Below are 115343 nucleotides of genomic sequence, written 5' to 3' on the forward strand. Positions count from 1 at the left end.
ATCAGAAACAGCCAGATCGTCAGTAAGATTACAGCATTAAAATTTGAATCTTTTTGAAGCGAAGCCATAAAAAAGCAAATGGCAAACCAAAAGAGAATGTACAAAATACTGATGATGTAAAAAGTGAGAAGTGAATTGTCAAATGGAATATTCAATAATAAAACTGCAATAAAAAGCATAATCGTCAGCAATGTAGCAAAACTTAAAATTCGGATATAGAATAATTTAAGAATATATAAAAAAGTATTGTTGCTTTGCGTGGCAACAATTTTCCAGGTTCCGGATTCTTTTTCTTCCGAAACAATATTATAGGTAAAAGCAATAATCAGAAGCGGAAAAAGATAAACAAGTACAAAACTAAAATCAAGGTTTCCCAACAAAAGATTACCCGGATTATTGAGTTCCGAATCATATTTCTGACCTTCCAGACCTCTGATTGTAACGCTCTGAATCGACGGATTGACGTCACGCTGACCAATTGCCAGACTGTTGAGAGGGAATGTTTTGTTGACCAGTGAAAATTTTACATAATAAAGCAAAAGACCCATTTCGTCTTTGTGAAAAGAAGTGTTACGGGCAATGTGTTCTTTTTGATAAACCGCTGCTTCCGTGATATTTTTATGTTGCTTTTGCTGGAATTGCTGTCCAATTAAAAGGCTTATAAATCCGATCGTCAAAAGAAACAATAATCCAACTTTTGTTCCCTTAGAGCGAATGAAATTTTTAAATACTAATGCTAACATATTAAATGGCTTTTAAGTTTTTTGAAGCTAACAGGATCAAAATAAACAACAGACTAATCCATAGAAAAAGTGAAATAACTGAGACAATTTCGTTTTTTAAAACGCTCAAAACCCCTTTTGGTTCATAATGAAATTCCTGAACTTCTGCCCAATGATCTTTGTCGATTACAGCCGGCTTATCTTTTTTATTGCTGATGTATTTAATTTGTAAAGCATTCATTTTTTGCGCCATATCATAACGATACGTTTCGGCTTGTTTCTGGAAATCGATGTACGAATCATAATTGGTATTGGACAATGCCATCGACAGATTTTTCATCGCGATATAGGGATTCAAAAACGATACTGCTTTTGAAAAACTGTTTTGCTTTTCGTACACATGAAGCAGATTTTCCAAATGTTTGTTGTAGATATTCGAACTGATTTTCTCGCCTTCGGTCATGATAAAACCGGAATAATTGAAAGGCAGTTTCTGAACCGAATCGACTTTGTGTACCGCCAATAAAGAATCTTTTATTGCTTTGTAATGCGGATCATTCGGGTTGTGACTGTCTCCTTGTTTCAAAATATCTTTTTCGATATCGCTGTTGAACTGAATTTTTGAAGGCGCTTCGTAAATATAAGCGCCAATTGCCTGCGTTGTTCTCGGTAAAATAATTGTGAAAACCAACCAAATCCCAATTAACGAAACCAACGCTTTTTTTGAAGTTTTGCATGAAGCAGAAATCAAAACGGCAATGGCGCAAAAAAACATTAGGTATAGAAAATGAAACCCAATAAACAAGATCATTTTAAGGGTTTCATCAAATGAAATGCTAAAGTTCTGAAGCAATAACCAGATGAAAACCAAAGCAAGAATTGCCGGGATAAAAAGCATCATAACGACAGATGCAATTCCAAGTATTTTGCCTAATAAAAGTTGTTTCCAGTTGATTCCCTGACTTAAAAGCAGTTTTAGTGTTCCGTTTTCCCTTTCGGCTGCGACCGAATTAAATCCGAGGAAAAAAATCAGTAAAGGCAATAGAATTTGTAAAACCATAGCGGTACTTATCTCCCCAAAACGAAGCATACTGTTAGAGGATCCGGCTTCAGAAAAATTGGCTGTATTTTGCTTGTGGGCTTCGAGAAATATAGCATTCCCAAAAAACGGTTCCATTCCAAATTCAAAAACACTCAGCGAAGTACTTTTTCGGAAAGCAAAATTTCCATAATGTGCCATTCTATGCGGATTCTTATCCGGATTTTTCAGCCAGTCTTCGCGGGATTCATGCTGGTATTTTTCACTGGTTTCATTTTGATTTGTATAGTTTTTCCATCCTGATAAAACGGCGTAAACTAATAAAAAACCAATAAAAATTGTGATGATGTAAACAGCCCCGTTTTTAAAAGCTGAATTTTTTAAATGTTTTGCAATTAAAATTTCTACTTGTAAAGACATGCTTTGTTAAAATTTATAAGTTACGGTAAGCGTCGCATTTCGTGGTGCACCGGGAAATAATCGAAGGTAGTTTTGCGCGCCAAGCCAATAGGTTCTATTAAAAACATTGCCGACATTCATAGCAATCTGCATGTTACTTTTAGTGGGTTTGTAATAAATCGCAGCATCAAAAATGGTAAAATCCGGAATTGTAAAATCTCTGGTAAACCATGGAATTTTGCTGCTTTGGTATTGCATTCCCGCTCCAATTCCGAAATTGTCCAGAGCAGAATCAGATCTGAAATTGTATCGTGTCCATAAGTTGGCACTGTTTTTCGGTGTATTTTGTTTTCTGGCGCCAATTAATGAAACATTGCGATCATTGGTAATTTGAGCATCAATATAACTGTAAGAAGCATTAATTTGCCAATCAGGAATAATGTAACCGGCCAAATCGAACTCAAAACCACGACTTCTTTCGGCTCCTCTTGTTACCAATAAATCAGGGTTTAAGGGATCATTAGCATTCATCAAAATATTCCGCTGGTTGATTTCGTAAACAGCCGCGTTAAAACTCATTGAATTATTGAAGAAAGTAGCTTTAAATCCGACTTCCTTCAAATTACTTTCTAAAGGATCAAACTGGCTTCCGGCAGGTAAACTTCCGGTCTGAGGCATCAAAGTCACTGTGTTCGATTGTGGCTGATAGCCTTCCAGGTAAGTCGTATAAACATTTATTGAATTGTTTACGGCATACGTTACCCCAACTCTTGGCAGCAAATCCGATTTTTTTACAGTCAGTTCATTGTTTGCTTTGTAATTCGTAATATCCTCGAACCATTCTTTTCTTAAGCCTAATAAAAAAGTAAATTTTGCCAACTGAATCTGATCCTGAATATAAATCGCATTTGTAGTGGTCAATGCTGATGGCAGAGCAGTTCTAACATTTAAAGTATAGTCTTCGGGGCTTGTAACGGTATATTTCGGATTGTTCAAATTGAAATAAGTCACATTTGGTTTTGGCAGAACAACTCCGTCGATAGTGGTCGTTTGGTAATTAGAAGCATTTGCGGGTACAAAAGAAGCTGCAACGGTGCCGTCATTTAGCAGATAACCTCTGGCTGCATTTTGTCCTCCGCCTATGTTTTTGTTCCAGCTGCTTAAATCGTAACCCGTCAATAATTTATGGTTCAGTTTTCCGGTTTTTAAATCGAAGTTTAAGTAAGCGCTCAAATTATCAATGTCCCAATTTTGCTGGCGCTGTACAAATTGCATCATGGCCAGGCTTGTTACCGGCTGGTTATTCATATCTACGGCAAAAGCATTGGTCGTTCTGTGTTCCTGAAGATCTTCTGTCCAGGTTTGTTTCATGTACGAAGCATTGAAACTAATTTTAGAATTGAATTTATGTGCAAAATTCGTCATCAGAATCATTTCTTTCGACCTGAAAAAATCGCTCGGAGCACCCAGATTCAAACTTATTGGGGTTTTGTTCAAATCTGTCACTCCGGCAACGGCACCAAAAATGGGCTGTCCTCTGTCTAAAATTCCTTTCATGTCGCTCAGGATCAATTCAGTATTGATAGCCGTTTTTTCATTCGGAATATAACTGAAAGATGGCGAGATCAGGAAAGATTTATTATTCACCAGGTCACGAAAAGATTTGGCTTCCTGATACGCACCGTTTACACGATACAATAATGTTTTGGATTCGTTTAGCGGACCTGTAAAATCCAAAGTTCCTCGTAAAGTACTGAAACTTCCAACACTCATGCTGACTTCTTTATGTTCTGTTGCCAAAGGTTTTTTGGTAACCATATTGATGCTTCCGCCCGGATCTACAGAAGAGAATGTAGCGCTCGAAGGACCTTTTATGACTTCTACACGTTCAATATTAGTAGTCAGTGGCTGTAAAAAATAATACTGTCGTGTTCGCATTCCGTTGATGATTTGGCCTTCCTCATTTTGGCTGATACCGCGAATCGTATATTGATTGTAATAACTCGCCGGAATAACACCGCTTGTCATTTTTACGGCATCGGCCAGATAGAAAGCGGCTTTATCTGCAATTAATTCTTTGGTTACAGTCGAAATAGATTGTGGGATATCTTTGTTTAATGCTGCGGTTTTTGTCGCTGCAAAAGAATAGTCACTGTAATATTTTTTTGTAGAACGACCAATAATTTCAACTGTTTGTAACTCATTTCGCTTAGCTTCCGTTTCAACAGAATCCTTCGCAATGCTATCCCTTATTTTTTCGTTAATCGTTTGGGATTGTATAGACTGTATGCCTGTTAAAAATAATAAGGCAAATAAAAATAGATGTTTCATTTTGGTTGATGGAAATCCTGATTTCCTTTTAAACAGTTTGTAAATACAGATTTTCAAGTTCATTGGCAGAAATTTTTTCGGCTTCGATGACAGTTACCAGATTTCCCTGTTTCATAATGCCAATGTGTGTTGCGACTTCCCTTGCTCTGAAAATATCGTGTGTTGCCATTAAAATTGCTGTTCCGTCAGCCGAAAGTTCTTTTAAAATCTGCGAAAATTCATTTGATGCTTTAGGATCAAGACCGCTCGTTGGTTCATCAAGCAATAGTACTTTTGCTTTTTTAGCAATGGCGATTGCGATGCCTACTTTTTGGCGCATACCCTTTGAGTAGCCTCCCAAGTTTTGATCGTGAGCAGTAATTTGCAGACCGGCTTTGGTTAAAAAATAAGTCAGTTCTCCGTTTGAATATTTGAATCCGGCAAGGGAAGAAAAGAATTTCAGGTTTTCAAGACCCGTAAGATTTGGATATAACATGACTGTTTCTGGAATGTAAGCCACATCTTTTTTAGTTTTATCAGCATCGGTAACAACCGAAATATCATTTATTTTAATCTCGCCTTCGGTAGGTTTTATAAATCCGAGAAACAAGTTTATAGTAGTGGTTTTTCCGGCACCATTTTGTCCTAAAAGTGCAAAAATTTCACCTTTGTTGATGGTTAAATTTAAAGTGTTTAAAGCAATTTGGTCACCGTATTTTTTAGTCAGGTTTACTGCTGTGAGCATAATGTATGGATTTGGGAATTATTTATTTTTAAAACAGATATAGCTTTTTCCGATCGTTCGGTAAGAACGACCAGAGCTATTTTATTAAATGTAAAAGAGGGAAGTGTTTACTGAAACGATTTTGTTTAAACCAGAAAATAACAAGATTGATCAAATTTGCTGATGGAATCTATTCGCCAAAATAGATTTCATCAGATCAATATCTGAAATAGCTGACATTACCTTTTGTCCGAAACAAAAAGAATGATTTTCAACATTTAAATAGTAAGAATCCGGTAAACTAAAATAGTGCAGGAGGTGCTCTTAAAGCAAAGAGACTGCCTTTGAAAAATATTGAAGTAACTTTATTGTAAAAGAAGAATACAGTTGAAGTTACAACGTTTGGTGTATGAAATGAAAAATTATGAAATGAATCTGAAATAAATGTGCTGAATGTAAAGTGACAAACAGGACAATTAGTATCGACAGTATGCCTATGCGTTATCTGTTTTTGATTGGGAGTGTATTTATGGTCGCAATGTTTCTCATGGATTTGCGTATAAATATGTTCATAAGAGTGAATAGTCTGAAAAAGCATTGCGAACAATACCATTACAGACATGAAAAGATTAATTAGTAAAAATTTCTTTTTATTCATTCTTGATTTGGAAATCGCAGCATTAAATAATGCAACTAGGTTGCAAATATAGAGATCTTATTTTAAAACGAAAACAAAATTATTTTATCTTTTTAAAAGACACTGTCCTTAAAAGTGTGTAAGTTTAAAAATAACGGGGTTTGACTTTTTAATTAAAGTTGAACCCTTTTTTCAAATATAGTTAAGAACTGATTGAGTATTAATCCCCAATTATGGATTGGCATTGTCCATTTTTTGGTAGCTTCTCTTAAAGCCAAATATACAGATTTTAAAACAGCTTCATCTGTGGGGAATGATAATTTATTTTTGGTGTATTTTCTAACCTTTCCATTTAGATTTTCAATTAGATTAGTGGTATAAATTATTTTCCTAATTTCTATAGGGAAGTCAAAAAAGACTGTAAGTTCTTCCCAGTTTTCCTGCCAGGATTTAACGGCATAAGGATATTTTTGATTCCATTTAAAGGCAAAATCTTCAAGAGCAGCTTTAGCAGCTTCTTTAGTTGGAGCATCATAAATCTGCTTCATATCTTTAGAGAACTCCTTTTTATCTTTCCATACTACATAACGCGCTGAGTTACGTATTTGGTGTACTACACAGATTTGAGTCTGTGATTCAGGGAATACATTTTTAATAGTCTGAGTAAAGCCGTTTAGGTTATCTGTAGCTGTAATTAATATATCCTCAACACCTCTGGCTTTTAAATCTGTTAAAACCCCTAACCAAAAGCTGGCACTTTCATTCTTGCCTAACCACATGCCTAAAACTTCTTTTTTTCCTTCTCGATTCAGACCAACAGCAAGATAAATAGTTTTGTTAATAACCTTTGAGTTCTCTCGAACTTTAAAGACAATCCCATCCATCCAAACGATTAAATAAACAGGTTCTAACGGGCGATTTTGCCAAGCTGTTATATCATTGGAAACTGATTCGGTAATTCTGGAAATAGTGGAGGTTGATATGTCAAATTTATAGACTTCTCTTATTTGTTCTTCAATATCACTAACAGTCATTCCTTTGGCGTAAAGAGAGATAATTACATTCTCTAATCCATCAATCATGCTTTGACGTTTTGGAATAATCATGGGATTAAAAGAAGCTTCCCTGTCCCTGGGAACCTGAATGTCTGATTCTCCAAATGAAGTTTTTATTTTCTTATTGGAAAAACCATTACGAGAATTCGATGAAGCTGTCTTTTCGTGTTTCTCATATCCTAGATGAGAATCCAGCTCCCCCGATAGAATAGCTTCTATTCCTCGTTTTTGTAATTGAGCCAGAAAACCGTTTAGGTCTTCACCTGTTTTGAATTGTTTTAAAAATTCATCTGATAATAAATCTTCTTTTTTCATAAGACTGTGTAAAAGTTAAAGTTAAAAAAAATGATGGTGATTTAATAACCCCATCATTTTTTAACTTACACAGTTAGTGAGACACTACCTTTTAAAAGCTTAATCTAACAAACTATTTTCCAATGATTTCTTTTCGGTGTAAAGTTTCCCAGTCTTTTAAGGCCATTATGACATTTCCCAAAGATTGACTGTGCAATGTTTTTCGGTACTCAACAGTTGGAGGAAAAGTGTCATAAACCGTTCTTATAACCAGTTTGTTTATTTCCAGATCTTTGAACTCTTTCGATAACATTTTATCGGTGATTCCATCCAGATCCCTCGAAATTTCCTTGAATCTTTTGGGGCGATCGGACAAAGCAATAAGGATTGGCAATTTCCATCTTCCGTTGAGTACTTCCAGGGCATCCCTTACCGGTAATAAGGCACTTAAACAGGATTCTTTTGAACAGGTTTTATCAGATGTAACAACCTTCCGTGTATAAGGAACATCAATTCCCGATTTTGCAGAAGGTGCATTGCCATAAGCTTTAAAAGGCGTAGAGGTAGTTGACTCGTGTAATAGCTTCTGAAAAGCAAAAAACCTTAGCTATTATAATTGCTAAGGTTTTTTATAAGAAATAGGTTGGGGGACTATTTCTTTTATTATATACTTTTTTTACCAGTTAAAGGGTAAATACCAATTATTAATATTCATTAGTTTAGAACGTACTGCATCAGCATTTGTATTTCCTTCTTGTTTGAGTTTATCGTGAACCTTATCAGCTAAAAAAGCCGGGTCGTTTCTACGTAAAGCAATACGAACCAAATCTTCCCAACGGTTTCCTTCATATGCTAATTCTAATGCGTCTTCCTGGATAATATTATTTTCAGTGGTAATCACATCATCTCCAACAGCTCCCACATTTTTTAAATAGGCACGACCACGAATTCCTCCACCACGATGCCATGTTCCTCTAAAAAAAGGATAATCACCTTTACGAGCGTCAAAATCGTAAGGGAATGGTAGAAAAGTTTGTTGGATATTAGTAACATCTGTCAGTGCAGGGTCTGCTGGTGGAGTATAAGTAGTGCTAATGCCTTTATTTAAAATGGCATATGCTACTTTTTGCTGGCCGTCTCTGTTTGCTGCTTCTGCATAGCGTAGATGTAATTTTGCGGCACGGTATAAAAACCATTGTCCTTTTGTATTGGCTATTCCGGTTGAAGCCACTGCTTCACTTTTATATAAATATTTCATAATAACAGGATCACCATTTACAATATTGTAGGTGAATTTTTGTCCACGGGCATCGTAAGGGATATTGTTGCTTTGTGTTTGATTACTCCACAACTGAATAGCACTTTGGGAGGGTTTCACCAAATAGTCTCCATTTTTGTTTGAAAATAACTTAATGAAAGGGTTTTTTGGTGCAAAATTATTTTCAAAAGGTAGAGACCAAATCCATTCCGTATTCCACAACACATCTCTGTCTCTACCAAAAATAGATCTCCAGCCCTGATTGTCGCTATTGATTAACGAAGAAGCATCAGCTTCAAAGTCTCTTCTATATCCAACTGCTAAATCGTCGTGACTTACAACCTCTGCATATTTTACCCTGTACATATCAAAACGTTCAGTGTCACTACTACTATTAGATGATGTTTCCATAACGTTTTTGTAATGAATTGCAGCTTTATTATAGTTTCCTTTCCAAAGCTGTAAATCCCCCAAAAGGCACTCTTTGTTGATGAAGAATTTTTCAGTGTAATAACCGTCAATATTGATCATTAAAGAACTGGTGGTTTCGTACACTTTCTTGTAAGGCAGGTTTTCTGTAAAGGTAATGAGTTGATCCAATAATTGATTGAACGGTAATTTTGGATACTTCGAAATGTTTTTAACATCTTCTATGGTTTCAATTGGTTCTGTGATATACGGAACGTTTCCATAATGAATTCCTAATTGCAGGTACACCCAGCTTCGAATCGCCCCAATATCAGAATAACGCTGTGCGTATTGTTCTTGCGTAAATCGCTTTTTTTCGAGCATCATATCGAAATTTTTAAGCACATTATTACAGTTTTGGATTACCACATAAAAATCTTTAGGATTTGCATAAGGGTTATCTGCTGAAACATTATGTTCTGAAATCTCTTTCAGATAAGGACTTGAATTTCGGGTTGTCGTCATCAGGTCAGCACGCATTTCATTCAGAATAATGTTTTTTTCTGCAAGTGCCATAAATTTCCCATAAACACCTATTACAGCTGCATCTGCATCATATATATTGCGGTACATTTGCTCATCAACAAGTTTATCTTCAGGCTGTACATCTAAATAGTCTGAACAGGAGCTCAAGCCAAATACGAGAGCTATCACCCATAATACGGTGCTTTTTTTTGTTTTTGTACTAATTGTTGTTATCATCTGTATATTCTTTCTTTCTAAAGTGTAAAATAATTAAAGGCCTAAACGCAATCCTAACTGAAAGCTTTTAAACTGAGGTGCTAATCCTGTATCTGCTCCCTGTCCAAATATTGATGAGGTAGGGCTAAATTCAGGGTCATATCCAAGATAATCTGTCAGGGTAAAGAGGTTATTTGCTGTAGCGTAAATTTTTATAGCCTTGATGTAGTTCATTTTTTCAACATTAAAATCGTATCCTACTACTAAAGTTTTCAGTCTTAAATAAGAACCATCTTCAATCCATCTATCAGAAAAATCGGCATTACCCATTGGATCTCCCCATGTTGCTTTTGGCATATCAGTTTGTTGACCTTCGGCTCTCCAGCGGTTAGCTACAGCAACGCTTTGATTTTCGTAACCACTCATTTTTTCCAAATTGTAACGTAAGCCATTATAAATATCGTTACCTATAGAAAAAGCAAACAACCCCTGAAGACTGAAACGTTTGTAGGTAAAATTAGTTGTAATGCTTCCTGTTAAATCCGGGTTTGGATTACCAATGTTCATACGGTCTTTATCATCAATAACCTTATCACCATTAGTATCTGTAAAGCGCACATCACCGCCTGCAAAAGGAACAAGTTCACCATTAGTTAAGCGTCTTGATAATCCGTCTGCCTGAGCTTCTGTAGTAGTTGAATAAACACCATTTGTTTTTAAACCATAGAACAAGTTGGCATCATGACCTACAGATGTAATGTAGGTAGCACCGCCAAATTGCGTAAGTATATCCCCGTTTGGAAGACTTTGGACTTCATTTTTATAAGTAGCTAAATTTAAACCAAAATCAAAAGTGAAATCTGGAGAACTAATAACACGGGAATTTAAAGACATCTCTGCACCCAAAGTTTTCATTTGACCACTATTAGATACAACATAATCAAATCCGCTTAAGCCACTAACAGATTCATAAACAATCATATTGTCTGTTTTCTTTCTGTAAAAGTCCATAGAAAGATTGATGCGTTCGTTAAACAAACCCAAGTCAGCACCAACATTAAATTTTTTAACCGTTTCCCATTGCAGGTTTGGATTTCCAATGTTTCCACTTACTAGGCCTTGTACTCCCAATAAATTTTGAGAGACATAATATTTTTGAGCTGTAAAGTTTCCTATATCGTCATTTCCGCTTTCGCTAATGGTTCCTCTTAACTTTAAATAATCAATAGTTTTTGAATTTTTCATAAAATTTTCGGCAGAAACCAACCATGCTCCTGTTATAGCTGTCATAAGGGAGAGCTTATTTTTTCCGTTTGCTTTGTCTCCAAAACGGCTTGAACCATCCACGGCGTAACTTGTAGTCAGGAAATATTTATCAAGATAATTATAATTAGCACTAGCATAGATGTTTAGCCAATTCCACTCTCCCAAAGCTCCACCAACCTGGCGTAATAAGTTAGATCCAGCCCCTACACTCGTAAAATCATCTGTAGCAGAGTTGTATCCTAAACCTAAATCACTTTCAGAATGATTGCTTTGAGTTCTAAAACCAAAACGAACATCTACTTTATGGTTTTCTTTAAATCTCTTCAGGTAATTAGCATAAATATCGGTAAAAATGCTATTGTAAATTTGCACTTCGCTGCCTGAACGGTTTTTTGCTATTGCTGTAGGAAGAATAATATCAGCAACTCCTTTATCCGGAATAAAGAAAGATTCGCGCTCTTTATTATAGGTAAGTCCAAAAAGGGCATTTATATTGAATGCATTACTGATGTTGTATTTAAAATTAAGGTTACCAAAGAAACGGTAGTTTTTGTTGGTTCCAATTCCGTCATTAATGATTGCTCTTGGATTACTTACGTTAAAATCATCTGTATCTGCCAGATTTGGAGAAACATTTCCGTTATCATCTATAGCATTTGGAGACAAGAATGGTGATTTTGTCAGACCTAAATAGATCGGGCTGGTTTTGTAAGCAAATCCCTGATCTCTTTGTTCCTGAAGGTTGTTAATGAAAGACATGTTTGCATCTACATAAAGCGTTTCTGTTAAACGCAATGATGCATTTAAACGTGTACTATAACGTTTAGATTCAGTGTTTTCTACAATACCCTGATTGTTAAGATATCCTACAGATAAACCATATTTTGCAATATCATCACCTCCGCGAACTTTAAGGAAATAATTTTGGCTTACACTCGATTTGAAAACTTTGTCCTGCCAGTTGGTTTGGTTGTGATATTTATAGTATCCCGGAACTAGAGGATTATCGTTCATATAAGGAAGAGCTGTAATTTGATCCTGCGAAATTCCGCGTGTAGCTTCTAACTGTGAAATATGTGTGCGATAAGCATCAGCACCCATAACCGGTAATTGGTCAGGTGTTTGATTGGTACTTCCGTACATAGTAAAATCAATTTTAGTTGTCAATTCTGTAGGGCGTGTGGTGTTGATAATCAATACTCCGTTAGCTCCTTTGGCTCCGTAAAGGGCACTATCATCTTTAAGAACAGTAATGTTTTCAATATCTTTAACATCAAGATTGTCTAATGGAGAAGAAGTGTTATTTTGTATAATTCCGGAACCATAATCTTCATCGTCATAAATCATTCCATCTACAATAATCAATGGTTTGTTTGATCCATATAAAGAAGTAAACCCCCTTAGGTTAAGATAAGCACCTGAGCCGGGAACTCCGGATCTTCTGATACTGTTTAGTCCGGCGACTCTTCCCTGAAGAAAGTCTCCAACAGATTCCTTAACAGGGCTTGACCATTGATTGGTTTTAAAATTCACCACATTTACGGCTTTTGTAGATCCGTATTGCAGTTCTTCTCCTGTAGGCATATTGGCAACTTGATAGGTAGGAGAATAATAGGCTTCATACAAGAAGATTTCTAAATCTGTATTTCTGTTTTTAAGTGGAAAAACTTTGGTTTGAAATTCCTGTCCGCTTACAGTAAGCAGTACTTCCAGATGAGGTACGTTTATTTCAAAACTACCATCATCATTGGTAATTGCTGCCGAAAAGTCTTTCACTACTACATTTATTCCTGATAGACCTCCTTTTGTTTTAGCATCTTTGACAATACCTTTGACCATAATTCCATTTTTTATTTTTGGAGCCGTGGTTACTTTTGTTAGAGTTGAATCCTGATCGGTTTGAGCGTATAAGGAGACACTAAGGCTTCCGGCAAAGAAAATGGTTATCGCACAGGTTAGTTGTAAATTTTTTAACATATCTATTTTTATAAAATATTATTTAACGTCAGGAATAAATTTTAAATAATCAAGCGTAAGTGAATTAGTACCATCAGCAGTGGTAGGGTTGGCAGAGAGGTAAGTTATTAAATCGCCAGATTGTTTTATATCAAAGTCTCCGATATATACTTCTTCATAAAAATTTACAGCTACAGGGATATATGGGAGATATTCTACAATATTATTATTGAATACGCCTACACGTTGTTGAAAAATAGTTGACTGATTGTTTATGGCTCTCCAGTATACTCTGTATTTCATACTGTATATATCAGTAGCCAGATAGAGCAGAAAGGCATTCGAAACTTTGGTATTTTTTACATAGAGATCGTTAAATGAAACTCCTCCAGGATCTTTAAGATCGCGATACATCATTTTGCCTCTTAAGTCAGAAGGGAAGAATCCTGGATTTTTCTCTCCTTGAATGATAGTAGGAACTAAACGATCTTTTAATGGAACATCCATTTTTTTCATACGGTATACAATTCCATTACTCAAAACAATAGGTTCTCCTATAATTTGAGTTTTATCTATCGTTACTTTTGCCCCAAAACGAGTAATTAATTCGTCTGGCAATTCATTTAATTTATAGGCTTTTGGAAAAACCATATCCCTTACTGTAAAATATCTGGAATACTTTGTGGTTGAATCGATAGATTTTTTTCGCAAATATGGTCTAAGGATTTCAACTTCAGCGTTATAACCTTCGTTTTCAATTAGAAATAATGTGTAAGAATTCTTTTCGTTATTGACATTGTATACATTTTTTAAAAAAGAGTTGCTCAGGGAGTCTGCAAAAATCCCTGGAGTTGTATTTACTTTTGCAATACTGTCTGATGGATAAATGTAAAAATCATCAAGGCTTACCAAATAATCACTCATAGAAGAAGAACCAGTTTGAGATTTGATATATTCCCAAATGTTCTTTTGTGGAGCGAGGATATGATTGATAATGTGAAAAACACCGTTTTTTGCATAATGATCTGCAGAAACAATAGTAGCATTAGAAATTAGATTGTTTCCTTTAAAGGTTAAATACTTATTACTAAGCATTTTTATTTGTACAGTTTCTTCAGTTCTTACAGAAGAATAAGAAGTCAATGTAACATGGTTGGCTACAAAAGCAGACAAGGCTTCAGGATTATTAAGAATCGCAGCATCCAGTTGGGCAATAGCTTCATTAGAAGGCGCAAAAACGGTATACGTTTTAGAGGCAGACAAAATTTTGTCATATCCTGTTTTTGTTAATAACTCTCCAAATTTCGATGTTTCTGAAGTATTTGTAATAGCTTCAGTAAGAGTAGTATTTAGACTTTGGTCTCCGTTACTTTCACGATCTGACCAAGGATCTGAGCACGAAAATAAAGTGACTGTCAGCATGCTGACAAGGAATGTTTTATAATTTATTTTTAATGTGATCATTTTTAGCTATATAAGTTTTTGATAGGAATGCTTTTCTATTTATTAGGATCGGTTAGCTGTGCAAAATCGTTTCCACCTGCCCTTAATCTAGGGTAAAGCTGATCCATATCTATAGGTCTAAATTCTACAACATCCAACCACGAATAATCACCAGGACTTGAAAGCGATTCAAAAGTGATGGTATGACGGCCCGTTGTTTGTATATCCACAATACCGCAAAGTCTTGTATTAAATCTGTTAGTTAATGGATAAATGTGATTTTTATATCCTTGCGACTCTAAAACTCTTTCATTTAAAGTAACATTTCCGCCTTCCTGAAAGTTAATAAGCCTTGGCAGTGCTACACCATCAATATAAACTTTAACAATAGGGTTTTTAGAAGCTTTTTGTCTGTAGGCTACCCAAACTTTATATTTTCCTTTTATAATTACAGGAGTTTTAAAAGCTAGATTTTGTACAAAGTCTTTTCTAAGTTTTGCTTCTATAACGTCACCATGCCATCCACGATCTATATAATTACTGTTTCCTTTTGTAGCACATACATAGGTTAATTTATCAACACCATCCCATGTCACATCACGAAATAAAGATTTCTCAAGAGTTACACTATTGCCGGGTTTTCTAAAAACGGCACTTAACTGCATAAATTCTGGTTGGTCAGCCAAGTCGAAATAAACAGGAGCCGGGTTTCTTTTTTTGATAAAGAAATTCTGCTCGACAGTATGAACCACTCCATTTGACGTTGTAACATCACTTGCTGGGCGATTTACAGGTATTCCTTTTTCTAATACTCCGTTGAAAGTTTCTTCGTTTAATAAAACTGTACCTGTACTCATTTTTACACTAATTACTTCCAGCGGTGCTTTGGTTTCTAATGATGGCGTAACCGCCAGATCAGCCAAATATTGAAGTTTTGGTAAAATACGGTAACTTACAAAAAGATTTAAACTGTCTGCCGGATTCAACGGATCATGTAAATGACTATATTTTGCTTTTAAATCCTCAAGACTGTTGATTCCGGCAGCTTTAAATACTTCATTTGTTTCAGTTAAAACAGTCAGGTGTCCGCTAAGGGTCTTTTTCCCGTCGACTGTTGTTTCTGTTAGAGGCATATTTAATTTATCATACCATCCTGTTACTTTTAATGCTTGGGTAAATAAAGAAAGTGATTCATTTTCTTCTATAGTTTGTGCTAAAGTTTTATTGGCAACACGCAATACCTGATCTATTACATGTATGATTCCGTTTCCTGCCGGTACATTTGAAGACATGATTCGGGCTGTTTTATTAACAGTTATACTTGTAGAACCTCCAATTTTGGCAGCACCTGTAATAAGAAATTGCCCTTGCTGGCTTGGGGTTGCAATTTTACCATCAGTAAAAGATGTAGTAGCCACTACCTGGTCAAGGATATGGAGTTTTACTAAATCCTGTAAATCCTTAAGAGGGATATCTTTTACAGAATCAGCATGAACATCTTTTAAATACTGTTTTACTGCATTATTTGTTGGCAGAAATAAAGTGTATGTGCCATAAGTGTTCATAAACAAAGAGTAATTCGTAATTTCTAGCATTTCCAAAAACATGGAATAGTCATCATTTTGTTTCAAAAAGTCAGTAATGTTTACTGTTTCATCTGTGCGTTCATTGATTTTTTCAGAAGTACAGTTGAGAAATGCCAGTGTTAAAAAGACCATTAAAGTAAGTCTCATCAATTTTGGTAGTGTGGTGTATCTTTTCATGACTTAATTATTTATAAAATGGATTTTGAACTAATGCTTTATTGGTATACAATTCGTATTTATTGATTGGTAAGTAGTGACTATCAGGATCCTGAAGTTTAGCCAGGATAGATTGCAGTTGATCTGCCGGAGCACTAATCAATGCCATATTATTCAATAAATCCAAACGTTCATAATTATTTCTTCTGGCATTTCGTAAAACATCAAACCAGCGTTTCCCTTCAAATGCAAATTCGCGTGCACGTTCTGATAAAAGATAATCTGTCATTTCTGATTTGTTTTCAGGATTAACATCCTCATGGGTCTGACTAATTGCCCTGCGTTTGAGGCGGATATCCTCAATGATAGTAAGTGCTTCGTCTCCTCTTCCTAATTGTATTAAGGCTTCTGCCTGTAATAGTAAAACATCTGAATATCTGTAAACAAACCAGTGTGTATCCGATTCCTGCAATGCTTTATAAGAATCCATATTAAGACCAGTAAACTTATAGATTTGATTAGTACCGGGTACTAAAGCACATCTTTGACCCCGAACATCAAAATTATTGGCATCTGCGAAGTCAATCCCGAAAATATCTTCTAAAACGACAGGAGATGCTATGAATTCCGGTCTTGCCAAAAACATATCGTAAAATGGATTCAGGTTTTGCGTCGTATACTGAAATTCAAAAATACTTTCGGTAGTGTTCCCGATTGCAAATACTCTGTTGAACCAACTGTTCGAAGCAGGAATTAATTTAAATTTACCTGAGTTTTCTATCTTTTTAGTCGCAGCGAGAGCTTCTGTAAATTTATCCATCCAAAGATAAACATCAGCCTGCATGGCATTAATAGTGTAAATAGTAACTCTTCCTTTGTTCGAAAGTATGTTACCATAATCTGTTACAGCATATTCTTCTGCTAAAGCCAGATCTTTGATTACCTGTTCAAAAATTTGATTTTGTGGCGTTTTGGCCAATTGAAAATTATCTTTATCGGAAAGCGTTGCATCTAATTTAAGGGGCACATCCTTAAAAGTACGAGCTAGCGTAAAGTATAAATAAGCTCTGATAGCCAAAGCCTCAGAAAGGTAGTTGTTCAGCTGCGTTTGTGTTAGAGTAGGGTCGTTATCCCTTACTGCCGGTGCAAGTTGAATAACAGTATTACAGTAATTGATAGTTCTGTAAAATGCTGACCAGCTCGTTAAATCGTTTGATGACAAGATGTTTGATGTAGTAATGTCTCTCTGATCAGGAGTAGTATTGGTTGCTGGCGATATCATATCAGCTCTAATTTCGCCATACATAAATAAATATTCGCTGATATTGTAATCTGTTACATCTGTTGGCGTTTGTCCTGCAGGAGGTCTTTTTAATAGAGAAGAATAGATACCGATAACAGCAGCCTGAACATCTTCTTTGGTTTTCCAGAATTCTTCACGTACGATACCATCTTCAGGCCTTAAATCTAAATAATCGTCACATGATGTAGCAGTAACAAAAATTAGAAGAATAGCTAATATAGATTTTATTTTAGTTCTCATAATCAATTTTTTATTTAGAAACGTGTTGTAATGCCTAATGAGATACGGCTGTTAGGAGGGGTTCTTGAATTGTCAATTGCCATTCCGAAAGGACCTGAAGACATACTAACTTCTGGATCCTGACCTCTATAATTTGTCCAGGTGTATAAATTGTCAGCAGTTATATAGGTTCTTATTTCATCCATTTTGAGGCTTTTCAATAATTTTTTTCCGAAAGAATAACTAAAAGTAACGGAACGAAGACGAACGAAAGAAGCATCTTCTACATACCTATCAGATCCTAACCAGTTGTATCCTGCTCCAAAAACTGCTCTTGGCATCTCGGTTACATCACCAGGATTTCGCCATCTTGATAATGTTGCAGTACTTTGATTATCCCATCCATACATATTTGTTGTTCTCATATCTGTTCCGTTTACTATATCATAATTCAAACGGAAGTTAAAGAACAGTAATAATTTGAACTGGTTGTTGAAGGTAATATTAGGGCCAAATCCTCCGTTAAGTTTTGGGTTGCTGTTTCCTAAATACACTACATCACGACTGTCTATATTACCATCTTTATTAATGTCTTCGTAAATGGCATCACCGGGCTGAAAAGTATAATCGGTATTGGGGTAATTAAAACGCATATACACTAATTGTCCGTTAGGACCTGTAATGGCATTTCCATTTGCATCTTTGGCAAGGGTAGCTTGTTTATCTACATATACGCCCTTGTATCTGTATCCGTAAAAAGAACCAAACGGATTGTCTTTTTGAAGAAAACGTTTGTATTCTCCATTACGATCTATGTTTCCGCTTTCATTTGGAAAATACTCGGAGATCTCACGAATCATGTTTTGATTACTGGCAATGTTAAAGTTAAATTCTACTCTCCATTTATCTGTTTTAAGTGGCGTTGTAAAAAGACCAACTTCCCATCCCTGATTATCCATGGTTCCTACGTTTTGATCCATTTTACTGTAACCTGCAACCGAAGTGACATCAACATTCTCGAAAATCATGTTTTTAGTAGTGTTACGATAAATTTCTACGTCGAGCTGGACACGTTTATTAAACATTTGAAGATTGAATCCTAAATTTTTTCCAATAAGTGTTTCCCACCGCAAATTACTTAATTGAATATTTTGAGGATATACTCCATTGAGCCCTAAGTAGTCAGATGGATAATTTCCATAAACATTATAGTAGCGGTAATCATATTTAGGTGCTCTTCCTGATTCTCCATAACTTAATCTCAAACTTAAATCATCAATCCAGTTCACGTTTCTCATAAAAGACTCTCCTGAAACTCTCCAACGTGCAGATGCTGATGGAAATAGTCCGTATCTATTTTCCTGACCAAATCTTGAATTTCCGTCTGCACGTAATCCTACGTTTACAATATAACGATCTAATAATCCGTATTGCGCATTCAATAAACTACCCACAGTTCTCGTTTGGCTGTTACTGGTATATAAATTTAATTCTGAATTTTGTGTTCTGGATGGATTCGACGGATCTGTAAGTAATGAAGATGCTGTGTTAGAGGTTATGACCTGATGGGATTCATAACGGGAGTCATTCGACTGTAAAGATAAAAGTACCGATAAGTTTTGTTTTTCGCCAAAATCAGGGGTATAAACAAAATTGGTTTTAGTTGTAATATTAGCCATATCGACATCTACATCCGATGCGCGATTTACCACAGTTTCTGTTATAGGACGTCCTGTAGCATTTTGAGGTAAAAAAGATTTTGCTTTTGTACTATTAAAATCAAACTGTAAATCAAATGTTGAAATGAATCTTTTGGGTATAATATCAACATTTATATTAAAATGAGGAACAACTCTGTTGCTTACCTGATTGTTTGTAGCAAATTCTGCCATAGCCACAGGGTTGTATGTGCTTGGATATCCTCCTTGAACGTTTTGTGCCGGTGAGAAAAAATTAGGAGTAAGTACTCCGGTTTGATCATATTCAAAAATACCCATATTTGGCATTTTTCCATAAGAAACACTTCTAAGTAAGTCTTTATCAGTTCCTGAAAAATTATTCACGTAATTACGGTCTGTACTGGAAAAAGTGTAAGCTATATCGGTTTTGAAACGAATACGGTCTGAAACTATATAATCTAAGTTTAAACGGGTACTGATGCGTTCAAAACCAGTACCTATGGTAACTCCTTTAGAATTGTAATACCCTACCGAACTGAAATATCTTGCTCTTTGTCCACCTCCTTGTAAAGACAGGTTATGATCGTGTATCAGGCCAATCTGAGATATTGCTTTTGTCCAGTCGGTATTGTTACTGTAGTTTTTATAATAATAAACTTCCTGAGGATCGTATTGAAATTCCTTAATATTTTGGGTGTTTAAAGGCACACCGTTTCGGTTCATGAATTCTTCAGGAATCAATTGAGAGTATTGGTCACCGCTTAACATCGGGAGTGCATCAGGAACTTTTGAACGAGTGCCTACAAAGGTGTAGCTGATTTTTGGAGCACTGATTCCTCCACGTTTTGTATTGATAATAATAACACCACCTGCTGCTCGCGACCCCCATAAAGCAGTTGCAGCCGCATCCTTATCTATGGTGATGGTATCGATATCTGAAGGAGCAATATTTAGTAATGCTGCATAACCATCATCATCTGCAGTTCCAAAGTTAAAATCTGCGGGAATAGAGGTTTCATAAGGCATGCCGTCAACAACAATTAAAGGGCTGGAAGATCCGGAAATAGAGGAGGCTCCTCTGATCTTGATCTGCATTCCGGCACCAGGATCGCCACTAGAAGAAATAATGTCTACACCAGCGATACGTCCCTGTAGTTGTTCATCAATAGAAGCTGCCTGAGAGTTGGCTATGTCAGCTGCTTTAATGGTAACAGAACTGGTAGTTTTATTTCTTTCGGCTATGTTTAGCAAACCGGTTTCTACCTTTTTTTGTCCTGTAACAACGACGTTATTTAGTGACGTAATTGTAGATACCAATGCAATTTTTATTGTGGTTTTACCATTAACTGAAACTACTTTGGATTTATATCCAATAGTTGAAATTAATAATTTATTATTTGGGTTTTTCAGATGTATAGCAAAGTTTCCGTCTATATCAGATAAAACCCCTCCAACGGTACGGTTTTCAGCATCCTGTTCCACAATAGTAGCAGAGGGAATAGGTAAATTATCACCTGAATCGACAACTTGTCCACGTACTAAGGTACTCTTAGAGTCCTGTGCAAAAGAGGGTAATGCTGCCAGGATAATCAAGGCAAATGCAAAACGGTAAAGCAAATTGGTTAGATTTTGTTTCATTTTTATTTATATGAAAGATAGTTGTCTATTAAATGGATTAAGGTTCTGTCAGCCAGGTTGTTACTTTTGTTAGGAATGATTGTTGCTGACTCGCTTTTTTTATCAATAAACGATAGTGATCCTTTGTCGCTCACAACGGTTAGATAAACCTTCTCATCACGACCATCTTTCAGTAACGTTTCGACCTGACCTGTAATTTGGCCATCATTAGAAACTGTTTTGGTTGCTAAAATATGATAACGAATAAAATCAGCTACCTGATCTTGTTTAAATGAATCTGTCGGGGCGAAGGTTGGTGCACCTGTAATATTATCTCCGGGAAGTAGTCCAGCTTTTACAGCTTTTACAATGGCAGCATTATTGGGTACTATAATAGTGTAGGCTGTTCCAAGATCTACTCCTGTTATTTTATCTCCCACAGTATTGTAAATAATCGAATTTTTCAGATAACTGTAAAAGTTAAAATATTCAGAACCTGGAGCTGAGGCTAAATTTTTAAGATCTACACCCGGTGATTCTTCGCTAAATTCAAGTAAGTTGTCAATATAGTAGGTGCGTCCATTTTGTTGATCTTCATATCCAAGAATATTAGCCATGTTTTCTTTAACTTCATTTCCTGCGGCGTAAACTCTATTGTTGTTCCATTTAATGTATTCGCCGGGTATATCCATATCTCCTGAACGTATAATACCGGAACCAGATAAATTATTTAACTCTCCTTCTGGTGTTGGGACAATACAGTTATACAAAACACGCATCAAACGCAGTCTTGAATCAATAGCACTTGAGGCTGTGCCACCATTAGGGGGAGTGTACATCCATTCTGACCTGGCTGTATTATAATCATATCCAAGAGAGCGTAATACAGCATCCGAAGGAAGAAATAAAGTATATTTCTGATTGATATTACTTATAATTTCCCTGTATGAAGTCCCATCGTTAAATAATCGTGTAGCCAAAGTAAATTTAGGGTCCAGATAAGCAGACGTATAAACGCTGAAAAATAAATTAGATGCCTGTACTTTGTTAGTTCCGTAAAAGAATCCATTACTTAATACTTTAGCATCTTTTACATCAGTATTTATGTTAAATCTTAAATCTTCGTCTAATGCATTATTATAAGACCCAAATTTTGATGGCCATACTGCCCCAGTTACCATATGAGCTTTTAGCAAATCCTGAAAAACATATTTAGGAAGCTGATCCATTTTAAAGTTTTTAAGTAATACTTCATCAATGAATTTTTGTAGAGATGCATTATCCGGAGCAAATAAAGTATAAGCATCATTTTGCCCATCATTATCCATTTGCTTTAAGAAGTTTTCATTATTAAGCGAATAAGGCAAACCTGCATCATACACTTTGACATATACATCATCAGCTTTTCCAGTGTAATTACGATAAGTAGTAGTCGCTGATTGATTAAAAGTATAACTCACCAGATTTTTCTGTATTAACTCACGAAAAAGGCTGTAGTTACTGTTATTCTCTAAATATTGATCTAAGTTTACCAATGGAAGTGAAACCTGGCTAACTTCTTGAATAACACCGTTTTCTGCAATAATATCGGCTTCCTTTATTGTTCCTCCAAGTACATTAAACTCTGTGTATGTAGAGTTTGGAAAAAAGAACTTATAGTCATTTGAATTTAAACCTTGAGCAGTAAAGTACTCTTTTTCGAAATAAGAGATATACTTATTATTATTATCGCCTGATACATAATAGCTTGTGCTTCCGGTATTGTTTCGATTAGATCCAACAATAACCATTGGCTTTCCATTAATGGTTTTTTTTTGAAAGCCATCATAAAAAGCTGTTCTTCTTCTAAAAGCATTGTCTGGAATCCACCCTGTTCCAGACTGGTAGTCTGAAAGTTGTTCTGCACGGAAAGCATTGTAGATAAGCGCATAACGAACAATTTTACCAGCAGTTTCAGCATCAATTTTATTTACATCTGTGATACCTTGTTCCTGAAAGTATTTAGTAAAAGCTTCGTCGTTAGGAGCCATCATAGTCCAATAACCTGCCTTGCCTAAAATATCCTTGTATCCCGCTTTTTCAATTAAAACCAGAAGATTTTTAAAATTGCCACGTGCTTCCAACTGTTGGTAAATAGGCGGCTCTAAGGTATCTGGTCGACCATAATAATCATCATAAGCATCCTTGCTGCAACTCGCTAGGAGGATTAGAAATGAAAAGGCAAGTAGTTGTTGTATTTTTTTCTTCATTCTGGTTAATTTAAAATAATGAGGACGATTGGTTTTAACTTTTTTTTAGTAAAATATAGATATGTCAAACCTAAAAGGTTATACTGCTAATTCTATCCTGCACTATCCTGTTTTTTTTTATATGTGTTTTTTTAGTATGAATTAAATAGTAATTCAATAATCTATGTGTTAATATTTTAAAAATACGTCAAACTCGGTATTTGTAGGGCTTCAACAGCATGTACTTGTAATTATGAGTAATTTAACATTGTGAAAAAAAAATATTTATTTTAACAAAAAATCATAGCATTAATGAGTTAAATCAATGATTATGAAGCGGCGTAAGTGCTTTTTTTGTAAAGAAATTTCAGATAGATTTTTAATAACTTGACTCAGTGGTTATCATATGTACTCTATAGAGTTTCATTAATTATAAAATATTAGAATACTTGTGTGTAAGTGGGTATTAGCTGTAAATCAGTTGAGAATTTAAAAATCGATCAATATTTTAAAATATTAATTGAAATATTTTAAATACTAAATCGTTTTAGTATATTTGCCTGCTTATTATCAGTTTATAACAATAAGTAATACGATTTCAAACCATTTATTTAATTGATTTTGTTCTACTTAAAATATGAAGAGATTGTTAATATACGTTAAAAAAAGCAAGTAATATTTTGAGTTATATTTCAAATTTTTCAATACAATCAGAATTCTTATTATACATCAATTCATAGTTCCAGATGAATATCAGGCTTTTTTTAATGACCTCTTGTTTGTGATGTTTTTGTGTTAATTTTTCAGATGGAAACGACTAATCTAATTCATAAGAAGGCTAATACTAATCTATATGTGGCTGAACGATGTGGATTATTTTTCTTGTACGAAAAGATGAGTTATCAGCAGATTGTTGGCATAGTAATAAAATCAGATATGCTGTTATGAATCAGTTTTACAAAAAGACTAATTCTGGAGTACTGAAAGAATAAATCAAGAATAGAGTTATATACGAGAATAGTATTGTTTTTTGACAATATAGTATCAAATGGCGAAAGTCTTTCTTTTTAGGTTTGGATATTATTTTAATCTAAAAAACAAGCTTTAACTGAATTATAAATAGAATAAAAAGTATAGTCAATTTAATAATTGATTGTAAGTTAAAATAATTAAAACGATTAAAAAATGTCAGTAACAATAGGTATCGATATAGGGGGGAGCCATATCAGCAGTGCAGCTGTAAACAATGATGATTTAAAAATAATCCCGGATACATATTTTAGCGGATCTGTAGATTCTAAAGCATCAAAAGAAATAATAATTCAAAAATGGGCACTTGTAATTAATCAAACGATTAAGGCACTTGAGAAAAACGGAATGATTTTTTCAAATGAAAACATAGGAATCGCTTTTTCAATGCCAGGTCCGTTTCAGTATCAGACGGGAGTAGCTATGTTTGCAGGTAATGATAAATATGAATCATTGTATAATGTTTCAGTGTCAGATGAACTGCTGAAATATTTAGGTACAAAAGAGGTAAGTTTTAGATTTTTGAACGATGCCAGCTGCTTTGGGGTCGGCGGAGCTCTTAAGCAGGAATCTAAGGGGGATAATAAGGTGGTAGCAATTACTTTGGGAACCGGATTTGGAGCTGCATTTTTAGATAATAAACTGCCTGTAACACAAGGAAGTAATGTGCCTGACAATGGATGTTTATGGGATAAGCAATTTAAAGACAGTATTGCAGATAGTTATTTTTCCACCAGATGGTTTTCAAGTGAATATGAAAGTATAACTGGAGAAAAATTGACAGACGGAGTGAAAGAAATTGCCAGTATCAAAAATTATGCAACGGCAAAAATATTTGATGACTTTGCCGATAATTTAAGTGCTTTTTTAACTCCATATCTTTTTGATTTTGATACCCATTTATTAGTAATTGGAGGAAATATTGCAAAATCTCACCGTTTATTTTTGCCTAAACTAAAAGAGAATTTTAAAAATAATAATATTGATTTAGCAATAAGTATTATTGAAAATACTGAAGAAACGAGTATTATTGGTTCAAGTTATCTTTTTAATGAGGTTTTTTGGGAAAAGATAAAAGCAGAACTCCCAGCTTTTTAAAATTAAATTAATTATTATAAAAATATACAATGAATATTGAAGTCTCAAAGAAAGATAGTAAAGCAACAGTATTTGAAAAAATTAGAAATGAAATCCAAAAATACAATTTCAATATTATAAATGAAGATCAAACCAGGCCATGGGGAGGTTTTTTTGTAATTGATGAATCTCAGGCAAGTGACTTTATTGCTTTGTTTTTTTCGCATTTAAAACTAGATGAGGTTAAAATCACAAATAAATTAAGCCCAAAAATTTTAGTTGTAGCTCCTGACAGCAGACTTTCGTGGCAATATCATTTCAGAAGATCAGAAATCTGGAAAGTAGTTACAGGGCCTGTTGGAGTGAAAATTAGTGATACTGATGTTGAAGGAGAATTAAAAAACCTGGATAACGGCGATTTTATTCAAATGGATAAGGGAGAACGTCATCGTTTGATTGGTTTGGATTCATGGGGTGTTATTGCAGAAATCTGGCAGCACACAGATGAAAATAATCCTTCAGATGAAGATGATATAGTGCGGCTTCAGGATGATTTTGGCCGCTAGAATTGTTTGTTCTTTAAGTTAATACAATTTTAGGTTGAGCAGGAGTTTTTGTAAATCTTTAAATTTCACTAAATTAGATTTTAACAATAAAGTATAACTTTACTATATTTGAGCCAAATTTGTGGTTAAAAGTTAAAAAGATTCTTAAATGAAAAAGAAACCTGTTTCTATTAGAAATATTGCTGAAGAATTAAAAATATCTGTTACAACAGTATCATTTGTTTTGAATGGTAAAGCAAAAGAAAAACACATTTCTAAAGAACTTACTAAAAAGGTTTTAGATTATGCGAAATTGATTAATTATAAGCCAAATCAAATTGCGCAGAGTCTGCGTACAGGTAAATCAAAAATTTTGGTTTTTATGGTCGAAGATATTTCAAATAATTTCTTTGCCAAACTAGCTCGTATTTTTGAAGATATTGCTTACGATAAAGGATATAAAGTTATTTTTTGCAGTAATGAGAATGATGATGAGAAATCAAATGAGCTCATAACATTATTCAATTTTCGTCAGGTTGACGGATTTGTTATAGTGCCATCGCCGGGTATAAAAGATACAATTGAAAATTTAATAAAAGACAACATACCAGTTGTATTATTAGACAGGTTTTTTGAGGGAGTAGATTGCAACAGTGTTGTTATTGATAATGAAAAAGCGTCTTTTGATGCGACACAGCATTTGATTGATAATCAGTTTAAAAATATTGGTTTTGTTACCATTGCCCCAAATCAAAGTCAGATGGAGGGCCGTCTTTCCGGATATCTTAAAGCAATAAACGAAAATGGCTTAAAACCCCATACACTAGAAATTCCTTATGATGAGGTTTATAAAGGAAAAGGCAAAGAACACATTAAAAAGTTTTTTGAGGCGGGGACAGATTTAGATGCTGTGTTTTTTGCAACCAACTATCTGACTCAAACGGGACTGGAAATTTTTAAGGAAAATAATCCGTCTTTAATACACGATCTTGGAATAATTTCATTTGATGATAATGATATGTATAAAATATACAGCCCAACTATTACATCTGTTTCCCAGCCATTAAATGATATAAGTACAAAATTAATGGAAATCATGCTTCCTCTTTTGAAGAAAAAAGACGTGACAGAAACTGTTCAAAAAGTTATGGTCAATGCAGAGCTTATTGTGCGCGAATCATCTTTAAGTAAATAAACAAGATTTTAAAAAATCTGTTAAAAAAACGAAAAATTCTATAATCTGATTGTCAATGCTAATTGGCAATCAGATTATTTTTTTTTAATCAGTTTTTAGAAGAAAATAAGGACTTTTACATCGCTAACTCAAATATTTGGATCTATTTATCCTTCGAAAATTATAACGTTTTCGTTGGGTTTTATTAAATTATATTTAAATAATCTCTCTATTTTAACTGATGCTTTATAATATTAACATAAAATTTATATTTAGTAAAAAATATTTTTTTTTACTAAAACGTTTTAGTATGTTTGCTATGAATTAGTTTGCTAATGAATGATATAGCTTTTGATTTTAGGATTTACCGGGATCTTTTAACCTTCAAAAAAGGCCTTATTGATTTTTTAGCAGTGCTTACAAGATAATAGTGTTTGTTTTTTTTAAAAGCTGTTGTTTAAAGCTGGAAAACTGATTTGATTAAAAAACTAACCTTAAATTTTTATGATGAAACAATCAAATTGCAGAAAAAAGAAAAGAATGCTTCTCATGCGTTTCTTTCTTACAAGTATTCTCTTTTTTGGCGGATATCTCTATTCAACCGCCCAAAATCAAAAAACACAAGTTACCGGGGTTATTACCTCAAAGTCAGATAATTTATCCCTTCCTGGTGTATCTGTTATTGATGTAAGTGATTCCAGGAATGGAGTTAATGCAGATTTTGATGGACGTTACTCTATAAATGTAAATAGCGGCACCACAACATTACGATTTACTATGATTGGATATAAGCCAGTCGAAATAAAAGTAAATAACAGAACTACAATAAATGTTGCGATGGATCTGGATGTGTCAAGTTTAGATGAAGTTGTGGTTGTTGGTTATGGTACTCAAAAAAAGAGAAAAGTTACAGGTGCTATAGATCAGGTAAGCAGCCAGGCTTTTGAAGGAAGACCAAGCGTTAATGCTACTCAGGCGCTGCAGGGAAAAGCTCCAAGTTTAATTATTCAGCAAACTAACTCTGAGCCAGGTGCGGGCTTAAATATTAATATTAGAGGTATAAGTACGCTGGGGAGTAATGCGCCATTAATAGTAATTGACGGTATTATTGGAGGTGATATTAATGCTTTGAATCCTGCTGATATAGAGAGTGTGTCAGTGTTAAAAGATGCTGGTAGTGCTGCCATTTATGGTTCAAGAGCGAATAATGGAGTTGTATTGATTACAACCAAAAAAGGTAGTAAAGGCAAATCAATGACAGTTCAGTATAGTAGTCTTGTTGGATACAATAATCCATTTTTCTTTACTAAACCTGTGCATGGTTATGAAAATGCAATGCTGAGAAATGAAGCAGCTTATAATTCTGATGCTGCAGGTGCTGTATTCACTGCAGATCAAATTGCAGAACTTAAAGCGAAAGGGGACACAGAATGGTTTGCAGAAGAAATTGTAAAACCTGCCCTTCAGCTAAATCAGAGTCTTTCAGTTTCGGGAGGCAGTGAACACTCAACTTATATGGTATCTTTAGGATATCTGGGTCAGGAAAGCAATTTTGTCGGACCTAAGAAAGGGATGGACCGTTATAATTTCAGAATCAATCTTACCAATGATTTCGGTAAGCTTAAACTGACCTCTATTTTAGCCTATTCAAAACAAAAAATTACGGATCACTCTTCCAGTACAGGTACTTTGATGGTAGATGCATTCAGGGTTCCGTTGTATTATACTCAAAAAGATGAAAATGGTAATTATTTGACAAATGATGTATTACAGCAATTTAATTCTTTAGGGATTTTAGAACAGGGAGGTTTTAGAAAATATGATAATGATGATCTTTTCGGGTCGTTAAATGCAGAATTTAAATTGACAAATTTTCTAAAACTTAAAGGAGTTTTTGGAGGACGTTTGTGGAATGGAAGTATGTACAGCAGAACAAAGCAGGTTGATTTTCTTCCTCAGGGAGTTTATGGTGCTGACAGAGATACTAGAGATGAATCCAGAAAAAGCCTTGATCTGAATACGCAATTTATGCTTGAATTTAATAAATCTTTTGCAGGAGTCCATAACGTTGGTGCTTTGATTGGTGTTTCAAATGAAAATCATTCAGACAGAGGAATTGGTATTTATAAAAAATTTACAGATCCTGATTTAGGTACACCTACAAGTGAAACAGTTATTGGTGAGAATTCATATAACTCTAATGCCAGTTCAGGTAAAAATAGTTTAAACTCTCTTTTAGGCCGTGTAACATACGATTATGATGAAAAATATTTTGCAGAGTTTAGTTTCAGATACGATGGTTCATCAAAATTCAGGGATGATATAAGATGGGGTTTCTTTCCATCTGCTACAGTAGGTTATGCACTTACAAAAGAAAGCTTTATGGAAAACTATAGAGACAAGGTAGGGAACATTAAATTAAAATCATCTTATGGAGTTTTAGGAAATCAAAACGTTGGTAATTTCCAATATCAAACAACCTATTTTACTTTCCAGAATGCATATGGGTTTAACAACTCTGGTGTAAGCGGAACTGGATATAATTTTTCAAACCCTGATCTACAATGGGAAAGAGCAGCAACTTTCAATGCGGGTATTGAAGCAGATTTCTTTAAAGGAGATTTAAGTTTTTCTTTTGATTTTTTCGACAAAGTTACATCAGATATACTTCTTCCCCCACAAGTTCCGGGAGTTTATGGTACAGGTCTTCCTGATTTTAATTCAGGTAAGCTAGGTAACAGAGGATGGGAAATCAGTGCTACTTACAGACATAAAGGAAAAAATTTAAATCAAAGTTTTACAGTAAATATTGGAGATTCTAAAAACAAAGTTCTCGATTACAATGGTGGAGATGAAAGATTAACAGGTGTAGAAGAGCTTCAGGTTTTGCTACGTGAAGGATTACCTTTTAATTCATACGTAGGTTTAAAAAGAGATGGGTACTTTCAGAATTGGGAAGAAATCCAGGGAGCAGCTGTTCCGGAAGGATTATCTGTACAGCCAGGTGACAACCGATACGTAGATGCTAATAAAGATGGTAAGATTGATGATAATGATAAATTCATTTTTGGGAATCCTTTTCCAAGATACACATTTGGAGCGACCTATACTGCAGATTACAAAAATTTCGATTTAAGTATTTTTATTCAGGGTGTTGGAAAAAGAACAATGATGATCAGAGGGGAGCTTGTTGAACCATTTCATTATAATTATGGTATGACTATGTACACCCATCAGCTGGATTACTGGACACCGCAAAATCCGGATGCACGATATCCGCGTTTAGCAAACAACGGTACACAATCGAACACAAATAACTTTAGAAGAGGTTCAGACATGTATCTATACGATGGTGCCTATGCCAGACTTAAAAATGTACAGCTAGGATATTCATTACCTGCAAATACAGCTGAAAAATTAGGTATGAGCCGATTCCGTATGTATGTTTCAGGGCAAAACCTGCTTACATTGTCTAAAGTGAAATTTGTTGATCCTGAGCTTTCTGAATTCAATAGTAACATGACACCTTCGGGGGCTAACAGTGGTAGAGCATATCCAACACAGGCTTATTACGGAATGGGTATTGATATTAGCTTTTAAAAAAAAATGAAAATGAAAAATATACTTAAACAAATAAAATTCATACCGGTTGCATTATTGCTCCTGGTAAGTTGTGAGGACCTTGATCTTGTGCCTGAAAACCAATTTACCGATGCTACTTACTGGACAAGTGTAGATAAGGCACAGACATTTCTCAATACGGCATATTCGCAAATGCAGAACAGCTCGCGTTTCTTTTACAATGAAGCTTTGTCTGATAATGCTTATAATGGAAGAGGGGATAATGAAGGAGCTGCATCTATTGGTTCAGGAATTTATGATCCGTCACTGGGGAGACTGAAAAGTGAATGGAACGACAGATATGCAGGAATCAAAACCTGTAATCTTATAATAGAAAATATTGACCGTGTACCAAATTCTGATCCGGCTGTAATAGCAAGAATGAAGGCAGAGGCACGTTTTCTAAGAGCATTTCAGCATTTTCAGTTGACAACCTGGTTCGGTGATATTCCGGTTCTTAAAAAAGATCCTTCTCTTCAGGAGGCCAAAACAATAAGACGAACTCTGCATGCGGAAGTGGTTGAATTTATATTAGATGAGCTTGATGCTGTTATGCCATTATTGCTAAAAAATACGCAATTAACAAATGCCGAAAGAGGAAGGATAACTAGGGGTGCAGCAGCTGCTTTAAAAGCAAGAGTGTTGTTATACGAAAGCAGATGGGAAGATGTTATCGATACAACAGAAGATTTTATGGCGATGGAATATGGTCAGTATGGTCTTTTTCCATCTTATGAAGGTTTATTTCAGGCTCAGAACGAATATAACAGTGAAGATATCCTGAGCTTACAATATGTGCCTGTGGACAGAATGTGGGGAGAATTTTTTGATATGGCACCTATATCTTCCGGGGCAAGATTAAATGCATTGGCTCCAACACAGGAATTGGTGGACAGTTATGTAATGCTTAACGGAAAAAGAATTAATGAAGTAGGCTCTGGTTATAATGAAAATAACCCATATATTAACAGAGACCCAAGACTTACAGCTACAGTAGTTTATGACCAATATAACTGGAAAGAAGGAAATGGAACTTCTCACATAATTAATATCAAGCCTGGGACAGGAGGTCCTGATGAATATGTACTGGGATCATCTGCAACGCCAACAGGTTATTATATCCGTAAGTATTACGATTCACAGCATTTAACTTCGTTACAGTCCGGATTAAACTTAATGCTTTTTCGCTACGCTGATATATTATTGATGTATGCTGAGGCTAAAAATGAACTAGGCCAGATGAACAGCACTGTTTGGGATCAGACTATCAAAGCTTTAAGAATGCGTGCAGGTTTCACAGATGCAGCAGCATTATCATTCAATAGTTCATTAAATCAGACAGCCCTTCAGGAAATTATAAGAAACGAGCGTCGTACAGAATTTGGTATGGAAGGCTTAAGAATCTTTGATATCAGAAGATGGAAAATAGCAGAAGATGTATTAAATGGATATGCGCACGGTGCAAAATTCGGACCTTCATCGGTTGATAATGGTTATTTAAGAGTGAACTTAAGAACTTTTGATCCGGATAAGCATTATTTATGGCCTGTACCAAGAGATGAGCGTTTGATTAACACAAATTTATCTCAAAATCCAAATTGGTAATTCTAATTCAACTTAAAAACATATAAAATGAAAAATATATATTCAAAATTAGTATTAATTGTATGTGCAGTATTTATTGTTAGCTGCGAGAATGATGATTCAATGAGTCACACAAAGGTAAGCGCTGTTAAAACGCTTTATTCACCAGAAAACAACAAATTTTTTGATTTAAATGCGCAGAGCTCTGCAGTATTCGAATGGGAAGGGGCTAAAGCCGAAGATAACGGAGTAGTGCTTTATGATGTAGTTTTTGACAAGATTGACGGGGATTTTTCTAATCCAGTTTACGTTATGCCTTCTGACGGAAAAGGATTTCAGCCAAGTTTAAACCTTTCATTTACTGATTTGAACAAAATTGCAAAACTGGCAGGTATAGAATCAGAAACCCTTGGCAAATTAAAATGGATGGTTTATTCTTCTAAAGGAATCAATGTTGAAAAATCTACCGTTTCAAATGTAATCGAAATACTAACGCCAAGCGGATTCCCTACTCCTGATCAGTTGTTTATTACCGGTACAGGTTCTGAAACGGGAGATGTTACAGCTAATGCACAGGCTTTCAAAAAAACAGGTGCTAATACCTTCGAAATATATACGAAACTACAGGCAGGTAGTTATAAATTCATTACCAGAAAAAATGGTACTCCTGACGTTTTCTATATCAATGATGGAAAATTAAAACAAGATGGTGCTACAACTTATACAGGAGATAGCAAAGTATATAAAATTGCTGTTGATTTTACTAATGGTTCAACTACTATGACGGAAATCAAAAAAGTAGAGTTATGGTTCCCGCCACTAGGCCAGTATCTTTTTGAATATACGTACGCAGGTGGAGGAATCTGGAAAGCTGATAACAAACTTATTGTGTTCAAACAAGAATCATGGGGTAGAGATGAGCGCTATAAATTTAAATTTACAGTGGTAAATGGTACTACTACAAGCGAACAATGGTATGGAAGTACAAAAGGGGATAACAACAGACCAGATGCTAACACTCCTGCATCTTTCTGGTACATGGTTCCTGTAAGCAATGATTTCTGGGCTAACAGTTTCAAGTTTTCAGGTGCAGTAGATAACAAAAATGTAAATGCAGTGATCAACTTTAGTGCTTCAGTTCCAGCTTACACACACAGTTTTACAATTTTATAAATAACTATCACGTCTCTTGAAGAGTGATCTTCAGGAGACGCTATTTAAAATAAATTATATCATGAAAAGATTTTTTTCAAAAAGTTATAGTATTCTGTTTTTATCTGTTGTAGGATTGGGTTTAATGACCGTTTCATGCGAAGATGATGCAATTCCGTTGCGCGATCCTAATAATTCAGGCGGTAATAATTTTGTATACACCTGGGAAAAGACAGCAGATTCTTTGCAGCTTTCTACTTATAACAATTTTTTAGGGACTAATGGTACTTTTGTAGAAAACAATACAGGAAAAACCACTTTCCATTATTGGCCTAATGCACATGCACTTGATGTTCTGGTGGATGGTTTTTTAAGAACAGGGGATAATAATTATAAAACCAAAATGAAAGCTTTGGTACAGGGAATTAAAGTAAAAAACGGCAATACTTATAATAACGTTTTTAACGATGATATGATCTGGCTTGCCCTTTCAAGCCTTCGTGCTTACAGTGCTACACAAGATCAGGAATATAAAGATGTTGCTGATTATTTGTGGGGAAGGATAAAATTAAGCTGGAGTGACGATGTGTTTGGTGGTGGTATTACCTGGAAACAAGATACACCAAAACAAAAAAATGCAGTATCTAATGCTCCTGCAGCAATCGTAGCAATAAGACTTTATGATATTGACAAGAAACCGGAAGATTTAGAATGGGCCAGGAAAATTTATGCATGGCAAAAAGCCAATCTTGTAGATCCTGTTACAGGAGCTGTATGGGATAATATATCTGAAACAAATAATGTTGTTGTAACCAATAAAGACTGGGTATTTACCTACAATATGGGTACATGGATAGGCATAGGTTTGAGATTGTATAAAGCGACAAACGAACAGACTTATCTTAATGATGCTGTAAAAACAGGAAGAAACGTTTTAGTAAATCCAAAAATAGTTTCAGAAGGGATTCTTAAAGATGAAGGTCAGGGAGACGGCGGATTGTTTAAAGGTATCTTAGTTCGTTATTTTACTGAGCTTGCTGAGCATCAGACTATCAATTCTACAGATAGGGAAAAATTTGTAAATTTCTTAAAATTTAATGCCCAGATATTTTATAAAAAAGGAATCCGAAGACCAAATATGTTTTCTGGTAACAACTGGAAAGTAGCGCCTGCTGCAGGTGCAAATACAGATCTTACAACGCAGTTGAGCGGTGTAATGCTTATCGAAGCAGCAGCAAAACTGGATAAAGACGGATATTTTGATTAAATAAAAAGCGTTTGTTTTTGTGTTGGTAATTTTTGTAACACCTGAAGGAAATGAGCAGCCTTCAGGTTTTATAATATCTGTCTGACTGAAATCAAAGTTTTAAAAAATAGTCTCCTTTTAAAAAAAATGCTGAAATTCAAAAAATAAAATATCATAATGAAAAACAAATTAACGATTATACTTTTCTTCTTTGCTGGCTTTGCTTGTATTGCACAGTGGAAACCACAGGGAGATAAGATAAAAACAAAATGGGCAGAACAGGTGGATCCTAATCATTCATTAACTGAATATCCACGGCCTATAATGGAAAGAGAGCAGTGGAAAAATCTTAATGGCTTATGGAATTATTCAATTCAGCCGGTGGGACAAGCAGCGCCAAAAGGATATGACGGAAAAATACTCGTTCCTTTTGCTGTTGAATCGAGCCTTTCGGGAGTGATGAAATCTGTTGGTTCAGAAAAAGAGATTTGGTATGAAACCAGTTTTACTATAGACAGTAATTGGAAAAATAAAGATATTTTATTGCATTTTGGAGCAGTAGACTGGAAAACAGAAGTTTGGATGAATAATGTTAAAATAGGAACTCATACCGGTGGTTACACGCCTTTTAGCTTTAATATTACACCATTTCTCAATGGGAAGTCTCAAAAATTAGTTGTAAAAGTATGGGATCCAACAAGCGACGGAACACAGCCAAGAGGAAAACAAGTTAAAAATCCGGAATCAATCTGGTACACACCTGTTACCGGAATCTGGCAGACAGTCTGGTTAGAACCGGTAAGCAAAAAACATATTAATAATTTAAGAACAACGCCTGATATTGATCGTAATACAATCAATATAGCAGCAGAAACAGAAGGAAGTAATGCCGGAGATCTTGTTGAAATTACAGTTTTTGACGGAACCAAAACTATCGCTACAGAAAAGGCAGTTGCAGGTCAGTCTTTAGATATAGTACTTGATAATCCAAAATTATGGTCACCCGATGTACCATTTTTATATGATGTAAAAGTTAAATTGATTAGCAACGGCAAAATCGTTGATGAGGTAAAAAGCTATTTTGCCATGCGTAAGATTTCTTCAAAAAGAGATAATAATGGCATTGTCAGGATGCAGCTTAACAACAAAGATTGTTTTCAGTTTGGACCGCTGGACCAGGGCTGGTGGCCTGACGGATTATACACTGCTCCAACTGATGAAGCATTAAAATACGATATAATCAGAACTAAAGAATTAGGTTTTAACATGATTCGAAAACACGTTAAGGTAGAACCGGCAAGATGGTATACACATTGTGATAAAATGGGTATTTTAGTATGGCAGGATATGCCAAGCGGAGACGCAGGCCCAATTTGGCAAATGCACAACTATTTTGACGGAAATGAATTAAAAAGAACTGCACAGTCCGAAGAAACATACAGAAAAGAATGGCGTGAAATTATGGATCATTTGTATTCATATCCAAGTATTGTCGTTTGGGTGCCATTTAATGAAGCTTGGGGGCAGTTTAAAACGGTTGAGATTACAGAATGGACTAAAAACTATGATCCAAGCCGACTGGTAAATTCTTCAAGTGGAGGAAATCATTTTCAAACGGGAGATATCTTAGATATCCACCATTATCCTGAACCGGAATTAAAATTGTACGATGCACGCAGAATCACGGTTTTGGGAGAATATGGAGGAATAGGTTTTCCGGTAACCGGCCATTTGTGGCAAACCGATAAAAACTGGGGTTATACACAGTTTAAGAATACGGAAGAAACTACAGCGAAATACAAAGAATATGCAGACAAGTTAATTCAATTGGCAAAAGTTGGTTTTTCAGCAGCAGTATATACGCAGACGACTGATGTTGAAGGAGAAGTAAACGGCTTTATGACGTACGATCGTAAAGTTGATAAAATGAATTTTTCTGAAGTAAGCAAGATAAACAAAGACGTTATTAATTCTATTAAATGATCAGGTTTTGATAAAAAGTAAGTACACCTTAGCATTAATTTTTTTGGCCTTCGTATCTGGAAGTGCACAAAACAAGCAAATAATTACGCCACAGCAGCCTGTTGACTGGGTTAATCCTTTAGTAGGAACTGATTCGGATTACGGCATTTCAAACGGAAATACGTATCCGGCAATTGCTATGCCATGGGGAATGAATTTCTGGACTCCTCAAACAGCTAATATGGGTGATGGCTGGGCTTATACGTATAAGTCAAACCGGATTAAAGGTTTCAAACAGACCCATCAGCCTTCACCGTGGATGAACGATTACGGACAGTTTTCAATTATGCCTGTTACAGGTGAACTGAAATTTAAGGAAGAAGACAGACAAAGCTGGTTTTCGCATAAAGCTGAAACCGTTACACCGTATTATTATAGTGTTTATCTGGCAGATCATAATGTCACAACAGAAATTACGCCAACAGAAAGAGCAGCAAGATTTCGATTTACATTTCCGCAAACTGATAAAGCATATGTTGTTATTGATGCATTTGACAAAGGTTCTTATGTGAAAATAATTCCGGCAGAAAGAAAAATTATAGGTTACACGACCAAAAACAGCGGTGGCGTTCCCGAAAATTTCAAAAACTATTTTGTCATTATTTTCGACAAGGATTTTGAGATAAATTCAACTTTCAACGGAGATGTTTTAGGCAATGCTTTAGAAATGAAAGCAGATCATGCCGGAGCCGTAATTGGTTTTAAAATAAAAACAGGAGAAAAAGTAAACGCTCAGGTGGCATCATCTTTTATAAGTTATGATCAGGCCGAGTTGAACTTAAAGGAAATTGGCAGTAACAATTTTGATCAGCTTAAAGAAAAAGGAAAAGCAATCTGGAACAAAGAATTGGGCAGAATAAAAGTAGATGGCGGAACACCGGATCAAATAGGAACTTTTTACTCCTGCCTGTACAGATCGCTTCTTTTTCCAAGAAAATTTTATGAACTTGATCAAAACAATAAAGTAATGCATTACAGTCCGTACAACGGAAAAGTGTTGCCTGGCTATATGTTTGTTGATACCGGTTTTTGGGACACCTTTAGGGCTTTATATCCTTTTTTAAATTTCATGTATCCGGAACTGAATACCCAAATGCAGGAAGGTCTTTCAAATGTTTTCAATGAAAGTGGCTGGCTGCCTGAATGGTCTAGTCCGGGATTACGGGATATTATGGTCGGAAATAATTCGGCATCCATTGTATCTGAAGCGTATTTAAAAAGCGGTAAAGTAAAAAATTATGATATCGAAAATCTTTATAAGGCGTTGATACATGGTGCTAACAATGCAGGTCCCTTAAGAGCTGTAGGACGTGCCGGAGTTGATTCTTACAACGCTTTAGGATATGTCCCTAATGATGAAATTCAGGAAAGTGCAGCCAGGACATTAGAGTACGCTTATGATGATTTTGCTATTTACCAATTAGGAAAAGCGTTAAATAAACCGCAGTCAGAAATTGATTTGTATAAAAAAAGAAGTCTAAATTACAAGAACCTTTTTGATCCAAAATACAATCTGATGCGTCCTAAAAATAAGGATGGTAAATTTATGGAACCTTTTGATCCTTTTCAATGGTTTAACGGATTTACAGAGGGTAACAGCTGGCACTATTCATGGTCCGTTTTTCATGATGTACAAGGTTTGGTTGATTTGATGGGCGGAAAAGGAGTATTTGTTTCGCAACTGGATAAAGTTTTTTCAGCACCTCCGGTTTTTGCTACAAAAGATTTTAAAGGTGGCGTAATTCACGAAATGAGAGAAATGCAGATTGCAAACATGGGACAATATGCGCATGGAAATCAGCCCATTCAGCACATGATTTATCTTTACAATTATGCAGGGGAACCATGGAAAGCCCAATATTGGGTAAGGGAAACCATGAACAGGATGTACCATGCAACACCTGATGGGTACTGCGGTGACGAAGACAACGGACAAACTTCTGCCTGGTATGTTTTCTCTTCATTAGGATTTTACCCTGTTACTCCGGCTTCTGATCAATATGTTATTGGTGCACCATTATTTAAAAAAGTAACGGTCGAGCTTGAGAATGGTAAAACGATTACCATAAATGCAGGTTCAAATAGTAATGAGAATAGATATATCAAAGGAATGAAATTGAATGGAAAGACCTATTCGAAAAACTGGCTGAGCCATTCCCAATTAATGAAAGGGGCTACAATTGATTTTGAGATGTCGGCAACGGCAAATAACAAAAGAGGAATAAATAAAGAAGATTTTCCGTACTCATTATCGAATGAATAATAGGAAGTTCTTTTTTTATAATTTTAAAACATACAAAAATGCAAAGAAGAAAATTTATCCAGAACACAGTTTTATTTAGCAGTTTAGCACTTGTTGATCCTATGGAAATCATTGCCGGTACAAAGGCAGCCAAAGATTTCCCGATTGTGAGAGTGGCAAAAGGCAAAAGGAATTTTGAAAGTGAATTTATTGAAAAAACAATAGTTGAGTTTCAAAAGAATGTAAAGGATAAAGAATTAGGATGGTTGTTCAATAACTGTTTTCCTAATACGCTGGATACAACCGTAACCTATTCACAGAAAAACGGAAGACCTGACACGTATGTAATTACTGGAGATATCGATGCCATGTGGCTAAGGGATAGTTCTGCTCAGGTTTGGCCGTACATGGCTTTTGCCGGAAAGGATTCAAAATTAAAAAATCTTATTGCAGGTGTTATAAACAGACAGACAGAATACATCCTGAAAGATCCATATGCGAATGCATTTTATAATGATCCGAATAAAAAAGGGGAGTGGACTACCGATCATACCGATATGAAGCCGGGCGTACATGAAAGAAAATACGAAATTGATTCGCTATGTTATCCTATAAGGCTGGCATACAATTATTGGAAAAATACCGGAGACATTGCTCCATTTGATGAAAATTGGGTAAAAGCAATTAAGGAAACCTTAAAAGTTTTCAAAGACCAACAGCAAAAATACGGTAAAAATCCATATACTTTTCAAAGAACAACACAGTTTGCCACCGATACAAGGCCATTAAAAGGGTATGGATATCCAGTAAAACCAGTTGGCCTTGTTTGTTCTGCTTTCAGACCAAGTGATGATGCAACTGTCTTTTCATTCCTTATCCCATCTAATTTTTTTATTGTAGCGAGTATGAATCAGGCTGCAGAAATGTTAGAAAAGATTAAAAAAGATACTGCTACTGCAAAAGAATTAAGGGATTTGGCTAATGAAGTTGACAAAGCTATCAAAGAACATGCAGTAGTTAAACATCCAAAATACGGAGATATTTACGCATTCGAAGTGGATGGTTTTGGAGGCCATTTATTGATGGACGATTCCAATGTTCCGAGTTTGCTGAGTTTGCCGTATCTGGATGCAATTGATATTAAAGATTCAATTTATCAAAATACCAGAAAGTTTGTCCTTTCAGAAGACAATCCTTTTTTCTTTAAAGGAAAAGTAGCCGAAGGAGTTGGAGGTCCTCATGTTGGTATGGATATGATCTGGCCAATGTCTCTTGTGATGAGAGCCTATACAACATCTGACGCGAACGAAATCAAGGATTGCATCAGAATGTTAAAAGCATCACACGGAGATACCGGATTTATGCATGAATCTTTCCATAAGGATGATGCTAAAAATTTCACCAGATCGTGGTTTGCATGGACGAATACTTTGTTTGGGGAGCTTTTATGGGACACTTACAAAACGAATCCAAAATTACTAGAGTTATAACCTGTAACCGATTTTAATTTTTTAAAATTATGAAATTAAGAAAGAAAATAATACTCGCAACACTTACCGTGTGTTTGGCGAGCCTGAATGGTATTGCTCAAAAATCAGGTGGCGGACTTTCAAAAGGAAAATATACAGCATTGGTAAATCCGTTTATCGGAACATCGCCATTATTAGATACAAAAATCATTGGATATACACCTCCAAAGGATATGCGTGTCTGGGCAGGCTTGGTTTTTCCGGGTTCATCAGTACCAAATGCTATGGTGCAGTTAAGCCCCATGACAAAATACAGATCAGGAGCAGGATACGAATATGAAGACACCAATATTTTAGGATTCACTCATACCAATAAAGGACATTGGAATTTATGTCATATCCCCCTTTTGCCGGTTCCGGACGGAGCATCTTTTCCATACAAATCTTCCTTTAGCCATGATCAGGAAAAGGCAAGCCCTGCTTATTACGAAGTATATTTAAAAGCGTATAATGTTCAGGTAAAATTAACATCGACTTTGCGTTGTGGCGTGCATGAATATACTTTTAAAAATAACAAAGGAAGAAAAGTACTTTTTGATTTAGGAAGAGCAAATAACCATGTTGATGACTGGAAGATTAAGCAGGAAGGTTCAAATGCAGTAAGCGGTTTTCAAAGAACAGGAGGAGAAAAAATATATTTTTATGCCACTTTAAGCAGTCCAATTGAAAAATTAGATACTAAAGATTTATCAAAAAGCGGAGGTTATACATTGGTAAATCTCAAAGATGGTGATGCAAAACCGGTTACAGTTAAAATTGCTTTATCATTTGTAAGTATCGAAAATGCAGCTGAGAATCTGAAAACAGAAGTAGGAGAAAAAAGTTTTTCAAAAGTTTTTAATGAAGGAAGTACCCAGTGGGAAAATCTTCTTTCTAAAATTCAGGTCAAAGGAGGCAATGACCAGCAAAATGTAATGTTTTACAGCATGCTGTACAGATCATTTTTATGGCCGGCTTTACGAAGCGATGTAAATGGTCAGTTTACGGATGAAGCCGGAAAAGTACGCAAAGAAAATTATCATTATTATACGCTGCCTTCTTTGTGGGATGATTACAGAAATAAATTGGTTTTATTGAGTATTTTTTCGCCTGAAGTCACCGCTGATATTATTAGTTCCATGATTAACGAAGGAGAGATTAAAGGTTTTATGCCAACATTTTTCCATGGAGATCATGCGGCATCCTTTATAGCGGGCTCTTACATGAGGGGAATTAGAAATTATGATGTTAAAAAAGCCTATGAACTATTATTGAATAATGCTTATAAAGAAGGCGGAATCAGACCTCATATTTCAGAATACATCGCAAAAGGGTATGTTCCGGAACAAGATATTAAGGATCCAAAAATAGAAACTAAAGGGAATGCTGGGGTTACCAAAACTTTAGAATATGCTTATGATGATCACGCACTTTCATTATTAGCTAAAGCGCTAAATGACACAGAACATTATAACGATTTGGCTAAACGTTCTAAAAATTATGCAAATGTATTTGATAAGTCAACGACTTTCATGAGAGGAAAACTGGCAGATGGCAGTTGGGTTACACCCTTTAATCCTGAATTTCCATATTATGAATACATGTACAGGGAGGCTAATGCATGGAACGTATCTTTTTATGTGCCACATGATATGCCTGGATTGGTTAAACTTTATGGAGGTGACAAACCTTTTGAAACTAAATTGGACCAACTCTTCACAAAACCATGGAATCCAGATTATATTGCCTGGAATATCTCCGGATTTATAGGGCAGTATTGTCATGGCAATCAACCTGCACATGAAGCACCTTTTTCATATTATTTTGTAAACAAGCCTGAAAAATCGCAGAAAAGAATAGATGAAATATTAGAAACAATGTACGGAATTGGTCCCGAAAAACTTGCCCTGAGTGGTATGGATGATGCGGGTGAAATGTCCTCGTGGTATGTGTTTGGAGCGCTGGGACTTTACCCGTTATCACCTGCCGATCCCGAATATATTGTGACAGTTCCAATTTTTAAGGAAGTGGCCTGGACAATGCCGGCAGGTAAAAAAGTGACCATAAAAAATCTTAACGAAAAAAGAGATTTAGAAGCCATTAAAGTAAACGGTTCTAAAATTGACGGTTATTTCATTTCTCACGATTTGTTTAAAAATGGTGGTGAAATACAAGTAATGACCAAATAAATAGTACTAATAAAATAGCGTTCCATGAAAATGGGACGTTATTTATATATAAACATTTCAGATGAAAAATATACAATTACTTGCATGTTTGTTATTTCTTTTAGGAGGTTTCAATGCCTATTCCCAGAAAACAAAATGGGAAATTGCATCTCCAAATGGCGAGATTAAAATAGAGGTCAATTTAGGCGATAAAATTTATTATTCAATTTCGGCAGGAAACGAACAATTAGCTTCAGAAAATCATTTAGGATTAATGCTTAAAAATGAAACATTAGGCTTAAATCCGAAATTATCAGGAAGCAGAACAGGAAAAGTAGATGAGGTTATAAAGCCTGTTGTTCCGCTTAAATTTTCAACAGTTGCCAATATGTATAATTATCTGCTTCTGAATTTTAAAGGAGGGTATTCCGTTGAATTCCGAGCTTTTGATGAAGGAGTGGCTTACCGTTTTATTACCGCCAAAAAAGGAGAGATTGAAGTATTAAATGAAGATTTCACAGTCAATTTTCCGTCAGATTATTTGCTTCATTTACAACAGACAGGAAGTTTTAAAACATCAAGTGAAGAAGAATATTCACATATCAACGGAGGCGAATGGAAATCTTCTGATAAAATGTCTACGCTTCCTATTTTGGCAGATACAAAAAACAGGTATAAAATTTTAATCAGCGAATCTGATCTGATAGATTATCCGGGAATGTTTTTAAAAGGAAACGGAAGCGGTGCTGTATCAACATTTCCAAAAACGCCTTTAGAATTTGGTTCTGACGGAGACCGAAGCCTTAAAATTTTAAAAGAAGCAGATTATATTGCTAAAACAACAGGAACGAGAAGTTTTCCGTGGCGTTATTTTGTTATAACGAAAAATGACAAACAGCTTATTGAAAATACGATGACATTGAAACTGGCACCAAAAAGCGAAGTAAAAGATTCTTCATGGATACAGCCTGGACAGGCCAGCTGGGAGTGGTGGAATGGTGCTACGCCTTATGGTCCGGATGTTAATTTTATTTCAGGTTATAATCTGAACACGTATAAATATTTTATAGACTTTGCTTCAAAATTCGGCATCAAATATATTATAATGGATGAAGGCTGGGCTAACAGCACAACAGATCCCTATTCGCCTAACGCTAATGTTGACGTCAAGGAACTGATTCGTTACGGTAAAGAAAAAAAAGTTGGTATAATACTTTGGCTGACCTGGCTGACAGTGGATAAAAACATGGAACTTTTTAAAACTTTTAAGGAGTGGGGAGTATCAGGAGTAAAAATAGACTTTATGGACCGCAGCGATCAGGTAATGGTGGATTACTATGAAAAAGTAGCAAAAGAAGCTGCCAAATATCAAATACTGGTAGACTTTCATGGCGCATTCAAACCGGCCGGTTTAGAATACAAATATCCAAATCTGATTTCGTATGAAGGTGTGAGGGGAATGGAACAAATGGACGGCTGCAGGCCGGATAACAGTCTTTATATGCCTTTTATGCGAAACGCGGTTGGACCAATGGATTACACTCCGGGTGCAATGATCAGCATGCAGCCTGAAGTTTACAGGTCTGAACGTCCGAACTCTGCCAGTATCGGAACCCGTGCATATCAGCTTGCTCTGTTTGTTGTTTTTGAAAGTGGTCTTCAGATGCTTGCCGATAATCCAACCCTTTATTATAGGGAAAAAGAATGTACTGAATTTATTACCTCGGTTCCAACTACATGGGATGAGACTGTCGCTTTAGAAGCTGAAGCCGGCCAATATGCTATTGTCGCTAAAAGGAAAGGATCAAAATGGTTCATTGGTGGCATAACCAATAATGCAGAAAAAGAAAGAAACTTTAAGCTAAATCTAAGCTTTTTGAAATCTGGACAATCCTATAAAGTAACTTCATTTGAAGATGGATTCAACGGAGGATATCAGGCAATGGATTACAGAAAAAAAAGTTATAATATCAAAAATAATGATGTTATTGAAGTGAAAATGGTTAAGAACGGTGGCTGGGCTGCTGTTCTGGAGGAAATTTAAAAACATATATGTCCAAAGTATAAAAAACGACATGATTTAATTCAAAGCATGTCGTTTTATATTTACTGATGTAAAAAAGTAATTATTCCTTATGCCCACTAAGATCATTATTTTTCTCAGCATTGGTAATCCCGTCATTTTTATTTTCGAACTGATCCTGATTCCCTGATTTTGTCGTATTAGTTTCAAAATCGTTTTCCGGATGTTTCAGGTCTTCAATAAATTCTTCCTGATATTGATATGGATCTTCATCCCTCGCATAATTATCAGTATCCACAAGTGTATTCTGATCTATATAATCAGGATCGCTTTCTCCAAATTCTGTTTTGTTTTCTTTGTTAGACAACGGTTGAGAATCCGTTTTATTTTGAATATCACTACCGTCAACAAGTGTGTTTTGATCAATAAAGTCAGGATCTGTTTGCCCGTATTCGTTGTTGTTTTGATTTTCCATGATATTGTTGTTTTAGAATGATTATTTTTAATTCTAATATTTTAACTTTCATATTTACAAATTTATCCTAAAGAATCCATTGAGTCATTACAGAAATATTACAGATAGTTCCATAATTAAAAGCATATATTAATATTTACTGATAGAACACTTTAAGAGGCAACTTTATTTCAAACAAGTTTGTCAAGATTATTGGTTCGTAAATTTTTATTTATAAATATTAATGCAATTATTTGTAAGTTGAAATATCTAAAACTATATATTTGTAATCAACTAAATCGTTTTACTAAACTACTATAAAGAAAATTTAATGAAACGGACTATACTAATTAACTAACTAACCAACCTTATTATGAATAAAATACTTTTATGGTCTATTACGGCTGCTTTGGCCGGTTTTTTATTTGGATTTGATACAGTTGTAATTTCCGGAGCTGATAAAAAATTACAGGAATTATGGCATACTTCAGATGTTTTTCATGGGTCTGTCGTAATGGCAATGGCTTTATGGGGAACGGTTTTAGGAGCCATTTTTGGTGGTATTCCAACCAATACTTTAGGAAGAAAGAAAACATTGATCTGGATTGGTGTTTTATTTTTAGGATCTGCTATCGGTTCTGCTTTTGCAAATGGGCCGTGGACTTTTGCATTTTTCCGTTTTTTAGGAGGGTTAGGAATAGGAGCGTCAACAATTGCTGCACCGGCATATGTTTCTGAAATCGCTCCTGCAAAAGATCGCGGAAGATTAGTCTCATTATATCAGTTCAATATTGTTTTAGGGATTTTAATGGCCTTTTTATCTAATTATTTATTGAGAGATGCGGGCGAAAACGCATGGAGATGGATGGTTGGAGTGATGGCTTTTCCGGCTTTTTTTTACACTCTTATTGTTTTTACTATTCCGGAAAGCCCAAGATGGCTTTTGTCAAAATCCAGAACTGCTGATGCTAAGATTATTTTAGAGAAAATTGATCCTACAGCAAAAATTGAAGATTTAATGCAGGAAATGAATATTGGCGAAAACGAAAATAAAGCTATAAAAGAGGAAACAATATTTTTAAAGAAATACAGGTTTCCATTGGTTTTGGCTTTTTTAATAGCGCTCTTTAATCAGTTTTCAGGTATAAATGCCTTCTTATATTATGCCCCGAGAATTTTCGCCGAAGCAGGTTTAGAAGAGAGTGCAGCATTAATAAGCAGTGTAGGAATTGGCATTACTAATCTTGTATTTACGCTGTTTGGAGTATTTCTGATTGATATTTTAGGGAGAAAAGTATTAATGTATATCGGTTCAGTTGGTTATATTATTTCTTTAGGACTTGTATCGGTTGCTTTTTTCTTAAAATGGCAGGGTATGCAGGTTCCCCTTTTTCTGTTTTTATTTATTGCTTCACATGCAATAGGGCAGGGCGCAGTAATCTGGGTTTTTATTTCTGAAATCTTTCCGAATCACTTACGAGCAGGCGGACAAGCATTTGGTTCTTCAACACATTGGATTTTAGCAGCAATTATTCCGTCTGCGATACCTTTTTTATTTTCGACAATTGGAGCAGGTGTTGTTTTCCTGATTTTTGCTGTTATGATGGTGTTTCAGTTGCTTTTTGTAATTTTTATGATGCCTGAGACCAAAGGAAAATCGTTGGAAGAACTTCAGGAGACAATTTTAAAAAAAGTGAATTAATAATTCCATTTTCATTAGACAGAATATATATTAATTGATGTTTATTTTAGAAGAATCATTCTGGTTTCTGAGTTAAAGGTAACCTCAATGGAGTCTTTATATTTTTTCCTGATTGTAAGGCCATTTTGAGTTTCATTAAGTTTTAATTTATATAATTTAGAATCTATTTTTAACAATACCAATTCTTTATCTTTTGATTTTAAATAACCATAATACTGCAATGAAGGCCAGCTGATATTTGCCTGTTTTTTTGGAACAGGCTGAACCATTACTTTTTTGACAGTATTATGACTAATTGTTTTTTTACTAACAGCTATAATGGCAGTATTTTGAAATTCTTTGTTCAGAAAGGGATCCCGATTTATTTTTTCTAATTTAAAAGTATCTTTATTGATTTGTTTAATGGCTACATTATATTTTTGATCCTGGATTGAATTAGTAATTTCACTGTCTGCAAATTGACGGTAAAGTGCCCTGTAACCAACTGTTCCCCATAAGCCTAAAACTAACAAAATTAGTATTATATTAATTTTTTTCTTAGCCATTCATTATTGTTTTACAGTAAATTTAAATCCTGCACTGTTGTTACCAATATTGCCAGCCCCATCAATCGCTCTTACTCTCCAGTAAAATATCCCTGTTGCTTGAGCTGTTCTTTGCAGTGTTGTCGAATTGCTCTTTTGCGTTTCAAAAATAGCATTAAAATCTGCATCGTTCGCAAATTCTATTATATACGAAACAGGCGATTTAGAAACGCCAATATCTGCTGCGATGCTCCATGTATAAGTCACATTCGAATTAACTGTCTGATCACTGTCGTTTACAGGTGATGTGTTTTTTGGCTGATTCGGGACTGTTGTATCAATATTGAATTTGCTTGCAGAATACCGTTTAGTTTCGCTTTCGTCATTTTTAGCGGTTAATTGCCATTCGTAGGTACCATCTTCCAAAGAAGGTAAATCCAGTGTCAATGTTTTAACAGTAAGACTGGACTTAGAATATACTTCCAAACCGGTTTTCGTATTAATAACTTTAACATTATATGTAGTAGCTTTGTCTAGAAATTCCCAAACAAGAGGTATGTTGATGAAATTTAAAAATTTGTTGTCTTCAGGACTGGTTAGTACCACTTTCTGATCGGTTAGATCATCAGGAATGTTCGTCGAAAAATTTGAAGGCGACGAATAAATAGATTCGTAAGCATAATTTTCACCTCTGACACTCCAACTATAGCTTCCTGTTTCCAGTGGCAAAGTAATACTGGTTTTTGAAGTTAAAGAATCTAATAACATAATACCATCTTCGTATATCTGAATTCTATATTTATCAGCCCCCTTAAGACTTCCCCATTTAAAGTTTACTACATTACTTTCTATAATTGCATCTTCTGCAGGGGTAATAATTTCTACAGTTTCTTCACTGATGTCTTCTTCAAGAATATCATCACACGAGTAAGTTAGGATTGCTAATGCAATTAATATTATTTTATTTATTGTTTTCATAGTTTTGAAAAATCATTTTTAGATGTAAAACTTCAGATTTGTCATTTTTCTTTGTAGTGTAAAAATTCATACTTACTATTCTCGATAGGTTGAATTTTTTTTCAAAGTTGTAAGCCAGTCCAAGTAGTTCATTACTGTTTCCCGTTACGTCCAGCTGATTGGTTATAATGTGGTAGTCGTCTTCAGGAAAATCATGTATAGGCTTCAGGTCACTTATTGAAACTGAAGGAGCATTTTCTGATGCAAAACTTACTATGCCTTGCTGCACGATTTCTTTTGTGGTTCCTTCCTTGCCAATAATTTTATCCAAATAGGCAATGTCTTTGGTTAAGCCATCTGTATTTTTTGCTTTTTTATTAATATCATCAGCTTTTTTTGAAAGAATTCGATATTCACTAATTACATCAAATAAAGTATGAAATGACCTTTTATAAGCTGTTATCGACAACAGACAAAAAAGAACACCCAAGGCATAAAATTTTTGTTTATACGAATAGTTTTCAAACATTCTTTAAGGTTATTTTGATTTCAAAAATAGATTTGTTTTTCTTGTCTTTTTTTAAGCTGATAATTTCAAAACGCTGCAGCCATTTCATTTTTTTTAAATCTTCCAGCCATTTATTAAAGGATGTTTCCTGAAAAGTTTCTCCCTTAATAACAATGGTTTTGGTTTCAAAAAAAGCTTTTTTATTTTCTTTATATTCTTCTTTTAGCGGAATAATATTTAATTCATTTAAGGATATATCTGATGGTATCGATTTAATTATTTCGTACCCATAATAAGTAAGAAATTTAGACGACAAAACCCCTGATTCTTTTAAAATGTTGAGCTTTTTTTCTTTTTGAGCTTCTAAGTCCAATATCAATTGATAGGACTGATTTGAGTATACGGTCTGCAGATTCAATTCGGAATTTTTTGTTCCATAATACTGAATCATAAAATAACTGACTAATAACGAAGTTAGAAAACCCACTAATATGGCAACGCCAAAAATTCCAAAAGCTTTCTTATAAATTAATTCTTCACTGTTTAGGGTTGGATTTGTAGTTTTTGAAACTTCATTTGTTTTAACAAAAAAATGAATAATGGCACCGTACAAAGGTAAAAAGGTATTGGAAACTGTTTCTTCACCAACCTGATAATTGATTGATTTGACTTCTTCATTTTGCTTGCCGAAACTAATTAGCTTTTCATTTTCAAACTCTAATCGTAAATCATTAGAAAACAAGACTTCTTTTTTCAGGACATTGTTAAGTAAGGCCGCCAAAAATGAACCAATGTAAACATCAATTACCTGAAATCCTTTTTTTTGAAATTTCGAAATAGTTTCTTCGACAATATTTTTTCTGCAGAAACTAATAAAGTTAGATTTTAATCCTTTTAAATCTGTAAAATAAATAGCATTATGGTCAATGTTTTTTTGCCAGCTTACATCAGCCTCATTATCAAAATCAATTTCTTTATTTAGAACCCCTTTTCCTTCGATAACAATTAAAATAGGCAGTTTTTTATCTGTTGATTTGCTTAATTCTTCAAGGGTTTCAAAAGTTTGTTTGGCAACTATAGAAATCTTGTTTGCTTTCTTTTTAATAGTCAGCAAATTATAGATATCAAAATCTTCTCTTTTGATTACACCAACAACATTTAAGTCGTTTATTTTTATGAATTTAGATAAAGTAGCTAACATTAATAAATAACCGTTGGTTTAATAAAAATATGAAGTTTAGAATCGCTTTTGCCCTTTTTTCTACTGCTGAAAAACCATTTAATAACAGGAATTCTTGACATTAGTGGAGTTCCTGTTCCTGAGTTTTCCTTTTTCAGTTCATCTAAACCGCCTAATAAAATCATTTCGCCATTTTTAACCCTAACCAAAGATTCAAACTTTTGAGTAGCTTTTCCGGGAGGAGCATCTTCACCGGCTCTGGCTAAAAAGGAACTTTTTTCTACAGCAATAGTCAAGGTTACGTTTTCATCGGTAGAAACGTATGGTTTTATCGATACACTTAAATTAGCATCTGTTGATTTCCATGTTCCGGAATTTAAGATATCATTTCCGATGTTGCTGTTTATTAGTCGGTTATTTTGTTCAAAATAATAGCTGGTTTCTCCAATAGATAGTTTCGCTTCGTGTCCGCTAATGGTGGCTATTTTAGGTGTGGATTCAATTTTTAGTGCCGAATTACTTTCTAAAAGTTTCAGGTTGAGATAGAATGATTCGGTTACTTTTCCTATTTTAAAAAGACCAAACCCATTAAAAGCATCAATTAAGCTATTTACAGAAGATCCGTTTAAAGTCATATCAGAGTTAGGAAATAATACTCCGCCAGTCTGAACCGAATTTATTTTGTCTAAGCCCGCTTTCATTCCGGTCTGAATGTCATAGGCCTTATTATACTGTACGATAATGACTTCAATTTGTACCATTGGCACAATTTTATCAATTTGCTTGATATATACTTTTAATTCTTCCAGGATAGATCTCGATCCCGAAACAATTAATCCGTTTAATTCTGTAAATTCTTTTATTTCTAATTTTTCCGAAAAGACTTTTGGCAATGTATTAATGATAGATTCAATCGATCTGTTTTCTAACTGAATCATTTCGGTGATTCTTAATCCTTCAGTGGCTTCTTCTCCAATCAGATATAAATTATCCTGTTTTTTAAAAGTATATTTTTTTCCTTTAAAGATGTTCAACAGCAACTCATCAAAGGTGATATTATCTGCAGAAAGCGTAGTTTTTTCGTTTTCAGGCTTATTGTATAAAAAATAATTGATATGCAGTTTTTCTGCTGCTTCGGTTAATAAATCAGAAGTGTCAGCCATGTAGGCATTAACTTGTAAGAAACCATTTTTATTGATATTTACTTCATAAAAACCCGGAACTCCAAGACCTACTTTGGGTTGTTTTGCTTTAGCATTGGTGTTTACTGTATTTATATTGGCAAGTGTGTTTTTTTGTAGAAAATAAAATCCGTTGTCATCTTTGACAGCTGATAAATCATTTGATTTTGCCATCATTTCAATTACCTGATCGAAAGCGCGATTCAGGATATAAGAAGAAATTCGGATGTTTTTTATATCCTGCGCCAGAATCACATTCTTCCCTGATTTATCAATAATAGCTTTAGCTACAGCAGATAAAGTGTCGTTTTCTACTCTTACTGATAAAAAGTCATTCTGAGGATTGTATGTAACATCTATAATTTTAGGCTGCTTTTTTGGAACAACAGTTATGACTTTTCTTTTTTTGAAAATTATAATATTGTTCATGAAGGAAACTTCAAGATCATATTTCTGAGCAAGATGAATGAAAACATCTTTTACCGTAACATCAAAGAAATTATTGGCTATGGGCTGGTTTAATTCTATATCAACGTCAATATTAAGCTGATGCTCTTCAGCTATTGAAGAAATAAAATCATGCAGGGTAAGTCCGGAAACATCAATTTTAATGGCCTCGTTTAATCCTTTTTTTTGTATGGAGAGTTCGTCAAATTTTCTGCTTAATTCAACAATATCCTGCTGGGCAACAAGAATGTTGGTAAAAAATAACGCAGTTAGTACGCAAAGAACCTGTTTAAGCATTTATTATATGTTTATTAAAATTGAATATATTTCTTCCAGAGAAGTTTCTCCGATAGCTAAAATCTCAAATGCTTTTTCGGGCAGTGATTTATAGCTCTTATCATTATTATATAATTTGGTAATAGTATTATTTTTGATTGCTTCGGCAATTTTATTATCAATATTTACTATTTCGTAAATTGCTGTTCTTCCTTTATAACCTGTATGAAAACATTGATTGCAGCCCACAGGTTTGTAATAAGATGAAATTTCAAAAGGAAATTTAAAATTCAGTGGAAAATCTTTAGGATTGCTGATTGTTTCTTTTTTGCAGTTATCACAAAGTTTCCTAACTAGTCGCTGGGCTACAGATAAATTTAGGGTTTCGGCAATTAAGTAGGAGGGAACTCCCATGTCAATCAGCCTTGATATGGTTCCTATTGCTGAATTAGTGTGAATAGTTGATAAGACCAAATGTCCTGTCAAGGAAGCACGAATAGCCATCAAAGCAGTTTCTGAGTCACGAATTTCTCCCAGCATGATTACATCAGGATCCTGACGTAAAAATGATTTTAATGCAGAAGAAAACGTTAAGCCAATATCTTCCTTCAGTTGTACCTGGTTAATTCCTTTTAAAGTGTATTCAATAGGGTCTTCAACAGTAACGATATTTCTTCGGCTATCGTTAAGTAATCTTAAAGTAGCATAAAGCGTAGTGGTTTTTCCTGAACCGGTTGGACCGCTTATCAAAATAATTCCGTTAGGTTTTTTTACAGCTTCAAGATAACTTTCTAATTCTTCTTTTTGAAGCCCTAAAGTACTCAGGTCTATATTTGAAGCATCCTGACCTAAAAGACGCATTACTATTTTTTCTCCAAATAATGTTGGTAAAATAGAAACCCTGATATCAAATGATTCATTGGTAATTCTTCCATCCTGTGGAAGCCTTTTTTCCGTAATGTTTAATTTGGCTTTAATCTTGACCTTGTTAACTAATTCAAGATAATTATCCCGTTCTATTTTATAGCGTTCAATCAATTGACCGTCAATCCTGAACCGAATTCGGGATGAATCTTCATAAACTTCAAAATGAATATCACTGCATTTTAAAGATTTTGCTTCGGTAAGCAGGTTTTCAAGAAAATCGCCCTTATCTACATTTAAGGATTTGTTTGAAGTTAAGGCTCTTTCCTTTCGGTAATATATCGACAATGCCTTTTCTATTTCGGCAGCGTTTACGGGATGAAAAACAATATTTTTTCCCAAAAACAATTCTAATTCGTCTTTAGCATCTGCATTATTATTAGCATCATCAACATACAATTCTAAAGTGTTCTCAAGTAATGTTTTAGGCAAAACACGATATTGGTTGGCCAAATCATTAGAAACAGTATGCTGTATTTCAGGAAGGATTTTGATTTCTTGTTCCATTATAATAAAGTGATTTTTTGAAAATCAATCAAGTTGTCTTTCAATAGTATAATGAATAAAAATAAAGCCGAAAACCCTGCTAACGGAACAGTTTCTTCTGTAATAAACTTCTTCAGTCCCAATTGCATCAAAATCGCAAATAGCATGGATAAAATAAAATATAAAATATAATTTTTTAATAAAAACAGAGGAGTTATGGACACGTAGAATAACAAGTCCCCCAATCCGAAATAATGTGCGAACGGGTTCAGAAATTTTTTAGATTTCAAACTCATATAAAGTGTTAGTATTCCTAATGTAATGAAGAAGAAACCTGTATTGAAAAGGAATATTTCTACTAAATCATATTTTTTTAAAGGAACTATGAGAAAGGATATACCAAAGATTACGATAGGTAAAATAACATGGATTCTTCTGTATTTTATATCCTGAAAAAAAACAAGTAGTAAACAAAGCAACAAAATGATTGGGGCTATTTTCAATTTATTCTTTTGTTACTTCCGTTAGTATTTTTTTACTGTCAATTTCCCAGGTATTAAAACTGCCATCACCGTCCAGATCAGATGTAGCTGTTGCTCTGGCAGAAAACGAATCATTAGAAGCTTCTAAAATTTCTATTTTATAAACGGCCTGTCCGCCTTCTTCAACTGTTTTTTCCTGTTCAAAGCCAATTTCTTCTAAACTTCCTGAATATTTTGAATGTCTGTAGAAATAACTTTTTTCCAGCCCGTAAACCTGATTTAACATAGCCTGAGCCTCAATAGCTTTAGCCTGACCAATTACAGAGGTTTGGTTTGGTAATACCATTAGCAATAAAATACCAATGATGCACAAAACAATTAAAATTTCTGTTAAAGAGTATGCTTTAACGTATAGTTTTTGGTTTAATTTCTTATATACTCTAATTTTATTTAACATTTATGTGCTTTTTTCTGTGTTAAAATCTGTTAATTAATAGGTCGCAAAAATACAAATTGAATCGAAATAACTGCTATTTATTTATAATTTTACTTAAGTCAAACATTGGTGCATACATAGATACCATAATAACGCCTACAATGGCTCCAATTACGATAATAATCATAGGTTCCAGAATGACTCCGATCATTTTCGTCTGATGGCTTATTTCTTCATTATATTGCTCGGTTAACCTTTCAAACATAGTTTCCAGCTGGTTTACCTGTTCGGCCACTTCTACCATAGAAACCATTTTGTTTTCGAAAACCGCATGCTTTTTTAAGCTTTCATTTAAAGAGGCTCCTCTGGTAATGTCTTCTTTTATTTGGTTAATAGCTATTTCAATCGGATAAAAGCCAATCATTTTTGCCGTTAAAGTCAGGGAATTAATCAGGGTTGTTTTCGAGGTAATCAATAAGTTCATGGCCTGACAAAACCGTGAAATGTAAATTTTCCGAATCAGGTTTCCGAAGTATGGAATTTTTAAAACCATATTGGTAGTAAAAGCCCTGTAGCTGTCTTTGTTTTTTAATAACATATGCATTGCGATTAACCCCACAATAACGCCAATGACAACAGAAAAAATAAGTCCGGAATGATTGGATATTTTCAGAATAATCTGTGTGCTTTTTGGTAGTTCGCTTCCAAATTGTTTGAAGACCGAACTAAACATTGGAACCACTTTGTTCAGCATGAAATAAAGGACTAAAATAGTCACCAGCATCACAATCGTAGGATAAGTCATTACAGATATGATTTGCCTTTTCATCTGGATTTTTCGGTTGAAATATTTTTGCAATTCACCTAAAACTTCTTCTAATTTTCGGGTTTCTTCACCAATCTGAATACTGTAATATTCATAAGGTGAAAACTGATTCGTTTCCAGCATCGATTCATAAATACTTCTTCCTTCAACTACTTTTTCCTTGATTTGCAGAATAAGTTCTTTTTCAAATTTATTATTCGACTGATTGCTTAAAATTTCTAATGCTTTTTTAAAATCGACGCCGGATCGCAAAAGCATGCCCAGTTCCCTGTAGAAAATTTCCTTTTTTTTATCAGAAAGTTTTTTAGAGAACTGCAAAGAACCGGTTTCAATCCTGAAATCCTTTTTCTCTGCCTTTGGGGCTTTGTATGAAGTTAAATCAAAACTCATTATTTTCTAATTGTTTGTAATAATTCATTAGGATATACTCTTTTGTAAAATCGTAAATCCATTTCCTTTTCGTTTGATTCGATATTTAATTTTATTTTTTGAAAAACAAATTGTTCCGATTTGCTTTTTACGGTATCCATTATCATTCGGTTCAGTTTTATTCGGAATGTATCAACGAAAGTTTCACTGTTTCTCAGGATGTAATCGTCTGAAAATTGATACGAAACTCTTTCTCCTGCATATCCGTTAAACGCTATTTCAGTTTCATAAACCGTCATTTTTTCCTGCTCAAAAATATCTTTGTTCAGACTATATGTTAGTCTGTTCAGATCATTTACCAATTGATTCTGGTTTTTAAAGTCCAGCATTCTTCCGGTAACAATCGAAAAAATAACAAACAAAATCCCCATGATAATAGCCGTTATAGCCATACCAACAACCGCTTCGATAATCGAAAAAGCGGGTACAGATTTTGAGTTTTTACGGACGGATCTGAACATAAAAACTTTTTTGAAATTTGAATTGCGCACTGTCTTTATAGTCGATCGAAATCTTTTTAAGTTCAGCATTGATATTTTCTTCTTTTATCAAAAGGTTTTCATCCTCGCTTTCGTTAGACAAGGAATCACTTTTTAATTGGGATAAATAAAAAAGCTCATTGACCTTATTTTGAGTGCTGTAAAATTTAGCAGAAGTTTTTGGTGTGTAAACCGAAGCAAAAATCATGACGGCAAAATACAGGCAGATCGAAATAATCGTCAGGGCAATAACCGATTCTAATATGGAGTTGGCTGCGAGTTTATAATACTTTTTTGATAACACCATAGGTTGTTTTTTGAGTGTTAAACAATGGAATCGAAATATAATAATCAGGACGTTTTTCGGTATTGATTTCGATATCGCTGATCAGGTTTTCGTAGGAAGACGAACTCGTTTTCAGAAAAAACCGATTCGTATAAACCGAACCGTAAACATTGCTCCTGAGCATGAGTTTTCCGCTGCAGTACAAATCGCCAAACAGGAGTCCGTCTTCGTCTATTTCGATTGTATTTTTATCCATCCTATCCGTTGTGCTGCCAAATAAAACAACAGCACCGGTTATCTGACAGCCTTTTTTTATTTTTATTTTAGATTCTTCGATACTTTCATTATACACGCAAATTACCGATGGATACTTTAAAGTAACTTTTTCTTCCAATTCAATTCCTTTGATTGCAAAAGCCTGAACGGTTCCTTTAAAACCTTCTTCAAAAGTTATTTTGGGAGCCATTAAAATCACATCTTCGAGGACTGCATTTTTTTTAACCCGGATAGAATCTTCAGATCGTAAGATGAAATTACCTTTGAAGATGATATTTCCTAAAGTCGATTTTACCTGAATTTCTTTGGTGGCATTAAAAAAAGAATTGTAGTACAAAGAATCTTTTGGTTTTTCTACCTCAGAGAGTTTAATTTTTTCAGATTTTATGCCTTGAAATATTTTTTTGAAATCAGGATTTATTTCGGGTAAAAAAGGTTCTGAAATAGTTTTTTCTCCTTTTACAACAAGCTGATTCAGGTTGTTGTTGATATAAGACGTTTCAATAAATGGACTTGGGAGCTGATTATTTCCGATCAGTTTTACTTTTCCGGAATAGTAGAGCGATTTTGATAAGTTGGTCAGATAAATGGCATTTTTATCCGTATTTCTTGCGCCAACAAAATGTACAGATGAAACCGTGTCGTTTGATACATAGGATTTGGCTAAAACCAAAGACAGCAGCCCGTATGGTTTTGTTTCGTAGCTGCCTTCAATTCCTGAGTTTTCGTCTTTTGCAATCTCTGTTGGAATCGTTTTGTTTCCCAAAGCAAAGTTTAAAACCGATTGGTTCTGAATATAAAGTTCTTCCTGTAGGTTATAATACAAATTAAGCTGACTGAACAGATTTGAGAAGTACAACAGCGCTCCGCAAATAATAGAAACAATCAGGCAAATGTAAATGGCGTACAATAAACTATGGGCCTTAACCATTATTGAGGGGCTTTATCTTTCTTTTTGAAAAGATTGTTAAAGAAGGTTGTTGTCTTAGAATCTTTTTTAGGTTCCTTTTTAGACTGTTCTTTAGCGGCCTTTTTGGCTTCTTTTTCAGCTTCCTTTTCTGCTTTTTTGGCAACAGCAGTTCTTTCTTTTTCTGCTTTGGCTTTCTCTTTTTCTAATGCTTTTTCTTCTTTTTCTTTGGCTTTATAGTTTGCCAGTTTCAGGGCATCAGAAGTTGCTTCTAATTCTTTTTGAGCTTCCTGTGCTTTTTCTAATTTGGCATTTTCCTGTTTGATTCGGTATTGCTCAGACTTCGTAAAAATTTCTTTTTGTTTAACGATTACACCTTTTTTGTAGGTTGTGATTTCTTTGGTTTCCGTATTCGTCCATTTTCCGGTTTTTAAATTTGAACTGAATCTTCCGTTCTCTACCAATGTACCGTTTTCATTATATCTGAAATATTTTCCGTGGCGTAAGCCTTTATAATAGGTTAGGGTAGTAGCCAATACCCCATTTGAGTACCAGGTTTTCCATAAACCAACACGAAGCCCTTCTTTAAACTGCCCTTGTTCTGCCAGCTGATTGCTGTGGTACATTTTTATAAATTTGTCATGAAGCAAAACCCCGGCAAAACCGCCCTGTGCTTCGTGTATAAGCCCGCCTTTGAACCAATAATAGGTTTTGTCCAGTTTAGGATCTATTTTTTTATCAGTAGTATAAAATTCGTATCTGAAATCTTTATCGGAGATTCTTTTTATGGTGTAAGGATCAGCAAAAGAAACTAAGGTAAAGGTTAAAAATAACAATATAAAGCGTTGAATAGTAGTTGTTCTCAATGTACAAGGGGCGTTTTTATAAGCGAGGCAAGATAGTTTTTTTTTATTTGCCTGCAAAAATAATTTGTACGTTTGATAGGACTAATTTTTATTAACAAGATGCGAGGGATTATATAATTTTGAAACTCAAAAATAGTTTTTATCCCTACTGTTTTACTAACTTTGAAATGCCGAAAATTGCTGAAAACTGCAATTTTGAAGTTTTTAAATTGTACAAATGTTCTTTTGTTTATTGACGTAAGACGGGATTGGATTACTATCCTTTTGGAATGCTCGTACCTTCACGACACGGAAGCTCGGATTCGTATCGTTATGGGTTCCAGGGACAGGAGAAAGATGATGAAATTAAAGGCGGGGAAGGGAATTCACTTAACTATACTTTTAGGATGCATGATCCTAGGATTGGTAGGTTTTTTGCTATTGACCCGTTGTCTAAAAAATATCCTTTTTACAGCCCATATAGTTTTAGTGGAAATAGAGTAATTGATGCCACGGAACTAGAAGGATTAGAACCAAAGGAGGCTGGTAAGACTGAAGGAGAGATTCAATCAGCTCGAACAGATAGAGGTGGTTCGAATGGAAATATTCTGAAAATGAAAACTAGAGGAAATCCCAAAAAAGATTGGTATTGGCACAAAGGGACTGAATATACTAATGCTGGTTGGTATTTGGAATCAGATTACAAGCTTACTCAATTAGATTATGAACATGGTCAAGTTTTACCTGAAGCTAGTTTTTATGAATTTGGAGATAGACAAATTAAAGCTGATGGAAGCATTGCTGGATCTGGCGATAATTATTTGTCAGTTGATCAGAAAGGCTATTTAACTGGTAATGGAGGACGAAATCCAATATATTTAGAATTACCGTGGTATTCTCCAGGCGGAGTAGTAAAAGGAGCACCTAAAGTGGCCCAATCATTAGCAGCTACAAGTAAGTTGGGTAACTTATATTTTAGAACAAGAGGTTTGGCATATGCTTATTTAAAGAGAATACGTTTAAATTTACCTAAAGGAGAATCTCCAATCGCACAATGGACCGTTACGGATGATATTTTGAAAAAAGGATGGGATAGAAGCACTGGCTTTATATATAAAGATAATCCAACGCATGTCGGTAAGTTCCAATTATTTAAAACAAAAGATGGATATAGAGTAATTGTTAAGCATGTTAAAGATGGTGACATTCATTATCACATAGGAGCTGCAAATGAAAATATCATTTTTAAAAATGCAGATGAAGCTGTAGAATATTTTCAAACTAAAAATTATAAAAAAATTGAAGTAAATCATGCCTATACAAAACTTCCCGGAGAGAAATAGAAAAGAAGATTTAATTTTAAAATTAAAGCAAAAGCAAGACTTAAATAATATTAATAAGAAATATTTTGATTTGTTTAATGAAGGATATCTAGGTTTTATATTAATGGAAAATGCCAAATACCACGCTGTTTGGCAATTTATTGATTCTGCTGATTTTCCAATATCCCCATATATAAAGAAAAAAATGAAAAGAGGAAACGACGTTCCTTTAAAAGAAATTACTGATTTTATAAATAATAACATTAGCACTAATTATGTTTATATAGTAAGAGGTGGAGAAGTTTTGAATCAAGGTTTAATCAACTTGAATAAAGTGATTTTTTTAAATAATTTTTATAAATATTTGAAGAGTAAAGATTTTCTTTTTTATGAATTATTTTTAGATGAAAAAAAGGAAAAATTTGTTATCCTTTTTGAGGATTTTGAAGGAGATTATTTAAATATCTATTTCGGATCTTTTCTGAAAGATGGAACGGTGTTTTTTTATCCCCCTGGCGCAAACACAAACGGCTAGCGCGATGCCTCTGGCTCGTGCCCACAACGATAAGCCATAAAGTTAAAACTACACCCTAAAAAAGTTGTAGTTTTTTTATTTAAAACCAAATCATTTTCAACTCAGAGCTAAAATCCTATTTTTGCCAAAAAACATCCCCAGATCTCCGAAGTGTTCTAATGAAAAGCTGCGCAAATGTCTCTGACTTTGCGCAATTTTTTTATGTTCTTATAAAAAGAAAACCTCTCAAAAGTCTCCCGACTTTTCCCCAAGTCTTTTTATAAGCAAGTAATGACTAAAATAAATTAGTTATTTTTATATAAAAAGTTCAAATGAAAGAAGGATATGTAATTCGCGATCAAAGTTTACCACATTTTATAACAGCTACAGTTGTAGATTGGATTGATGTTTTTACAAGACAAACTTACAGAGATATAGTGATTGACTGTTTAGATTATTGTATCAAAAATAAAGGAATGATTTTGTATGGTTATGTAATTATGAGCAATCACATTCATTTAATAGTGCAATCAGAAGAAGGAAAACTGTCTGATTTGATAAGGGATTTTAAGAAGTTTATGGCAAAATCTATTTTAGATAAAATACAAAATAGCCCTGAAAGCAGAAGAGAATGGATGTTAGAACGTTTTAAATTAGCAACTCAAAGCCATAACAGAAATAAAGATTATCAATTCCCCCTGCTGGCGTGAGCAGAAATAAAGACAACGGCTAGCGCGATGCCTCTGGCTCGTGCCCACAACGATAAGCCATAATATTTAAACTACAACCCTAAAAAAGTTGTAGTTTTTCCTATTTAATAACTCTCCAGCTTACTATGCACTTTCTCAATTTCCTTATCCATATAAGCCTGCGCATAATGTACATAACGGTTAAAAGAAGTACTCGCATGACTGTGTCCGCTAATCTTGCGTACCAAGTGTTCTGGCATTCCTAAAATTAATAATGTGGTAATAGCGGTTCGGCGCATCATGTGCGAACTCATTTTATCACAAAACCTGTTTTTTGATGTGTCAGTTTTTTTAGTGATGCGTTGTGTTTTACCTTGTTTCTCTCTGGAAACTTCAATAGGAGTTGTGAAACCGGCAAGTTCTCCTATATGTTTTAAGCTTTTGTTGAAATTAAACAAACTGGTATTCCCAAAAAGCGTCGCTTTGTTATTGGTTGTGGTGTATCGCTGAAAAATAGTCACAGCATAAGCTGATAATTTGATAAAACTAAACGTTTTGGTTTTCTTAGATTTGAGTTTTAAATACCATTCGCCCTCTATCTTTTCGAAGTTTTTATTTGTTAACAAAAAAATATCTGAGTAACGTAAACCAGTGGTACAACCAAAAACAAAAATATCTTTAATTCGCTTGTAACTCGGAATAAGCGTTTGCTCAAATTCTTTGTCGTGTATCAAAAACTTTAGCTGTTCTGGAGAAAGTACAAAGATTTCTATTTCTTCTTTTCGAACATAAAACAATCGTTGAAAATCGCCAGTATGTAAATCTTTATCGTTTTTCAGGTAATTAAAAAATACGCGAACGACTTTGATATTGGCTCCTACATAATTATCGTGACAGCCTCTTTTATACAAGAACTCAGTAAACTTCTGGTAGAATTTTTTCCAGTAACTTTTCTCAGAAGTAAGTTCGCGTTTATCCAGTTTTGAAGCATCGCAAATGCGGAGTTCAAATTTGGTATCACTCGAAAACTGAATTAAGTTATTCAAAACATATTTATAGTTTTGAATAGAGTCCGGTTTTATTTTTTCACCATTTTTTTTGAGCCGTTTTCCTGTTTCAGTTTCTTTTATAAATTGTTTGAACAATGGAATAACAGGACTCGTTTTTTTCATGGAATGTTTTTTGGCAAAAATAGAATTTTAGCTGTGAGTTGAAAATGATTTGTTTTTAAATAAAAAACTACAACTTTTTTAGGGTTGTAGTTTTTATCCTTTGTTACTTATAGTTGCAGGCATGGAAAGAATTTCTGTGTTATCATTATGTTGATGTATCAGAGCGATCTGGGGAAAAGTCGGGAGACTTTTGAGAGATTTACTTCTTACAATAACATAAAAGAATTGCGCAAAGTCAGAGACATTTGCGCAGCTTTTCATTAGAACACTTCGGAGAGCTGGGGTTGTAGTTTTTATCCTTTGTTACTTATAGTTGCAGGCATGGAAAGAATTTCTGTGTTATCATTATGTTGATGTATCAGAGCGATCTGGGGAAAAGTCGGGAGACTTTTGAGAGATTTACTTCTTACAATAACATAAAAGAATTGCGCAAAGTCAGAGACATTTGCGCAGCTTTTCATTAGAACACTTCGGAGAGCTGGGGAGACTTTTGAGAGATTTACTTCTTACAATAACATAAAAGAATTGCGCAAAGTCAGAGACATTTGCGCAGCTTTTCATTAGAACACTTCGGAGAGCTGGGATAATTTTAGCTTGTTTTCTATATTTTCTTCTTTAAAAAAAATATTAATTCATCATTGTAGCTAAAGAAAACCAATTCATTTGGATTTTCTGTAGTTATTAAAAGGCTTTGCGCATTGAAATTATCCTTGCCATAAATTTTGAAACATGTCAATTCTTTATTTTTAGGGTTTAATTTAAGAATATTTGTAAATGAGCTTCCTACTTTGGATGACTTAATGTTGCCTTCATCTCCAAAAACATTATCTAACTCGTCTCCTGGAAATTGATTATGGGGACTGTCTTTAATAATTTTTAATATTACTTTTTCTTTTATATAAAAAAAAGGAGAGTGATTTTCAGAAATAGATAGATCATCGATATTTTTCGTTATTGATGTCAAATCAATTTTTCTATCCTTAATAATGATTTTTTTTCGTATAATTCCAGTCGGTAATTCAAATTCTTCAAGTGCCCCCTTAAGGATATGACTGGTTTTAAGATCTTTAACAATCCAATTTCCATCAAATTGTGAATATGAATTTTGTGTAAGGATTAGGAAAATAAATATAAGCTTTTTCATGTGATTATAATTTTACAGGAGGTGTCGTATTTATATTGTTATTATTAGTAGTAGTATTATCAGTAGTAGGAATACTAGTAGGAGTATTTTTGTTATTGCCTTCGCTATCCATATCAAATGTTTTGAACTGTTCTTTGATAATGAGTTCAGCTTTTTTTTGTGTTTTTTTATTTTTTAGGTAATCTAAATGGATATACATATTTTCAGAAAATAATAATGACTCTGCAAATCTCCTTTTTTTAATTCCTTCTCCTCCTGCCATATATTGAAGGAAGAAAAATTCACCAGAAAACTTATTATTTAAATTATCAAAATTTTTAAGTTTTCCTGGTCCCATATTAAAGGATGCATCATAAAGAGCGTTCGTTTCATTTTCCGTTAAACTGAACTTCTTAATATATTTATCTGCAATACTAAATATCCTTTTAGAATCGCTTTTAAAAAGAGATTGAGCCTCGTTTTCATCAATTAAACCGCCAATTTTATAGGGCTCACCATTTAAAATCAAATGACCATAGCCAATTGTTGGGAAACCTTTACTATCTGGATATCCGACATGATTTCCCTTTTTGTCCATTCTTACACCTTCGTACGCTTTCTTGAAAGAAGTAATTGTAGGGTTTTTAATCTCATTTCCATAGTAGTAAGAAGTTTTTCCTTTTTTAATAGATTTAACTAAAACCCCATTTCCCATAGGTCCCGCTTCAGATAATGTCAAAGCACTTTTAACTATGCCATCATCTGAAAATTTATAAATCACAATTTTCTTTTCTAAGCCTTCCAATTCAGTTGCCCTTACTACATCGTTCTCACTAAAAGCATAAGGACTATTCCAAGGATATTCTGAAGCAAGAGGATCTCTTGCAAAAAACCTACCAATCCTAGGATCATGCATCCTAAAGGTATAGTTCAGCGAATTACCTTCACCGCCTTTAATTTCATCATCTTTCTCCTGTCCTTGGAAGCCATATCTGTAGCTATCACTGCTTCCATGGCGTGATGGTACAAGCATTCCAAAAGGATAGTAATCTGAGTAGCTGCGAACGTCTGGAGAAAAAGCAATAACTGAAACCTGATTAGTTGATTCAACGGCTGTATTAACATTATCCAGCGTAAATACTTCTTCTAAATTTCCGTCTTCCCTGTTTTTTAACCACTCTATAATGGTAACAGCACTGGTTGCAGTAAAGGTTATGCTGTTTCTTCCTGAGGTTTTATCCTTTTTTTGAAGGAGAGGGGTTCCAAAACTTGAAGCTTTTACCTGAATCTCAGGAGAAGTTGTCAGTGCTAAATCATAACTTACAGTATATTTTTTACCCGCTGTAGTTACCATAGTGTGTGCTATACCATCAGCCAGCTGTTTTGCCGTTATGACCAGTTTATCAGTATTTGTTGTAACTATTGCAGCATTTCCTGCAGTCCAATTACTTCCTGAATTAAGGTTTGACCAGCCTGTGAAATTAAAATCATTAAGCGTTGTCAGCCCAGGTACATTGGTTGTTCTGGCTAGTTTTCTGTCGCTAATTACCGAAAGAACGTTACCTAAATGGTTCGATAATTCATACTGTTTGTCTCCTACAAAACGGTAGGCAGTAAATGGGGTAGTGGCAAATGAATTTTTGCCCATACCTTGTGCCAGTCCTTCGCAGGCATCACCAATACCGTTGTTGTTCAAGTCTTCCTGAAAAGGATTGTATATGGTTTTGCAATTGTCGCATGCATCGCCATATCCGTCAGGATTCGGTTTCCCGTTTTCATCTACTTCTGTGTCGGCCTGGTCAAAGTTAGCAAATCTTTTGCAATTATCACAGGCATCGCCTATACCATCACTGTCCGTATCCAATTGATTTCCTACGCCTTCTAATGAGGCCTCATTTTTACCATTACGTTTTTTAATACAGTTATCACATACATCTCCAACGCCGTCATCGTCCTCATCTTCCTGTCCTGGATTGAATATATTTGGACATTTATCTTCCGAATCTATATAGCCATCAGCATCTTTGTCGTCTTCTCTTGCGCCACAATAGGTTTTTGAAAAAGGAATGTCAGTAAAAGGAAGACCATTAACCAAGGTCATGTTATAATCATGTCCGATAGAAGAATTGGCGATGGTTCCGGTTCCTTCATCAAAACTGTAGTAATTAGTTAAAACATCTTCTCTTTCCTGACCATTGTCAATTGTATAGCTGAAATCACATATCTGGCTTTTTAGTGCAGGATAGTTTGTCTGTTCTTGTGGTCTGTGAGTAATAGATGTTGCCCCAAGTGTGTTAGGAGGTAAGGTAATAGGAAGACGTGGCGAATCGCTCATCATACGCTCTTCTTCGGGGCCTCTATAATTTTCTGTTACACTACGTAATGTAGTATATTCATTTCCATTTATAGTAATTTTTACATTGTACTGATCTACAATTGGGTCAAGTTCTATTCTCGCTTTTATGTCCCATTCATCTTCCGGAATAGATGGGGATTTAATGATGTAATCAATTGTTTCCTTATCACTTCTATAGCTGAAACGCCATTTTTTATATCCGACTTTAGATCTATGGTGGTTTCTTCTATATTTAATTAGGCTGACTACAGGCTTATAACCAGTTTGATCCTTTTTGATAGATAATAAAACTGAATTTAAATAAGAATATGAGTTGCCGTATGGCCAGTTACCCTCTTTATGAGTACTATGTAAAGCAGCTAATAGATTTGTACCAGTATTTGCTGCATCAATTTTTAAGCGTCCCGTTAATTCTATTACTTTAGTTTGCTGTTGTTCACTTTTAAATAAATTGATCGTATTTTCTGGTTTTTCATTCCAGCTTGCTCTGTCGTTTACATTGTCTAAAAGTATACCTGCAAGAGTATTTACTGCAGGAGTTTCTGTTGTCAGAGCCTGTGCTTCTGTACTGGCCGTTATTTTACTGCTGAGTGCTCTTTTAAGCTGTGTCGCATTCTCTTCGCTAATCTGTATTCTGCGACTTTCAGTTCCAAGTCGGCTGCTGCCATAAATGTCCTGTTCAACAAGGTAATAAGTTGTCAGATTGCCTTGTTTGATCATTTCGTAGGTACTCAGCACATTACCCTGTGCGTCACGCTCGTAATAAGTTGTCGTAGTTTTAGTAGGCGTAGTCACGATTTTCGCAATTCGGTTTCCTAAACCGTCATATTCAAAACTAATAACCGTTCCGTTATTTTTTGTAACCGATTTCACTTTTCCGTCTACACGCCAGTCAATGTCTATTCCTTCCTGCTTATCTTTTGTTAGCTGGCCAATATTATCATATACATAATTTTCATCTTCGGTTTGATTGTCAATATCTAAAGAAGTGTCATTAGCGGTACCACCCGGAGCTACAAACACGCCATTTCCTACTGCATCATTAACACGGCGTAATTGGTTCATGCCGGTATTGTATGTGTAAGATAACTGATCCATTGGTGTGATATTACCATTTAAACGATCTGCCCTGTTCAGTGTAGCTAAATTTCCGTTTCGGTCGTAACTGTAATTTGAATAATAACCATTTGAAGCAACCCCCGCCGTTGTAATCGACTTAGAAGTCATTTCCTTAATCCTGTTCAGCTGATCATATTTATAATAATTGAACTGGGAAGGAATGATATTTTGCTCGTGATCTGTCAATGAAGTAACCATTTCTTTGATGTTACCATTGAATAAATTATTCGTATCCAGTTCTAATGCCTGTGCTTTACTAAAACTGAAAACAGTATTATCCTTACTCACACCGGCGCGCGACTTATAGTCTCCTTTGTAATAATTCAGGGCAAAGCCAAAAGCATCCTGAGCAACATTTAATCCATCTTTACCGGCATCGTAGGCAGAACCTAATTTCTCAGAGTTAACTCCTTTTAACCAGCCTTGTAAAGTATAAACATAATCGAGACCCTGAACTTGTTTATCTCCAAGTTCAACACGTGCCAGCGGACCGTGATCATAATACAGATAGTTGGCTTCTTTCTCCCAGATGATATTGTCTTTACTGGTATATACCTGTTTGATTCTGTTATCGGCATCGTATTCGTAACGGTGGATAAACTGCTCTTTGAGGTTATTTGGCTGATAGGTAACCTTGTTTACATTTCCGCTGATAAGATCATAATCATAGACTACTTTTTTGACAGCACCCTTCATGCTTGTCAGTTTTGGGTTGTTGTTAATGTGATGTACCAGTTCTTTTACGTTTCCGTGAACATCGTAATCATAAAAGATACCATTGGCATAACCGGATACAGGAGAATTACTGGTTAACGTATCAAAATATAAAACACCTGTAACCCTTTTGTGACTGTTGTCTGATCCGTAGGCTGTAAACCAGCTTTGGGTGTCCTTTAAAGGGCTGTCATAAATAGTTTTGGTTACCTGTTCCGTTTCATCAGCGATGTTGTAAGGGTAATTAATTGACTTTGTGACAGCGTCTGTAGGAACCTCATCTCCGGAGGCGTATATCAGACGTCCATTTTCATTGATTTTTATAGCAAAGCCGCTTTTTGTTTTTAGCTGACCCGCTTCTGTGATTCGGCCGAGACCGTCGTAACGGGTATAACTGAACTGCCCCTTGGTTTTTTGCTTACTATTCTGGCTGGCAATAATACGGCCCAACGGATCATATGCAAAAGTAGTTTGGCTGCCAGTATGTAGTTGCCCGTTCTCATCTGTGTGTTGGCCATCTGGTGTTTGCTGCCATACCAGTTGGTTCAGTGAGTTGTAGCGGTATTGCGTCTGCATTGTATGGGCAGGTGCAACATTTTTGGTGTTGAGCTCATTTTCCGGCTGTTTTTCTCTGATGTTATTGATTGTTTTATCATCAGGTGCTGATAATCGGTCTACGCCCTCTGGAGGAACCGTCTGAACGAGGTTTCCTGCCTGATCGTAATAATACAGAGTATATTGATATTCCTTATCAAAAGACATTTGTGTTAAGGTTTCATCTAAACCTTCAAGGGCTGCTTTAAGATAATTTTGCTTGAAAGCTTCTCTTTTATCTGCATAAAAAGCTTCTGATATTTGCTGAATATTGGCGTCGTTTATGGCTTTTTTATAGATTTCACATGGAGTTTTTACACCTTCCTGTACCGGAATATCCAGACTAAAACCAGGCACCATAGTGGCCGGAGGACACATATTCTCATTCGAGTTTACATAATAATTTGTGTAATCGTTCCATGATAGTGTTTCACCTGTTGAACCTGAATTACGCCCGGCGATATAGGAGTGATAGGCTGTAATGGCCAGACCAGCCTTGGGATTACCATATTTTAGATTAGTCGAACCAAATTTATCAATGCTTATAAAAAATGGACTCTCTACAGTTGTAACATTAAACATTGCTAAATACGCCAGATAGTCAGTACTGATATACCCATAGTTCGCGTCACAAAAGAATTTACCATCTAAATCTGCGGGTAGTGTATAACCCTGTACCTGCTGCATGCCTGTTTTAAATTCGTTCCATTTGTCTCCGCAGACTACCGGAGCTACTGTTGGAGGGATACAAAGTTGTTGGCAGTTTGGTGGGGTTGATTCTAATGTATTAGAGAGTTTTGTGGCAGTACTTTTTCTTTGAGTTGGAAAAAGTGAATTATAATTCTCTGTAAGGAAGATGCATATTGATTCGCTTGTCCCCGAACTTGAGGAAAAAAAAATAGAGTTCTTAATATTTAAATTTTGATGACTCACAATTTGGTTATTAATATCTGTGAAAACTATTGTAGCTTTATTATCACCAGTAACATCTATTGAATTAATTTTTTTAATTGTGAGCGATGTAGGATAGTTAAAAAAGGTAGTTGCTTCTATCTGATTGTTATTATTATAAAAGTATAAACTAAAATTCCCTGAATCTTTCCAAACTAGAAATTTAGAAAATTGTACAGGCGTGTTGATACCATTAGGTATGTCTGTAGCCAAATAATAATTTCTGGCCGCCTGAAAGTGTTGTATTAAATTTGATTCCGATATAAAACGATTCACTTCTGGATAATCAGCAATATTTTTGGTTCCAGAATTAATATTTAAATTAGCGTCAAGAAGTTCATTAAAAGCATCTTTGAAATTTTTTTCATATGTTAATTCTTTATTAGTATTTTCACATGAAGCAACAGAATAATCATTAGCCATAAACTGGCAAAAATTTGTAGAATAAGCATATCGTCCGGGTGTCTGTGAGGTACGATGGGCTATAGATGCATTTGTTACTGTAATGGTATTATTGTCCAGATTTTTATAAATTACTTTAACAGAAGAAAGGCTTTCGTTTAGAATGTCAATTGAAATGATTTCTTTAATTTGATTTGCATTTGGAATATTTAGATCTACAACCCCGTCTAAATTTGAACTGATACCATACTGCATTGAAATTATATTTTGTTCTGTAACATGTTGAAATAGTGACATTGCAACAGGGAAACTAAAATAATCACCATTTGGATTGTCAACAATTAGATTGTAACTTCTTAATGCCTGAAAGTGCTCAATTAATTTTGAATTGTCTCTAAAGTATTTAACATAAGGGAAATTTTCTACAGGCTCAGTATAATGATGAGAAACAACAATAATCTCATTCAAAGCATTTTTTAAATTTTCTTCATAATCGGCCTCCTCCTGAGCCTTCAGCTGACATACTGTAGTTCCGGGTGTAGATGTATTCGGTTCTCCACATTCATCCCCATAACCATCTCCATCATAATCGTTTTCACCACATGTTCCACAACAAGCAAAGTATAAGGCATTGTTTTTACCTGCTGTTATAGACCATGTTTTGGTATCAAGGCGGTATCGTGTTCCATTTACATTGAATTTTTTTGTAACTACCCTAAAGATGTTGCTTTTGCTGTCAGTTTTCAGATCACCAATAAAAGTGTCTGTGATGTTGTTAATACTTACAGTGTCATCTCCGGCATTTATTTTCATACGGAGGGTGTCGTTTACGGCAATAGAGAAAAGTCTTTGGCCGGAAACTGTTTCATATTTCCATTTGACAACATCAGTTGCGTTAATTCCAAAATAAGTTTTTAAGTAACCTGTTTTGAAAACATTTCTATTGGTAATATCCTGAGTTGTTGTAAGGGCGCTTGTTTTTTGAAGATCAAGTATTAGGTCTTTTAAGGCACTGCTAAAAAGCTCTTTTTTAGAACATTGGTTGTCGGCTAAAGCTAAGGTTTCGCCTATTCCATTATTACCGGCAAAATGACATTCTCCAACAGCTGCTTTTGTGTAACCTTCAATAATGACTTCTTCCGGAATTGAACATGAACTAGCCGGGTCACGAACAATTGTTGCCAAAATCGTAAATCTGAATGTTTTGGTAGCGGATTCGTACGATTCATAGTGAAAGTTTTTAAACCCTTTTACCTGTGACCATTGTGGTTTAGCTACGCTTGTGCCACAAGGATCAAGATAAGTACCGGCTCCAGGAGTGAAACTTGCAAATTTCAGGGTAATTGAACTGGCTACAGAGTTTTGTGAATTAGCTGTTTGATCAGGATAGAAATTTATAGTGAGGTCATTCCCTTCCGGTTTTCCAATTAACCATGGAGAAATTGTAGTAGTTTCTAAATCAAATTCCGGTTTTTTTTGTGCATTGAATATACCTGATGTTAAGTAAGGCATACTGGTAGCCGGAATATTTAATAATAATCCATCAGGCTGAATCGTTGAATCAACTAAGCCTTTTAAAAAGTTTTCCATGTCAGAAGCCAGAGGACATTTTCCGGTTTCAAGGTATAAATTAGCATCGGCCTGAGCTTCAGCAGCAGCTAATATTTCCTGATCGTTTAATCCGGAATCATAATTGTAATCAGCCGGCATAAAGCGTTTTTCTTTACCGGCGTAATACGATGCAGTCTCTTCTGAGCACGAAGGTAATATTCCGTCTGATCCGGCTGGCAAAACAAAAGGAGCGGATATCGAATTATTAATTAAGATTGTTATATTTCCAAAATTCGTAGTACTATATTTTTTTAATAAATTGGCATAGGAGTCCGTACTGTTGGCATTACCGATACAGTCGTTGTTCCCCAGTTTTTTATTGGCATAGACATGTGCGTAAACTGTACGTGTTTTTTCTTTCAGGGCTAGATAATAACTCTTAAAATTAGCCCACACCCTTTGTTTTAATGGATCTGAAAGAGTAGTAATCTTATCTAGTAAAGTAGTATTGGTTACATTTATTTCATTCTGAAATTTACTGGAACTCATAATACCATTTGAAAATGCTGCAAAATAGTAAGCGGTCTGCAGCATGTTCATCGATTGATCATTGCCCTGAGAATTCTTAAATTTCATGCCATCATAATTAGATGTCAGGGCTTCCTGCATAATACTTTTACGCAAATTGTAATCGGCTGTAGTTTCTCCTGTTTCAGTATTTGCAGAGCTGTAGTAAGGATCTTTTGGACTTACAATGTTCAGTAATTCAGCTAATTTACCATTACTTGTATTAAATATATTATTATTAGGTACGACAGTATTCTTCTCCGTATCAAAATATTCCAAATCTTTTAAAGCTTCATCATAACCATCAGAATTAATACCGGCATCTTTTTTATTACAAATAGCCAGATTGTATAAATAATAGTAATACTCAGGGTGGTAAGGCAATAATTCATTTGCCCATCTTGGCTGCCATTCTTTGATGAAATCAGCAACATGATCTAAATAGTGAGGCGCAACTAAAACGTATCTTTCATCATCGTTTTCAGGGTCATCTACAGTAGGAGGCATGCTGCCATCTTCAAGAGGTCGTAGGGCGGGAGTGTAGGATCCGTCTTCTTCTTTAATAATTTTGATGGTTTCCGGTTCTCCGTTTGCATCTTTATAGAAACCACCATAAGGATACCTCCAGTTGAATTTTGAAATTTTTACAATACTGGTAGTATCGGTATCTTCGTCGGTTACTGTTGTGTTTTTATATCCGCCATATAATAATTGGTTATTTTCATTAAAGACACTTAAACGATCAATTTCAGCATCTTCTGTTTCTGTTGTTTCTGTCTCTGTTGAACCTGTTTCATGATCCAGACCTGCTATTGAACCGTATTGTCCTTCCGGGCTTACATCGCCCAACAGTGTTTCAAGATTGGCATTACAGGAGTTTACCGGCTGCTGACATAATTCGCGGCAGCCTTCAAGCAGTTCTTTAAATTCTGTTTTGTAATGTATGGTGTAGATTCTTATCTCTTCTGTAGAGAAAGTGGTGTTCTGTATCGTTTGTAAATTTTGAATATTATCATTCACATATTTTGTTTCGGCAGTATCAATATAACTTTTTCTGTTGTCTAAAATTCCAAGACTGCTTTGATCTGTTGGAAGTGTTGCTTTGTATGCGAGCCTTTGTGCTTCGTTTTCTAAATTTGAACTTACAAGCGCTTCTTCGCAGCTTATACAGGTAACATTACAATCACTTTCCTGAATTACAGTCTGAAATTGTGCAATAACAGGTTTGCATGCAGTACCGTTTTTTAGCTGTGCAATATAATCATCCGCATATTGATTTAATACCTGTGTGTCTACCTGTAGGTTTTTGTTGAAATTATAGGTGCCAATATTTAGTAATTGATAATTGTTTTCACTTATTTTTTCTTTACCTTCAAAAATTTGATTATTAAAATCAATAGAAGAAGGCGCATAAGATGAAATACTTGGGACACCAATTTTTGTAGAACGAACGGTTGGAGCTGTTCCATAAAGCAATTCAGTTCCACAGTCATTTGTCATGCTTACAGACCAATCGTATACAAAAGGATAATGTTTAGTACTTAAACAGGAATCTGCATAACTACCCATGTTTTTTTTAAGACCATATACAAATTTGATAGTGTCTTGTTTTATGATGTTTACAATAGTATTTAAGCTTACGCCATCTTCTGTAACATTATTATTTCCTGAAGCATATTTATCATTATTGATCAGCAGGTTTTTTGTAGTCAATTGATGTAAACGGTTTTTGGTTTCATCATCCAAAGAAATTAGGTTTCCTTTTTTATCTCCGGCGAGCGCAGTTGCTATTGTTCTGCCCTGAGGATCTAAATAGCTTACGCTGGTCTGCCCATTCGGGTCAATTACAATATTTTTCTTATACAAAGAAGCCTCACCAACTTTATAACCAAAGAGCCTGTTTAATTCCTCTTGAGAAGGATTTCCGTAAAAATAGCTCATCTCATGACCAGTTCCTATTTGATGTTCTTTTCCTACTCCTCCTTTTCGTTTAATACGCCCGGTATTATCAGGCGTGTATTCGATTTGGGAGAAAGGAAGCGAATCTGCTTTAGGAACTAAATCCTGATAATTGTCTGAAATATCATTTTTTTCAGAATAATATTTACTCGCACCACTTGCATCTGACATTACCGGGGCAGGAGAAGGATCACAATTGTTATCGGTTGTTTTTTCCCAGTCAAAATCGTTGTGTGTATAAACAGCACCTGCTTTGTTTTTATTTAAATTCGGATAATAATGTACTCCCGATGATTCAACAGGAGCAGGTAACACCTCTATAGCCGGTCTTCCCTGAGTGTCATAAATAACTTCTCCCACAACGGCTTTATTGTTGGAATTTATTTTGGTAACTGTCTGACGGTTTCGCAGTGAACCATCAAAATAGCTTACGACTTCTTTTTTCTTTCCGTCTTCTGCAAATGAAGATTGATACTGCCAGTTTTTCTTACCGGATTCGTGATTTTCATCAATTTCCAGAAAATTTGGCCAGTCATTAACATTTTTATGTGTTTCTTCAAATCCGGAGGTCCAGTTGCCATAATAATTTTTCGAAACATCATTCAAAAATCGTCCAACCGGTCTTAGCCTGTAAACAAGATATCCTTTTGAATAAATAAGGGGAATTCTATAACTTTCTTCTTTCGTCTGTATTCTGGTACTGTTAAGCTTAAAATCCTGATCGGTTAAAGGAATTCGATTTGGAGCCAATTTGGACCCATCTTCTGCAAAATTGTCTATCCACGTCCATTCGAGTTCGTATTCTACTGCAGGTGCTGTTGCATTTCGTTCCCATGAAATAAGTATTTCTTCAGCCCCGGCACTCATACTCGCAACTTTAGTTGCCGCAGTCCCGTAGTATTTTATAAAATTATGCTGCAACCCTGTAACAGAATTAGGCTGTGAACTGTTTAATTGTAGATTGTAATAGCGTTCTGTATTAAATTTTAATTCCAGATAAGTTGATGGATTGCTAATGGTTGTAACGGCATCATTTTCGTTGTAATAGGTAATTTCTTCGACTTTTACTTTTGCTCTATGAACTCCCGGAAGCTTATAAACAGCGTAATCGTCAAATTGCAATCCCTTAGTTTTATTGTTATACTTTATTTTTAAAGTAATTTTGTCCGGATAAGAAAAAATTTGATTATTCTGACTAGGGTCTTTATACGACGTTATAACAACATCTGAATTGTCATAAGCTGTAATTTTTAATTTTACTTCGCACGAATAAATCCTTAAATAATCGTCTGTATTTGTTTTATCATCAATAAACCCAAAATGAATGGATACATTCGGATTAACCGAGGTAAAGACATTTTGATTTTTTATGTCTTCAAATTTTGGGTCCTTAACTTCAAGGGTAGGTAGTAAAGACAACTCATTTCCAACTTTTTTCTCTCCGGAAAATGTTTCCTGCTGTGCAAATGACAACAATGAAATAAGGAAAAATGTAAATGCTGTTATATATTTGTTGATATACATATATCTGATTTTATTTATTGGAAATGTTTCGTTGGTCAATAATTTCATAATGTTTTAAGCGTGTTGTTGCTACATATTTATTTTTACTTAAGAAATCAAAATAGGTTTTGTCTGCAAAAAGCGATGCATTAACTGCTTTCCGATTAAAGTTGAAATTACTTACTTCTAATCTTGGCATATAGGATTTTGGTGCCCGGTAATCTTTAGAAAAATTGACAGCTGTATTGTAATAAAAAACTGATTTTTGTAAAAAATACTTTTTTGATATCTGAACTACTATTTTAGAGTAGGAAAGATTTGAATATTTTTTTGGGATTAGAATTATTTCCCAATATGTTTTAAAATCCTTAAATGATTCTATTTTGCATAAATCCAGTAAGGGATTAATATCAAAGTTTCCAAAATAACTTTGCAGCGGATCTGAAATTAATACGGCTTTTTCTGCATGGTTTATTTTCAGGTTTATGCTTTTAGAATTCAGTATTTCTGTCTGATCTACTTTCATATAAATCTCATTACGGGAATTTTTGCAAAAAAGTCCCTTGTAAGATTGTTCAATTTTTTTAGATTCTGCGTTTTTATATAAAGTATAATTTGAGTTATACTGCATTGATTCAGCACTGCTGTATTGTTTTCCCATTCGCTGTAAAACTTCATTGACAGTCTGAGCATGACCTAATATAGAGACTGCCAGAAAACTGATGATGAATAAGGATTTATGTAACATAAATTTAATTTTTTGTCGTATTAATAAAATTACCTGAACGAGTTTCCTGAATAGTTTTTATCCCTTTGGCAGTTTCTTTTTTTACGCGAACTAAACCACCTTCGTTATCATACTCATAAAATGTAGAGTAGTTGTTTTCATCCAGTTCAGACATAAGTTTAAAGGTTTGAGGGTCGTAAACAAATGTTTTAATACTTCCTTCAAGAGGATGTATCCTGATATCGTCAAAGTATGCCGCAATTCCGTTACTATTATTTTGAAGTTCAATACTAATTGTTTTTGTGAACTTAGGAATCAGGAACTTGCTTGTAATTCTTTGCCATCCATCAATAATATCGCCGCTCGCAATCAGTTTTTGTGTACTGATTTTTTGAAGTTCGCTGGCTTCTGCATCACTGTAAAAATGAATATTGATGCCTACATTGTCATACGTTTTTACTTGTATAGGAGATTCTTCTTTTACCCATGCACTCAGCATGTATTCTTTCCCGGGAACAGGCTGAAAAGAAAGGCAGTCAGAACAGTAGTTTTTGTCGGTAGGTTTTCCGCATGAAAATCCGCTTATTTTTAAATTGTCAGATAAGAATGCTTCGTTTGCGGGATAGGCAAGGGAATTAAAGTCTTCATAACCATAGAAATCGAAATCACGGAAATTTTTGATATCTTCCTGAGGGAATTCAGTTACTTGATAATTTAATAAATATTTGAGGGATGTTCTAAGGTTGGGAACAACCTTAGAATCAATAAATGCAGCTGAAGTCTGAACATAATTTGGGTCTTGTGTAGCTAATAAAGCAGATCCATAAGTATCTTTATCAACATAAAAACCATTTTCTATTCCCAGTACATATAAATGTGGCTTCTCTGTACTGGTATTAGTAGTATTTTTGTAATTATCAAATTTTGACATGGTTTCTTTTAATTTTTCGACATTAGCCGTCTGGCATCCATCAGTAATCATTATAACCACACTAGGCTTCATTTGTAAACTTAGGGCTTCATTAAGACCACTATTCCAGTAGTCTGCTGCAGCACTCACACGGCGTTTACCTCTGGTATATTTGCAGTAATTAGCTATCCAGGTATTAAATTGCTTTAATACTCCTGGTTCATTGGTTACTCTTATTTGTTTTACATGGTCGTCTCTGTTATCATCGTCTTTATCTGACATTCCGATAAGGGAAACATAAACATTAGATTGTAGTTTATCATTGTCATTGGCTTGCTGCTGTATGTAGTTTTTTAGTTGTTTCCTTATTTTATCAGCTTCTGTTTCACCTATGGATCCTGATTCGTCTAAAACAAATGCAATATGCGAAACACAATATAAAGCGGAACAAAAATCAATGTGATTTACAAAACTTTTAAAAGGATCATTTAAACCGGTACGCAATTCTGTTTCAACAGTATCAGACTCATAATTGTCTAAGTTAAAATCAGCAACACTATTTCCGGTTATAGCAATTTTAACATCATAATCGGTGTGATCGTTAAACGAAAAGGCAACAAATCCCTGCTCTGTATCCCGTGTAAAATTGTAAATACCCGGATATTGGTCTTTAATATAGGGCGAAAGTGCAGTTAATTCATCACAGTTGTATCCATAGGTGATATCTTCTGCAGGGAGACTAAGTAATTTATTTACCAAAGTAGTGAAAATGCCTTTAATTACAGGAGAGTTTCTGTTTGATTTTGTACAGGAAACAAAAGGTTCGCAAGACTTTGCACTTATCGTTTTCCTAAATTCAAACTGGCACTCATTATTTTTATAAGCATTTAGGTGTATAATGTATGTACCGTCTGTTAAAGGCGTAAAAGTATATAAACCAGTTGTATTTGTAACCGGATTAAGATGTTGTGTCGTACCGGATTTTATTGCATACCAGCTGTAAGTAAGGTTTGAAGATTCGGTTTCAAAGTTTAAGTTTACAGGTTTATTGACACAAACGATTTCTTCTTCCGCAGGACAAAAATCAATATATCGTATGTCAGATGAACGGGCACAGTCATAAGGTTCAAAAATAACAGAAGATTTATTAGACATTCTTCCCCCGTTATCAACTTTACATGAAGTTAAATAATCAGAAGAACTTCTATATTGTGTGATATCAATATATATTCCATATTCTATATTTGAATATAATTCTTCAGTTGTACCATCTTCATAATAGTAAATGCCGTTTGGAACTGAAATATGTACATCGGAGTCTCTTTCGGGCGCAAAAGAAAAATCTACATTTGTAATTTGATTATATTCATTTCGCGTAGTTACATAATTATATATTTGATTTCCGGTTATATTAGTAATATATGGTTTTAATAAAACCAGTTCATTAATAGTCGAATTTTTATTGATCTCTTCGTCTGTTTCTCCCAGAATGGAGCGGGAAATTAGTTTTGTAAGTAAATTTATTAAATGGTTGCGAACTACGATTGATTTAGGGTTTTCATTAGTGCAGCTGTTTTGTATTAAAGTTCCAATTGTTTTAATATATTTTGTTTTACAACCATCGTTGATGTCCGTTATTTCTAATTCAATTTTATGAAAGCCTTCAGCTGTTATAACAATTGGAAAAGTACTTTGAGTACCTGAATTTATTAATTGACCCTTAGGACTCAGTAAACTCCATTTATAACTATAGGGTTTTACAGGGTTTTGATAATACAGGTCAAGTTCAGGCGTTATTGTTTCATTTAGAGGAACAAAAACAGCACCACTGCCATAAAAGCCAGGAATAAATATTCTTCCTGAACGTTCTTCTGCTGTTAAGGAACAAGGGTCTATAACTGTGACACTTTTTTCAAATTTCCTCACACATCCAGTAGCATCAGTAACTTCTAAAACAACTTTATGGATTCCAGGAGTGGCAAAATTTTGCAAAACTGTTGCAGTGGTTTTTGTATCAATTAATGCATTATTGGCATTATAAAATTTCCAGTTATAAGTAATGTTAGTTGCACTAGTTTCAAGACTAAATGTTACATTGGTATTTTGCATCGGGTTTTGTTCAGAAACTTTAAGTACCATATTAACGGGGGTACAATTTGTTACTGCCAGATGTATCGGGTTTCTTTCTAATGTAAGAGTGAAGCCCCAAGGATCTAATTTAAGACTGATTTCAGGATGTGTCGAAATACAATAATAATCTCCTTCATTCGAAGAATCAAGATTGGACAGGACAAAATTACGCGAAGTGGCTCCTTCAATTAAAACGCCATTCGGAGATACACCTTTGTACCATTGGTAGGTTTCTTCCGGTGTAAATCTATTATCCTCATACATGGTTAATGTAGTTGAACCACCAGTTCCAACTGTTATAGTTTTTTCAGAATCTATTTTGTTTTGATGTGCAAAAGAAAGAACTTCGAAGTTATTGGCATATGTATTAAATTCATTAGCAAAATCTGTATAGCGGAAATTGTTATTTCGAAATCCTAAAGCAGTCAACAAAGGTGAATTAGTAAAATCGGGTATAGGACCCGAAAGCTGATTTAAATCAAACGCCAAAGTTCTTAAATATGTTAAACTTCTAAGTGTTGACGGAATTTCCCCTGTGAATTGATTATCTGATAAATAAAGAAACTGAAGGAGACTTAATTGTCCTATTCCAGCAGGAATTGTTCCGGTTAGGTTATTATTTTCTAAAGACAGTATATATAATTGATTTAAATTAGATATCTGAGGAGATAGGTTTCCGTTTAAATCATTATTTCCCAAAAAGAGCCTATCTAAATTAGATAATTGGTATATTTCATTTGGAATCGGACCGGTTAAATTATTGTGATTAAGTGATAATAGTGTAAGCTGAGTTAATCTGGAAATTAGAGGGGAAATGTCTCCTGTTAGTTGATTGTTATTTAAAGTTAGCCCTTTGAGATGAGTAAGATTATATAATTCCAGAGGGATATTCCCGGTTAGATAATAGTTTGAGGATAAACCAAGTCCTTCTAAAAGAGTCAATTGACCAATTTGTTGTGGTATTGTACCGCTTAATCTGTTGCTATCTAAACTCAGAGACTTTAAAGCAGTTAGCTGCGCAATTTCTATTGGAATAAATCCTGTTAATTCATTGCTTCCCAAGTCCAGTACCTGAAGACTATGTAAATTAGCTATTGCCGGTGGGATAGATCCTTCAATATTATTGCTATATAAAATAAGAACTTCCAGATTATTTAATAGGAACAGCCCTTGTGGTAGTGCTCCAGACAAAGGACTTTGCTGTATTATAAGGCTTTTTAATTCAGTTAACTGACCTATTTCATCAGGTAATGATCCGGATAAATTTGCTCTCCAAAGTTCTATACCAATTACGTGTCCGTTTTCTACTCTGACGCCATACCATCCAGCTACATCAGAATCTGGATTGTTTACTTGCCAGGCTATTCCGTTATTTGGTAATCGAAGATTCCAGTTAGGTCCATTGGTACTATTATAAAATGCAATAAGTGCATCCCTCTCTGATTGGGGTATACTTGCAGAAGCTGTTTTTGCAGTGGAACGGCTTACTTCTTTTTTAGAAACCCATTCAGATTTTATTTTTTTTACAAGAAGTTCTTCACTTTCTCTTGATTTAATAAACTGATCTGTAAGCTGCTTACGGGCAAGGGCAATTTGTTGTTGTAAATTTTCCTCCTTTACACCATGTTTTTTTAGTGATGCGGTAATCCTTACCAGGTCAAAGCCAATGGTTTTATCGTCATAGTTCTGAGCAAATGAAGCCAATGAAAGCAGTACCATACCTACAGTAATGATCCAGTATTTTTTTATTTTAAAAATGTTTGTCATAATTTTTTAATTAATGATTCTTTGTTCCTATCAACAAATTCATCTATTCATTTTTATTTTTTTCTTTCTGTTTTTATTGCACTCCACAATTAAATTCTGAGGATAGTATGCCTCCATTCCCAATCAGGTAAGCAAAATTTGAATCAGCTAGTTTAATCCAGTAACCGCCTCCCAAAGCGGTTGTTAAACTTTTGCTGGTATAAAGTGTTGTCCCGACACCTACAAAATTTGTAGCAGCGTAATAGGTTACCGGGAAAGTAATCGCTCCGCAATCTCTTTGGAGTCTTGGAGTTGAAAATTGAAATGCATACCCAGGACCGGAATCAGGATCAGACCCTGAACCACAGGTAGTAATCGTGACTATTTTGCCGGAACTGTCTACTTTGTTTGAAGTTCCATTGGCTTGGTTCTTATACCATAAGCTTCCATATGCCAAAGGAGTTGTCAAGGCTTCGTTTGTATAAAGTATAGTACCAACACTTAATGTTGCTGTTGCTGCATAAAATGTATTAGGAAATTCTGTTTTGCTGCAAGCAGATAATCTTACTGTGCCGGAGCTCGAAAACTGAAAAGGATAACTCGTTGGAGTTGGTTCATTAATGATTTTTATTACACCTGTAATAGGTTCGCACAAAGAAGTAATTTTTCCGCTTATAGTAGTATTACATTCTCCTGGCAGGGTTATCAAATAATTAAATGTCCCCGAAACAGTAGGAGTACCTGTAATAGTAACCGTATTAGAGGCAAAACTGCCCGTCACTCCTGCGGGTAATCCTGTAACAGCAGCTCCGGTAGTACCTGTAGTAGTATAGGTTATAGGGGTAAGGATGGTATTGATATTTTTTGACTGATTGTCTGTACCGGCTGAGGAGCTAAGTGTTATAGTACCAGGCGCCGAAACGGTAATTTTTCCGGTAGCATTTATAGTATCACCGCATCCGCCCAAAACAGGAATACTGTAATTAAATACACCTGAGGCAGTAGGAGTCCCGCTGATGGTTAAGATGTTTGATGCCCATGCAGCAGTTACCCCCGCAGGCAATCCCGATGGAGTGCCAAGAGTCAAAGTTCCTCCTGAAGTTGTATGTGTGATTGGTGTTATAGCGGTATTAATGCATACAACCGGAGAAGCTGAAGCTGCATTTACAGTTTTGTTTGAAATAGTAATAGTTCCTTTTGAGGTTACAACAGTACCACAACTTCCTGTATAGGTTACGGTATAAGCAAAAGTTCCTGTAGTGGCTGGAGTTCCACTAATTGTTACGGTATTGGATGAAAAATTTCCCGTGACACCACTAGGCAGTCCTGAAAATGTTGCACCGGTTATCAATCCTGCAGTAGTATAAGTAATAGGTGTAATAGCTGTTGAAGGACAGGTGATTTGTACATTTGTTCCCACAGCAGAACTTAAAAAGGCATTACAATTGTTTACCTTTAAATGAATTGTATTTCGGGTCAAAACAAGGTTTTGATTCGTAACGGTTGTTATAGTCATTTGGGGATTTGTGGAAACACAATAATAATCACCGGCATTGGCAGTTGTTAAATTCGATAGCGTATATTGTCTGGAAGTTGCACCCGCTATAGCCACTCCGTTTTTATACCACTGATAGGTATCAGCTGGTGTAAAACGATTGTCTTCATACATGGTTATTGTTTGAGTTTCTCCGGCAGCTTTAGTTAAAGTTACTTCAGAATCTGTTTTGGCTTGGTTTGAATATTCAAAAAGAGTGAGTTTACTCTTATATGCACTATATTGAGAAGCAAAATCAGCAAATCGAAACTTATTGGTAACAAATTTAATTTGCGATATAACATTGGTTAAATCTGGGATTGGGCCTTCTAATCGATTAGTATCGAAAAAAACTAGTTTAAGTTGTAATAATTGTCCAATTGCGGCAGGTATTGTGCCGCTTAATTGATTATTATTTAAATAAAGGTTCTGAAGCAGTACTAATTGTCCAATTTCAGCAGGTATCTGTCCTGTAAATGTATTGTTACTTAAATTAACATATGTAACTTTTGTTAGTTTTCCAATTTCAATAGGAATGTTATCGCTTAATTTATTATTATTTAAATAAAGACTTTGAAGTTGTGTTTGCTGTCCAATTGAAGCAGGTATTTTTCCACTTAACTGATTAAAATGTAATTGAAGTGATGTAAGTTGGGTTAGCTGTCCAATTTCATCAGGTATTTTTTCACTTAATTGATTATTATTTAAAAAAAGCTTTTGAAGTTTGGTTAGCTGCCCAATTTCGGAAGGTATCATTCCGCTTAATTGATTGATGTGTAATTGGAGTGATGAAAGTTTTGTTAACCCTCCTATTTGAAAAGGTATTGCCCCCTTTAACTGATTATTGTATAAAAAAAGCTCTAAAATTTCTTTTAGTTGTCCAATTTCCGAAGGTATTGTCCCAGTTAATTGATTATTACACAAATAAAGTCTCTGGAGTTGCGTTAGCTGCCCAATTTCAACAGGTATTGTACCAGTTAATCGATTACTATGTAAATAAAGAGTTTGAAGTTTTGTTAATTGTCCAATTTCATCAGGTATCGTACCTGTTAGTTGATTCATGTGTAATTGGAGTGATAAAAGTTTTGTTAACTCTCCAAGTACATTAGGTATTATACCGGTTAATTGATTATTGTATAAAAGAAGAGATGTAAGACTTGTTAATTTTCCAATTTCAGCAGGTATCGTACCGCTTAATTTATTAATGTGTAATTGAAGTGATGTAAGTTTTGTTAACTGTCCAATTTCCGCAGGTATTGTTCCGCTTAATTGATTAGTATGTAAATATAGTAATGTAAGTTTAGTTAATTCTCGAATTTCAGAAGGTATTGTTCCGATTAATTGATTTTGGTTTAAATAAAATGTTTGAAGTTCTGTTAACTGCCCAATCGAAGAAGGTATTATTCCATTTAGATTATTGTTACTTAAATTAATTCCGGTAACATGCCCTGCGGTAACCGTAATTCCGTACCAGCCTGAAGTAACAGGAGTACTAAAATCCCAGCCTGTTTTCTTCGTCCAGTTGTTTCCATTGGTACTATTGTATAGCGCCAATAAAGCGTCCTTTTCTGTTTGTGGTATATCTGCTACAAGAGTGCTTGCCGTTTTTGCGGTTAGTTTAGTATTCGAAGTTTTATTTGTTTCCTTTGGTAAAACCTGTTCAGATGTTATTTTCTGCAAAATTTCCTCATCATTTTTTTTCATTGCTATGTACTGCTCATTTTGAAGTTTACGCATGAGTGCAACTTCTTGATGTATATCATCATCTGTAAGTCCTCGTTTTTTTAAGGCAAGAGTAATTCTGTCAGCATCAAAACCAATAGTTTTATCATTATATTCCTGTGCAAATGACACCAATGAAAATAAGATCATGAATAAAGTGATGATCCAGTATTTTTTTATTTTAAAAATGTTTGTCATAATTTTTTAATTAATGATTCTTTGTTTTGTGAACAAATTCATCTACTCATTTTTATTTTTAATTTCCTCCACAAGTAACAATTTCGGTTACTATGCCACCTGTGCCAACCTTGAATGCATAAAATACATCAGGATCAAGACATTTATACCATACATCTCCGCCCCCCAATTTTGTTGTCAAACTGCTGGAGGTATACATTTGTGAACCAATCCCCAGCGAGCTTGTCGCGGCATAATAGGTGTTGGGAAAAGTAGTTTGCGAGCAGGCAAGGCCAGAACTATTTCTGCCAGGACCTGAAACCTGATACGCATATCCGGAGCCAGGACCTGAAGTACTGCAGGAAGAAATAAGACCTATTTTGCCCAAACTGTTGACTTTATACGATAGCCCATTTTCTTCATTTTTGTACCATACATTTGTACCAGTTATGGTTATAGGAGTCGTTAGGTTTATATCTGAATAAAGTATCGTTTTAACATCTAATGTTTCGGAATCTGCATAAAATGTAAGAGGGAATTGAGTTTGGTTACAAACTGCTGACTGGACTGTTCCGGAATTTGAAAATCGAAATGCGTGACCTGGAGGCGTACAAGGCGACACTCTATGGAACCGTATTATTTTTACAGCTCTAATTTCTTCACAGGGATTTCCACTTTCCTCTCTTGGCAAATCAAATCTGGCTTGGGTTCCGGCTTCAGTTAAATAGATAACATAATTAGGTTCCGGATTCACCACAACATCATCTGCCTTGTACCAAAAGGATTTAAGACAGCCAACGGCTTGTGTTATTTGTCCGGAGTTCCCAATAAGATAGGAGGTACCCGCAGCACTTTCCTGATACCACAGATTGCTGCCATTATAAACAGTGGTTAGCTGGTCGTTCCAATATAGGATTGTTCCAACCCCTAAAGTAGGTGTATTAGTATATAATTCGACCGGAAATGTTGTTTGCGTACAAGCCGCAGATGAAGTAGTATTCGAATTAGAAAACTGAAAAGGATAACTCGTTGGAGTTGGTTCATTAATGATTTTTATTACACCTGTAATAGGTTCGCACAAAGAAGTAATTTTTCCGCTTATAGTAGTATTACATTCTCCTGGCAGGGTTATCAAATAATTAAATGTCCCCGAAACAGTAGGAGTACCTGTAATAGTAACCGTATTAGAGGCAAAACTGCCCGTCACTCCTGCGGGTAATCCTGTAACAGCAGCTCCGGTAGTACCTGTAGTAGTATAGGTTATAGGAGTAAGGAGGGTATTGATATTTTTTGACTGATTGTCTGTACCGGCTGAGGAGCTAAGGGTTATAGTACCAGGCGCCGAAACGGTAATTTTTCCGGTAGCATTTATAGTACTACCACATCCACCTAAAAGAGGAATACTGTAATTAAATACTCCTGAAGTTGTAGGGGTTCCGCTGATGGTTAAGATGTTTGTTTCCCATGTAGCAGTCACTCCTGGAGGTAACCCTGTTGGTACACCGAGTGTAAAAGTTCCTCCCTGAGTAGCATGCATAATAGGTATTATAGCATTGTTTATGCATACAACCGGAGCAGCCGAAGCCGTATTTACTGTTTTGGTCTGAACAGCAATAGTTCCTGTTGAAGTTACAACAACACCGCAGCTTCCTGTATAGGTTACGGTATAAGCAAATGTTCCCGTAGAGGCTGGAGTTCCGCTGATTGTTATTGTATTGGATGCAAAAGTTCCCGTGACACCACCAGGCAGTCCTGAAAATGTTGCACCGGTTATCAATCCTGCGGTAGTATAAATAATAGGTGTAATAGCTGTTGAAGGACAGATGATTTGTGCATTTGTTCCCACAGCAGAACTTAAAAAGGCATTACAATTGTTTACCTTTAAATGAATTGTATTTCGGGTCAAAACAAGGTTTTGATTCGTAACCGTTGAAATAGTCATTTGGGAATTTGTGGAAACACAATGATAATCCCCGGCATTGGCAGTTGTTAAATTCGACAAAGTATATTGTCTGGAAGTTGCACCCGCTACAGCCACTCCGTTTCTATACCACTGATAGGTATCAGCTGGTGTAAAACGACCGTCTTCATACATGGTTAATGTTTGCGTTTCTCCGGCGGTTTTTGTTATGGTTACTTCAGAATCTGTTTTAGCTTGGTTAGAATATTCAAATATGGTAAGTTTACTTTTGAATGCACTAAATTGGGATGCAAAATCAACAAATCGAAACTTATTGGTGTGAAAACTTAAACCTAATGTAACATTGCTTAAATTCGGAATATTGCCTTGTAATTGATTATTTTGTAAGTAAAGGTTTTGCAGTTGTGTTAATTGCCCAAGAGAAGTTGGTATTGTTCCGCTTAACTGATTAGCATATAAATAAAGGTATTGGAGTTTTGTTAACTGTCCAATTTCAGCAGGGATTGATCCGGTTAATTTATTACCTTGAAGAAGTAGACCTAGTGCTGATGTTAATTGTCCAATTGTAGCAGGTATTGTTCCGCTTAGTTGATTACTACCCAAATTAATAGTTTGAATTTTTATTAATTTTCCTATTTCATTAGGTATAGAGCCACTTAACTGATTGCTGTATAGCAAAAGTTCTGTAAGTTGAGTTAATAGTCCAATTTGAACAGGGATACCTCCATTAAACTGATTGTTCTGAAGGTAAAGCCTGATAAGCTTTGTTAGCTGTCCAATTTCAGATGGTATTATCCCGGTTAGTTGATTATTATTTAGAGAAAGGAATTGAAGTTGTGCTAATTGTCGAATTTGGGTAGGGAGTACTCCTGTTAATTGATTAGAAGCGAGGCTAATGTTTTGAACATTTATTAATTTTCCTATTTCAACAGGTATTGTACCGGTTAATTGATTTGCATATAATTGAAGTGATATGAGTTTTGTTAACTGTCCGATTTGAGCGGGTATTGTTCCACTCAACTGATTATTGTATAGATAAAGTTCTAAAAGTTGAGTTAATTGTCCAATTTGAGTAGGTATAGTACCAGTTAATTGATTATTGGATATATAAAGTTTTGTAAGATTTGCTAACTGTCCAATTTCAGCAGGAATTGATCCGCTTAATTGATTGAAATGTAAAAAAAGGTTTTGAAGTTGTGTTAACTGTCCAATTGAAGCAGGTATTGTTCCGCTCAATTGATTATTGTTTAGAAGCAGGTTTTGAAGTTTTGTTAACTGTCCGATTTCAGCAGGTATTAAGCCGCTTAATTGATTATTAGTTATAGAAAGATATTGAAGTTGTGTTAATTGTCCAATTTGGGCAGGAATCTCTCCGGTTAGTTGATTGGAGTATAAAAGAAGCGTTGTCGTTTTTGTTAGCTTTCCAATTGTAGCAGGTATTATTCCGGTTAACTGATTTAGATGTAAATAAAGCGATGTAATTTTTGTTAACTGCCCAATTTGAGTAGGTATTGTTCCGGTTAATTGATTTTGATATAAATAAAGAGTTGTAATATTTGTTAATAGTCCAATTTCTGCTGGTATTGTACCAGTTAATTGGTTAGTGTGTAATTGAAGTGATTGAAGTTGTGTTAATTGTCCAATTTCAGCAGGAATTGTTCCGCTTAATTGATTATTGAATAAATAAAGATTTAGAAGTTTTGTTAGTTGCCCAATTGTAGCAGGTATTGATCCGGTTAATTGATTAGAGAATAATCCAAGTGTAGTAAGTTGTGTTAATTGTCCAATAGAAGCAGGTATTGTTCCGCTTAATAGATTAGTGTATAACTGCAGTTCTTGAAGTTTTGTTAACTGCCCAATTTCAACAGGTATTGTTCCGCTTAATTTATTAGCGTTTAAATGAAGCCATTGTATTTCTGTTAATTGCCCAATTGCGGCAGGAATTGTTCCTACTAAGTTGTTATTATTTAAAATAATCGCAGTTACATGTCCATTTGTAACCGTAATTCCATACCATCCAGAAGTAACAGGAGTGCTAAAATCCCAGCCTGTTTTGTTAGTCCAGCTGTTTCCATTGGTACTATTGTATAGCGCCAATAAAGCGTCCTTTTCTGTTTGAGGAATGTCCACGGCAAGAGTACTTGCAGTTTTTGCGGTTAAGCTGTTGTTTACAGTTAAACTCTTGTTTGTGCTTTGACTATTGTTTGTAATTATATTTGTTTCTGTTTTTAAAACTTGTTCAGATGTTATTTTCTGCAAAATTTCATCTTCACTTTTTTTCATTGCAGCATACTGTTCATTGTGTAGTTTACGCATGAGTAGAACTTCTTGTTGTATGTTCTCATCTGTAAGACCTCGTTTTTTTAATGCCGCAGTAATTCTGGCAGCATCAAAACCTGTTTCCCGGTCGCTGAAATTTTGAGAAAATACAGTAGTGATACTCAAAAAGAGTAGTATGCTGAAAACAAATCGGCAGGTTAATTTCATCTGAATCTTAAAGTATTATTGAACTGGAGCTCCTGTTGGAGCGCAAAGAATTACCTGTTTTTTTACTGTTGCTTTTTTACCCGGGGCTATCCTTAAACTTTTTCGTCCTGTATGGGATTGAGAAGAAGATACACTGATGTCGTTTTGTTTTAACTGTGCTTTATAATCAAAATGGGATGCTTTTGTACACTCTTCATTGTCGTAATCTTCAAATCCGTCAGCAGCCAGTTCATTATATTTTGTATTGGATGCTACAGCTACCGGAAAACGATTGTTGTAACCATATAAAGCAGATGAATAACGGTTTAACGCATCTTTGTTTTCGACTTCCTGACCATAAGGGCTGTATTGGGTAACTTCTGAAGCAGAGGTCCATTTGTCAGTATTTTTTTTACCCCATTTATTATCTTCAAAAAGATAGAATGAAGCAAAATCGATAAAAAATCCTGTTTTACGCGGTGTAGGATCTGCGGTATAATTTCGTCCTGTTAAATAGGCATAAGATTTATTGGCTCTCCAGTTACCCAAAACATTATAGAGATATGGATTGTAATATTTATCAGAATCAGCGTCGTCATCCGCACTTATTATTTTTTCATATTCATATATCAAACTTCCATCTTCTCTAAATGTCATTTTTGGCAGATTGCATTCACATTGAGAAGGCCAGATATCATTGTATTCTACTGCAGAAGCGTTTACGATTCTGTCATTTGCATTTGGCAAATAGGCAGGATTATTCTCTGATTCGGCAGCTGCAATTACATCTCTTGGACCTGTTATATCATTATTGGAATTATATTTATACAATGGGTTTCTCATAGAGGTTATGCTGGCCATTGAAGCCATTTGCATATTGCGATATCCCGAACGGATTACTTTCATTTTTCCATCAGTCAGGATATTTTTAACCAATTTTCCATTTATATCGAGCAATTTGAAATTTGTATCGGTTAGTTTTACGACCCAGGCCCTGATATATTGTTTAAATCCTTCGCTATCTTTCCCTGTAACCCAGACTTCATCTCCATTAATTAAGTAGTCAGATGGTTTTTCTGTTGAATTTCCTTCGAATTTATAGCCGTTATCTGACGGTTCTATTTTTGATGTTAGCTCTGCATTTTTGGCAGCCTGACTCATTCCGGCATAACTCCAGTAGGCAGGGAAATTAAAACTGTAATAATGGTCTTTGTACTCATTCGTCGTTTCAGTTACCAAAACTTCGCCTGTATCGGCATCCCAGGCGATATTTTTGGTGGACACTTTTGATCCGTTATCAAACGCTACTTTTTCAACAAGAATTCCGGAACTGTGAATCACTTTTGTGGTGGTAGCAGTTCTAATCTGATCTTCATGCTTGGAATATGTTGGAATAAGAGTAGGAACAACAATAACAATCAGGGTAAAAGGTAAAGTTGCAAGATTAAAATGGGCTCCTGCAGTTGTGGTGGTCGTGGTACTTTCTCTAAAATCGTTTATAACATCATAATCAACACCTACCAGTTTATCTCTGATAGCACCTTTTGAATCAATTGTTGATATAGTATTATTCAGTCTTCCTGAATTTAAATTCTGAACAGTGGTTGTTTTGCTATAATTGTATTCAACTCCCGAGATTGGTTTCTTTTGGTCTTCACCATATACCTGCTGGTTTTTCATTTTCCCATCCATGTCATTTGTATGAACAGAAAACCCTTGCGATAAAGTAATATGGTTTTTTACATTTAAATTTAATAAGCTAGCCAAAGGCGTTGACTTATCAAATTGGGATGCTAATGTTGTGCGATCTGCTATAGTTGGAAAATCTTTTGAAGTGTAAAACTCCGTTACAACAGCCCCTGTAGCATGTTTTTTGACAACCATAGTTTGACTATTTTCTGTTTTTTCCCTTGGTAAATTAGCCACCATAACCCTGCTGTACGTTATTTTTGGGGATGGAAAAAAGGATTCTCCAAAAGGTTCTTCAACATAATTTTCGGTATCCGGTCCTAATAAAAGTTCTTTTTTATTTTTATCATAAAAAGGTTTTACAAATGGATTTTCTTTACAGCCCAAAGGTTCATAAGTAGCAACACCTGATGATGACTTGCCATCTACATCTGTATAAGTATATTTCTGACCATAAAACTGCTTGTAATCGGCATCATCGCCATTATCGGTCATTACATCCCATTGATCATGTAGCTGAATGTTTTTAACCCTGCTGCCTCCACCAATTTTATGTCCGTTTGGATTCATAAGGCGAATCCAGGACTTATTCGTAACAAATTTGCTGGCAATTCCATTGTCTTTTAGCTGTTTGTCCGGACTTTTGAAAATATTTAGAAGTTCCGGCATCCAGCCAATCAATTGCATTACAATCCCTTTTACATTTTTAGTGTCTTCTTCTCTATGTTTATCATACATGAGCCTGCTTAAGTATTGTCTTCCAAAATTCCAGCCGGCTTTTTGTATAGGATTTACCTTTTGTATTGGGCTTACAGGTGTACTGGATTCAAAGCTGTCTCCACTTCCAGTATCCTGAACTGGAATTGAGGCATATTTTTTCACTCCAATTTCAAAAAGACTATAGCCGGAAATATCTTTTCTTACATAACCCGTAACATAATCAAATTTATCTTCGCTTGCTCCCGGTAAGGGCTTTGTGGTGGTCATATTAAGGAGGAATCTGAAATACAGTGGATTGTCTTCGCCTCCTATAGATTTAAGATAAGTGTCTTCAAATTTTTTGACGGCATTAGTTTGATGAATATCAAAATTTTGATCAATTTCAATATAAATATACTTGCCCAAAGAAATTTTATTGATGTCGTTATAAATAGTACCGCTAGGGTCGTTTCCGCTTCCTACTACTTTAAACATCTGCATGGCCTGCTTATTTTGTACAAAAGCATAGTCATCAGCTTCAAAATTAACTTCGATTTTACCTCCCGATGGCAGCTGTATCGTTTTGAGTAACCATGTTGCGGCATATAGGTCTGCTACTTCACGATCGCTTTGGTCAACAAACGGGAACTCTGCATTTGACATATTTCCTAATGTTTTGCCGCTGATAACATCATTTGATTTTTTGTAATTTCCCCAGACATCATAAGCTTTCATGTCATAAGGAACATTCAAATCATATTGTATATTGTTAACAGTTACTTTAGGAGCATAGTTGAAAACATAGGGAGTAAATTTCCCCATTTTTGAGTTTTTATAAGTAAAATAAACTTTGCTTAGCGTTAACTTACCTCTTTCTCCATCAAGGGCATGATTCTCTTTGTTAGCTCCTGTATTGTTTTTATTGTTGTCAATTCCGGGGCACAAACTATAATTATACTCAAAATGCGCTTCTTTGATTGGTGTTGGATCTTCTTTTGCTTCGTATTCGGGCTTAGAATAAAGTGAGATTTTATCGAGTTTGTACATTTTAGAATCCTCGCCCAATCCACCATTTTCACCTGCGACTCCATAACCATCTTTTCTTTCTGAGAGATGAAAAATGGCCACATGTGTTTTGGTAACTATTTTTTTAACATACAGTAATTCTTTTTCTCCATAGATGTAATTCCCTTTATTGTCTTTCTTGCTGGCACGTAGTCCTTCGTCATAATTGGCCATATCTTCTTTGAATGGGATCCTCCACTTATAAGTAGATTTGGCCTTGTTTTTATTTTCGTACTCAAATTTAGTATAGGTGCCTAAGTCATCATCAGAAGGACCGTCATCAGTTAAATCCTGATAGTCAGATGATAAAACAGAGGTTAGTAAATAAGTATGGGCATACGCAGGTGTAGTAATACGGTTAAAGTATTTATCACCATCCTGATCATTATTTATAGAATTGTCAACATTTTTTCGATAAGGAACCAAACCAGTTTTAAAGTCTGCATCTTTTGCTTCGCCCACATCAAAAGTAGTTTCTTTTTTAATGGTATTATAAGCAGCACGCCCATAAATATAGCGTTCACCGCCGTCTTTGGTGATTTTTATTTCTGAAGTATGATGATCATGTTTTCCTTTTATAGAAAAAGGGCTGATGTTGTCAAAACCTTCTTTATTTTTGTATTTGCTTGATCCATAACTTAAAGCTTCTGATCGTGTTAATTTCTGGATAGATTGATTTCGTGACAGACGTTTTTTACGTACAATTGAACCAGTTCCATCCACCTTTGGTTTTGTAGTAATATCAGTATAGTAGTTTTTACTGGTTTTTCTTGAAAATTTTCCTCCTTCAATGTTTAACCTTATGGGGCTATAACCTCCTAAATTTTCTTCCAGAATGTTTAATTCCTGATCAACATGGCTTCCTCCGATATTCTTGAAAAAGACTTTTTCATAATCAGGGCTGTTACCGCTCTTTTTTTCTTTAAATCTTTCTAAAGCAGGATTCAATTGGTTCCATATCACAGATTTGCTCTTGCCTAAGGTAACTGTTGCATCGACCCCAAAGTGTACACCACCGCCTGCACCAAACTCAAGACCTAAATTTCCTCCGAAACTTGCATCAGTAGTTTCATTGTCGTATACATAACCTACCTGAGATTTGTAAGGACGATACATTCCTGAAATTCCTTGTCCCTGAATACTATATAAGTCATAAGTATTGTTTGTAACAGGTAATGATGTTGTATTTTTATTAAATGTTCTGTCTTTCTCTCTGTTAAAATCTAAAATATCAGATTTACCGGCATTGTAGGTGTTTTCAAATCCATAGGCTTTTTCAGTTTTGTATTTTTCAGAGTCTTTTATACCCTGACTTGAAACATAACCTGAGAATTTTGCACCCCCTTCAACTCCCCAAAATTCGCCTTCAACATTTACATTAAACATATAGTTAGAAGAAGTCATTCCAACTCTTTTGGTAGGAGTAAAGGAAGCATTATTTACAGATACGATTGATCCAAAGTCATAGCCTGTTGTTGCTATAACATTATTAATTTTAGCAGTTACTCTAACAGAAGGGGAAAGTGTAACACTCTCAACACCTTTTCTGCTATTATAAGTGGTGCCAGCATTCAGTCCTAAACCAACATTTGCATTATCTGTAATTCCTAATCTTCGAGAAAAAGACATTTTAGGTGACACGGATACTCCCTCAGATGCAGAAGAGGTAAGGTCCATTCCTACTGAAAGATTCTCACTAATTTGATAGCTCAGACCAGCATTTGTAGATACGCCAACACCATCATAATTATTGTATTTAATCCCAAGACCAAAGTTGGCTTTTGCTTCTTTAATCCCAAAAGCTGTTATAAAAACATTTGCACTTGAACCAATGGTAATATTAGGTTTTAAGTTGTTTTCATAAATCATTTCATCTCCGTTAAAATCGTCCGGGAGACCACGTAGCTGTCTGTTTATTTGTCCAACATCCAGGTTCCAGCCAAGCCCTACCCACGAAGCTTCCTGATCCATAGTTACTCCGGAGTTGTACGCAAGATTGATTGGATATCCTCCAACATCCATGATTGGGATATTATAATTGAAATCGCCACTCGCCAAATCTACCATATCTGAGGTACCGATAGGTGTGAAGGCTTCAAATTCCGGTTGGGAGGGACCACCAGTCAAAGCATAAATCTGCATCGGCTGAAGGGTTTCCAACAATATCATCATGGCTAAATAAATAGCAACTGTTTTTTTAAATTTACTTATTTTTCTTTGCTGGATCATAAGGCTAATGGAGTATAGGTATCTTTAAATTTAAATTTTATGGTGCCCTTTCTAAAAAGGTAATCTGTATATACTAATTGTATTTTATCATTTGGGTCAATTCCGGAGAAGAACAGCATCACTTTTTGATAAGGAGCTATTTTGTAACTGCGTTCATAAGTAACTCCCGAGCATCGAATAGTATCTTTTTTTGAAGTCACAACATAAAAGTCTTTATCAAGACCAAAAGACATATATTTTACAGCATCAGTATATTCCATTCCTGTAAAATCTTTAGCCAGTAAATCTTTCTCTTCGTCCTGCTGAAAAGTAAATTCAATTACACGTTCTCTTTTATTTTCTTCATAAAGAGAATCTACTGTTTTTAAATTTTCTGTTCCCTGATCTTTTAGAAAATAATACTGAATAGGAACTTCAGTAGCAGTAAAACCGATATCCTCAATTTTTTGGGTATAGGCACGGGATTTCCATCCTATTTTTTCTAAGTTAAAATAGCGGTCTCTTATCTCTGAATCGTCAATTTTTTTTGATTGGGAATCTTCTTTTTTACAGGAAAACAAAGCAAGAAGCACAAAGGCTAAAACAAGCCTACTTAAGTCCTTCATATTTTTTGTTTATGTAAGTAAGTAAATCGTTTGTAACGTCGATATTTTCATCAGCAAATAAGACATTTGTTTTGCTTTCAGAGCCAATTATAAGCTGGTATTTGTTTTCTTTTGAAAATTCTGAAGAATAACTTTTTATTCTTGCCCAGATTTTTGAGGATTGTTCAGCAGCGAAATATTGATTAAACTGTTCTAATTCTTCTTTTTGCTGAACAAATTGCTGCATTAACAGTTTTTTTTCTGACGGAGAAATTTCCGGCGATTGGAGTTTTGCATATAAAGAATCGACTGTTGTTTTTTTCAGATTGAATTCTTTTTCTCCTGAATTTTTTAACTCCTTTGTCATGTTAAAATTATCAAAGAGTTTGATGTTATCGACATACACAATTTTAGGAGAATTGTTGTAAGTAAATAGTATGAAAAATAGTAAGATTATGATTGCTAATATATTACAGAATATTAAAACACTTTTGTAGTTTTTTATCACAGATTTGGTTGTTAAATTTCCTGCAAATGTAAATTTTTTTTTAAAATGTTAAAATATTTCCCACTTTTTTTGTTAAAGATTTTAACATTTGTTAATCTTTAAATAAGAGTATGAAATGGAAATCTAAAATATAAATGATCAATTCGATTTTCTTTTTTTCAGTTTAAAAATCAACTTTCTTACAAATATTTAAAATCACTTTAATAATTCTTAATGGGAAACTAAAACAAATATCTTTCGAGTAAAAGCAAAGAGTTAGATAAATGCGACTGACATCATAATTATAGTAAAGAATACTATTTTTTAAGGTAATTGATAATTTTGTTTTTCTTTTAAATTGTTATTAATATGTTGATAAATAATATTTTATAGATTGTTTCTGCGATTGTTTTAAAATAATTAATAGTTATATTTGAATTAATCAAACGGTTTATTAATTTAAAAATATTTACTATGGATAAAGCTATAAAACTAAAAGTTCGTAAGGAATTAAATGGTCAGCAGCAGTTGAATATAATTAGATTAAAAGGAAGTTTAATTTCGAAAGGATACACAGAAATAATACATATTCTGGATCAGGATGATGAATTTCATATCAATTCATTTGCAACACCTTCAGAAAGTACTAATGAAGTGCAGGAATATATTACTGCATTTATAAGTAAAGAAAATTTGACTGATACAATAAGCCTGTATAAATAATACTTTTAGTTATTATAGAAACGAAGATCAAAAATAATCAACAATAAATTGATAACTTTTTAAAACCAGGTTTAAAAAAGATAAAACTACCAAAATCACTAATTTCCAAGGCTATTTCTTTAGCTTTTTAGGACTTTATGCTTCCGAATAAACACGTAAAATAGCTTCGGTATTTGATTTTCTCAGATGAATTCCAGCTGTTATCCATTTAAATTTTGATACCGTCTATTGTATTAATTGGAAAATATAGGATATTTACAGACTATTTTTTCCAAAATTGTTTCGATATTGAAACATCTAATTTTCAATGTAGATCTCACACTTTATGGAGATAATCATGTAACAAATGAAAGTGAAATATGTGTTTTTAATTCTGAAAAACCTTTTTAGAATCACTCAATGAGAAAAACTTAAAGTTAATTAACAAACCTTATTTTAAGTATCCTAAGGTGTTTAGAATTCAGCTTTGTTTAGAGAAGTTTTATAAAGTAATTATTTTAAATCTAAATTATAAATATAAGAAAAAATTTATAAACAATTTTTTGGGATGATAAAAATCAAGAAAATAACACTTATGTTTATAGAATTGAAGATGTCTTCGAATTTAATTCTGATTGGCAAAATTTTAGATCTAAATATAATTATAAAAAAAAGATGATTGGCTTTTATAAACAAGCTATGAGAAAACAAAAAAGCTCCAGATTTCTCTGAAGCTTTGTCTTAGTAGCGGGAACAGGACTCGAACCTGTGACCTTCGGGTTATGAGCCCGACGAGCTGCCTACTGCTCTATCCCGCGATGTTTCGGGTGCAAAGATACGCCGATTTTTGAGAATTCCAACGAAAACTTTAAAAAATGTTTTATTTTCTCTATTAACTTGATATGACTACCTTTGCAGACTAAAATAGAACAAAAATGTCACATAAAGCAGGATTCGTAAACATTATCGGAAATCCAAATGTTGGAAAATCAACCTTGATGAATGCCTTCGTTGGAGAAAGATTATCCATCATTACATCAAAAGCACAAACTACACGTCACAGGATTTTAGGAATCGTAAACGGAGAAGACTTTCAGTTAGTATTGTCTGATACGCCCGGAATCATTAAACCGGCATACGAAATGCAGGAATCAATGATGAATTTCGTTAAATCGGCTTTTGAAGATGCTGACATTTTAATTTATATGGTCGAGATAGGAGAGCAGGACTTAAAAGATGAAGCTTTCTTTAATAAAATCATTTACGCAAAGATTCCCGTTTTATTATTATTGAATAAAATCGACAATTCAAATCAGGAACAATTAGAAGAGCAAGTAGCATTTTGGAAAGCAAAAGTGCCAAATGCAGAGATTTTCCCGATTTCGGCCTTGCAGAATTTTAATGTTCCGGAAGTTTTTACCAGAATTATTGATTTGCTTCCAGAATCTCCGGCTTATTACCCAAAAGATCAATTAACAGACAAGCCAGAGCGTTTCTTTGTAAACGAAACTATCCGTGAAAAAATCCTTTTAAACTATAGTAAAGAGATTCCGTATGCGGTTGAAATCGTAACAGAAGAATTCCATGAAGACGAAAAAATTATCAGAATCCGTTCGGTAATTATGGTGGAGCGCGATACGCAAAAGGGAATCATCATCGGCCACAAAGGTGCAGCACTGAAAAAAGTCGGGACCGATGCCCGGGCTGATTTAGAGAAATTCTTCGGAAAACAAATTCACATTGAGCTTTACGTAAAAGTGAACAAAAACTGGAGAAGCAATGCGAATATGCTAAAACGATTCGGATATAATCAGTAAATTTTTTTGGGCGTGTCCCAAGGGCCGGGCTGTACACTATATCTTTTGTGGCGAACCCCGCCACAAAAGGATGTCGTTTCCATCCCTCACGCAATAGAACTAAAAAGAACATTATTCTTAAACAGAGAAATGAAAATTAAAAAGATTACACTCCTGATTATTTCAGTTTTAGTTTTGGGTTACGCAGGAATAAAAGTCGTAAAAAAAGTAAATTTAAACAGTGATTATGTAATCGGGCAGCCACTTGATAGTTTAAACGGAGTCAAAGTATATTACAACGGTGGAGTTGATAACGTTGTCGAGAGAAACGTTACAAAAGACAATTACAACTTAGGGCTAAAATACCAATGTGTTGAATTCGTAAAACGATATTATTACGAACATTACAATCATAAAATGCCAGACGCTTACGGGCATGCAAAAGACTTTTTTGATCCTAAAATAAAAGATGGCGAATTGAATTTGAACCGGAATTTAATTCAATACACAAATCCGGGTAAAGCAAGACCTGAAATCGGCGATTTGGTAATTTTTTCGGGATCGTTGTTAAATAGGTTTGGACATGTGGCCATAATTTCTCAGGTTTCTGAAAATGAAGTTGAAATTATTCAGCAGAATCCGGGGCCATTCAGCAGTTCCAGAGAAGTTTTTGCTTTAAAAAATCAGGAAGGAAATTATAAAATCGAAAATGACAGATTGCTGGGCTGGCTGAGAAAATAATAATAACAAAAATATTCTTGTAACCTAAAGGCCTAGCCCAGATAGAAGCGGCATCCTTTTTCTGGCTTCTTTAGCCAGGAAAAGATATAGCGAATAGCTGGAATATGCTCCTGAAAATAACAAGAAAAACTTAGGTACTTAGAAACTTATTAGCTTAGGAGCTTTTTTTAACTACCTTTGCAAAAAATTAAAACACAGTATTTTGGATTAACGATTTATATGATTTTGCTCAAAACAGAATCTAAATCTGAGATCTGAGATGTAAAATTCAAAAAAATGAATAATAACATTGTTGCGATAGTAGGAAGACCTAACGTGGGGAAATCGACCCTGTTTAATAGGCTGATACAAAGAAGAGAAGCTATTGTAGATTCAGTATCTGGGGTTACCCGTGATAGAAACTATGGTAAAAGCGAGTGGAACGGAAAAGAGTTTTCTGTCATTGATACCGGAGGATACGTTCGCGGAAGTGATGACGTATTCGAAGGAGAAATCCGTAAACAGGTAGAGCTTGCTATTGACGAAGCCGATGTTATTATTTTTGTAGTTGATGTTGAAGAAGGGATTACACCAATGGATGAAACGGTGGCTAAATTGTTGCGTAAAGTAACAAAACCGGTTTTATTGGCTGTAAATAAAGTAGATAACGCAATGCGTGAGAAAGATGCGATTGAGTTTTATAATCTTGGATTAGGAGATTATTTTACTTTCGCAAGTATTTCAGGAAGCGGAACGGGGGATTTATTAGACGCCTTAATTGATGCATTTCCGGAGAAACCAGAAGTTGAGGTTAAAGAAGATTTGCCTCGTTTTGCTGTTGTAGGACGCCCAAATGCTGGTAAATCTAGTTTTATCAATGCTTTGATTGGTCAGGATCGTTATATCGTAACAGACATTGCAGGAACAACCCGGGATGCAATTGATACTAAATTTGACCGTTTTGGTTTCGAATTTAATCTAGTTGATACAGCGGGAATTCGTCGTAAAGCAAAAGTAAAGGAAGATTTAGAATTTTATTCGGTAATGCGCTCGGTAAGGGCAATTGAGCATGCCGATATTTGTATTTTGGTTATTGATGCAACCCGCGGATTTGAAGGGCAGGATCAGAGTATTTTCTGGCTGGCAGAGAAAAACCGTAAGGGTATTGTGATCTTGGTAAACAAGTGGGATTTGGTAGAAAAAGATACCATGTCTACTCGTGATTACGAAGAGAAAATCAAAAAAGAATTAATGCCTTTTACGGATGTACCTATTTTATTCGTTTCGGCATTGACAAAACAGCGTTTATTGAAAGCACTTGAAGCAACGGTTCAGGTTTTTGAAAACAGAAAACAGAGAATTGCTACTTCAAAATTCAACGAATATATGTTGAAAGTTATCGAGGCTTATCCGCCACCGGCAACAAAAGGTAAATATGTGAAAATTAAATATTGTATGCAATTGCCAACTCCAACGCCTCAGTTTGTATTTTTTGCCAATATGCCACAATATGTGAAAGAACCATATAAACGTTATCTGGAAAATAAGATTAGAGAAAATTGGGACTTTGCAGGAGTTCCGATTGATATTTATATCAGAGAAAAATAAATTTTTAAGTCCCGTTTTTGGGACTTTTTTTATGTTTATTTAAATTGAAAACAGATTTATATTTATGAAATGGCATACTATTTGAATAAATGTGGAATTTACAATTAAACCATTTTATTCTTTTGAAGTCTTATGGTTCTAACCAAACATTTTATGACCAGATTATATTACTTTTTACTGTTTTTTGTTTTTGTTTATTCGGCAAATGCTCAGAATGATATTGTTCTTAAAGGCACTGTGCTTGATATTAATACACAGCTGCCGGTAGAATTGGCTACCGTTTATTTTACGACTGTTAAAGATTCCACGGTTATTGATTATGCAACGACAGATAAAAACGGTTTCTTTAGGTTGAACACAAAAAAACTGGATAAACCGGTTTTCCTTAAAATAAATTATTTAGGGTACCAAACTTACACAGAAGAACAAAATGGTCTTTTGGAAAGCAAGGACTTCGGAAAATTATATTTAATCGAAAGTGTTAATGCTTTAAATGAGGTAATTGTTAAAAGTGAGGCTCCGCCAATTCGTATGAAACAGGATACCTTAGAATACAATGCAGCTTCTTATAAAGTCCGTCCTGATGCAAATGTAGAAGCATTATTAAAACAACTGCCTGGTTTTGATGTAGATGACGCCGGAAAAATCACGGTTAATGGAAGGGAAGTAAATCAGCTTTTAGTGAATGGAAAGCCATTTTTTGACAGGGATGGTGCAATGGCTTTAAAAAATTTACCTGCCGAAATCATACAAAAAGTACAGGTTTCTGATTTTAAAACCAAAAAAGAAGAATTAGCGAAACAAGAATCCACATCAGATTATTCGAGTATCAACCTGACGATTGATGAAAAGAAAAATAAAGGGTATTTCGGGAAAATTTTGGGAGGTTATGGCTCTGATGACCGTTATGAGAGCAGTCTGATCATGAATTTCTTCAATAACAAACAAAAAATCAGTATTCTTGGAGCTTCAAACAATATTAATTCAACGGGTTTTACACAAGATGAAGTATTTGACAGTATGGGAGGTGGAAGAACAGCCAGGGGAGGCGGAAATTCTGGGGGAGGAAAAGGAATTACACAGTCTAACTTGTTGGGGATTAATTATTCTGATGACTGGACAGAAAAACTCATGGCATCCGGAAGTTACAATTTTTCGAATACAATTAATAAAAACGATAGCAACTCTAATGAACTGAGTATTTTACCTACAGGGAATAATTATACTAAGGCTGATTCTAAAACCCGAAATGAAAGTACTGGAAATACAGCAAACTTTGAATTGGAATATAAAATCGACCCAACCACACGTCTTGTTATTACTCCAAATGTTAGTCAAACCCGTTCAAATGGAGAATCTGATTCGTCGAGTAAAACTTGGCAGGATGATGAAAACGGTCAGCTTTTAAACGATGGTACATCAGTATCGAACAAAGAAACAACCGCAACGAATTTTGCCAATACAATCAATTTTAATAAAGCTTTCGAGAAAAAAAACCGAAATATGAGTTTTGTTTTTTCGAATAATAATACCAAAAATGATTCAGATGGGTTTAATGATATTAAGACCATTTTTAATCTGGAGCCAGACAAAAATGTTGACAGATACCAAAAAACAAGTGGTAAGAATGTTTCCGATTCCTACTCGCTGGATCTTGAATATACAGAACCGATTACAGATTCTTTAAGAGTCCGTTTTGGTTCCGATTTAGATTGGCAAAGTTCTTCAAATGACCAGAAAACTTACGATGTCGACCGTTCGACAGAAGAAATTTTAGATTTGAATTCTTCGTTAACAACCTATACGACATCTGCACAAAATTCCGTAGCTCCAAAAGTTGGTATAACGCTGCGAAAAAGTAATTATACCTTAAATCTTGATTCGAAAACGACTATTGTTAATTTTGACAACTATTCGTTGTATATGGGGAACGAAACGCAGTTAAATAAAAAATATGTCCTGCCTTTTGCTTCTGCCCAGCTGCGATATAAATTTAGTAAATCTAAGAATTTGACATTCAAGTACGATTACTCAAATGCAATACCTTCAGCCAATTATTTAATGCCAATCGTTAATTTAAATAATCCATTAAATAGCATTGTTGGTAATCCTGATTTAGATCTTATTGAGAAAAATTCGATAAATTTTAATTTCAGGAATTTTGATTTCCGCACCCGTTCGGGATATGCTTTTTCACTAAAAGGAGATTATTTTAATAATGACATTGTATCGACTTCTGTCTTTGATGCAAATGGTAGAAGAACAACAACGTATGTAAATATTTCAGGAAATTATTCCCTTTCTGCCGGAGCAAACTGGAATCAGTCCATTAAAAGGGATGAACATGTTTTACGATATGGGATTGGTTTAAATGGAAAATACTCTTTTAATAAAGGATATACAAATGCTGTATTATATAATGCTAAATCAACAGCAATTTCTCCTAAGTTGTATTTTACTTATGAATATGGTGAGTTGCTGACCATTTCCCCATCTTACGGATTGTCATTTAATGAAACACATTACGAAAATACTTCTGCAAATTCGACTTCAGCAGTTGTGCACCGAGCCGGTTTACAAACTACAACTTATTGGCCGTCCAATTTAATCTTTGGAAATGATTTTGGATATACTTACAACTCTAATATTTCGGATGATTTCAAAAAAGATTTTTACTTATGGAATGCCAGTTTATCGTATGGTTTTTTACAGAAAACATTATATGCTAAAATAAAAGTTTATGATGTCCTGAATCAGAATCAAAGCGCTACAAGGACCATTTCTGCAACCTCAGTTCGTGATGAAGAAAATACTGTTTTAAAACGTTATGTGATGTTCTCGGTAGCGTATAAAATTGGGAATTTTGCGTCTGAAAAAGGTTCGAAAAGAAGAGGAGGAGAGCGAGGCGATGGTGGTGAAAGAGGAGATCGCGGAGGAAGAGAAAGAGATATATAATCTAAAGGCTCTCAGAAACAAAGCTTTTATTTGTAAAGGTTAATTTCAAATAAAATAAAATCATATAATAATAAAAACTCTGGCTTAGCTGGAGTTTTTTTTAAATAAGACTTATGATGTCATGTTTTGGTATTCAATAATTAGAATGTAGTTTTACGATTTTATTTTTCTGTTAATTCTGTGATAAACGGTAAAACGAATAATATCACGATCGTAGAAATCGACACCGCTAGACCGCCTCTGAAAATTTTTTAAATACCCTAATTCCAAACCAATATTTGGGTTGAAATGATAGCGAAGGCCTGTATAGAACCGGTTTTGGTCAAAAGTATTTTTCTTATTGTCTTTTCCGTGATTAAATAAAACTTCATCAGAAATGGTGCCTTTCAGACTCCTTTTTTCCTTTTCCCAAAGTGTAAAAGTCGATTGTAATCGGTATCTGAATCGGAAAGAAAAAGAAAAATCATTTAACAGTTCCGTTTTAGTCGATTTTTGTATAAAACGTTCTTCAAGCTGAAAACGGTTATGGAAAGTAATTTTTGCAATATCATTTATAAAGGTGATATCCTGCTGTCCCCTGTATTCGGGAACTGAAAATTCAGGATCATTAGCAGGGTTTTGAGTATTTACATTAAAATAAGCAAATCCAAATCCTGACTCTATGTTTTTGTTAGTACGATATCTTCCCTGTGTCCTGAAAACAAATACATTTTCATGAACCGGATTTATAAAGCTCCGGTTGTCAAGTTCGGAATGTAGTGACCATTTTTCGGATAAAGGAAAAATATTGTAATATCTAATCCATGTCAGGGTTTGGTGTTCTACCTTTTTTGTGCTTTGCGCTAAAGAGAATTGACCTAAAAATGCCCAAAAAAGAAAGAATCTGAAAAATTTCATCTACGTTATATAAATTCAAGCTGCGAATATATACAAATCAGTGATGATTTTGGGCAGAATAAAAATTGTTTTGAATGCTGTTTTGTGAATTTAAAACAAAAAAACGAGATACACTTAATAAATGCATCTCGTTTTAACCAAACTAACTTTCTTTAATTTTATTACAGCGAATATTTTAGAGTAATTCCATATGTTCTTTGGTCACCTAATACAGCCGCGTAATGTCCTGCATTTCCGCCAGCTGGCAATAATTGCTCATAATAATCTTTGTTTAAAATATTACGTCCCCAGAAGTGAACAGATAAACCATCCGTTGCACGGAAACCTAAACGGGCATTAAAAATAGCATAACCCGGAACTATTAAATATTTTGAAGCTGATGGGCTTGATGAGAATTCAGATCTGGCATAGCTATCAAGAGCTATAAAAAATTTACCCGAGTTCCCGAAGAATCTTGCGTTTTTAGTATACTCACCTCCTAAGCTCCCTGCCCATTTTGAAACACCAGGTAAATCAGATCCTGAAACATCTTTATAATTTACGGCTTTTCCATCCACAACAAGACCAGTTTCTTCCAAAGGTAGTGGCGCATTTGTAAATTTAATGTATTTACCGTCACTATAAGTTGCAGCTCCGTAAACACTAAACTGTCTGTTGATTACAAAACTTGCGTCTAATTCTGCTCCTCTTACTCTTACTTTATCTGCATTCGCAAGGTATCCACGATTTACACCCAATTCAGCGGCCTGAACGTTTGTTTGAAAATCTTTAATATCAGTATTGAATACTGTAAGATTCAGGATAGAATTTCTGAATGGAGAAGTTTTGATACCTGCTTCATAATGATTAACATCTTCAGGTTTAATTACTGCAAGATCACTTAATGTTTGGCCAGCTGGTGGGGTAGGAAGCCCGGCAACATTTACACCAACTGGTTTGTAGCTTTTTGCATAAGTAGCATAAGCATTGATTTTATCGCTAAATTTATATGTCAAAGTCAAATTTCCTGAAAAATCTGTATCGTCTTTACTTGAGTCAAAAGCCTGATCTGTATACACTAATTTTTTCAGTGCAATTAATGCAGGGTCATTTGTCTGGAGACCGCCGTATGTGGTACGTTTATAGTTTGCTTCTTTTTTATCAAAGTTATATCGCAAACCAGGTAATACATGCAGACGATCTGTTATGGCCCAGTCTAACTGTCCAAATACTGCAGCACTCGATGCTCTGATTCTTGCATCAGTTTTAATTCCGTAACCTTCAAAAAGGCCGGGTGTTTTCCATAAATTACTTGTTGTACTTTGAGAAAATCTCCATTGTGCACTTCCCGATTCTTCTGTACCATCTGTTTGTGATGTCTGATCGATAAAGAATACACCTGCTACACCACTAATTTTAGACGAAAGCTGGCCAGCATATCGAACTTCCTGTGTAATTTGAGTTTGTCTTGTAGGGTTTTGTGATTTTGCCAAAACCTGTAATCCTGTAAAATCCCTGTCATTTGACGGATCCCAGTTCCAAAAACGCCATGCAGTTGTTGATGTTAATGTTCCGCCACCAATTTTAGTGTCAATATTTAAGGATATGCCTCCCATGTCTTGTCCTGATCTCCAGGGTGTATCCTGATCAATTTTACGGTCAAATGCATTTCTGCTTGGAAGTTGATAATTTAAATCGGTAATAATAGCATCAAATTGACGATAAGCAGCTCTGTTTGTTGGCGCAACACCTGCAATTACTTGTGCATATCCGTCAGGACGCTGTGTTGTGATATCTGCAGCTAATATAATATTGGTGTTTTCTGAAGGAGTGTAAAGTAACTGTCCTCTGATTCCCTGGTTGTTAAGGGTGTTTGTTGCTCTTCCTGTTGCAATATTATCAACCAGACCATCGCGTTGTGTACCAGAAAAAGAAAGGCGTCCTGCAATTTTTTTGCTTAAAGCACCTGTAACAGAAGCTTTAGCCTGAAGGAATGCATAGTTTCCGTAACTCACTTCAAAATCTGCACCGGATGTAAAACTTGGTTTACGTGTTGTAATATTAAAGGCTCCTGATGTGGTGTTTTTACCAAACAGTGACCCTTGTGGTCCACGTAAAACTTCAATTCGTTCTACATCTACAAAATCTAAGGTTGTTGCTGCCGGACGTGCATAATAAACACCATCAACATAGAAACCAACACCCGGGTCAATACCATCATTAGTAAGTCCGTATGGAGAACCTAAACCACGAATATTGATACCTGTGTTTCTTGGATTGGATGAATATAATTGAACAGACGGAACCAGTTCTTTAATACGATTTACATTAAAAGCTCCGGCTTGTTCAGCTTGTTTTCCAGTTACAACTGAAACCGCAATTGGAATATCCTGAACTTTTTCTATTCTTCGCCTGGAAGAAACCACAACTTCGATAAGTTCATTTTCTTCTTTTAATGCGACTTCTAATGCAGGGACAGGTAAAGTTGTAACCTCTACTTCGATAGTTTTATAACCTACATATTGCACTAAAAGTGTAAAAGGGAGATTTTTACCATTTGTGTCAAGGCTAAATTTTCCATTTTCATCAGCAATAGTACTTATAATTGTTCCTTTGATAACTACATTGGCTGCACCTAGAGGATTTTTTTGTGTGTCTGTAATTTTACCTTCAATATTTTGTGCAAATGAAACGGAGAAAGTTATAATTGAAAGTAATGTAAATATATTTTTTATAGAATTTTTCATTTTTATATTATGTATATGTAATTAGTAGAATTTAGTTTTAAATTTTTTTTACCAGCACATACACATCATAGAAGAATTATTTTTCACTGTTGTGAAAATTATATTGTTACTTTTTTTCAAAAGATTTTTAGAGAAATAAGACTTGCTTGATTTTACTTTCATTGTTCAAAAAATTGTAATGATTTGTTAATTATTTTTTGGCAAATATATACAAAATCTATCAGTTTGGTAGAGTTTAGAAAAATATTTTTTATTTTTTTATCAATGAAGCTATTGTGATGTTCTGCATTGCTTTTAAAGTTTCATCACGAATAATCATCAAACCGTGTCTCAGACTGCATTCTTCCTCAGTTTTACAATCTAAGCAACGCTCATAAAAATTTAAAGAAGCACAAGGCAAAAGTGCAATTGCACCATCAAATAAACGATGGATTTCTGCCAGTGTGATGTCATTTTTGGATTTTATCAGATAATATCCGCCAAATTTTCCCTGTTTACTGCTTACAAAACGTCCTCGTTTTAGGTCTAATAAAATTTGTTCCAAAAACTTTTTAGGAATATTAGCACCTTCAGCAATTTCTATAGTTTTAGAAATGTGATCTTCCTCTTGTTCTGCTAGATAAAGTAAGGCTTTAAGAGCATATTTTGCTTTATGTGATAACATTTTTTTTAAGTATGAATTGTGAATTATAAATTATGAATTAAATTTTGGAGTAAAATATTTTCAAAGATAACTCTACTAACTTGAAACATCAAACAAAATTTAATTTACCAGCCACCGCTAGAGCCTCCTCCGGAGAAACCGCCACCGCCAAATCCGCCACCGAAGCCACCGCCTCCGCCAAAGCCACCTCCGGATGATCCGCCACCAAAACCACCAAATCCGCCACCGCTGCTTCTGCCTAGACTGCTTAAAAGAATAACATCCATCAAACTTGGACCTCCGCCGCTATTATTGCCTGAATTTCCTCCGCCTCCTCTTTTATTTCGGGACACCAAAATTAATACAATCACGATAATAACTATAAAAGGGAGTATTGGAAAATCTTTTCCTTTACTCTGACTCTGTTTTCGTTCACCTTTGTATTTGCCTTTAAAAACATCAAAAAGCGCATCAGCTCCTTTATCAAGACCTTTGTAATAACTTCCTTTTTTGAATTCGGGAATAATTATATAATCAATAATTTGACCTCCAATTGCTGCTGTTAGTCGATCCTCTAGTCCATAACCAGGGTTAATAGCTATCCTTCTTTCATCTTTAGAGACTAGAATCACAACACCATTATCATCTTTCGCAGTTCCTCCAATTCCCCATTTTTGTCCCCAGTTTGTTGCAAGTTGGCTAACATCTTCGCCTTTTAGACTTTCAATTGTTATAACAACAATTTGAGTAGTAGTGGAATCAGAGTAACGAATAAGTTTTTCTTCTAATTGTGTTTTTTCAGAAGTATTTAAAAGATTGGCATAGTCATAAACTGAAGTTTGTTCGCTTGGAATTTCTGGAATCGTGAATTGAGCAAAAATTGTGTTAAAGCTCAAAAATGATATAGACAAAAAAATGAACTGAAAAATTCTATTGGAATTTGAGATTTTAATTTTGGAATTTTTCATTATTTATCCTTTTGAGATTTCGTTAGATAATTCATTTTTATCGTCTTCTGATGACGGGAAATATTTTTTTAATTGTTCGCCGGCATTTAAAACTCCGTCAACAATTCCCTGCTTAAAGTTTCCTGCTTTAAAGTGATTTGTCATAACATCTTTAGTGCAGTCCCAAAAATCATTGGTTACAAGATCGTTTATGCCCTTATCACCGCAAATGACAAAATTTTTATCATCAACAGCAAAATAAAACAAAACACCATTCTGAAGCTGGGTTTCATTCATTCGTAATTCATAAAAAACTTCTAAAGCCCTGTCAAAAGGAACTTTAGAAGTCGTTTTTTCTATATGAACTCTAATTTCGCCAGAAGTGTTTTCTTCAGCCATGCGAATAGCTTCAACTATTTCCTGCTCTTCTTCCCTGGTTAAAAAATCTTCTACTTTTGACATTTAAATTATTTTAGAGTTACAATTTTCTATTTTAGAATTTAACTTCAACTGGTTTGTCGGCTCCGGTAGAAGCTTCAAAATATGGCTTTTCTTTGAGACCATATATTCCAGCCAATATATTTCTTGGGAAAGTATTTATATTGTTGTTGTAAGGTTTAACGGCTTCATTAAAACGTGTTCTAGCGGTTAAAATTTGATTTTCCATACTAGTTAATTCTCTTTGCAAATCAATAAAATTCTGATTGGCTTTCAAATCTGGATATTGTTCAACAGATACTAATAATCTTGATAAAGATGAAGAAACACCAGATTGTACCGAATTGTATGCTGCTAATTGTTCAGGAGTAACATTTGTTGGATCGATTGTTACTGAAGTAGCTTTTGCACGAGCTTCAATTACTGCTGTTAAAGTACTTTTTTCATGAGTGGCATATCCTTTAACAGTACTTACTAGATTTGGAATAAGATCATTTCTTTTTTGATAAGCTGTGTTAACATTACCCCAACTTTCTTTCACATCTTGATCAAGTGTAACTGCTTTATTATAAATTCCAGAAGCCCAAAGGTATAATGCAAGAATAACTACGGCTACGATAATCCAAGGCAAAAATCTTTTCATATTTTTTTAATTTAAGTTTATTTCAATTTTTAATTACAATTCGTTTTTTATATCTGTTAGTTGTGTTTTTATGGACTCTAATTTACGTATTATTTCGAATTTATCTAATGTTTTCTTCTGGCCTTCCTTTAAATGTGTTTTGGCTCCTTCAAGTGTAAAACCGCGCTCTTTGACCAAATGATAAATCAATTGTAAATTTGTAATATCTTCAGGTGTAAACATTCTGTTTCCTTTGGCATTCTTTTTAGGTTTGAGAATGTCAAATTCGCTGTCCCAAAATCGTATCAAAGAGGCATTGACATTAAATGCTTTGGCTACTTCGCCAATGCTGAAATATCTTTTATCTTTAGAAAGCTCAATATGCATGATCTTTGTTTTTCTATTTTATTCAAACTTACTACTTTTTGCAGTATTAATCTAATGATTGGTTCTCCTGATTTGCCAAATGTGAAATCGCAACATATTCTACAGCCGAAATGTTTCCGTAATAAAAATTCAGCGGATTTACGACTTTTCCATCTTTATGTACCTCATAATGACAATGCGGTCCTTCAGATCTTCCTGTGCTTCCCACATATCCAATTACATCTCCGCGTTTGACATGCTGTCCGGGCCTGCAATTGTATTTGCTTAAATGAGCATATAAACTTTCGTATCCAAAACCGTGCCTGATGACCACATGGTTGCCAAACCCTGATGCCGAATTGTCAGCCCTTGCCACAACACCATCACCGGTAGCATAAACCGGGGCTCCAGTATTAGCTGTGAAATCCATTCCGTTATGCATTTTTCGAACTTTCGTGAAAGGATCAATTCTGTATCCAAAACCAGATGCCACCCGTTTTAAATTTTCATTTTGTACTGGCTGAATGGCAGGAATCGCAGCTAATAAATTCTTTTTTGTACTGGCCAGCTTTAATATCACATCTAATGATTTTGACTGGATACCCAGTTCTTTCGAAAGCTGATCAATCCGTTTAGTAGTGTTTAGGACCAATTGAGAATTATTATAGCCTTCTAAATCCTTATATCTTTTACTATCTTTAAATCCTGCTTTTCTGATAGAATCCGGAATTTCGGTTTTGTTAAAGTAAGTTCTGTAAATATTATTGTCCCTGTCTTCTAAGGCCTCAGCTACAGCATCAATTTCATCCATTCTTTTATTTAAAATCGCATATTGTATTTTTAAATTTTCAATTTCCCGGGCCTGTAAACGATCTTTTGGCGTTTCAAAATAGGAAGTATTGATTAAAAGGACAAATATTAAAAAACCAAACAGTGCTGAAGCTAGTAAAAACAAGAATCCGTAACCAATTTTGATTCTCTTTTTTGTTTTTATTTTCGTATACGCCAGATTTTCTGAGTCGTAATAATATTTTACTTTCGCCATATTTTAAAATACCCTATTTTTGCAGCTTGTAAAATTAGTCAGACGAACAAAATTAGTAAATGTTTCACTTGTTCGTGGCTTTTTTTCAAGAACAAAATTAATTAGATAATTGGGGAATTAGATAATTAGATAATGCGCAAAATAAGGAATTTATTGTTTTAAACAATTAGTTTTTTATTATCGATTTCGAAATTAATACATTATCAAAATTCACAAATTATCTAATGGTCTAATTTTCAAATTGACACATTAAAACAGACACATTTTCTAATTAAAATATGAAATCACAAGACGTACGTAAACAATTTCTGGACTTTTTTAAGAGCAACGGACACTTAATTGTTCCATCTGCCCCAATCGTGCTAAAAGACGACCCAACCCTTATGTTCAATAACTCGGGAATGGCCCAGTTTAAAGAATTTTTCTTAGGAAACGGAACTCCAAAAAGTCCAAGAATTGCAGATACGCAAAAATGTCTTCGTGTTTCAGGGAAGCATAACGATCTTGAAGATGTAGGTTTTGATACGTATCACCACACCATGTTCGAAATGCTGGGTAACTGGTCTTTTGGCGATTATTTCAAAAAAGAAGCCATCAACTGGGCTTGGCAGTTATTGACAGAAGTTTATAAAATTCCAAAAGAAAATCTTTATGTTTCTGTTTTTGAAGGAAGTAAAGAAGATAATGTTCCGTTTGACCAGGAAGCCTGGGATATCTGGAAAACTCTAATTGATGAAGACCGAATTATTCTTGGAAACAAAAAAGATAATTTCTGGGAAATGGGTGACCAAGGACCATGCGGACCTTGTTCTGAAATTCATGTTGATTTACGTCCGGAAGCTGAAAAAGCTTTGGTTTCAGGAAAGAGTTTAGTGAACAATGATCACCCGCAAGTAGTTGAAATCTGGAATAATGTATTCATGGAATTCAACCGTAAAGCAGATGGTTCTCTTGAAAAACTTCCAGCGCAACACGTAGATACCGGAATGGGATTTGAGCGTTTGTGTATGGCTTTACAAGGGAAAACATCAAACTATGATACCGATGTTTTTACACCGCTTATTGAAAAAGTTGAGCAGATTACAGGTTTAAAATATACGTCTGATGAAGTTAAAAACATCAGTGAAGAACAAAACAAAACTAACATCGCAATTCGTGTTGTGGTAGATCACGTGCGTGCGGTTGCTTTTGCAATTGCAGACGGACAATTGCCATCTAACACGGGAGCGGGTTATGTAATTCGTAGAATTTTGCGTCGTGCTATTCGTTACGGATTTACATTTTTGGGAACCAAAGAACCTTTCATCAATAAACTGGTAGAAGTTTTGGCCAACCAAATGGGAGAATTTTTCCCGGAAATCAAATCGCAACAACAATTGGTTACCAATGTAATTCGTGAAGAAGAAGCTTCTTTCTTAAGAACTTTAGATCAGGGATTACAATTGCTGGATAATGTAATTGCAGAAACTAAAGGTCAAGAAGTTTCGGGAGCTAAAGTTTTTGAATTGTACGATACTTTCGGTTTTCCAAAAGATTTAACAGCTTTGATTTTAAAAGAAAAAGGATTCTCTTATAATGAAGAAGAATTTGAAGTAGAATTACAAAAGCAAAAAGCGCGTTCCCGTGCTGCTTCTGAAGTTTCTACAGAAGACTGGAACGTTTTGATTCCTGGGAATGTGGAAACATTTGTTGGTTATGATAAAACAGATAACGAAGTAAAAATTACCCGTATCAGAAAAGTAGATTCTAAAAAAGATGGTATTTTGTACCAAATCGTTTTAGACAATACGCCGTTTTACCCAGAAGGAGGAGGACAAGTTGGAGATAAAGGAACGCTAGTTTCTGCAAATGAAACGATCGAAATCATCGATACCAAAAAAGAAAACAATTTGATTTTGCATTTTGCAAAACAACTTCCGGAAAATGTAGAAGCAGGTTTTGTGGCAAAAGTAAATACCGATTTAAGAACTTCGACTTCTAAAAATCACTCGGCTACGCACCTGATGCATTTGGCTTTGAGAAATATTTTGGGAACGCATGTGGAACAAAAAGGTTCGTTGGTAAATCCTAATTACTTGCGTTTTGACTTTTCTCATTTCAGCAAAGTTTCTGATAAAGAAATCAAACAAGTTGAAGCTTCTGTAAATGCTCAGATTGAAGCGCAATTGCAATTAGTTGAACACAGAAATATTCCGATTAAAGAAGCTTTGGATAAAGGTGCAATGGCTTTATTTGGAGAGAAATACGGAGATAATGTTCGTATGATTGAGTTTGGTGACAGTAAAGAATTATGTGGTGGAATTCACGTAAAAAATACTGCTGAAATCTGGCATTTCAAAATTATTTCTGAAGGTGCTGTTGCAGCTGGAATTCGTCGTATCGAAGCAATTACTGGTGATGCAGTGAAGAATTTCTATATAAATCAGGAAAATACATTAGCAGAAATAAAAGAAACACTTAAAAATCCGCAGGATATTTTAAAATCTGTTACTTCACTTCAGGACGATAATGCTAAACTGAAAAAGCAAATTGAGCAATTGCTAAAAGAAAAAGTAGGCGCATTAAAATCGGAATTAGAAAAAGATTTCCAAGAAGTAAATGGGATACATTTCCTTGCTAAACAAGTAGATTTAAGCATGGCTTCGACGAAAGATTTAGCAGCTGCATTAGGAAGTTCAAAACCGGATTCGTTCGTGTTTTTAGCTTCTGTAGAAGATGGTCAGCCTAATATTCACTGTTATATTGCTAAAGAATTAGTAGCTGCTAAAAACTTAAACGCGAATGCTGTAATTAAAGAATTAGGAAAATATATTGAAGGAAATGGAGGAGGACAACCTTTCTTTGCTTCCGGAAAAGGTAAAAATGCAGAGGGGATTCAACAAGCTTTAGCAAATGCAAGTCAATTTGTGAAATAAAGGTTTGGTTAAAATTCATTTTTCAAATATTAATATAACAAAGACCCAAAAAAGGAACTTAACTTTTTTGGGTTTTTATTTGAAATGGTTAGGTTTTTTGTTTTAATAGTAGTTCATTTGTAGGAAATTTAAAATAAACAAACCTACAAAAATGAAAAAAAAATTATGCTTATTTGGTGCTTTAATTTTACTACTGGCTTCTTGTACCAATGATTCTTCTGAAGAAAATTCGCTTTTGCCTAAAAAGCAAATATACACGTATGGCTCTCAAACTGGTGAGAACACTACTACAACGTATTCTTATACTGGAAACAAAATTGATAGTTTAAATTATGATGACGGTACTAAAATAGTATTTACTTATACAGGGGATTTAATAACGAAAGCAATTTATACCGAAGATGGTGAAGATAATTCAACGACTACAACATTTGCGTATGAAAATAATAAATTAAAATCTTTTCTAGAGGTTTCACCAAACTCTTCAAGTAGAAAGAAGACATACACTTATAATACTGATGGAACAATTTCGACCATTACAGTTTTAATTAATCCAATTACACAGCAAGAGATACAAGATTCATCCAGTATATTAACTTTAGATGCTAATGGTAATATAATTAAAGCTGAATTTAATGATTTCGTAAATACAGTTGAGTATGACAATAAAAATAATCCTTTTAAAAGTATAACAGGATATACTTTCTTATTAGATTCAGGTATTTTTGATCAGGAAGCTAACTCGGTTAATAACATATCAAAAATAACAGAAAATACAGGAGGAGTTGTGAATGGCACTTTTACGTATAAAAACACATATAATTCGGATAACTATTTAATTAAATCGGTACAGGGTGACGAAACATATGAGTACATTTATTAAATAAAAAGACTGTTATTAAAAAGCAAAAGCCCTTTCATGAAAGGGCTTTTGCTTTTTAATAAAGAAGAAAATTTCAATTTAAAAATAGAATATTCTATTTTTAAACTATTTTCTTTCCCCAATCTGCTGGCGCCACATAGCATAATACAAACCTCTTTCTGCAATTAAATCATCGTGTTTTCCCTGTTCAATGATTTTTCCCTGTTCCAAAACAAAAATTCTGTCAGCATGCATTACTGTAGACAAGCGATGGGCGATTAAAACCGTGATTCTGTTTTGATCTGAAATATTTCTAATTGTAGCATTGATTTCTTCTTCTGTAATAGAATCCAAAGCAGAAGTTGCTTCATCAAAAATCAATAAATTCGGATTTCTTAAGATAGCTCTTGCGATTGATAATCTTTGCTTTTCTCCTCCTGAAACTTTTATTCCGCCTTCTCCTATAGTGGTATTTAAACCATCTTCGGCACGAACTAATAATTTTTCGCAACTGGCTTTTTTTAATGCATTGTGTAAATCCTCATCAGTAGCATTTGGTTTTACAAACAATAAATTTTCCCGGATTGTTCCCGAGAATAATTGGGCATCCTGAGTTACAAATCCGAGTTGTTTTCTTAAATCGAGCAGGTCAATTTCTGTCGAATCAATATCATTATAAAAAACCTGACCTTCTGCAGGAGTATATAATCCGACTAATAATTTTACCAAAGTTGTTTTTCCGGAACCAGATGGACCAACAAAGGCAACAGTCTGTCCTTGTTTGATTTCGAAATTAATATTTTCAACGGCTATAAATTTAGCGGTTTTGTGCTGGAAACTTACATTAGAGAATAGTAAAGACTGGATTGCCCCAACATGTTTTGGGGTTTTCGGGCGAAATTCTTTTGGAGCATTTAAAAGGATCCTGAAATTTTCCATTGAAACTTTAGTTTCGTTAAGCACGATTATAAAGTTTCCCAATTCCTGTAAAGGTCCAAAAATAAAAAAGGTAAAAAATACCATAGTAAGTAGATCTCCCACAATAATTTTTCCTCCAAAAAGGAAATAATATAATGTAAAAACAACACAGGTCCTTAAAAAATGAACCGTTGTACCCTGAATAAAACTTAAACTTCTGATAAAGCGAACCTTTTCTAATTCAAGCTGCAGAATCTTAAAAGTATTAAGGTTCAGACGCTTTTCTTCCTGATACGTTAATCCAAGACTTTTTACCAATTCTATATTTCTTAAACTTTCTGTTGTTGAACCTGCCAGTGCATTGGTTTGATTCACAATTTTTCTGGAAACGATTTTTATTTTTTTGCCCAGATAAGAACTTACCAAAGCAATAATTGGAGCTGTAACTAAAAAGATAAGTGAAATACGATAATCGATTCGGGCAATATACACGATAACGAATACGAATCCGATAATAGTCTGAAA

69 protein-coding genes and 1 tRNA gene (2 of these 70 only partly in view) are annotated in these 115343 nt (G+C 34.7%); 23 read left to right on the forward strand and 47 right to left on the reverse strand.

Annotated features, from left to right (window positions below):
• The 14 genes from OZP09_RS16845 to OZP09_RS16910 form a co-directional block, all read right to left on the reverse strand.
• Nucleotides 1–743 carry the 5' portion of a DUF3526 domain-containing protein gene (locus OZP09_RS16845; protein ID WP_269234845.1) on the reverse strand. The gene continues 610 nt to the left of window position 1, outside the view, so only the first 743 of its 1353 coding nucleotides appear in the window; it begins with the start codon at nt 741–743; the stop codon falls past the left edge of the window.
• Between the two features lies 1 nt (nt 744).
• Nucleotides 745–2181, reverse strand: a complete 1437-nt coding sequence (locus OZP09_RS16850; RefSeq protein WP_281309693.1) for an ABC transporter permease — start codon at nt 2179–2181, stop codon at nt 745–747.
• Between the two features lie 6 nt (nt 2182–2187).
• Complete coding sequence (locus tag OZP09_RS16855) at nt 2188–4491, reverse strand: TonB-dependent siderophore receptor (protein WP_281309694.1); 2304 nt, start codon at nt 4489–4491, stop codon at nt 2188–2190.
• A 28-nt stretch (nt 4492–4519) separates the two neighbouring features.
• On the reverse strand, nt 4520–5215 hold the full coding sequence (locus OZP09_RS16860; protein WP_269234848.1) for an ABC transporter ATP-binding protein: 696 nt from the start codon (nt 5213–5215) through the stop codon (nt 4520–4522).
• Between the two features lie 280 nt (nt 5216–5495).
• On the reverse strand, nt 5496–5852 hold the full coding sequence (locus OZP09_RS16865; RefSeq protein WP_269234849.1) for a hypothetical protein: 357 nt from the start codon (nt 5850–5852) through the stop codon (nt 5496–5498).
• A gap of 152 nt (nt 5853–6004) precedes the next feature.
• Entirely contained in the window at nt 6005–7201 is a 1197-nt protein-coding gene (locus tag OZP09_RS16870) for an IS256 family transposase (RefSeq protein ID WP_269234850.1), read from the reverse strand.
• Nucleotides 7202–7313: 112 nt separating this feature from the next.
• Nucleotides 7314–7694 (reverse strand): winged helix-turn-helix transcriptional regulator, encoded by a 381-nt coding sequence (locus OZP09_RS16875; RefSeq protein WP_349293630.1) that lies wholly within the window; start codon nt 7692–7694, stop codon nt 7314–7316.
• 162 nt (nt 7695–7856) lie between these two features.
• Entirely contained in the window at nt 7857–9608 is a 1752-nt protein-coding gene (locus OZP09_RS16880) for a RagB/SusD family nutrient uptake outer membrane protein (RefSeq protein ID WP_281309695.1), read from the reverse strand.
• Between the two features lie 33 nt (nt 9609–9641).
• Entirely contained in the window at nt 9642–12830 is a 3189-nt protein-coding gene (locus tag OZP09_RS16885) for a SusC/RagA family TonB-linked outer membrane protein (protein WP_281309696.1), read from the reverse strand.
• Nucleotides 12831–12848: 18 nt separating this feature from the next.
• Entirely contained in the window at nt 12849–14273 is a 1425-nt protein-coding gene (locus tag OZP09_RS16890; protein WP_281309697.1) for a fasciclin domain-containing protein, read from the reverse strand.
• A 35-nt stretch (nt 14274–14308) separates the two neighbouring features.
• The gene (locus OZP09_RS16895) at nt 14309–16015 is read right to left on the reverse strand and encodes a fasciclin domain-containing protein (protein ID WP_281309698.1); all 1707 of its coding nucleotides are present in this window, start codon (nt 16013–16015) and stop codon (nt 14309–14311) included.
• 7 nt (nt 16016–16022) lie between these two features.
• Nucleotides 16023–17537: a RagB/SusD family nutrient uptake outer membrane protein gene (locus OZP09_RS16900; protein ID WP_269234858.1), complete on the reverse strand. Its 1515-nt coding sequence runs from the start codon at nt 17535–17537 to the stop codon at nt 16023–16025.
• Nucleotides 17538–17551: 14 nt separating this feature from the next.
• Nucleotides 17552–20833 (reverse strand): SusC/RagA family TonB-linked outer membrane protein, encoded by a 3282-nt coding sequence (locus tag OZP09_RS16905; RefSeq protein WP_269234859.1) that lies wholly within the window; start codon nt 20831–20833, stop codon nt 17552–17554.
• Nucleotides 20834–20835: 2 nt separating this feature from the next.
• Entirely contained in the window at nt 20836–23061 is a 2226-nt protein-coding gene (locus OZP09_RS16910) for a fasciclin domain-containing protein (protein ID WP_281309699.1), read from the reverse strand.
• A gap of 1164 nt (nt 23062–24225) precedes the next feature.
• On the opposite strand from OZP09_RS16910, the gene OZP09_RS16915 reads away from it, so the two are divergent.
• The 12 genes from OZP09_RS16915 (at nt 24226) to OZP09_RS16970 (ending at nt 44452) form a co-directional block, all read left to right on the forward strand.
• Nucleotides 24226–25167: an ROK family protein gene (locus OZP09_RS16915; RefSeq protein WP_281309700.1), complete on the forward strand. Its 942-nt coding sequence runs from the start codon at nt 24226–24228 to the stop codon at nt 25165–25167.
• A 29-nt stretch (nt 25168–25196) separates the two neighbouring features.
• Nucleotides 25197–25712 (forward strand): cupin domain-containing protein, encoded by a 516-nt coding sequence (locus OZP09_RS16920; RefSeq protein ID WP_269234863.1) that lies wholly within the window; start codon nt 25197–25199, stop codon nt 25710–25712.
• A 148-nt stretch (nt 25713–25860) separates the two neighbouring features.
• The gene (locus OZP09_RS16925; protein WP_269234864.1) at nt 25861–26886 is read left to right on the forward strand and encodes a LacI family DNA-binding transcriptional regulator; all 1026 of its coding nucleotides are present in this window, start codon (nt 25861–25863) and stop codon (nt 26884–26886) included.
• Nucleotides 26887–27369: 483 nt separating this feature from the next.
• Nucleotides 27370–30465, forward strand: a complete 3096-nt coding sequence (locus tag OZP09_RS16930) for a SusC/RagA family TonB-linked outer membrane protein (protein WP_281309701.1) — start codon at nt 27370–27372, stop codon at nt 30463–30465.
• A gap of 12 nt (nt 30466–30477) precedes the next feature.
• Nucleotides 30478–32091, forward strand: coding sequence for a RagB/SusD family nutrient uptake outer membrane protein (locus OZP09_RS16935; protein WP_281309702.1), 1614 nt, complete (start codon nt 30478–30480; stop codon nt 32089–32091).
• Nucleotides 32092–32118: 27 nt separating this feature from the next.
• On the forward strand, nt 32119–33243 hold the full coding sequence (locus OZP09_RS16940; RefSeq protein WP_269234867.1) for a SusE domain-containing protein: 1125 nt from the start codon (nt 32119–32121) through the stop codon (nt 33241–33243).
• Between the two features lie 61 nt (nt 33244–33304).
• The gene (locus tag OZP09_RS16945; RefSeq protein WP_269234868.1) at nt 33305–34489 is read left to right on the forward strand and encodes a glycoside hydrolase family 76 protein; all 1185 of its coding nucleotides are present in this window, start codon (nt 33305–33307) and stop codon (nt 34487–34489) included.
• 156 nt (nt 34490–34645) lie between these two features.
• On the forward strand, nt 34646–36451 hold the full coding sequence (locus tag OZP09_RS16950) for a glycoside hydrolase family 2 protein (protein WP_281309703.1): 1806 nt from the start codon (nt 34646–34648) through the stop codon (nt 36449–36451).
• Between the two features lie 10 nt (nt 36452–36461).
• Nucleotides 36462–38753 (forward strand): GH92 family glycosyl hydrolase, encoded by a 2292-nt coding sequence (locus tag OZP09_RS16955; RefSeq protein WP_281310767.1) that lies wholly within the window; start codon nt 36462–36464, stop codon nt 38751–38753.
• Nucleotides 38754–38791: 38 nt separating this feature from the next.
• On the forward strand, nt 38792–40222 hold the full coding sequence (locus tag OZP09_RS16960) for a glycoside hydrolase family 125 protein (protein WP_269234871.1): 1431 nt from the start codon (nt 38792–38794) through the stop codon (nt 40220–40222).
• A gap of 29 nt (nt 40223–40251) precedes the next feature.
• On the forward strand, nt 40252–42429 hold the full coding sequence (locus tag OZP09_RS16965) for a GH92 family glycosyl hydrolase (RefSeq protein ID WP_281309704.1): 2178 nt from the start codon (nt 40252–40254) through the stop codon (nt 42427–42429).
• A 61-nt stretch (nt 42430–42490) separates the two neighbouring features.
• Nucleotides 42491–44452, forward strand: a complete 1962-nt coding sequence (locus OZP09_RS16970; RefSeq protein WP_281309705.1) for a glycoside hydrolase family 97 protein — start codon at nt 42491–42493, stop codon at nt 44450–44452.
• 82 nt (nt 44453–44534) lie between these two features.
• Here the strand turns inward: OZP09_RS16970 and OZP09_RS16975 are convergent, their stop codons facing one another.
• Complete coding sequence (locus tag OZP09_RS16975; protein WP_269234873.1) at nt 44535–44906, reverse strand: hypothetical protein; 372 nt, start codon at nt 44904–44906, stop codon at nt 44535–44537.
• A 352-nt stretch (nt 44907–45258) separates the two neighbouring features.
• On the opposite strand from OZP09_RS16975, the gene OZP09_RS16980 reads away from it, so the two are divergent.
• Nucleotides 45259–46587 (forward strand): sugar porter family MFS transporter, encoded by a 1329-nt coding sequence (locus tag OZP09_RS16980; protein WP_281309706.1) that lies wholly within the window; start codon nt 45259–45261, stop codon nt 46585–46587.
• 41 nt (nt 46588–46628) lie between these two features.
• Here OZP09_RS16980 and OZP09_RS16985 read toward each other — a convergent pair whose 3' ends face one another.
• The 12 genes from OZP09_RS16985 to OZP09_RS17040 all read right to left on the reverse strand — a co-directional run bounded on the left by OZP09_RS16985 (nt 46629) and on the right by OZP09_RS17040 (nt 58057).
• Complete coding sequence (locus tag OZP09_RS16985) at nt 46629–47132, reverse strand: hypothetical protein (RefSeq protein ID WP_269234874.1); 504 nt, start codon at nt 47130–47132, stop codon at nt 46629–46631.
• 3 nt (nt 47133–47135) lie between these two features.
• Complete coding sequence (locus OZP09_RS16990) at nt 47136–48089, reverse strand: fibronectin type III domain-containing protein (protein WP_269234875.1); 954 nt, start codon at nt 48087–48089, stop codon at nt 47136–47138.
• Nucleotides 48073–48597 (reverse strand): hypothetical protein, encoded by a 525-nt coding sequence (locus OZP09_RS16995; protein ID WP_281309707.1) that lies wholly within the window; start codon nt 48595–48597, stop codon nt 48073–48075. The genes OZP09_RS16990 and OZP09_RS16995 overlap by 17 nt, the downstream gene beginning before the upstream one ends.
• Nucleotides 48590–49777, reverse strand: coding sequence for a hypothetical protein (locus tag OZP09_RS17000; protein WP_281309708.1), 1188 nt, complete (start codon nt 49775–49777; stop codon nt 48590–48592). The genes OZP09_RS16995 and OZP09_RS17000 overlap by 8 nt, the downstream gene beginning before the upstream one ends.
• Entirely contained in the window at nt 49777–51681 is a 1905-nt protein-coding gene (locus tag OZP09_RS17005) for a type II secretion system protein GspD (RefSeq protein ID WP_281309709.1), read from the reverse strand. The genes OZP09_RS17000 and OZP09_RS17005 overlap by 1 nt, the downstream gene beginning before the upstream one ends.
• A gap of 3 nt (nt 51682–51684) precedes the next feature.
• On the reverse strand, nt 51685–53091 hold the full coding sequence (locus tag OZP09_RS17010; RefSeq protein WP_269234881.1) for a GspE/PulE family protein: 1407 nt from the start codon (nt 53089–53091) through the stop codon (nt 51685–51687).
• 483 nt (nt 53092–53574) lie between these two features.
• Nucleotides 53575–54009 (reverse strand): type IV pilin protein, encoded by a 435-nt coding sequence (locus OZP09_RS17015; RefSeq protein ID WP_281309710.1) that lies wholly within the window; start codon nt 54007–54009, stop codon nt 53575–53577.
• A gap of 73 nt (nt 54010–54082) precedes the next feature.
• The gene (locus OZP09_RS17020) at nt 54083–55204 is read right to left on the reverse strand and encodes a type II secretion system F family protein (RefSeq protein ID WP_269234883.1); all 1122 of its coding nucleotides are present in this window, start codon (nt 55202–55204) and stop codon (nt 54083–54085) included.
• The gene (locus OZP09_RS17025) at nt 55204–55704 is read right to left on the reverse strand and encodes a PulJ/GspJ family protein (protein WP_269234884.1); all 501 of its coding nucleotides are present in this window, start codon (nt 55702–55704) and stop codon (nt 55204–55206) included. The genes OZP09_RS17020 and OZP09_RS17025 overlap by 1 nt, the downstream gene beginning before the upstream one ends.
• Complete coding sequence (locus tag OZP09_RS17030; protein WP_269234885.1) at nt 55685–56029, reverse strand: hypothetical protein; 345 nt, start codon at nt 56027–56029, stop codon at nt 55685–55687. The genes OZP09_RS17025 and OZP09_RS17030 overlap by 20 nt, the downstream gene beginning before the upstream one ends.
• On the reverse strand, nt 56004–57215 hold the full coding sequence (locus OZP09_RS17035) for a hypothetical protein (RefSeq protein ID WP_269234886.1): 1212 nt from the start codon (nt 57213–57215) through the stop codon (nt 56004–56006). The genes OZP09_RS17030 and OZP09_RS17035 overlap by 26 nt, the downstream gene beginning before the upstream one ends.
• Nucleotides 57215–58057, reverse strand: a complete 843-nt coding sequence (locus tag OZP09_RS17040) for a toxin-antitoxin system YwqK family antitoxin (RefSeq protein WP_281309711.1) — start codon at nt 58055–58057, stop codon at nt 57215–57217. Before OZP09_RS17040 ends, OZP09_RS17035 begins: the two co-directional genes overlap by 1 nt.
• Nucleotides 58058–58305: 248 nt before the next feature.
• Here OZP09_RS17040 and OZP09_RS17045 point away from each other — a divergent pair, with 248 nt between their 5' ends.
• The 3 genes from OZP09_RS17045 to OZP09_RS17055 all read left to right on the forward strand — a co-directional run bounded on the left by OZP09_RS17045 (nt 58306) and on the right by OZP09_RS17055 (nt 60582).
• On the forward strand, nt 58306–59379 hold the full coding sequence (locus OZP09_RS17045) for an RHS repeat-associated core domain-containing protein (RefSeq protein ID WP_281309712.1): 1074 nt from the start codon (nt 58306–58308) through the stop codon (nt 59377–59379).
• A complete protein-coding gene (locus tag OZP09_RS17050; RefSeq protein ID WP_281309713.1) occupies nt 59348–59893 on the forward strand; it encodes a hypothetical protein in 546 nt (181 codons plus the stop codon). The genes OZP09_RS17045 and OZP09_RS17050 overlap by 32 nt, the downstream gene beginning before the upstream one ends.
• Before the next feature lie 311 nt (nt 59894–60204).
• Nucleotides 60205–60582 (forward strand): transposase, encoded by a 378-nt coding sequence (locus OZP09_RS17055; protein WP_349293605.1) that lies wholly within the window; start codon nt 60205–60207, stop codon nt 60580–60582.
• 104 nt (nt 60583–60686) lie between these two features.
• Here OZP09_RS17055 and OZP09_RS17060 read toward each other — a convergent pair whose 3' ends face one another.
• The 10 genes from OZP09_RS17060 to OZP09_RS17105 form a co-directional block, all read right to left on the reverse strand.
• Nucleotides 60687–61733: a tyrosine-type recombinase/integrase gene (locus OZP09_RS17060; protein ID WP_269234889.1), complete on the reverse strand. Its 1047-nt coding sequence runs from the start codon at nt 61731–61733 to the stop codon at nt 60687–60689.
• Between the two features lie 601 nt (nt 61734–62334).
• The gene (locus OZP09_RS17065) at nt 62335–62877 is read right to left on the reverse strand and encodes a hypothetical protein (protein WP_281309714.1); all 543 of its coding nucleotides are present in this window, start codon (nt 62875–62877) and stop codon (nt 62335–62337) included.
• Nucleotides 62878–62881: 4 nt separating this feature from the next.
• The gene (locus OZP09_RS17070) at nt 62882–74593 is read right to left on the reverse strand and encodes a glycoside hydrolase family protein (RefSeq protein WP_281309715.1); all 11712 of its coding nucleotides are present in this window, start codon (nt 74591–74593) and stop codon (nt 62882–62884) included.
• A 10-nt stretch (nt 74594–74603) separates the two neighbouring features.
• On the reverse strand, nt 74604–75320 hold the full coding sequence (locus OZP09_RS17075) for a LolA3 family protein (protein WP_281309716.1): 717 nt from the start codon (nt 75318–75320) through the stop codon (nt 74604–74606).
• Between the two features lie 4 nt (nt 75321–75324).
• Nucleotides 75325–80106 (reverse strand): VWA domain-containing protein, encoded by a 4782-nt coding sequence (locus tag OZP09_RS17080; protein ID WP_281309717.1) that lies wholly within the window; start codon nt 80104–80106, stop codon nt 75325–75327.
• A 73-nt stretch (nt 80107–80179) separates the two neighbouring features.
• The gene (locus OZP09_RS17085; protein WP_281309718.1) at nt 80180–83539 is read right to left on the reverse strand and encodes a leucine-rich repeat domain-containing protein; all 3360 of its coding nucleotides are present in this window, start codon (nt 83537–83539) and stop codon (nt 80180–80182) included.
• A gap of 58 nt (nt 83540–83597) precedes the next feature.
• Complete coding sequence (locus OZP09_RS17090) at nt 83598–87926, reverse strand: leucine-rich repeat domain-containing protein (RefSeq protein WP_281309719.1); 4329 nt, start codon at nt 87924–87926, stop codon at nt 83598–83600.
• 15 nt (nt 87927–87941) lie between these two features.
• Nucleotides 87942–93587 carry a hypothetical protein gene (locus OZP09_RS17095; protein ID WP_281309720.1) on the reverse strand — a complete coding sequence of 1882 codons (5646 nt, stop codon included), beginning with the start codon at nt 93585–93587 and terminating at the stop codon, nt 87942–87944.
• On the reverse strand, nt 93584–94192 hold the full coding sequence (locus OZP09_RS17100) for a hypothetical protein (RefSeq protein ID WP_269234909.1): 609 nt from the start codon (nt 94190–94192) through the stop codon (nt 93584–93586). The genes OZP09_RS17095 and OZP09_RS17100 overlap by 4 nt, the downstream gene beginning before the upstream one ends.
• The gene (locus OZP09_RS17105; protein ID WP_349293606.1) at nt 94176–94679 is read right to left on the reverse strand and encodes an OmpH/Skp family outer membrane protein; all 504 of its coding nucleotides are present in this window, start codon (nt 94677–94679) and stop codon (nt 94176–94178) included. The genes OZP09_RS17100 and OZP09_RS17105 overlap by 17 nt, the downstream gene beginning before the upstream one ends.
• Nucleotides 94680–95132: 453 nt before the next feature.
• Between OZP09_RS17105 and OZP09_RS17110 the strand changes: the two genes are divergently transcribed.
• The gene (locus tag OZP09_RS17110) at nt 95133–95381 is read left to right on the forward strand and encodes a hypothetical protein (RefSeq protein ID WP_269234911.1); all 249 of its coding nucleotides are present in this window, start codon (nt 95133–95135) and stop codon (nt 95379–95381) included.
• A 724-nt stretch (nt 95382–96105) separates the two neighbouring features.
• On the opposite strand, the gene OZP09_RS17115 is transcribed toward OZP09_RS17110, so the two are convergent.
• Nucleotides 96106–96178, reverse strand: a tRNA-Met gene (locus OZP09_RS17115).
• A gap of 117 nt (nt 96179–96295) precedes the next feature.
• Here OZP09_RS17115 and era point away from each other — a divergent pair.
• From era to OZP09_RS17135, 4 genes are all read left to right on the forward strand, one after another.
• Complete coding sequence (gene era, locus OZP09_RS17120; protein ID WP_281309721.1) at nt 96296–97177, forward strand: GTPase Era; 882 nt, start codon at nt 96296–96298, stop codon at nt 97175–97177.
• Between the two features lie 129 nt (nt 97178–97306).
• Nucleotides 97307–97897, forward strand: coding sequence for a CHAP domain-containing protein (locus tag OZP09_RS17125; RefSeq protein ID WP_269234912.1), 591 nt, complete (start codon nt 97307–97309; stop codon nt 97895–97897).
• A 276-nt stretch (nt 97898–98173) separates the two neighbouring features.
• A complete protein-coding gene (gene der, locus OZP09_RS17130) occupies nt 98174–99484 on the forward strand; it encodes a ribosome biogenesis GTPase Der (protein WP_269234913.1) in 1311 nt (436 codons plus the stop codon).
• Nucleotides 99485–99637: 153 nt separating this feature from the next.
• On the forward strand, nt 99638–102439 hold the full coding sequence (locus OZP09_RS17135; RefSeq protein ID WP_281309722.1) for an outer membrane beta-barrel protein: 2802 nt from the start codon (nt 99638–99640) through the stop codon (nt 102437–102439).
• Nucleotides 102440–102592: 153 nt separating this feature from the next.
• Here the strand turns inward: OZP09_RS17135 and OZP09_RS17140 are convergent, their stop codons facing one another.
• From OZP09_RS17140 to OZP09_RS17175, 8 genes are all read right to left on the reverse strand, one after another.
• Complete coding sequence (locus OZP09_RS17140; protein ID WP_269234916.1) at nt 102593–103336, reverse strand: DUF2490 domain-containing protein; 744 nt, start codon at nt 103334–103336, stop codon at nt 102593–102595.
• A gap of 161 nt (nt 103337–103497) precedes the next feature.
• Nucleotides 103498–106062: a TonB-dependent receptor gene (locus OZP09_RS17145; RefSeq protein ID WP_269234917.1), complete on the reverse strand. Its 2565-nt coding sequence runs from the start codon at nt 106060–106062 to the stop codon at nt 103498–103500.
• Nucleotides 106063–106312: 250 nt separating this feature from the next.
• Nucleotides 106313–106726: an RrF2 family transcriptional regulator gene (locus tag OZP09_RS17150; RefSeq protein ID WP_223678727.1), complete on the reverse strand. Its 414-nt coding sequence runs from the start codon at nt 106724–106726 to the stop codon at nt 106313–106315.
• A 104-nt stretch (nt 106727–106830) separates the two neighbouring features.
• On the reverse strand, nt 106831–107673 hold the full coding sequence (locus OZP09_RS17155) for a TPM domain-containing protein (protein ID WP_269234918.1): 843 nt from the start codon (nt 107671–107673) through the stop codon (nt 106831–106833).
• Between the two features lie 3 nt (nt 107674–107676).
• Nucleotides 107677–108114 (reverse strand): TPM domain-containing protein, encoded by a 438-nt coding sequence (locus OZP09_RS17160; protein WP_269234919.1) that lies wholly within the window; start codon nt 108112–108114, stop codon nt 107677–107679.
• Between the two features lie 31 nt (nt 108115–108145).
• Nucleotides 108146–108733 carry a LemA family protein gene (locus OZP09_RS17165; RefSeq protein ID WP_269234920.1) on the reverse strand — a complete coding sequence of 196 codons (588 nt, stop codon included), beginning with the start codon at nt 108731–108733 and terminating at the stop codon, nt 108146–108148.
• Between the two features lie 33 nt (nt 108734–108766).
• On the reverse strand, nt 108767–109099 hold the full coding sequence (locus tag OZP09_RS17170) for a MerR family transcriptional regulator (protein ID WP_269234921.1): 333 nt from the start codon (nt 109097–109099) through the stop codon (nt 108767–108769).
• A 46-nt stretch (nt 109100–109145) separates the two neighbouring features.
• Nucleotides 109146–110123: a M23 family metallopeptidase gene (locus OZP09_RS17175; RefSeq protein ID WP_281309723.1), complete on the reverse strand. Its 978-nt coding sequence runs from the start codon at nt 110121–110123 to the stop codon at nt 109146–109148.
• Nucleotides 110124–110401: 278 nt separating this feature from the next.
• On the opposite strand from OZP09_RS17175, the gene alaS reads away from it, so the two are divergent.
• Nucleotides 110402–113038, forward strand: coding sequence for an alanine--tRNA ligase (alaS, locus tag OZP09_RS17180; protein ID WP_269234922.1), 2637 nt, complete (start codon nt 110402–110404; stop codon nt 113036–113038).
• Nucleotides 113039–113189: 151 nt separating this feature from the next.
• Complete coding sequence (locus tag OZP09_RS17185) at nt 113190–113921, forward strand: hypothetical protein (RefSeq protein WP_281309724.1); 732 nt, start codon at nt 113190–113192, stop codon at nt 113919–113921.
• A gap of 105 nt (nt 113922–114026) precedes the next feature.
• Here the strand turns inward: OZP09_RS17185 and OZP09_RS17190 are convergent, their stop codons facing one another.
• On the reverse strand, nt 114027–115343 hold the 3' portion of the coding sequence (locus OZP09_RS17190) for an ABC transporter ATP-binding protein (RefSeq protein WP_269234924.1). The gene runs 429 nt beyond the window's last position; only the last 1317 of its 1746 coding nucleotides appear in the window; its start codon lies beyond the right edge, outside the window; its stop codon occupies nt 114027–114029.

This window comes from Flavobacterium flavigenum (assembly GCF_027111255.2).
GTDB classification, from domain to species: Bacteria; Bacteroidota; Bacteroidia; order Flavobacteriales; family Flavobacteriaceae; genus Flavobacterium; species Flavobacterium flavigenum.

What these genes read in the sequence shown, in the direction of transcription:
- OZP09_RS17030 (WP_269234885.1), bottom strand. Translation starts at nt 56,029, where the DNA reads ATGGTGTTATCAAAAAAGTATTATAAACTCGCAGCCAACTCCATATTA.
- OZP09_RS16915 (WP_281309700.1), top strand. Translation starts at nt 24,226, where the DNA reads ATGTCAGTAACAATAGGTATCGATATAGGGGGGAGCCATATCAGCAGT.
- OZP09_RS16950 (WP_281309703.1), top strand. Translation starts at nt 34,646, where the DNA reads ATGAAAAACAAATTAACGATTATACTTTTCTTCTTTGCTGGCTTTGCT.
- OZP09_RS17165 (WP_269234920.1), bottom strand. Translation starts at nt 108,733, where the DNA reads ATGAAAAGATTTTTGCCTTGGATTATCGTAGCCGTAGTTATTCTTGCA.
- OZP09_RS17060 (WP_269234889.1), bottom strand. Translation starts at nt 61,733, where the DNA reads ATGAAAAAAACGAGTCCTGTTATTCCATTGTTCAAACAATTTATAAAA.
- OZP09_RS16910 (WP_281309699.1), bottom strand. Translation starts at nt 23,061, where the DNA reads ATGAAGAAAAAAATACAACAACTACTTGCCTTTTCATTTCTAATCCTC.
- OZP09_RS17085 (WP_281309718.1), bottom strand. Translation starts at nt 83,539, where the DNA reads ATGACAAACATTTTTAAAATAAAAAAATACTGGATCATCACTTTATTC.
- OZP09_RS16885 (WP_281309696.1), bottom strand. Translation starts at nt 12,830, where the DNA reads ATGTTAAAAAATTTACAACTAACCTGTGCGATAACCATTTTCTTTGCC.
- OZP09_RS17010 (WP_269234881.1), bottom strand. Translation starts at nt 53,091, where the DNA reads ATGGAACAAGAAATCAAAATCCTTCCTGAAATACAGCATACTGTTTCT.
- OZP09_RS16855 (WP_281309694.1), bottom strand. Translation starts at nt 4,491, where the DNA reads ATGAAACATCTATTTTTATTTGCCTTATTATTTTTAACAGGCATACAG.
- OZP09_RS16850 (WP_281309693.1), bottom strand. Translation starts at nt 2,181, where the DNA reads ATGTCTTTACAAGTAGAAATTTTAATTGCAAAACATTTAAAAAATTCA.
- OZP09_RS16970 (WP_281309705.1), top strand. Translation starts at nt 42,491, where the DNA reads ATGAAAAATATACAATTACTTGCATGTTTGTTATTTCTTTTAGGAGGT.
- OZP09_RS17020 (WP_269234883.1), bottom strand. Translation starts at nt 55,204, where the DNA reads ATGAGTTTTGATTTAACTTCATACAAAGCCCCAAAGGCAGAGAAAAAG.
- OZP09_RS16890 (WP_281309697.1), bottom strand. Translation starts at nt 14,273, where the DNA reads ATGATCACATTAAAAATAAATTATAAAACATTCCTTGTCAGCATGCTG.
- OZP09_RS16990 (WP_269234875.1), bottom strand. Translation starts at nt 48,089, where the DNA reads ATGAAAACAATAAATAAAATAATATTAATTGCATTAGCAATCCTAACT.
- OZP09_RS17065 (WP_281309714.1), bottom strand. Translation starts at nt 62,877, where the DNA reads ATGAAAAAGCTTATATTTATTTTCCTAATCCTTACACAAAATTCATAT.
- OZP09_RS16880 (WP_281309695.1), bottom strand. Translation starts at nt 9,608, where the DNA reads ATGATAACAACAATTAGTACAAAAACAAAAAAAAGCACCGTATTATGG.
- OZP09_RS17135 (WP_281309722.1), top strand. Translation starts at nt 99,638, where the DNA reads ATGACCAGATTATATTACTTTTTACTGTTTTTTGTTTTTGTTTATTCG.
- OZP09_RS17150 (WP_223678727.1), bottom strand. Translation starts at nt 106,726, where the DNA reads ATGTTATCACATAAAGCAAAATATGCTCTTAAAGCCTTACTTTATCTA.
- OZP09_RS17015 (WP_281309710.1), bottom strand. Translation starts at nt 54,009, where the DNA reads ATGTTAAATAAAATTAGAGTATATAAGAAATTAAACCAAAAACTATAC.
- OZP09_RS17140 (WP_269234916.1), bottom strand. Translation starts at nt 103,336, where the DNA reads ATGAAATTTTTCAGATTCTTTCTTTTTTGGGCATTTTTAGGTCAATTC.
- OZP09_RS17055 (WP_349293605.1), top strand. Translation starts at nt 60,205, where the DNA reads ATGAAAGAAGGATATGTAATTCGCGATCAAAGTTTACCACATTTTATA.
- OZP09_RS16985 (WP_269234874.1), bottom strand. Translation starts at nt 47,132, where the DNA reads ATGGCTAAGAAAAAAATTAATATAATACTAATTTTGTTAGTTTTAGGC.
- OZP09_RS16935 (WP_281309702.1), top strand. Translation starts at nt 30,478, where the DNA reads ATGAAAAATATACTTAAACAAATAAAATTCATACCGGTTGCATTATTG.
- OZP09_RS17100 (WP_269234909.1), bottom strand. Translation starts at nt 94,192, where the DNA reads ATGAAGGACTTAAGTAGGCTTGTTTTAGCCTTTGTGCTTCTTGCTTTG.
- OZP09_RS17025 (WP_269234884.1), bottom strand. Translation starts at nt 55,704, where the DNA reads ATGTTCAGATCCGTCCGTAAAAACTCAAAATCTGTACCCGCTTTTTCG.
- OZP09_RS16905 (WP_269234859.1), bottom strand. Translation starts at nt 20,833, where the DNA reads ATGAAACAAAATCTAACCAATTTGCTTTACCGTTTTGCATTTGCCTTG.
- OZP09_RS16940 (WP_269234867.1), top strand. Translation starts at nt 32,119, where the DNA reads ATGAAAAATATATATTCAAAATTAGTATTAATTGTATGTGCAGTATTT.
- OZP09_RS17080 (WP_281309717.1), bottom strand. Translation starts at nt 80,106, where the DNA reads ATGACAAACATTTTTAAAATAAAAAAATACTGGATCATTACTGTAGGT.
- der (WP_269234913.1), top strand. Translation starts at nt 98,174, where the DNA reads ATGAATAATAACATTGTTGCGATAGTAGGAAGACCTAACGTGGGGAAA.
- OZP09_RS16945 (WP_269234868.1), top strand. Translation starts at nt 33,305, where the DNA reads ATGAAAAGATTTTTTTCAAAAAGTTATAGTATTCTGTTTTTATCTGTT.
- OZP09_RS16895 (WP_281309698.1), bottom strand. Translation starts at nt 16,015, where the DNA reads ATGAAAAGATACACCACACTACCAAAATTGATGAGACTTACTTTAATG.
- OZP09_RS17155 (WP_269234918.1), bottom strand. Translation starts at nt 107,673, where the DNA reads ATGAAAAATTCCAAAATTAAAATCTCAAATTCCAATAGAATTTTTCAG.
- OZP09_RS16965 (WP_281309704.1), top strand. Translation starts at nt 40,252, where the DNA reads ATGAAATTAAGAAAGAAAATAATACTCGCAACACTTACCGTGTGTTTG.
- OZP09_RS17160 (WP_269234919.1), bottom strand. Translation starts at nt 108,114, where the DNA reads ATGTCAAAAGTAGAAGATTTTTTAACCAGGGAAGAAGAGCAGGAAATA.
- OZP09_RS17145 (WP_269234917.1), bottom strand. Translation starts at nt 106,062, where the DNA reads ATGAAAAATTCTATAAAAAATATATTTACATTACTTTCAATTATAACT.
- OZP09_RS17095 (WP_281309720.1), bottom strand. Translation starts at nt 93,587, where the DNA reads ATGATCCAGCAAAGAAAAATAAGTAAATTTAAAAAAACAGTTGCTATT.
- OZP09_RS16920 (WP_269234863.1), top strand. Translation starts at nt 25,197, where the DNA reads ATGAATATTGAAGTCTCAAAGAAAGATAGTAAAGCAACAGTATTTGAA.
- OZP09_RS16930 (WP_281309701.1), top strand. Translation starts at nt 27,370, where the DNA reads ATGATGAAACAATCAAATTGCAGAAAAAAGAAAAGAATGCTTCTCATG.
- OZP09_RS17170 (WP_269234921.1), bottom strand. Translation starts at nt 109,099, where the DNA reads ATGCATATTGAGCTTTCTAAAGATAAAAGATATTTCAGCATTGGCGAA.
- OZP09_RS16975 (WP_269234873.1), bottom strand. Translation starts at nt 44,906, where the DNA reads ATGGAAAATCAAAACAACAACGAATACGGGCAAACAGATCCTGACTTT.
- OZP09_RS16900 (WP_269234858.1), bottom strand. Translation starts at nt 17,537, where the DNA reads ATGAGAACTAAAATAAAATCTATATTAGCTATTCTTCTAATTTTTGTT.
- era (WP_281309721.1), top strand. Translation starts at nt 96,296, where the DNA reads ATGTCACATAAAGCAGGATTCGTAAACATTATCGGAAATCCAAATGTT.
- OZP09_RS16960 (WP_269234871.1), top strand. Translation starts at nt 38,792, where the DNA reads ATGCAAAGAAGAAAATTTATCCAGAACACAGTTTTATTTAGCAGTTTA.
- OZP09_RS17050 (WP_281309713.1), top strand. Translation starts at nt 59,348, where the DNA reads ATGCCTATACAAAACTTCCCGGAGAGAAATAGAAAAGAAGATTTAATT.
- OZP09_RS17005 (WP_281309709.1), bottom strand. Translation starts at nt 51,681, where the DNA reads ATGCTTAAACAGGTTCTTTGCGTACTAACTGCGTTATTTTTTACCAAC.
- OZP09_RS16865 (WP_269234849.1), bottom strand. Translation starts at nt 5,852, where the DNA reads ATGAATAAAAAGAAATTTTTACTAATTAATCTTTTCATGTCTGTAATG.
- OZP09_RS17090 (WP_281309719.1), bottom strand. Translation starts at nt 87,926, where the DNA reads ATGAAATTAACCTGCCGATTTGTTTTCAGCATACTACTCTTTTTGAGT.
- OZP09_RS17110 (WP_269234911.1), top strand. Translation starts at nt 95,133, where the DNA reads ATGGATAAAGCTATAAAACTAAAAGTTCGTAAGGAATTAAATGGTCAG.
- OZP09_RS17185 (WP_281309724.1), top strand. Translation starts at nt 113,190, where the DNA reads ATGAAAAAAAAATTATGCTTATTTGGTGCTTTAATTTTACTACTGGCT.
- OZP09_RS17125 (WP_269234912.1), top strand. Translation starts at nt 97,307, where the DNA reads ATGAAAATTAAAAAGATTACACTCCTGATTATTTCAGTTTTAGTTTTG.
- OZP09_RS16860 (WP_269234848.1), bottom strand. Translation starts at nt 5,215, where the DNA reads ATGCTCACAGCAGTAAACCTGACTAAAAAATACGGTGACCAAATTGCT.
- OZP09_RS17000 (WP_281309708.1), bottom strand. Translation starts at nt 49,777, where the DNA reads ATGTTAGCTACTTTATCTAAATTCATAAAAATAAACGACTTAAATGTT.
- OZP09_RS16925 (WP_269234864.1), top strand. Translation starts at nt 25,861, where the DNA reads ATGAAAAAGAAACCTGTTTCTATTAGAAATATTGCTGAAGAATTAAAA.
- OZP09_RS16870 (WP_269234850.1), bottom strand. Translation starts at nt 7,201, where the DNA reads ATGAAAAAAGAAGATTTATTATCAGATGAATTTTTAAAACAATTCAAA.
- OZP09_RS16995 (WP_281309707.1), bottom strand. Translation starts at nt 48,597, where the DNA reads ATGTTTGAAAACTATTCGTATAAACAAAAATTTTATGCCTTGGGTGTT.
- OZP09_RS17075 (WP_281309716.1), bottom strand. Translation starts at nt 75,320, where the DNA reads ATGTTACATAAATCCTTATTCATCATCAGTTTTCTGGCAGTCTCTATA.
- alaS (WP_269234922.1), top strand. Translation starts at nt 110,402, where the DNA reads ATGAAATCACAAGACGTACGTAAACAATTTCTGGACTTTTTTAAGAGC.
- OZP09_RS17070 (WP_281309715.1), bottom strand. Translation starts at nt 74,593, where the DNA reads ATGTATATCAACAAATATATAACAGCATTTACATTTTTCCTTATTTCA.
- OZP09_RS17035 (WP_269234886.1), bottom strand. Translation starts at nt 57,215, where the DNA reads ATGGTTAAGGCCCATAGTTTATTGTACGCCATTTACATTTGCCTGATT.
- OZP09_RS16980 (WP_281309706.1), top strand. Translation starts at nt 45,259, where the DNA reads ATGAATAAAATACTTTTATGGTCTATTACGGCTGCTTTGGCCGGTTTT.
- OZP09_RS17175 (WP_281309723.1), bottom strand. Translation starts at nt 110,123, where the DNA reads ATGGCGAAAGTAAAATATTATTACGACTCAGAAAATCTGGCGTATACG.